The 115343-nt window shown below is 66.5% G+C and carries 112 protein-coding genes, 1 tRNA gene, 3 rRNA genes, 1 pseudogene and 2 riboswitches (2 of these 119 running past the window's edge); of the genes and pseudogenes, 73 read left to right on the top strand and 44 right to left on the bottom strand.

Annotation, left to right across the window (positions count from 1 at the left end; genetic code table 11):
- The 14 genes from YM304_RS13250 to YM304_RS13185 form a co-directional block, all read left to right on the top strand.
- Positions 1-76: the final stretch of an ABC transporter ATP-binding protein gene (locus tag YM304_RS13250; RefSeq protein WP_015442206.1), read on the top strand. Its footprint begins 2003 nt before the window's first position; 76 of the gene's 2079 nt are visible here — the last part of the coding sequence; the start codon falls outside the window, past its left edge; it ends in the stop codon at positions 74-76.
- Positions 77-582: 506 nt separating this feature from the next.
- Positions 583-2103, top strand: a 16S ribosomal RNA gene (locus YM304_RS13245).
- A 402-nt stretch (positions 2104-2505) separates the two neighbouring features.
- Positions 2506-5570 (top strand): 23S ribosomal RNA (locus tag YM304_RS13240).
- Positions 5571-5665: 95 nt separating this feature from the next.
- A 5S ribosomal RNA gene (gene rrf, locus YM304_RS13235) occupies positions 5666-5782 on the top strand.
- The 16S, 23S and 5S rRNA genes sit together here, the layout of an rRNA operon.
- Positions 5783-5993: 211 nt before the next feature.
- The gene (locus tag YM304_RS24775; RefSeq protein ID WP_041298300.1) at positions 5994-6392 is read left to right on the top strand and encodes a hypothetical protein; all 399 of its coding nucleotides are present in this window, start codon (positions 5994-5996) and stop codon (positions 6390-6392) included.
- A 14-nt stretch (positions 6393-6406) separates the two neighbouring features.
- Positions 6407-7159 carry a tetratricopeptide repeat protein gene (locus YM304_RS24770; protein ID WP_015442204.1) on the top strand — a complete coding sequence of 251 codons (753 nt, stop codon included), beginning with the start codon at positions 6407-6409 and terminating at the stop codon, positions 7157-7159.
- A gap of 45 nt (positions 7160-7204) precedes the next feature.
- Positions 7205-7636, top strand: a complete 432-nt coding sequence (locus YM304_RS13220) for an NUDIX domain-containing protein (RefSeq protein WP_015442203.1) — start codon at positions 7205-7207, stop codon at positions 7634-7636.
- Between the two features lie 4 nt (positions 7637-7640).
- Positions 7641-8939 carry a replication-associated recombination protein A gene (locus tag YM304_RS13215; protein ID WP_015442202.1) on the top strand — a complete coding sequence of 433 codons (1299 nt, stop codon included), beginning with the start codon at positions 7641-7643 and terminating at the stop codon, positions 8937-8939.
- Positions 8936-9394, top strand: coding sequence for a DUF948 domain-containing protein (locus YM304_RS13210; protein WP_015442201.1), 459 nt, complete (start codon positions 8936-8938; stop codon positions 9392-9394). Before YM304_RS13215 ends, YM304_RS13210 begins: the two co-directional genes overlap by 4 nt.
- A complete protein-coding gene (locus tag YM304_RS13205; protein ID WP_015442200.1) occupies positions 9391-9723 on the top strand; it encodes a hypothetical protein in 333 nt (110 codons plus the stop codon). The genes YM304_RS13210 and YM304_RS13205 overlap by 4 nt, the downstream gene beginning before the upstream one ends.
- Positions 9720-11153: an FAD-binding oxidoreductase gene (locus YM304_RS13200; RefSeq protein ID WP_015442199.1), complete on the top strand. Its 1434-nt coding sequence runs from the start codon at positions 9720-9722 to the stop codon at positions 11151-11153. Before YM304_RS13205 ends, YM304_RS13200 begins: the two co-directional genes overlap by 4 nt.
- Positions 11144-12043, top strand: a complete 900-nt coding sequence (locus tag YM304_RS22630) for an FAD-binding oxidoreductase (protein ID WP_051071432.1) — start codon at positions 11144-11146, stop codon at positions 12041-12043. The genes YM304_RS13200 and YM304_RS22630 overlap by 10 nt, the downstream gene beginning before the upstream one ends.
- A gap of 11 nt (positions 12044-12054) precedes the next feature.
- Positions 12055-12942 (top strand): phosphotransferase enzyme family protein, encoded by an 888-nt coding sequence (locus YM304_RS13190; protein WP_015442197.1) that lies wholly within the window; start codon positions 12055-12057, stop codon positions 12940-12942.
- 44 nt (positions 12943-12986) lie between these two features.
- A complete protein-coding gene (locus YM304_RS13185) occupies positions 12987-13352 on the top strand; it encodes an SET domain-containing protein-lysine N-methyltransferase (RefSeq protein WP_015442196.1) in 366 nt (121 codons plus the stop codon).
- Positions 13353-13368: 16 nt separating this feature from the next.
- Here the strand turns inward: YM304_RS13185 and YM304_RS13180 are convergent, their stop codons facing one another.
- Entirely contained in the window at positions 13369-14178 is an 810-nt protein-coding gene (locus YM304_RS13180) for an Fpg/Nei family DNA glycosylase (protein WP_015442195.1), read from the bottom strand.
- Positions 14179-14262: 84 nt separating this feature from the next.
- On the opposite strand from YM304_RS13180, the gene YM304_RS13175 reads away from it, so the two are divergent.
- Positions 14263-15453 (top strand): (Fe-S)-binding protein, encoded by a 1191-nt coding sequence (locus YM304_RS13175; protein ID WP_015442194.1) that lies wholly within the window; start codon positions 14263-14265, stop codon positions 15451-15453.
- Positions 15450-15638 carry a hypothetical protein gene (locus YM304_RS13170; protein ID WP_015442193.1) on the top strand — a complete coding sequence of 63 codons (189 nt, stop codon included), beginning with the start codon at positions 15450-15452 and terminating at the stop codon, positions 15636-15638. Before YM304_RS13175 ends, YM304_RS13170 begins: the two co-directional genes overlap by 4 nt.
- A 34-nt stretch (positions 15639-15672) precedes the next feature.
- Here the strand turns inward: YM304_RS13170 and YM304_RS13165 are convergent, their stop codons facing one another.
- Positions 15673-16698: an LOG family protein gene (locus tag YM304_RS13165; RefSeq protein WP_015442192.1), complete on the bottom strand. Its 1026-nt coding sequence runs from the start codon at positions 16696-16698 to the stop codon at positions 15673-15675.
- Here YM304_RS13165 and YM304_RS13160 point away from each other — a divergent pair.
- The gene (locus YM304_RS13160) at positions 16697-18412 is read left to right on the top strand and encodes a molybdopterin-dependent oxidoreductase (RefSeq protein ID WP_051071429.1); all 1716 of its coding nucleotides are present in this window, start codon (positions 16697-16699) and stop codon (positions 18410-18412) included. The genes YM304_RS13165 and YM304_RS13160 overlap by 2 nt on opposite strands.
- Positions 18413-18483: 71 nt before the next feature.
- Here YM304_RS13160 and tal read toward each other — a convergent pair whose 3' ends face one another.
- The 6 genes from tal to YM304_RS13130 all read right to left on the bottom strand — a co-directional run bounded on the left by tal (position 18484) and on the right by YM304_RS13130 (position 23862).
- The gene (gene tal / locus YM304_RS13155) at positions 18484-19593 is read right to left on the bottom strand and encodes a transaldolase (RefSeq protein ID WP_015442190.1); all 1110 of its coding nucleotides are present in this window, start codon (positions 19591-19593) and stop codon (positions 18484-18486) included.
- A gap of 26 nt (positions 19594-19619) precedes the next feature.
- Positions 19620-21569, bottom strand: a complete 1950-nt coding sequence (tkt, locus tag YM304_RS13150) for a transketolase (protein WP_015442189.1) — start codon at positions 21567-21569, stop codon at positions 19620-19622.
- A gap of 22 nt (positions 21570-21591) precedes the next feature.
- Positions 21592-21987 (bottom strand): hypothetical protein, encoded by a 396-nt coding sequence (locus tag YM304_RS13145; protein WP_015442188.1) that lies wholly within the window; start codon positions 21985-21987, stop codon positions 21592-21594.
- Between the two features lie 51 nt (positions 21988-22038).
- The gene (locus tag YM304_RS13140) at positions 22039-22668 is read right to left on the bottom strand and encodes a hypothetical protein (protein WP_015442187.1); all 630 of its coding nucleotides are present in this window, start codon (positions 22666-22668) and stop codon (positions 22039-22041) included.
- A 22-nt stretch (positions 22669-22690) separates the two neighbouring features.
- A complete protein-coding gene (locus YM304_RS22625; RefSeq protein WP_051071427.1) occupies positions 22691-23431 on the bottom strand; it encodes a redoxin family protein in 741 nt (246 codons plus the stop codon).
- Between the two features lie 119 nt (positions 23432-23550).
- The gene (locus YM304_RS13130; RefSeq protein WP_070105364.1) at positions 23551-23862 is read right to left on the bottom strand and encodes a S24/S26 family peptidase; all 312 of its coding nucleotides are present in this window, start codon (positions 23860-23862) and stop codon (positions 23551-23553) included.
- Positions 23863-23992: 130 nt separating this feature from the next.
- On the opposite strand from YM304_RS13130, the gene sodN reads away from it, so the two are divergent.
- The 12 genes from sodN (at position 23993) to YM304_RS13075 (ending at position 34321) form a co-directional block, all read left to right on the top strand.
- The gene (gene sodN / locus YM304_RS13125; RefSeq protein WP_015442184.1) at positions 23993-24415 is read left to right on the top strand and encodes a superoxide dismutase, Ni; all 423 of its coding nucleotides are present in this window, start codon (positions 23993-23995) and stop codon (positions 24413-24415) included.
- A gap of 159 nt (positions 24416-24574) precedes the next feature.
- Positions 24575-25198: a TetR/AcrR family transcriptional regulator gene (locus YM304_RS22620; protein WP_015442183.1), complete on the top strand. Its 624-nt coding sequence runs from the start codon at positions 24575-24577 to the stop codon at positions 25196-25198.
- Between the two features lie 71 nt (positions 25199-25269).
- Positions 25270-27423, top strand: coding sequence for an acetate--CoA ligase family protein (locus tag YM304_RS13115; RefSeq protein WP_015442182.1), 2154 nt, complete (start codon positions 25270-25272; stop codon positions 27421-27423).
- Positions 27424-27515: 92 nt separating this feature from the next.
- On the top strand, positions 27516-28967 hold the full coding sequence (gene dacB, locus YM304_RS13110; protein WP_041298294.1) for a D-alanyl-D-alanine carboxypeptidase/D-alanyl-D-alanine endopeptidase: 1452 nt from the start codon (positions 27516-27518) through the stop codon (positions 28965-28967).
- Entirely contained in the window at positions 28967-30598 is a 1632-nt protein-coding gene (dacB, locus tag YM304_RS13105; RefSeq protein WP_015442180.1) for a D-alanyl-D-alanine carboxypeptidase/D-alanyl-D-alanine endopeptidase, read from the top strand. Before dacB (YM304_RS13110) ends, dacB (YM304_RS13105) begins: the two co-directional genes overlap by 1 nt.
- Before the next feature lie 48 nt (positions 30599-30646).
- Positions 30647-31288 carry an LON peptidase substrate-binding domain-containing protein gene (locus tag YM304_RS13100; RefSeq protein ID WP_015442179.1) on the top strand — a complete coding sequence of 214 codons (642 nt, stop codon included), beginning with the start codon at positions 30647-30649 and terminating at the stop codon, positions 31286-31288.
- Positions 31289-31338: 50 nt separating this feature from the next.
- Complete coding sequence (locus tag YM304_RS22615) at positions 31339-31689, top strand: hypothetical protein (RefSeq protein ID WP_015442178.1); 351 nt, start codon at positions 31339-31341, stop codon at positions 31687-31689.
- A 32-nt stretch (positions 31690-31721) separates the two neighbouring features.
- A complete protein-coding gene (locus YM304_RS22610; protein WP_015442177.1) occupies positions 31722-31949 on the top strand; it encodes a hypothetical protein in 228 nt (75 codons plus the stop codon).
- 21 nt (positions 31950-31970) lie between these two features.
- On the top strand, positions 31971-32297 hold the full coding sequence (locus YM304_RS13090; protein WP_015442176.1) for a hypothetical protein: 327 nt from the start codon (positions 31971-31973) through the stop codon (positions 32295-32297).
- The gene (locus YM304_RS13085; RefSeq protein WP_015442175.1) at positions 32298-32492 is read left to right on the top strand and encodes a MoaD/ThiS family protein; all 195 of its coding nucleotides are present in this window, start codon (positions 32298-32300) and stop codon (positions 32490-32492) included.
- Between the two features lie 84 nt (positions 32493-32576).
- Positions 32577-33542, top strand: a complete 966-nt coding sequence (locus YM304_RS13080; RefSeq protein WP_015442174.1) for an ATP-binding protein — start codon at positions 32577-32579, stop codon at positions 33540-33542.
- Positions 33539-34321, top strand: a complete 783-nt coding sequence (locus YM304_RS13075; protein WP_015442173.1) for a tRNA (adenine-N1)-methyltransferase — start codon at positions 33539-33541, stop codon at positions 34319-34321. Before YM304_RS13080 ends, YM304_RS13075 begins: the two co-directional genes overlap by 4 nt.
- Before the next feature lie 35 nt (positions 34322-34356).
- Here the strand turns inward: YM304_RS13075 and YM304_RS22605 are convergent, their stop codons facing one another.
- Positions 34357-35001, bottom strand: a complete 645-nt coding sequence (locus YM304_RS22605) for a TetR/AcrR family transcriptional regulator (RefSeq protein WP_015442172.1) — start codon at positions 34999-35001, stop codon at positions 34357-34359.
- Positions 35002-35132: 131 nt separating this feature from the next.
- Positions 35133-35378 (bottom strand): ferredoxin, encoded by a 246-nt coding sequence (locus YM304_RS13065; protein ID WP_015442171.1) that lies wholly within the window; start codon positions 35376-35378, stop codon positions 35133-35135.
- 193 nt (positions 35379-35571) lie between these two features.
- Between YM304_RS13065 and arc the strand changes: the two genes are divergently transcribed.
- The 9 genes from arc (at position 35572) to lepB (ending at position 45345) form a co-directional block, all read left to right on the top strand.
- A complete protein-coding gene (gene arc / locus YM304_RS13060) occupies positions 35572-37290 on the top strand; it encodes a proteasome ATPase (RefSeq protein ID WP_015442170.1) in 1719 nt (572 codons plus the stop codon).
- 76 nt (positions 37291-37366) lie between these two features.
- Positions 37367-38587: a saccharopine dehydrogenase family protein gene (locus YM304_RS13055; protein ID WP_015442169.1), complete on the top strand. Its 1221-nt coding sequence runs from the start codon at positions 37367-37369 to the stop codon at positions 38585-38587.
- A gap of 56 nt (positions 38588-38643) precedes the next feature.
- Entirely contained in the window at positions 38644-40137 is a 1494-nt protein-coding gene (dop, locus tag YM304_RS13050; protein WP_015442168.1) for a depupylase/deamidase Dop, read from the top strand.
- Positions 40138-40184: 47 nt separating this feature from the next.
- Positions 40185-40382: a ubiquitin-like protein Pup gene (locus tag YM304_RS13045; protein ID WP_015442167.1), complete on the top strand. Its 198-nt coding sequence runs from the start codon at positions 40185-40187 to the stop codon at positions 40380-40382.
- Between the two features lie 3 nt (positions 40383-40385).
- Positions 40386-41195, top strand: coding sequence for a proteasome subunit beta (gene prcB, locus YM304_RS13040; RefSeq protein ID WP_015442166.1), 810 nt, complete (start codon positions 40386-40388; stop codon positions 41193-41195).
- Positions 41192-41869, top strand: coding sequence for a proteasome subunit alpha (gene prcA, locus YM304_RS13035; RefSeq protein ID WP_015442165.1), 678 nt, complete (start codon positions 41192-41194; stop codon positions 41867-41869). Before prcB ends, prcA begins: the two co-directional genes overlap by 4 nt.
- Before the next feature lie 87 nt (positions 41870-41956).
- A complete protein-coding gene (locus YM304_RS13030; RefSeq protein ID WP_015442164.1) occupies positions 41957-43144 on the top strand; it encodes an amidohydrolase family protein in 1188 nt (395 codons plus the stop codon).
- 90 nt (positions 43145-43234) lie between these two features.
- A complete protein-coding gene (pafA, locus tag YM304_RS13025) occupies positions 43235-44593 on the top strand; it encodes a Pup--protein ligase (RefSeq protein ID WP_015442163.1) in 1359 nt (452 codons plus the stop codon).
- A 62-nt stretch (positions 44594-44655) separates the two neighbouring features.
- Entirely contained in the window at positions 44656-45345 is a 690-nt protein-coding gene (lepB, locus tag YM304_RS13020) for a signal peptidase I (RefSeq protein ID WP_197536880.1), read from the top strand.
- Positions 45346-45351: 6 nt separating this feature from the next.
- On the opposite strand, the gene YM304_RS24010 is transcribed toward lepB, so the two are convergent.
- On the bottom strand, positions 45352-46077 hold the full coding sequence (locus YM304_RS24010; RefSeq protein WP_015442161.1) for a glycerophosphodiester phosphodiesterase: 726 nt from the start codon (positions 46075-46077) through the stop codon (positions 45352-45354).
- A gap of 36 nt (positions 46078-46113) precedes the next feature.
- Between YM304_RS24010 and YM304_RS25055 the strand changes: the two genes are divergently transcribed.
- From YM304_RS25055 to YM304_RS12975, 8 genes are all read left to right on the top strand, one after another.
- Positions 46114-46638: a Sec-independent protein translocase subunit TatA/TatB gene (locus tag YM304_RS25055; protein WP_015442160.1), complete on the top strand. Its 525-nt coding sequence runs from the start codon at positions 46114-46116 to the stop codon at positions 46636-46638.
- A complete protein-coding gene (gene tatC / locus YM304_RS13005; RefSeq protein ID WP_154723446.1) occupies positions 46635-47411 on the top strand; it encodes a twin-arginine translocase subunit TatC in 777 nt (258 codons plus the stop codon). The genes YM304_RS25055 and tatC overlap by 4 nt, the downstream gene beginning before the upstream one ends.
- 14 nt (positions 47412-47425) lie before the next feature.
- Positions 47426-50095 carry a DEAD/DEAH box helicase gene (locus YM304_RS13000; protein WP_015442158.1) on the top strand — a complete coding sequence of 890 codons (2670 nt, stop codon included), beginning with the start codon at positions 47426-47428 and terminating at the stop codon, positions 50093-50095.
- Complete coding sequence (locus tag YM304_RS12995; RefSeq protein WP_015442157.1) at positions 50092-50724, top strand: diacylglycerol kinase family protein; 633 nt, start codon at positions 50092-50094, stop codon at positions 50722-50724. Before YM304_RS13000 ends, YM304_RS12995 begins: the two co-directional genes overlap by 4 nt.
- A 108-nt stretch (positions 50725-50832) precedes the next feature.
- Entirely contained in the window at positions 50833-52431 is a 1599-nt protein-coding gene (locus YM304_RS12990; RefSeq protein ID WP_041298290.1) for an FAD-dependent thymidylate synthase, read from the top strand.
- A 190-nt stretch (positions 52432-52621) separates the two neighbouring features.
- The gene (locus tag YM304_RS24765) at positions 52622-53104 is read left to right on the top strand and encodes a hypothetical protein (RefSeq protein WP_015442155.1); all 483 of its coding nucleotides are present in this window, start codon (positions 52622-52624) and stop codon (positions 53102-53104) included.
- A gap of 7 nt (positions 53105-53111) precedes the next feature.
- The gene (locus YM304_RS12980) at positions 53112-53666 is read left to right on the top strand and encodes a hypothetical protein (RefSeq protein WP_015442154.1); all 555 of its coding nucleotides are present in this window, start codon (positions 53112-53114) and stop codon (positions 53664-53666) included.
- Positions 53663-54133, top strand: a complete 471-nt coding sequence (locus YM304_RS12975; RefSeq protein WP_015442153.1) for a GNAT family N-acetyltransferase — start codon at positions 53663-53665, stop codon at positions 54131-54133. The genes YM304_RS12980 and YM304_RS12975 overlap by 4 nt, the downstream gene beginning before the upstream one ends.
- Before the next feature lie 7 nt (positions 54134-54140).
- Here the strand turns inward: YM304_RS12975 and YM304_RS12970 are convergent, their stop codons facing one another.
- Complete coding sequence (locus tag YM304_RS12970) at positions 54141-54926, bottom strand: enoyl-CoA hydratase-related protein (protein ID WP_015442152.1); 786 nt, start codon at positions 54924-54926, stop codon at positions 54141-54143.
- Positions 54927-55009: 83 nt separating this feature from the next.
- Positions 55010-56602, bottom strand: a complete 1593-nt coding sequence (locus YM304_RS22595) for a hypothetical protein (RefSeq protein ID WP_051071426.1) — start codon at positions 56600-56602, stop codon at positions 55010-55012.
- Between the two features lie 160 nt (positions 56603-56762).
- Here YM304_RS22595 and YM304_RS12960 point away from each other — a divergent pair, with 160 nt between their 5' ends.
- On the top strand, positions 56763-57281 hold the full coding sequence (locus tag YM304_RS12960; protein WP_015442149.1) for a gamma carbonic anhydrase family protein: 519 nt from the start codon (positions 56763-56765) through the stop codon (positions 57279-57281).
- 15 nt (positions 57282-57296) lie between these two features.
- Here the strand turns inward: YM304_RS12960 and YM304_RS12955 are convergent, their stop codons facing one another.
- The 5 genes and pseudogenes from YM304_RS12955 to YM304_RS12935 form a co-directional block, all read right to left on the bottom strand.
- Positions 57297-58169, bottom strand: coding sequence for a ribokinase (locus YM304_RS12955; RefSeq protein WP_015442148.1), 873 nt, complete (start codon positions 58167-58169; stop codon positions 57297-57299).
- Between the two features lie 32 nt (positions 58170-58201).
- Positions 58202-58594 carry a type II toxin-antitoxin system VapC family toxin gene (locus YM304_RS12950; RefSeq protein ID WP_015442147.1) on the bottom strand — a complete coding sequence of 131 codons (393 nt, stop codon included), beginning with the start codon at positions 58592-58594 and terminating at the stop codon, positions 58202-58204.
- Positions 58595-58716: 122 nt separating this feature from the next.
- Positions 58717-58824 (bottom strand): annotated as a pseudogene (locus YM304_RS25770) (AbrB/MazE/SpoVT family DNA-binding domain-containing protein); the annotation flags it as partial.
- Between the two features lie 4 nt (positions 58825-58828).
- The gene (locus tag YM304_RS12940) at positions 58829-59131 is read right to left on the bottom strand and encodes a WhiB family transcriptional regulator (RefSeq protein WP_041298287.1); all 303 of its coding nucleotides are present in this window, start codon (positions 59129-59131) and stop codon (positions 58829-58831) included.
- Between the two features lie 188 nt (positions 59132-59319).
- A complete protein-coding gene (locus tag YM304_RS12935; RefSeq protein WP_015442144.1) occupies positions 59320-60414 on the bottom strand; it encodes a threonine aldolase family protein in 1095 nt (364 codons plus the stop codon).
- A gap of 217 nt (positions 60415-60631) precedes the next feature.
- Between YM304_RS12935 and YM304_RS24760 the strand changes: the two genes are divergently transcribed.
- The gene (locus YM304_RS24760; protein ID WP_154723445.1) at positions 60632-60859 is read left to right on the top strand and encodes a hypothetical protein; all 228 of its coding nucleotides are present in this window, start codon (positions 60632-60634) and stop codon (positions 60857-60859) included.
- A gap of 360 nt (positions 60860-61219) precedes the next feature.
- Complete coding sequence (locus tag YM304_RS22590; RefSeq protein ID WP_051071424.1) at positions 61220-63202, top strand: peptidoglycan-binding protein; 1983 nt, start codon at positions 61220-61222, stop codon at positions 63200-63202.
- Between the two features lie 85 nt (positions 63203-63287).
- Here YM304_RS22590 and YM304_RS12920 read toward each other — a convergent pair whose 3' ends face one another.
- Positions 63288-64751 carry an AMP-binding protein gene (locus YM304_RS12920; protein WP_015442140.1) on the bottom strand — a complete coding sequence of 488 codons (1464 nt, stop codon included), beginning with the start codon at positions 64749-64751 and terminating at the stop codon, positions 63288-63290.
- A gap of 79 nt (positions 64752-64830) precedes the next feature.
- The gene (locus YM304_RS12915) at positions 64831-66582 is read right to left on the bottom strand and encodes a glycoside hydrolase family 2 protein (protein WP_015442139.1); all 1752 of its coding nucleotides are present in this window, start codon (positions 66580-66582) and stop codon (positions 64831-64833) included.
- Between the two features lie 14 nt (positions 66583-66596).
- Here YM304_RS12915 and YM304_RS12910 point away from each other — a divergent pair, with 14 nt between their 5' ends.
- From YM304_RS12910 to YM304_RS24755, 3 genes are all read left to right on the top strand, one after another.
- The gene (locus tag YM304_RS12910) at positions 66597-67784 is read left to right on the top strand and encodes an LLM class flavin-dependent oxidoreductase (protein ID WP_015442138.1); all 1188 of its coding nucleotides are present in this window, start codon (positions 66597-66599) and stop codon (positions 67782-67784) included.
- A gap of 57 nt (positions 67785-67841) precedes the next feature.
- A riboswitch (glycine riboswitch) is annotated at positions 67842-67929 on the top strand.
- Position 67930: 1 nt separating this feature from the next.
- Positions 67931-68018: riboswitch (glycine riboswitch) on the top strand.
- 20 nt (positions 68019-68038) lie between these two features.
- Complete coding sequence (gene gcvP, locus YM304_RS12905) at positions 68039-70909, top strand: aminomethyl-transferring glycine dehydrogenase (RefSeq protein WP_041298286.1); 2871 nt, start codon at positions 68039-68041, stop codon at positions 70907-70909.
- Between the two features lie 9 nt (positions 70910-70918).
- On the top strand, positions 70919-71566 hold the full coding sequence (locus YM304_RS24755) for a hypothetical protein (protein ID WP_015442136.1): 648 nt from the start codon (positions 70919-70921) through the stop codon (positions 71564-71566).
- A 50-nt stretch (positions 71567-71616) separates the two neighbouring features.
- Here YM304_RS24755 and gcvT read toward each other — a convergent pair whose 3' ends face one another.
- The 7 genes from gcvT to YM304_RS12865 all read right to left on the bottom strand — a co-directional run bounded on the left by gcvT (position 71617) and on the right by YM304_RS12865 (position 76343).
- Positions 71617-72675, bottom strand: coding sequence for a glycine cleavage system aminomethyltransferase GcvT (gene gcvT, locus YM304_RS12895; RefSeq protein WP_015442135.1), 1059 nt, complete (start codon positions 72673-72675; stop codon positions 71617-71619).
- A 2-nt stretch (positions 72676-72677) separates the two neighbouring features.
- Complete coding sequence (locus tag YM304_RS12890; RefSeq protein WP_154723444.1) at positions 72678-73175, bottom strand: MerR family transcriptional regulator; 498 nt, start codon at positions 73173-73175, stop codon at positions 72678-72680.
- A gap of 207 nt (positions 73176-73382) precedes the next feature.
- Positions 73383-73868 (bottom strand): bifunctional nuclease family protein, encoded by a 486-nt coding sequence (locus YM304_RS12885; protein WP_015442133.1) that lies wholly within the window; start codon positions 73866-73868, stop codon positions 73383-73385.
- Between the two features lie 50 nt (positions 73869-73918).
- Positions 73919-74803, bottom strand: a complete 885-nt coding sequence (gene ftsR / locus YM304_RS12880; RefSeq protein ID WP_015442132.1) for a transcriptional regulator FtsR — start codon at positions 74801-74803, stop codon at positions 73919-73921.
- Positions 74796-75284 carry an FHA domain-containing protein gene (locus tag YM304_RS12875; RefSeq protein WP_015442131.1) on the bottom strand — a complete coding sequence of 163 codons (489 nt, stop codon included), beginning with the start codon at positions 75282-75284 and terminating at the stop codon, positions 74796-74798. The genes ftsR and YM304_RS12875 overlap by 8 nt, the downstream gene beginning before the upstream one ends.
- Positions 75285-75294: 10 nt before the next feature.
- Positions 75295-75681 (bottom strand): glycine cleavage system protein GcvH, encoded by a 387-nt coding sequence (gene gcvH / locus YM304_RS12870; RefSeq protein ID WP_015442130.1) that lies wholly within the window; start codon positions 75679-75681, stop codon positions 75295-75297.
- Positions 75682-75695: 14 nt separating this feature from the next.
- On the bottom strand, positions 75696-76343 hold the full coding sequence (locus YM304_RS12865; RefSeq protein ID WP_015442129.1) for a CDP-alcohol phosphatidyltransferase family protein: 648 nt from the start codon (positions 76341-76343) through the stop codon (positions 75696-75698).
- Positions 76344-76387: 44 nt separating this feature from the next.
- Here YM304_RS12865 and YM304_RS12860 point away from each other — a divergent pair, with 44 nt between their 5' ends.
- Positions 76388-76780 (top strand): HIT family protein, encoded by a 393-nt coding sequence (locus YM304_RS12860; protein WP_015442128.1) that lies wholly within the window; start codon positions 76388-76390, stop codon positions 76778-76780.
- A 45-nt stretch (positions 76781-76825) separates the two neighbouring features.
- Here YM304_RS12860 and YM304_RS12855 read toward each other — a convergent pair whose 3' ends face one another.
- Positions 76826-77557, bottom strand: a complete 732-nt coding sequence (locus YM304_RS12855; RefSeq protein WP_015442127.1) for an SOS response-associated peptidase — start codon at positions 77555-77557, stop codon at positions 76826-76828.
- Positions 77558-77560: 3 nt separating this feature from the next.
- Positions 77561-77935 (bottom strand): ArsR/SmtB family transcription factor, encoded by a 375-nt coding sequence (locus tag YM304_RS12850; protein ID WP_015442126.1) that lies wholly within the window; start codon positions 77933-77935, stop codon positions 77561-77563.
- A gap of 261 nt (positions 77936-78196) precedes the next feature.
- Here YM304_RS12850 and speA point away from each other — a divergent pair, with 261 nt between their 5' ends.
- From speA to speB, 4 genes are read left to right on the top strand one after another with little or no spacing between them, the layout of a single operon-like run.
- The gene (speA, locus tag YM304_RS12845; RefSeq protein ID WP_015442125.1) at positions 78197-80083 is read left to right on the top strand and encodes a biosynthetic arginine decarboxylase; all 1887 of its coding nucleotides are present in this window, start codon (positions 78197-78199) and stop codon (positions 80081-80083) included.
- A gap of 28 nt (positions 80084-80111) precedes the next feature.
- Positions 80112-81323, top strand: coding sequence for a saccharopine dehydrogenase family protein (locus YM304_RS12840; RefSeq protein WP_015442124.1), 1212 nt, complete (start codon positions 80112-80114; stop codon positions 81321-81323).
- A gap of 31 nt (positions 81324-81354) precedes the next feature.
- Positions 81355-82524, top strand: coding sequence for a carboxynorspermidine decarboxylase (locus YM304_RS12835; RefSeq protein ID WP_015442123.1), 1170 nt, complete (start codon positions 81355-81357; stop codon positions 82522-82524).
- Positions 82521-83396, top strand: coding sequence for an agmatinase (gene speB, locus YM304_RS12830; RefSeq protein ID WP_015442122.1), 876 nt, complete (start codon positions 82521-82523; stop codon positions 83394-83396). The genes YM304_RS12835 and speB overlap by 4 nt, the downstream gene beginning before the upstream one ends.
- A 30-nt stretch (positions 83397-83426) precedes the next feature.
- Here the strand turns inward: speB and YM304_RS12825 are convergent, their stop codons facing one another.
- Positions 83427-84800, bottom strand: a complete 1374-nt coding sequence (locus YM304_RS12825; RefSeq protein WP_041298283.1) for an NAD-dependent succinate-semialdehyde dehydrogenase — start codon at positions 84798-84800, stop codon at positions 83427-83429.
- A 131-nt stretch (positions 84801-84931) separates the two neighbouring features.
- Here YM304_RS12825 and YM304_RS12820 point away from each other — a divergent pair, with 131 nt between their 5' ends.
- The 4 genes from YM304_RS12820 (at position 84932) to YM304_RS12805 (ending at position 87606) form a co-directional block, all read left to right on the top strand.
- Positions 84932-85450, top strand: coding sequence for a helix-turn-helix domain-containing protein (locus YM304_RS12820; protein ID WP_015442120.1), 519 nt, complete (start codon positions 84932-84934; stop codon positions 85448-85450).
- A 22-nt stretch (positions 85451-85472) separates the two neighbouring features.
- On the top strand, positions 85473-85952 hold the full coding sequence (locus tag YM304_RS12815; RefSeq protein ID WP_015442119.1) for a VOC family protein: 480 nt from the start codon (positions 85473-85475) through the stop codon (positions 85950-85952).
- 44 nt (positions 85953-85996) lie between these two features.
- The gene (locus tag YM304_RS12810; RefSeq protein WP_041299815.1) at positions 85997-86611 is read left to right on the top strand and encodes a maleylpyruvate isomerase family mycothiol-dependent enzyme; all 615 of its coding nucleotides are present in this window, start codon (positions 85997-85999) and stop codon (positions 86609-86611) included.
- 149 nt (positions 86612-86760) lie between these two features.
- Positions 86761-87606 carry an META domain-containing protein gene (locus YM304_RS12805; RefSeq protein WP_015442117.1) on the top strand — a complete coding sequence of 282 codons (846 nt, stop codon included), beginning with the start codon at positions 86761-86763 and terminating at the stop codon, positions 87604-87606.
- Positions 87607-87664: 58 nt separating this feature from the next.
- Here the strand turns inward: YM304_RS12805 and YM304_RS12800 are convergent.
- From YM304_RS12800 to YM304_RS12785, 4 genes are all read right to left on the bottom strand, one after another.
- Positions 87665-87738: transfer RNA gene (locus tag YM304_RS12800), tRNA-Pro, on the bottom strand.
- Between the two features lie 41 nt (positions 87739-87779).
- Complete coding sequence (locus YM304_RS12795) at positions 87780-87959, bottom strand: hypothetical protein (protein ID WP_015442116.1); 180 nt, start codon at positions 87957-87959, stop codon at positions 87780-87782.
- 75 nt (positions 87960-88034) lie between these two features.
- On the bottom strand, positions 88035-89465 hold the full coding sequence (gene der / locus YM304_RS12790; protein ID WP_015442115.1) for a ribosome biogenesis GTPase Der: 1431 nt from the start codon (positions 89463-89465) through the stop codon (positions 88035-88037).
- Positions 89462-90904, bottom strand: coding sequence for a DUF512 domain-containing protein (locus YM304_RS12785; RefSeq protein WP_015442114.1), 1443 nt, complete (start codon positions 90902-90904; stop codon positions 89462-89464). Before YM304_RS12785 ends, der begins: the two co-directional genes overlap by 4 nt.
- A 48-nt stretch (positions 90905-90952) precedes the next feature.
- Here YM304_RS12785 and ispH point away from each other — a divergent pair, with 48 nt between their 5' ends.
- Complete coding sequence (gene ispH / locus YM304_RS12780; RefSeq protein ID WP_015442113.1) at positions 90953-92029, top strand: 4-hydroxy-3-methylbut-2-enyl diphosphate reductase; 1077 nt, start codon at positions 90953-90955, stop codon at positions 92027-92029.
- A 37-nt stretch (positions 92030-92066) separates the two neighbouring features.
- Here the strand turns inward: ispH and YM304_RS12775 are convergent, their stop codons facing one another.
- Entirely contained in the window at positions 92067-93278 is a 1212-nt protein-coding gene (locus YM304_RS12775; protein ID WP_015442112.1) for an acyl-CoA dehydrogenase family protein, read from the bottom strand.
- A gap of 95 nt (positions 93279-93373) precedes the next feature.
- Between YM304_RS12775 and YM304_RS12770 the strand changes: the two genes are divergently transcribed.
- A complete protein-coding gene (locus YM304_RS12770; RefSeq protein WP_015442111.1) occupies positions 93374-94498 on the top strand; it encodes a hypothetical protein in 1125 nt (374 codons plus the stop codon).
- Positions 94499-94531: 33 nt separating this feature from the next.
- Here YM304_RS12770 and YM304_RS12765 read toward each other — a convergent pair whose 3' ends face one another.
- Both YM304_RS12765 and YM304_RS22585 read right to left on the bottom strand, forming a co-directional pair.
- On the bottom strand, positions 94532-95095 hold the full coding sequence (locus YM304_RS12765) for a flavin reductase family protein (RefSeq protein WP_015442110.1): 564 nt from the start codon (positions 95093-95095) through the stop codon (positions 94532-94534).
- A 24-nt stretch (positions 95096-95119) separates the two neighbouring features.
- On the bottom strand, positions 95120-95788 hold the full coding sequence (locus tag YM304_RS22585) for a transglutaminase family protein (protein ID WP_015442109.1): 669 nt from the start codon (positions 95786-95788) through the stop codon (positions 95120-95122).
- A gap of 89 nt (positions 95789-95877) precedes the next feature.
- On the opposite strand from YM304_RS22585, the gene YM304_RS12755 reads away from it, so the two are divergent.
- Genes YM304_RS12755 through YM304_RS12745 form a run of 3 tightly spaced genes read left to right on the top strand, consistent with a single transcriptional unit; the run spans position 95878 to position 99794 of the window.
- Entirely contained in the window at positions 95878-97431 is a 1554-nt protein-coding gene (locus tag YM304_RS12755) for an AMP-binding protein (RefSeq protein WP_015442108.1), read from the top strand.
- Positions 97404-98177 (top strand): glycerophosphodiester phosphodiesterase family protein, encoded by a 774-nt coding sequence (locus tag YM304_RS12750; RefSeq protein ID WP_407927679.1) that lies wholly within the window; start codon positions 97404-97406, stop codon positions 98175-98177. Before YM304_RS12755 ends, YM304_RS12750 begins: the two co-directional genes overlap by 28 nt.
- A 24-nt stretch (positions 98178-98201) precedes the next feature.
- On the top strand, positions 98202-99794 hold the full coding sequence (locus YM304_RS12745) for a gamma-glutamyltransferase family protein (protein ID WP_041298279.1): 1593 nt from the start codon (positions 98202-98204) through the stop codon (positions 99792-99794).
- A 27-nt stretch (positions 99795-99821) separates the two neighbouring features.
- Here YM304_RS12745 and YM304_RS12740 read toward each other — a convergent pair whose 3' ends face one another.
- Positions 99822-101003, bottom strand: a complete 1182-nt coding sequence (locus YM304_RS12740; protein ID WP_015442105.1) for an LLM class flavin-dependent oxidoreductase — start codon at positions 101001-101003, stop codon at positions 99822-99824.
- 21 nt (positions 101004-101024) lie between these two features.
- Here YM304_RS12740 and YM304_RS12735 point away from each other — a divergent pair, with 21 nt between their 5' ends.
- The 5 genes from YM304_RS12735 to YM304_RS12715 all read left to right on the top strand — a co-directional run bounded on the left by YM304_RS12735 (position 101025) and on the right by YM304_RS12715 (position 106813).
- On the top strand, positions 101025-102236 hold the full coding sequence (locus YM304_RS12735) for an amidohydrolase family protein (RefSeq protein ID WP_015442104.1): 1212 nt from the start codon (positions 101025-101027) through the stop codon (positions 102234-102236).
- A gap of 256 nt (positions 102237-102492) precedes the next feature.
- The gene (locus tag YM304_RS12730; protein ID WP_083908587.1) at positions 102493-103194 is read left to right on the top strand and encodes an ABC transporter ATP-binding protein; all 702 of its coding nucleotides are present in this window, start codon (positions 102493-102495) and stop codon (positions 103192-103194) included.
- The gene (locus tag YM304_RS12725) at positions 103191-104111 is read left to right on the top strand and encodes an ABC transporter permease (protein ID WP_015442102.1); all 921 of its coding nucleotides are present in this window, start codon (positions 103191-103193) and stop codon (positions 104109-104111) included. Before YM304_RS12730 ends, YM304_RS12725 begins: the two co-directional genes overlap by 4 nt.
- A gap of 150 nt (positions 104112-104261) precedes the next feature.
- Positions 104262-105515, top strand: a complete 1254-nt coding sequence (locus YM304_RS12720; protein WP_015442101.1) for a hypothetical protein — start codon at positions 104262-104264, stop codon at positions 105513-105515.
- 113 nt (positions 105516-105628) lie between these two features.
- The gene (locus YM304_RS12715) at positions 105629-106813 is read left to right on the top strand and encodes a hypothetical protein (RefSeq protein WP_015442100.1); all 1185 of its coding nucleotides are present in this window, start codon (positions 105629-105631) and stop codon (positions 106811-106813) included.
- A 6-nt stretch (positions 106814-106819) separates the two neighbouring features.
- On the opposite strand, the gene YM304_RS12710 is transcribed toward YM304_RS12715, so the two are convergent.
- Entirely contained in the window at positions 106820-107623 is an 804-nt protein-coding gene (locus YM304_RS12710; RefSeq protein WP_015442099.1) for a creatininase family protein, read from the bottom strand.
- 48 nt (positions 107624-107671) lie between these two features.
- Here YM304_RS12710 and YM304_RS12705 point away from each other — a divergent pair, with 48 nt between their 5' ends.
- Complete coding sequence (locus YM304_RS12705) at positions 107672-109216, top strand: phytoene desaturase family protein (protein ID WP_015442098.1); 1545 nt, start codon at positions 107672-107674, stop codon at positions 109214-109216.
- Positions 109217-109311: 95 nt separating this feature from the next.
- Positions 109312-110385: a site-2 protease family protein gene (locus tag YM304_RS22580; RefSeq protein ID WP_015442097.1), complete on the top strand. Its 1074-nt coding sequence runs from the start codon at positions 109312-109314 to the stop codon at positions 110383-110385.
- 15 nt (positions 110386-110400) lie between these two features.
- Here YM304_RS22580 and YM304_RS12695 read toward each other — a convergent pair whose 3' ends face one another.
- The 5 genes from YM304_RS12695 to YM304_RS12675 all read right to left on the bottom strand — a co-directional run.
- The gene (locus YM304_RS12695; RefSeq protein ID WP_015442096.1) at positions 110401-110898 is read right to left on the bottom strand and encodes a phosphoribosyltransferase; all 498 of its coding nucleotides are present in this window, start codon (positions 110896-110898) and stop codon (positions 110401-110403) included.
- Positions 110899-111021: 123 nt separating this feature from the next.
- Positions 111022-113349 carry a xanthine dehydrogenase subunit D gene (gene pucD / locus YM304_RS12690; protein WP_015442095.1) on the bottom strand — a complete coding sequence of 776 codons (2328 nt, stop codon included), beginning with the start codon at positions 113347-113349 and terminating at the stop codon, positions 111022-111024.
- Positions 113346-113834: a (2Fe-2S)-binding protein gene (locus tag YM304_RS12685; protein WP_015442094.1), complete on the bottom strand. Its 489-nt coding sequence runs from the start codon at positions 113832-113834 to the stop codon at positions 113346-113348. The genes pucD and YM304_RS12685 overlap by 4 nt, the downstream gene beginning before the upstream one ends.
- Entirely contained in the window at positions 113831-114697 is an 867-nt protein-coding gene (locus YM304_RS12680) for an FAD binding domain-containing protein (protein ID WP_015442093.1), read from the bottom strand. Before YM304_RS12680 ends, YM304_RS12685 begins: the two co-directional genes overlap by 4 nt.
- 113 nt (positions 114698-114810) lie before the next feature.
- Positions 114811-115343, bottom strand: partial view of a PPK2 family polyphosphate kinase gene (locus tag YM304_RS12675; protein ID WP_015442092.1) — the 3' portion only. The gene runs 280 nt beyond the window's last position; the window shows 533 of its 813 coding nt (coding positions 281-813); its start codon lies beyond the right edge, outside the window; the stop codon is at positions 114811-114813.

Here is a 115343-nt window from a genome sequence, read left to right as displayed (position 1 = left end):
GTCGGTCGAGCAGCTCACGACACCGGTCGAGATCTCGCCCAGTGCGGTGCTCGCCGACGTGGCACCGATCGACTGACCGGAACCGCTCGATCCGGGCGTCGGAGCGCTCAGCGCGCCCGTCGCCCGACCCCAGCAGCGACTGCGTCAGAAATTTCTTTGCAGAAGGTTGTCGGACCGGCCCAGGTCGGTTAGCTTAGCTCTTCGCTTCACGGCGGCACTCGCCGCCGGAAGAGCAAGTGGAAACACTGCCAGAGTAGGCGAACGCCCAGCTCAGAGCACTTTCCTTCGGATCCTTGAAAACGGAAGAGAAGACAGAACGCCAATGCGGGCAGTTCAGTAGGCGGCCTTCGGGTCGCTTCGAGAGGCTGTCTTGTCAATTCTGCTGTCGACATCCCTGTCGGCGGCAACACGAATACAATGGCTGTTCGTTTGATGCGTCGGTTTTGCCGGTGTTGATGATGGATGGCCGAATCCAGCTGGACGCTGCAACATCACAGACTTTTTCCGTCTGGTTGTGGCGCTCGCTGACATGTCGTTGCTGGTCTCGAGTCGCTTTGGTGATGAGATGATTGGTACACGTTTTTGTTGGAGAGTTTGATCCTGGCTCAGGATGAACGCTGGCGGCACGCTTAACACATGCAAGTCGAACGAAGTCCATGGAGCTTGCTCCGGAAGACTTAGTGGCGAACGGGTGCGTAACACGTGAGAAACCTGCCCCGGACTTTGGGATAACAGTTGGAAACGACTGCTAATACCGAATGTCATCATTTCCTCGCATGGGGGTTTGATGAAAGGTCCGCCGGTCCGGGAGGGTCTCGCGGTCTATCAGCTTGTTGGAGAGGTAATGGCTCACCAAGGCTTCGACGGATAGCTGGTCTGAGAGGATGATCAGCCACACTGGAACTGAGACACGGTCCAGACTCCTACGGGAGGCAGCAGTGGGGAATCTTGCACAATGGGCGCAAGCCTGATGCAGCGATGCCGCGTGCGGGAAGAAGGCCTTAGGGTTGTAAACCGCTTTCAGTAGGGAAGAAAATGACGGTACCTACAGAAGAAGGTGCGGCCAACTACGTGCCAGCAGCCGCGGTGACACGTAGGCACCGAGCGTTATCCGGATTTATTGGGCGTAAAGAGCTCGTAGGCGGTTCAGTCAGTCGGGTGTGAAAACTTGAGGCTTAACCTCAAGAGGCCACTCGATACTACTGTGACTAGAGTGCGGTAGGGGAGCGGGGAATTCCTGGTGTAGCGGTGAAATGCGCAGATATCAGGAGGAACACCAGTGGCGAAGGCGCCGCTCTGGGCCGTAACTGACGCTGAGGAGCGAAAGCATGGGTAGCAAACAGGATTAGATACCCTGGTAGTCCATGCCGTAAACGTTGGGCACTAGGTGTGGGTCTCAACCAACGAGATCCGCGCCGTCGCTAACGCATTAAGTGCCCCGCCTGGGGAGTACGGTCGCAAGACTAAAACTCAAAGGAATTGACGGGGGCCCGCACAAGCAGCGGAGCGTGTTGCTTAATTCGATGCAACGCGAAGAACCTTACCTGGGTTTGACATGTAGAGAAAAGCTCTAGAGATAGGGTGTCCTTCGGGGCTTTACACAGGTGGTGCATGGCTGTCGTCAGCTCGTGTCGTGAGATGTTGGGTTAAGTCCCGCAACGAGCGCAACCCTTATCCTGTGTTGCCAGCAAGTTATGTTGGGGACTCGCAGGAGACTGCCGGGGTCAACTCGGAGGAAGGTGGGGATGACGTCAAGTCATCATGCCCCTTATGCCCAGGGCTGCAAACACGCTACAATGGACGGTACAAAGGGCTGCGATCCCGTGAGGGTGAGCGAATCCCATCAAAGCCGTTCTCAGTTCGGATTGGAGTCTGCAACTCGACTCCATGAAGCCGGAGTTGCTAGTAATCCTGGATCAGCACGCCAGGGTGAATACGTTCCCGGGCCTTGTACACACCGCCCGTCACACCACGAAAGTCGGCAACACCCGAAGCCGGTGGCCCAACCCTTTTGGGAGGGAGCCGTCGAAGGTGGGGTCGGTGATTGGGGTGAAGTCGTAACAAGGTAGCCGTACCGGAAGGTGCGGCTGGATCACCTCCTTTCTAAGGAGTGCCTGTCTGCTGAAGGTAGACATTTGTTCTACCCAGTACGACACACACCTGTTGGTGCATTGGTGCATCTGTCATGTCATCTGATCGATGGTTGAGGGATTCGGTCCCTCCTGTTGTGATGTGATGTGTCGGGTACCGTCTTCTCTTCCGTTTTGAAGGATTCGTTCCTTCTCGTAGACGGCCTGCCGGCCCTCGAACTCCGTTGCCCCTTTTTGTTGGGTGGTGTGAGTGCGGGTTGGTTTCTGCTTCTTCCGTTTGGTTGGGGTGGTGGTCGGTTTATGGCTCCTTGAGAACTGCAGAGCAAGCACGAGCATCTTTACGTGTGAGGTTCGCCTCATGCGTAATCAAATATCGAATGCACGCGGGTTCGCCCGTGTGTCCGAGTTAGTTTATTTCTAAGCTACAAAGAGCCAACGGTGGATGCCTTGGCACCAAGAACCGATGAAGGACGTGAGTGACTGCGAAAAGCTGCGTGGAGGCGTCGACTAGCCTGTGATGCGCAGATGTCCGAATGGGGAAACCCACCACTCGTTATGGAGTGGTACCGCCGCCTGAACACATAGGGCGGTTGGAGGGAACCGGGGGAATTGAAACATCTCAGTACCCCGAGGAAAGGAAAGCAACCGCGACACCCTGAGTAGCGGCGAGCGAAATGGGTTGAGACTAAACCGTGCCTGTGTCAAGCCTGAAGGCGTTGCAGGTGCGGGGTCGTGGGACCAGGAGACAGTGCTTCAGAACTGTCACGGATTACAAGTGCTGCATAGGAGAACGAATCAGGAAAGGTTCGACCGTAGTGGGTAACAGTCCCGTATCCGAAATGTATGTACTATCCGCCTGTCATCCCAAGTAACGCCGGAACCGTGAAAGCCGGCGTGAATCTGTGGGGACCACCCCATAAGTCTAAGTATTCCTTGGTGACCGATAGTGAACCAGTACCGTGAGGGAAAGGTGAAAAGTACCCCGGGAGGGGAGTGAAATAGTACCTGAAACCGTTGGTTTACAAACAGTCAGAGCGTCGTCACACTTTGGTGTGGCCGCGATGGCGTGCCTTTTGAAGAATGAGCCTGCGAGTTACGGTGTGTGGCAAGGTTAACCAGAGATGGGAAGCCGGAGCGAAAGCGAGTCTGAATAGGGCGTGGAGTCGCATGCTGTAGACCCGAAGCCAAGTGATCTATCCATGGCCAGGTTGAAGCGGGGGTAAGACCCCGTGGAGGACCGAACCCACGTAAGTTAAAAATTGCGGGGATGAGCTGTGGATAGGGGTGAAAGGCTAATCAAACTTGGCAATAGCTGGTTCTCCTCGAAATGCATTTAGGTGCAGCGTTGCGTGTTCAGTGTCGGAGGTAGAGCACTGATTGGACTAGGGGGCCCACAAGCTTACCGAATCCAGTCAAACTCCGAATGCCGATACTCCAGAGCGCAGCAGTGAGACCACGGGGGATGAGCTTCGTTGGTCGAAAGGGAAACAGCCCAGATCATCAGCTAAGGCCCCTAATTCTGTACTAAGTGGAAAACGATGTGGGATTGCATAGACAGCCAGGAGGTTGGCTTAGAAGCAGCCATCCTTGAAAGAGTGCGTAATAGCTCACTGGTCGAGTGATCCTGCGCGGACAATGTAACGGGGCTCAAGTACAGAGCCGAAGCTATGGGCTTCCAACTTTGTTGGGAGCGGTAGAGGAGCGTCGATGCGGCTGAGAAGCGGATCCGTGAGGGTACGTGGAGCGGTATCGAGTGAGAATGCAGGCATGAGTAGCGAGAGAGGGGTGAGAAACCCCTCCGCCGAAAGCCCAAGGGTTCCTGGGGAAGGCTAATCCCCCCAGGGTGAGTCGGGAGCTAAGGCGAGGCCGAGAGGCGTAGTCGATGCACAACTGGTTGATATTCCAGTACCACCGTGACCGCGCCAGGTCCAAGAGTGGCAACGTTGGGGCTGTTCACCTTTTTGGTGAGCGAACTTACTGAGCTGCTGGCGGATAGCTGACGGGGGACGCAGGAGGATAAGTGAGCCCAGGTGATGGTTATCCTGGGGTAAGCGTGTAGGAGGAACCTTATGAGAGTTCGGTTCACATACTCTGAGACGCGATGCCGAGCGACATACCGCGAAGTCACTGATTCCATGCTGCCAAGAAAAGCCCAGCAGTGAGCTGTCACGGTGCCCGTACCCCATACCGACACAGGTGGGCGGGTAGAGAATACTAAGGCGAGCGGGAGAACTGTGGTTAAGGAACTCGGCAAATTGCCTCCGTAACTTCGGAAGAAGGAGGACCCTTTTTGGTGACGGACTTTACGTCTCGAGCTGGAGAGGGTGGCACAGACCAGGGGGTAGCGACTGTTTACCAAAAACACAGCAGGGTGCGAAGCCGTAAGGCGATGTATACCCTGTGACGCCTGCCCAATGCTTGAAGGTCACGGGGAACGGTTAGCTCTTTGGAGCGAAGCTGTGAACCTAAGCCCAAGTGAATGGCGGCCGTAACTATAACGGTCCTAAGGTAGCGAAATTCCTTGTCGGGTAAGTTCCGACCTGCACGAATGGCGTAACGACTTCCCCACTGTCTCAACCACAGACCCGGCGAAATTGAAGTACGAGTAAAGATGCTCGTTAGTTGCGGAAGGACGGAAAGACCCCGTGAACCTTTACTATAACTTGGTATTGAGATTTGACCTGCATTGTGTAGGATAGGTGGGAGACTTGGAAGCATTAGCGCTAGCTAGTGTGGAGTCATTGTTGAAATACCACCCTGTGTATGTTGGATCTCTAACCTCGGTCCCTTATCGGGATCAGGGACAGTTCCAGGCGGGTAGTTTGACTGGGGCGGTCGCCTCCTAAAGAGTAACGGAGGCGCCCAAAGGTTCCCTCAGACTGGTTGGCAATCAGTCGTCGAGTGCAATGGCACAAGGGAGCTTGACTGCGAGACCTACAAGTCGAGCAGGTACGAAAGTAGGGCATAGTGACCCGGCCATCACGTGTGGAAGTGTGGTCGCTCAACGGATAAAAGGTACTCCGGGGATAACAGGCTAATCTTTCCCAAGAGTCCATATCGACGGAAAGGTTTGGCACCTCGATGTCGGCTCATCGCATCCTGGGGCTGAAGCAGGTCCCAAGGGTTGGGCTGTTCGCCCATTAAAGCGGTACGCGAGCTGGGTTCAGAACGTCGTGAGACAGTTCGGTCCCTATCCTCCGCAACCGAAGGAACATTGACACCGGCTGTCCTTAGTACGAGAGGACCGGGACGGACGTAGCTCTAGTGTGTCTGTTGTCTCGCCAGAGGCATTGCAGATTTGCCACCTACGGAAGGGATAACCGCTGAAAGCATCTAAGTGGGAAACCCGGGTGAAGATGAGTGTTCCCATACGGTAAACGTAGTAAGGCCCGTGACGAGACCATCACGTTGATAGGCCGGAGGTGTAAGCGTGGTAACACGTTCAGCCGACCGGTACTAATCGGCCGAGGGCTTAGTTTTAAACCGCTCGTGCTTGCTCTGGAGTCCTTCAGGAGTCCCCTGAAGTTCTGGTTTCTGCCCCCAACGGTGGGGTGAGACCGGATTTGACAATTGATTTGGGTGGCCATAGCGACAGGGTCACACCCGTTCCCATCCCGAACACGGAAGTTAAGCCTGTCAGCGCCGATGGTACTTGGGGGTAGACCCCCTGGGAGAGTAGGACGCCGCCCGATTACGCAGTGAGAGCCCCACACACGACACCGTGTGTTGGGGCTCTCCACGTTTTCACCCCATAGCACTCCTTGCCCCCGGTTTCGACTGCCGGTTCGCCGGCCAGGTCCCGGTGCCGGGGTTCACGGTGGCGCTCCGAGTTTCTCCGACTCGATGCCGTAGCCTGGGTGGCCATGTCTGAACACCGCTCGAATCGTCCATCCTCCGGCGGACGTGGCGACTCGCGCCCCGGCGGCGGTCGCTCGGGCGGCGGACGCCCGGGTGGCGGTCGCTCAGGCGGCGGTCGTGACGATCGAGGCGGACGTGGTCGTGACGACCGCGGTGGGCGCGGGCGCGACGACCGTCCGAGCGGGCGCGGTCGAGACGAGAGCGGTGGACGCGGCCGTGACGATCGGCCGGCCGGCGGCACCGATGGGCGACGGGGCTCGAGCGGCGGACGTGGTCGTGATGACCGCGGTGGCCGAGGCGACGATCGAGGACGCCGCACCGGAGGCCGTTCGGGCAGCCGCGGTGACCGGTTCACGCCCAAGTGGCGCGAGAACCCCGGCCCATCGACAGCGGCCGAGCGACGCGCCGCCGAGATCGATGCTCGACGCAGCGGCCCGCGTCTGAAGCAGGACGACGACATGAACCGTCGTCGGGCCGACGAACGCTCGACCGAGGAATGGATCGACGAAGGGTCGGTGCGCGATGCCGCACTCGCCGCAACCGGTCGGGCCACCACCCCCGCAGCCAAGCGCGAGGTTCGTCCGCTCGACCAGGAGATCAGCGACGAGCTCGTCGGCGTGCTCGGTGACCAGCGCGGCAAACGGCTCTCGGAGCGACTGGCGCAAGCGTCGGAGGCGCTCGATCGCGAGCGCTTCGACGAGGCACGGCGTCTCGCCTCGGCGATCGCCAAGGAAGCTCCCGCGGTTGCGGCCGTGCAAGAGGTGCTCGGCCTGGCCAACTATCGACTCGGTCGGTACAAGCAGGCCGTGGCGGCGCTGCAGCAGGCCCAAGAACTGCACGAGAACCCCGAGTTGCTCCCGGTGATCGCCGACGGGTACCGGGCCATGCGCCGGTGGCAGGCCGTCGAACGGGTGTGGGAACAGATCAAGGCCGCCTCGCCGTCGCAGGAAGTCATGGCCGAGGGGCGCATCGTGTGGGCGAACTCGTTTGCCGATCGAGGCGACCTCAGCGCGGCGATTCAGGCGATGACCGACGGCGTCAAGACGCCCAAGCGGGTACGTCCGCACCATCTCCGGCAGTGGTACGTGCTGGGCGACCTGCACGATCGGCTCGGTGACACCATCGGCGCACGTCGCTATTTCGCGACCATCGCCGATCACGATCACGAGTTCGTCGACGTGATGCACCGACTGCGCGCCCTCGGGCGCTGAGTCACCGCGTCCCATCCGACATCACTCCGGTACGCTCGCTCGACGATGGCAAGCGCACATTTTCGGGCCAACGTGGTCGCCGTGGTCACCAACGAGAAGGGGCGCTTGCTCGCCTTCGAGCGGAGCGACTTCGAAGGGCAGTGGCAGTTGCCGCAAGGTGGTGTCGACGTCGGTGAGACCCCCGTCGAGGCTGCATGGCGCGAACTCCACGAAGAGACCGGTCTGTCGAAGGACGACGTCGATCTCGTCGACGAGTTCCCCGAATGGACGGTGTACGAGTGGCCGTCGGGCGTCCGCAAGAACGGCCGCATGGGCCAGGCACAGCGCTGGTTCACGTTCAAGGTGCGCGACGACGCGGTCGAACCGAAGCCCGACGGCGTCGAGTTCGTCGCCTGGAAATGGGCGAAACCCCAGTGGCTCGTCGAACAGGTTGTCGAGTTCAGGCGCCCCTCGTACGAGCGCGTGCTGCTGAAGTGACCGGATGAGCGACGACCTGTTCGCAGCGGCGGCCGAAACGGCGAAGCTGACCCGCGCCCCATTGGCGGCACGGTTGCGGCCGCGGACGATCGACGACGTGGTGGGCCAGGAGCACCTGGTCGGACCCGATCGGCCACTTCGGCGGCTCGTCGAGTCGGATCGGTTGACATCGGCGCTGCTGTGGGGGCCGCCGGGTACGGGAAAGACGACCTTGGCGCTCGCCGTGGCCGGAACGACCGAGCGAGCCTTCGAGCAACTCTCGGCGGTGACGGCCGGTGTCAAGGACGTGCGCGAGACGATCGAGCGAGCGAAGCATCGGTTGGGCGAACGAGGGCAGGGGACGATCCTCTTCCTCGACGAGATCCACCGCTTCTCCAAGGCACAGCAGGACGCCCTGCTGCCGGCGGTCGAAGACGGCACGCTCACCCTCATCGGCGCCACGACGGAGAACCCGTTCTTCGAGGTCAACGCTCCGCTGCGCAGTCGATCGACGCTGTTCCGACTCGAACCGCTCGAGGCCCCGGCGATCGAGACCCTGGTCCGGCGCGGACTCCAAGCCGAAGGTGCCACCGCCGACGACGACGCGGTGACCCTGCTCGTCGAGCGTTCGGGCGGCGACGGGCGTCAGGTGCTCACCTCGCTCGAGGTGGCGTGCGCACTGTCGAACTACACGAACGTGGCGCTCGAACACGTCGAAGCAGCGCTCGGTACGAGCGCCCTCCGTTACGGACGCGACGACCACTACGACGTGGTCAGCGCGTTCATCAAGTCGATGCGTGGCTCCGACCCCGATGCGGCCGTCTACTGGCTGGCTCGCATGCTCGAAGCCGGCGAGGACGCTCGCTTCATCGCCAGGCGCATGGTGATCTTCGCCAGCGAAGACGTCGGATTGGCCGACTCTCGGTCGCTCGAGATCGCGGTCGCCGCGGCACACGCCGTCGAGCACGTCGGGTTGCCCGAAGCACAACTCAACCTGTCGCAGGCAGCGATTCACCTCGCCACCGCCCCGAAGAGCAACCGGGCGGCGCTGGCGATCTGGAACGCTCGCCGCGACGTGCGTGACGGTGCGACGGGCGAGGTGCCGGCCCACCTGCGCGATGCGCATTACCAGGGGGCAGCAGCGCTGGGGCACGGAGACGGCTACGAGTATCCTCACAACCATGTCGACGGATGGGTTGCTCAGCAGTATCTGCCCGATGCCCTCGTCGATCGGAACTGGTACACACCGTCCGAGTACGGCGACGAGCGCCAGGTGGCCGAGCGCATGAGTCGTCGCCGTCCGCCGAACGAGGACCGATCATGACCGCCGGCGAACTCGTCGTCGTCCTCGCGGCGCTGCTGCTCACCATCGGGTTCGCGGCGCTCATCGTCGTGCTGCTCCGCGTGCTCGACACGCTGCGCGATCTGCGCCGTGAGGTCACCGATCTGCGCATCGAGACCCGGCCGCTGATCGACGAACTGCGCACGTCGGCCGCCGAGGCCCGCGAGACCGTCGACGAAGCTCGTCACGACCTCGAACGATTCGACAAGGTGCTCGGTTCGGCCGAGGCGATCGGTGACGCCGTCGGATCGCGTGTGACCAAGACGGCGTTCTCGTCGCCGTCGATCAAGGCGGCCGGACTCGCCAAGGGCACCTCGCGTACCTTGGCACGGCTGCGCGGCGCACCTCGACGCTCTGCGATCGACGGCCGACAGCCGGGCGTCATCGACGTGAGCCGCACCACCGGAGCACCCGAACAGAGAAGGAAGCGCGCATGATGAAGCGACTGACCTGGTTCGTCGGCGGCATCGCCGCCGGCGCGACCGGAGCGAACTACGCCAAGAAGAAGGTCAAGGAGAAGGCGTCGCAGATCTCGGCGGTCGGCGTGGCCCGGTCGGCGGCCAGCCGCGCCAAGCAGACCGCAGGACAGGTCGTCGACGCGGTCAAAGACGGTCGGGCGGCCATGCGCCAGCACGAGGACGAACTCAAGGCTCGCCGTGATGGACGACTCACGTCGCTCGACGAGCACGTGTCGCCCGACGACCAGGTGTTCGTCGATGGCGTGCCGGTCGAATCCGGCCGCGTCATCGTGATGCGCCAGAAGTGACCTCGCCGACGTCGTCGGCCGTCGCCGACGCGCTCCGCCGACGGATACGACCCGATCTCGTCAGGTCGGGCTCGACCGAGGTGCGGTTGTACCGGCGCGACGCGTCGAACATGCAGGGCGACGCAGGTGTGGTGGTGTTCGCCGAGTCGACCGCCGATGTGCAGGCAGCGGTGCAGGTCGCGAACGAGTTCGGTGTGCCGTTCCTCGCCCGTGGTTCGGGCACCGGGTTGGCCGGGGGAGCGGTGCCACCCGACGGGGCCATCGTGATTTCGACGACGAAGATGAACGCCGTGGTCTCGGTCGACGCCGTCAATCGGCAGGCGTGGGTCGAGCCGGGCGTGCTCAACCTCGACTTGTCGCGGCAGATCGCCCATCTCGGCGTGCACTTCGCGCCCGATCCGAGCAGCCAGCAGACGTGTTCGATCGGCGGCAACGTCGCCAACAACTCCGGCGGGCCACACTGTCTCGCCGACGGCGTGACGAGCGCGCACATCCTCGCGCTCGAAGTGGTGTTGCCCGACGGATCGATCACGACGCTCGGTGGGGAGGACCCCGAGCCCGACGGCCTCGACCTGCGCGGCGCGTTCGTCGGCAGCGAGGGCATGTTCGGGGTGGCGACGAAGATCTGCGTGCGGCTCATGCAGAACCACCCCGACGTTGCCACGATGCTCATGGAGTTCGACTCGGTCGCCGAGGGTGCCCAACTCGTGAGCGACATCATCGCCGACGGCATCGTGCCGGCCGCGGTCGAGATGATGGACCAACTGTGCCTCGTGGCGGTCGAGAAGTGGCTCCACGCCGGCCTGCCCATCCACGCCGCGGCTGCGCTGCTGATCGAGTGCGTCGGCCCGGAGGCGCAGGTGGCTGCCGAGGTCGAACGGATCCGTGAGTTGGCCGAAGCGCGCCAGGTCGCCAACGTGCGCATCGCCGGCGATGACGTCGAGCGCGAGTTGCTGTGGAAGGGGCGCAAGGGTGCGTTCGGCGCGGTGGCCCAGATCAAGCCGAACTACTACCTCCACGACACCGTCGTGCCGCGCGCTCGGCTCGCCGAGGTGATCGAGAAGGTGTACGAGATCACGAGTCGTCACGGCATCGACGTGATCAACGTGTTCCACGCCGGCGACGGAAACCTGCACCCGCTGCTGGTGTACGACGCACGCGAGCCCGGCATGGTCGAGAAGGTCCACGAGGCCGGTCGCGAGATCGTCGGATTCTCGGTCGCCGTCGGCGGTGTGCTCTCGGGGGAGCATGGCATCGGTCTCGAGAAGCGCGACCTCATGCCGCTGATGTTCTCCGAGATCGATCTCGCAGCTCAGGAGGCCCTGCGCCTCGCATTCGATCCGAAACTGCTGGCCAACCCGAACAAGGTGCTGCCGAACCCGGCGACCTGCGGTGACCTGCACGCAGTTCCCGAGGGCGCGTGGATCTGACGCTCATGGACGCGACCATCGAAGAGTTCGCCGCAGCGGTCGGGAGCGAGGGCGACGTCGCCATCGCCGGCCTCGGCACCCGCGGGGGAGCGGTCGGTGACGCTCGACGAGTCGTCGCACCCGCCGGGATCACCCGCATCGACGCGGCCGAGATGGTGGTCGAGTGCGGCGCGGCGACACCGATGGTCGAACTGGCCGCCGCACTCGCCGAGCACGGTCAGACCGTTGCGCTTCCCGTGTCGGGAACCGTCGGCGGAGCCCTGGCGGTCGGGCAGAGTGACATCACGCGCCTGGCGTACGGCCCCGCCCGCGACGTGTTGCTGCAGACGCACTACGTGTCGGCCGCCGGGAAGGCGACCAAAGCCGGTGGCCCGACCGTGAAGAACGTGAGTGGCTTCGATCTCTGTCGCCTGCTCGTCGGCGCACACGGCACGCTCGGGTTCTTCGGCGACGTCATCCTGCGGACGCGGCCGATTCCCCGCCACACCCGATGGTTCACGAGCGATCGCGACCCGATGGAGTTGCTGGCCGCCCTCTACCGCCCGGTGTCGGTGCTGTGGAACGGCACGACCACCTGGGTTCGCCTCGACGGCGACGCCCGCGACGTGTCGGCTGCCGCAGCAGCGTTCGACCTCGCCGACGCCGACGGCCCACCGGAGCTGCCGACCGCGCATCGATGGTCGGTCGCCCCGTCGACGCTGCGCGACGCGCTCGCCTCGTCGACCGGTTCGTTCGTCGCCGAGATCGGCGTCGGCATCGTCCATCACACCCAGCCGGGTCCGGTGAAGGTGCCCGACGGTCCGACCGTGGCGCTCCACGAGCGGATCAAGGCCCAGTTCGACCCGACGCTGCGGCTGAACCCCGGCGTCGAGCTGTACGCCCGAGCCTGACGAGCCAGCCGATGACCAGGGCCTACGTCGACACCCGTGTCACCGATCTGGCCGCGGCCGAGCGCGCCGCCGAGGTGGCATCGGCCCACTGGCGGCTCGACGCTCCGGTGTTGATGCGGCACGGCATGAATGCGATCTACCGGTCGGGTGACTGCGTGCTGCGCGTCGCGACTCCGTCGGCGCCGGCACAGGTGTCGATCGAGCTGGCCGAGGTGCTGCGACGGCATGACATCGCCGTGCCGCCTGCCCGTCACACCGACGTGGTCGAACACGCGGGCATGTCGGTGACCGCCTGGCCACATCTCGAAGCGAGCGGCGAGCCGATCGACTGGACGGCGGTCGGAGCCATGATCCGCCGGGTGCACCGTCTCGACGCCGAGCAGCTGCCACCGGGGCTCCCGGTGCCGTCGCCGACCTCGTTCCCGTGGTGGGACTTCGACGCGATGCTCGCGGCCGTGGGCGATTCGCTCGACGCCGACGCCCGAGCCGGGATCGATGCTGCGCTCGACCGCCACGCCGGGTGGGACCACTTCGACGAGGTCGTGGTCTGCCACGGCGATGTGCATCCCGGCAATGTGGTCATGACCGCCGACGGGCCGATGCTGATCGACTGGGACCTGTTGTGTGCCGCACCGTTCGGCTGGGATCACGCGCCGTTGATGACCTGGACCGAGCGGTGGGGTGGCGAGGTGGGCGTGTACGAGGCGTTCGCCGACGGCTACGGGATCTCCGGGCGAGGTAATCCGAGCCCCGAGGCCTTCGCCGAACTCCGGCTGGTGGCAGCCACGCTGATGCGCCTGAAGGCGGGATCGGCCAATCCGGCGGCGATGCCCGAAGCGCAACGCCGTCTCGCTCACTGGCGCGGTGACCCGGATGCGCCGATCTGGCGCGCCCAGTGAGTCGTTGATCGCAAGTCGTCGATTCGTTGGTTGACTATCGGGTCGTGCCACAGGGATTGAGAGTCGCCGAATCTCCGACCGGAGCGGGCCGAGGTGTGTTCGCCACGCAGCCATTCGCCGCGGGCGACGAGATCGAGCGCTGCCCGATGCTCATCGCCGAGGAGGGCAACGAGGAAGAACTCGAAGCCGGCGCCGTCGGCTACGTCTTCGGTTGGGGCGACGGGCAGACCGCCCTCGCACTCGGCTACGGCTCGCTCTACAACCACTCGTACTCGCCCAATGCCACCACGCTCGAGACGAAGGACGAGCTGGTCATCACCGCAACGCGTGACATCGCGGTGGGTGAGGAGATCTACATCAACTACATGGGCACGGCGCAAGAGGGCGTCTGGTTCGAGGTGCTCGACTGAGCGCGTGTCGTGCCGGTCACCGAAGTGGCTGGCAGGTGGCGCAGTGGTAGCTGGTGCGGTTCTGGATGTCGAGCCGTGTGATCTCGGTGCCGCAGCGCAGGCAGTTGTCGCGCTTGTACGCGTAGGTGGCCTCGCTCCGTGGAATCCGTTTGCCCCGGGGTACTCCGGACTCCTCTCGGCTGACCGTGAGAATCCGACCGTCTTTCACACCCTGGCGCAACATCGACTGGATCGTGTTCCACAGCATCACCACCTCGGCGTCGTGGAGGTCGCAGCCCGGCCGCTCGGGATGGATGCCCATCACGAACAGCGCTTCGGCTCGGTAGACGTTGCCGACGCCGGCGACGACCGACTGGTCCATGAGGAGGTCGCCGATCCCACGTCGGCTCTTGGCGATCTTGGCGATCATCTTGTCGGGCGTGCCGTCTCGGCGGAGCGGGTCGGGACCGAGGCGAGCCAGAATGCGGTCTCGTACGTCGGGCGGGTCGACGGTGCAGGCCGTCGGGCCGCTCAGGTCGATGGCGACGTCGTCGAGCGCGAGGCGCATGCGGACCGCTCCACGAGGATCGGGAAGCGAGGTATCGGTGTCGACCTTCGACACACGGAACTTGCCGAACAGGCCGAGGTGGACGTGGCCGATCTCGCCCGACTCCCAGTGGTAGAAGAGGTGCTTCCCGTAGGCTTCGATGCGTTCGAGCACGCACCCGTCGATGCGCTCGGCGTCGGGTTCGAAGCGCCCCTGGGGCGACGACACCGCGACGGCGTGGCCGTTCAGCAGCTTGCCGTGATCCTTGGCGATCTTGTGAATGGTGTGACCTTCAGGCACGCACCGGAACGTACGGCGATCCGTCGCCGACCGCACAATCGAGCGATGCCGTCCGAACGCGTGCACGCCTCGTAGAGTCGAGTCGTGGCCGACCTCTCGCTTCGCCTGAACCTCGATCCCGAGCAGTTGTCGTCGTGCGTGTCGTGCGGTCTGTGCCTGCCCCACTGTCCGACGTTTCGGTCGACGGGGGAGGAGGCGTACTCGCCGCGCGGGCGAATTGACGCGATGCGCGGGGTCGAACTCGACGGGGCACCGATCGACGACGAGTTCGTCGAGTTCATGGAGACGTGCGTGCAGTGCCGCGGCTGCGAGCCGGCCTGCCCGAGCAACGTCGAGTTCGGTGCGCTGATGGAACAGACACGGGCGTCGCTGGCCACGAGCAAGCGGATCACCCCGTGGTGGCAGCGGCTCGGTTTCGCCGCGCTCGGACGCCACCGTCTGCTCCTCGCCGGCTCATCGGCGCTGGCCGTGGCTCAGCGCCTCAAGCTCGTGCCGAAGCGTCTCGGACTCACCCGACTCCCGATCACGCGTCCGCCGGCCCTCGCCTCGACCGGCACCGGCGTGTGGCTGTACACCGGCTGTGTGATGGATGCCTGGCAGCGCGAGGTGCACCACAGCACGGCGCAACTCATCGGCGACGTCGGCGAGACGTTCGCGGTGCCCGAACAGAGCGGCTGCTGCGGTGCGCTGCACGTCCACGCCGGCCTGCACGAGCAGACGGTGAAGCTCGCCGAGCAGACGATGGCCTCGATGCCCGGTGACGCGCCGATCGTCGTCAACTCGGCGGGGTGTGGTGCCGCGCTCAAGGACTACGGCACGATCGTGGGGACCCCCGAGGCCGAGACGTTCGCCCGTCGCGTCGTCGACGTGTCGGAGTGGTTGGCCGAGCGGGTCGACGCGCTGCCGGCGGCGACCGGTACCGAACGACCGCTCGTGCTGATACAGGATCCGTGTCACCTTCGCCACGTGCAGCGAGTGCACCAGGCGACGCGCACCGTCCTCGCTCACGTGGCCGACCTCGTCGAACTCGACGACGACGGCCTGTGCTGCGGTGCCGGTGGCGCATACTCGGCACTGCAACCAGAACTCGCGGGCACGATCCGCGATCGCAAGATGGCCGCGATCGACCGAGCGACCGATCGCAGCGGTGTGGCGCTGATGGCGAGCGCCAACCCGGGGTGCTCGATGCATCTCCGGGCTGCGCTGGGCGACCGCACGCTCGAGATCCGGCACCCGGTCCAGATCGTGGCGGCAGCGCTCGGGCTCGACCGGTGACCGACTTCGATCGACTGGCCGAGCGGCTGCAAGCGGTCGCCGACGACCTCGACGAGATCGCCTTCGACCAACTGCGCGAGGCGGTCGCCGACGGCGAGATCGAGCGGCCGGCGAACGACAAGCGGTTGATGCAGGCGCGCCGAGCGATCGAGAAAGCCGCTCACATCCTCCGCGAACTCGGCTGACCGGACGGTTTGTCTCTGAGACAAACCGTCCGGGTCAGGCGACCCAGGAGTTGATGTCGCCGATCATGGCGATCAGGTCGCCGTAGCCGTGCTTCGTGAAGTCGAACGCGAGGCGGTCGAGTTCGAGTTCGTCGTCCTCTCGTTGCTCCAGCTTGCTCGGACCGGACCGCTCGATCCGACCCGACGCCAACAGGTGAGCGAACCGGTCGTTGACGTCGTCGAGTTGGGCGTCGGTCGGACCCTGCTGCATCCGAACCACCAGGCGGTCACCGACGAAGCGGATCGAGTGGTAGTTCGAGTAGAAGCGTTCGATGATCTCACAGGCGACGTCCGCCGAGTCGGTGATCGTGTACAGCCCGGTGTCGTCGGGCGAGACGAGGCCGCGTGGGACCAGTTGATTGCGAATCAGAGCGTCGACCGACTCCCAGTAGTCGTCGCCGGGTGCATCGAGCAGCACGATCGGGACGGGGAGGCCCTTGCCGGTCTGCGTGAGCGTGAGGAGTTCGAAGGTCTCGTCGAGGGTGCCGACGCCGCCGGGCAGACACACGAAGGCTTGCGATTCCTTCACGAGCATCAACTTGCGCGTGAAGAAGTACTTCATGCTCACGTGCTTGTGGTCGCCGGCGATGATCGAGTTGGCTCCGGACTCGAACGGGAGACGAATCGACACGCCGATCGAGCGGTCTCGACCGGCGCCCTCCATGCCCGCCTCCATGATCCCGGGCCCGGCGCCGGTCACCGTCATCCACCCGCGGTCGGCCAGATCGGCGGCCAATCGGCGCGCCTGGTCGTAGAGCGGATCGTCGGGCTTGGTGCGCGCAGAACCGAAGATCGACACCTTGCGCTCGTCGCGAAACGGTGCGAAGACGGAGTACGCCGCACGCATCTCGGTGAGCGCTGCGGTGGCGATCTTCAGATCGAGCGTGTCAGGCTGGTCGGTGATGAGTCCGAGCGCTTCGGAAACAAGTGATTCCGCCAGCCGAACATCTTTGGAAACTCCGAGGTCGGCAACGACAGAACGCGCCCGTTCGACGACGGAGTCGGGTACATCTGGTTCCATGAAAAGCGGACTCTACGGCGCGCAACCCGACGATGCCGCGACCGGCGACGATGTTCTCGCCGATGTTCACGTTGCCGACAACAACGGCAGCCGTGATGGCGGCGATCCACGTGGGTCGTCGACCGAGCGAGTGTCGCTCTGGCGCGGGCTCGGACTCGGCTTGCTGGCGACGGCCGCCGGACTTGCCGTCGCCGAGCTGATCGTCGGACTGATTCGGGGCTCGTCGTCGCCCGTCGTGCCGGTGGGGCAGGAGTTCATCGACATCACCCCGAAGTGGTTGAAGGACTGGGCGATCGAGCAGTTCGGCACCAACGACAAGGCCGTTCTCGTCGCCGGCGCGTTGATCGTGGTACTCGGTCTCGGCGCGATCATCGGCGTGCTCGCTGTTCGTGGGGAACGGGCCTTCGCCTACGCACTCACGGGTGCGGTCGGCGTGATGGGCGCGTGGGCCGTGTGGCTCCGGCCCGAGCCGACGCTCGGCAAGTTCATGCCCACCATCGTCGGCACCGCCGTGTCGCTCGGGGTGCTCTGGTGGCTGTCACCTCGCCCGGGTCCTGTCGACGACGACACCGGGCGACCGGTCGTGATGGGACCCGACCGGCGCCAGTTCATGATGGGCGCGGTCACGATCGGATCGGCTGCGGCCGTGACGGGCGGTATCGGACGCGTGCTGCAGCAACGCTTCGAGGTCGACACCGACTTCGTGCTCCCCGGCCAAGCCAGCGCCGGCACATCGGCGACCGAGGCCGGCGACGTGCTCGTCGACGCCGCCGACGTGGTCATCGACCGTGCTCCGTCGATCGCCGGCGCCGAACTCGGCGTCGACGGCATCGAGTCGTTCGTCGTGCCGAACGACGACTTCTACCGGATCGACACAGCGTTGGTCGTTCCCCAGGTGGCTCGTGACACCTGGAAGCTCAGCATCTCGGGCCTCGTCGACAACGAGGTCGAACTCACCTATGCCGATCTGCTCGAACGTGATCAGGTCGAACGACACATCACCCTGTCGTGTGTGTCGAACCCGGTGGGCGGCGATCTCGTCGGCAACGCGTTGTGGCAAGGGGTGCTGCTCAAGCCCATCCTCGAGGAAGCGGGCCTCCAGGAAGGCGCCGAGCAGCTCGTCAGCCGATCGATCGACGGCTGGACCTGCGGGTCGCCGATCGAGGCGATCATGGACGGCCGCGACGCGATGCTCGCATTCGGCATGAACGGCAAGCCGCTGCCGGCACAGCATGGCTTCCCCGTGCGCATTGTGGTGCCCGGCCTGTTCGGCTACGTGTCGGCCACGAAGTGGGTCACCGACATCCGCCTCACGCGCTGGGAGGACTTCGACGCCTACTGGATCCCGCGCGGCTGGTCGAAGCTCGGTCCGGTCAAGACGATGGCCCGCATCGACACGCCGCGCAGCGGTCGTGATGCCTCGGGCGTGGTACCGATCGGCGGCGTGGCCTGGGCGGTGCACCGTGGGGTGTCGGGTGTGCAGATCCGTGTCGATGACGGTGAGTGGCTCGACGCCGAGATGGGGACGGTGCCGAGCGCCGACACGTGGGTGCAGTGGGTCTACGACTGGGACACCAGCACCGTGGCCGCCGGCCGGCACGCGATCGAAGTGCGAGCCATCGATGGCGATGGCGAGCCCCAGCCGATGGAGCCCAAGGCCGTCGCCCCCGATGGCGCACAGGGCTACCACCGCATCGTCGTCGAGACGTCCTGAGACAAGCCGAGGGTCTCGAGACGAGCAGCGGGGCGCTGGACCGCTGTGTACAGACCGCCGAGCGGCGAGCCTTACTTCTTGAAGTCGGAGGCCTTGGCTTCGAGCGCTTCGATGAGTTCGTCGAACGCCGCTTGGAAGCTCGACACGCCTTCGCGTTCGAGTTGATCGGCCACGTCGTCCATGTCGACACCGACGCCCGGCAACGCTGCCCAGATGGCTTCGGCCGCAGCGAAGTCGGCGTCGACGGTGCGAGCGAGCGTGCCGTGGTCGGCGAAGGCATCGAGCGTGGCGTCGGGCAGCGTGTTGACCGTGTCGGGGCCGATGAGTTCGTCGACGTACAACGTGTCGGGATAGGCGTCGTTCTTCGTCGAGGTCGACGCCCACAGCGGACGTTGCACCCGGGCGCCACGCGCCGCGAGCTTCTCCCAACGTTCGCCGGAGAACTTGTCGAGAAACAACTTGTAGGCCAGTTGACCCTGAGCGACGGCAGCCTTGCCGCGGAGTGCCAGCGCTTCGTCGGAACCGTTGGCTTCGAGCCGCTTGTCGACTTCGACGTCGACGCGGCTGATGAAGAACGACGCGACGCTGGCGACCTGTGACAGATCGGCGTCGGGGTCGGTAGCGAACTGCTCGAGCCCCGAGATGTAGGCCTCGATGACCTTCTCGTAGCGCGGCAGCGAGAAGATCAGCGTGACGTTGATGCTGCGACCTTCGGCGATCATCTGCTCGATCGGAGCGAGACCGGCTTCGGTGCCGGGAATCTTCACCATCAGGTTGCGTCGGTTGATCCGCTCGTGCAGTTCGCGGGCGGCAGCCTCGGTGCCGGGACCATCGTGGGCGAGGTCGGGAGCGACTTCGACGCTCACGTAGCCGTCGACGCCGTCGGAGTGGTCGTACACCTTCGAGAACACGTCGCAGGCTCCGTGGATGTCACGGATGACGAGCGACCAGTAGTCGTCGATGGTCGAACCACCGTCGGCGGCGATCTCACGGAACTGCTCGTCGTAGTCGGACGAGCCTTGGATCGCCTTTTGGAAGATCGACGGGTTCGAGGTGAGGCCGCGCACGCCGCTGTCACGGATGTCGACGAGTTTGCCGGACGTGATGTAGTCACGCTTGAGGTTGTCGAGCCAGGCGCTCTGGCCCTGCTCGTTGTAGAGATCGACGAGACGTTCGCTCATGATGTGCTCCAGGTTCGTTTCGAGATTCAGTTGACGAGTGCGGTGGCCCGCTCGACGACGTGTGCGACGTTGATGCCGAGCTTGTCGAGGACGACGGATCCGGGTGCGCTGGCACCGAACCGGTCGATGCCGATCGAGTCGTCGGCGTAGGCAGCCCAGCCGAAGGTGACGCCGGCCTCGACCGACAGCACCGGCACACCGGCCGGCAGGATCTGGGCGCGCACGTCGGGGGCCTGCTCGGCGAAGCGATCCCAGCTCGGCATGCTCACGACGCGTGCAGCGATACCGGCTTCGGCCAACTCGGCAGCGGCGTCGACGCACACGGCGACCTCGGATCCGGTGGCGAGCAGGATCACCCGAGCGTCGTCGTCGGGTTCGTGGACGATGCCGGCGCCGGCGGCGACGGCGGAACCGTCGGTGGTGACCGGGATGTTCTGGCGGCTCAGCACCAACGCGGACGGGCCGTCGTGGCGCACCACGTCGGCCCAGGCCTGGATGGTCTCGTTGCCGTCGGCGGGGCGCACGACGTGGAGGCCGGGCATGCAGCGCAGCGAGGCGAGTTGCTCGACCGGTTGGTGCGTGGGACCGTCTTCACCGACGCCGACCGAGTCGTGCGTGAACACGAAGCAGACCTTGGCGCCCGACAGCGATGCCAGCCGGATGGCGGGTCGCATGTAGTCGGCGAACACGAAGAACGTGGCGGTGACCGGCAGGACGCCGCCGTGCAGAGCCATGCCGACCGCGGCGGCGCCCATGGCGTGCTCGCGGATGCCGTAGTGGATGTAGCGGCCGTCGGGTGCGTCGGCGGTGAACGGGTGTGACTCGCCGAGCGCGACGCCGTTGCTGCCCTTGAGGTCGGCCGAACCGCTCACGAGACCGGGAAGGTTCGCATAGGTGGCGTCGAGCGCCTTCTGGATGGCCTTGCGCGTGGCGACCGAGTCACCTTGCTCGTAGACGGGCAGGTCGCTGTCCCAGCCGTCGAGGCCGGTGCTGGCGAACGCTGCGGTCCAATCGGCGGAGGCGGTGGTCGCCTCCGCACGAGCCGCCCAGGCGGCGTGCGCATCGGCGCCCTTCTGGCCGACCGTGGAGCGGTAGGCGCTCACCAGTTCGTCGGGCGCCCAGAACGGTTCGTCGGGAATGCCCATGACGGCTTTGGTGCGGCTGACGTCGTCGGCCGAGAACGGGTTGCCGTGCGCCGAGTGGTCGTCTTCGTAGTCGGGCGATGGGCGCCCGATGTGGGTGCGCAGGATCAACAGCGACGGCTTGTCGGTCGTCTTGGCGGCTTCGAGGGCCTGTTCGAGCGTGTCGAGTTCGTCGCCGACGTCACCCAGTTCGACGACGTCCCAGCCGTACGCCCGGAAGCGGGCGGCCATGTCGACGTCGGTCGTGATGTCGGTCGCGCCGTCGATGGTGATCTTGTTGTCGTCGAACACGCAGATCAGGTGCCCGAGGCCGAGGTGGCCGGCCATGTCGGCCGCCTCGTGGCTGATGCCCTCCATGAGGCAACCGTCACCGACGATGGCGTACGTGTAGTGGTCGCACACGTCGCTGCCGAAGCGAGCACGCTGGTTGGCCTCGGCGATGGCCATGCCGACCGCGTTGGCGAACCCCTGGCCGAGCGGCCCGGTCGTGACCTCGACGCCGGCGGTGTGACCGACCTCGGGGTGGCCGGGGGTCTTCGAATCCCACTGCCGGAAGTTCTTCAGGTCGTCGATCTCGAGTCCGTACCCCGACAAGAACAGGGCGGCGTACTGCATGATCGACACGTGACCGACCGAGAGCACGAACCGGTCGCGGTCGGGCCACTGCGGATCGGCCGGATCGTGGTTCATCACCCGGCTGTAGAGCACGTGTGCCAGGGGAGCGAGCGCCATGCCCGTGCCCTGGTGGCCGCTGTTGGCGGCGAGCGGGCCATCCATCGAGATTCCACGAATCAGCGAGACGGCTTGAGCATCCTGTTCTGGGGTCAAAGACACAATCGCAAGCTACCGGATGGGATCAGGCGGGAGGAAGAAGTGTGAACGGAACCAGGTGCCACGGGTTCTTGTCGACCCGGCAGTGCGCGAAGACCTGGCCGTAGTCGGGGAACTCGAGCTCGCCCTTGACCAGGCGGTAGGTGAACTTGCCAGGTTCGACCTGGAACGGGCTCACGTTGCGAGCGAGCTGTTCGGAGTCTTCTTCGACGCCTCGGCGGAAGACGACTTCGAACACACCATTGCCCGAGTCGCCCGGTGGGCAGAAGATCAACCCGATCAGGTGCGGCTCGATGGTGACCGGAGCAGGTGACGGAGCGGCTTGGCTGAACATCACGCCGGTCATGTCGATGCGGGTCGACGGCCCCGGGGCCTCGCGCATCGCGAAGTTCTCGACGAACAGTGCGGAAACGATCTGCATACCGCAGAACCTATCGACGCTCCCCGTTCCGCCTCGCCCGCGAGTGGGGCCTCACTGGCTCCACTGGAACAGTCGGGCGACGATCTCGCCGTGCTGGCCGAACACGACCGACGCAGCGAGCACGATGCCGACCGCTGTGGCAGCCACGCCGATCCTGGTGGCGACGGCGGGGGAGGGCTGCCAGGCCATGTACGCCAGGCCGATCACCAGCAGCGGCAGCGAGATCCCCAGCATGAAGCCGATCGTCGGGAGCAGCTGCCCCCACGGGTCGTTCGGGGCGAGGGTGAGGATCTCACCGAGTGCTTCACCGACGCAGGGACGCCACCACTGCGTGACGATCGCTCCGACCACGGCCGACGATCCGGCGACCGCCCACGTCGACTCGGCACCCGCCGCGAACCGCTCGATTCGCTCGCCGCGATGCGCGGGGACGAGGTGCGACAGCCCGATCATGGCGACGACGCCGATGACGAGCAGCGCCGACAGTCGGAGTCGGCCGTCGGTGAGGACGATCCACCTTGTCACGAACACCACGCCGCCTGCAGCGATGCCGCCGATCGCTCCGGCGACAGCGGGCCAGCGGCCTCTGGCCGCGAGGATGGTCATCGCCACCGGAGCGACGACGACCAGGTGGCACACCTGGGTGAGCGACCGAACCGCTTCGGCGAATGCGTCGATCACGAGACGCCGCTCCGCGACGGGCTCACGCGTCCTCGTCGATGAGGGCGCCGACAGCAGCGTCGATCACGTCGTACTTGCCTTCGCCGATCTTGTCGTAGCGGACGTTGCCGTCGCGATCGATCAGAAACAGGCGAGGCCAGAACCGTCGATCGGTCTGCCACGAGCGGAACGACCGCTTCTCGGTGTCGAGCGCGATCGGCCACGACACGCCGAGATCGAGCGCCGCTTGCGCCACGGCATCGGGATCGGCTTCGAAGTCGAACTCGGGAGCATGGACGCCGACGATCTCGAAGTCGTCGCCGCCGTACTTCTCGTACAGCGCCTGCATGTGCGGGATCGTTGCCTTGCAGTTGCTGCATCCGAACGTCCAGAACTGGACGGCGACGACCTTGCCACGCAGTTCGTCGAGCGACGTGATGTCGGTCTGCAGCCAACCGTCGATCTCCAGAAGCGGCGGGTGCGGCCCGCGGTCCGGTAGCTCGGGAACCAACGGGTCGATTGTTGCTGGGTCGGGGTCGGCCGGCGTCGGATCCGCGTCGGCTGGTGCGGGGGAGGTCGTGGCCGCTTCGGCGTCGGTGACCTCGGACTCGGCGCTGTCGTCTGCGGCCGGCACGGGAGTCGCCACGTCGCCGGATGTGAGGTCGGTCGCCGGGGCTGCGACGCGAACCGGTGCGTCGTCGTCATCGGTGGTGGCCACCAGCGCGAGCACGACCGCACCCACCAGTCCGAGCGACACGACAGCGACGATGCGGCGACGATCCATGCTGCAGAGCATCGCAGGCCGGTTCGTGCGGGCTCCGGAACGGCTGCGAACCGTTCACGAAACTGCACGGTGCGACCAGATCCGTTCGGGGTTCACCGCAACGGCGCGCCGTCACGGCGTCACATGAGGCGGCGGGGGATGCGGATGCTCACGCGGTAGGAGCCGGCCACGGGCACCGCACCGAAACGACGCGAATCGACCGTGTCGATCGTGCGGTTGTCGGAACTGACCGTCATGTACGCGCCCGACTCGTGCGGGTCGACCGAGGCCACGCGCTTCACCAACCAGAACCCGGGCCGCAGCGGATGCTCGAGGCATCGCAGCTGGCCGGGGCGAGCGCGGCGCGACCGTACGGCCACGAGACCCTGTCCGTCGACGAGCGTCGGCTCCATCGACTGGTCGGCGACCACGAAGCGGCGCAGCGGTTTCATCGACACGAGTATGGGGGATCGACCTGCGGTGGGCGACACGGGTGGTCGACAGGTGTAGATTCCGAGAGGTACACCCCCTGGCAACGTCCGACGTGCCGACAACACCCAACCCTCGAAAGTGAGAACTCACATGTTCGCCAAGCTCTTCGCCAACGCCACCGTGGCTCACGCCCACTGCGACCTCTACTGCGGCGTCTACGACCCCGCCCAGGCCAAGATCGAAGCACTCTCGGCCGTCAAGACGGCCAAGAAGTACGCCGAGTCCGACGACGAGGTCTTCCGGGCCCGTTGCATCTCGATCAAGGAAGAAGTCCTCGAGAAGACCAAGCATCACCTGATGGTGCTCTGGGCCGACTTCTTCGCACCTCCGCACTTCGAAGAGTTCCCGCAGCTCCACGAACTGTTCTGGAAGGCCACCCACCAGGCCGGCGAGGCCAAGAAGTCGATGGACCCGGCCGTCGGTGAGCAGCTGCTCGCCTACATCGACGAGATCGCCGAGATCTTCTGGAAGACCGAGAAGGCGCAGGCGATGGGCGTCTACCCACCCGCCTGACCCCGGTCAGACACTGAATTCAGAACCCGCCGTTCCACACCCGGAGCGGCGGGTTCGTCGTTTTCGGGCGACCTGGCAACAGGCGGTGGCGTGCGAAGCGATCGCGGCGCGGTATTCGCTGGTCGGGGGTCTGCTCACAGGTTGTAGCGTCTGTCGGGCATGTCGAGTGACGGAAATGGCAATGCGAGCTCGACTCGTGAACAGATTCTCGACGCGGCGCGCGAGTGCTTCGCCGTCGCGGGTTATTCCGGCACATCGCTGAACGACATCGCCGCCGAAGTCGGCATCCGACGGCCGAGTCTCCTGCATCACTTCGCCTCCAAGGACGCGCTGTACCAGGAAGTGTTCGAGCAGCTCCTGTCCGACTGGTTCTTCCGCCTCGCCGACTCGATCGCGTCGCCGGCGAAGGGACTGGCCAAGGTCGAACAGGTCCTCGACGCCGGCTTCGGGTTCTTCGCCGACAACCCCGCCTACGTCACGCTCATGCGGCGAGAGGCGATCGACGGGGGCAGCCACCTCGGCATCGACCTCGCAGGCGTCCTGCGCCCCATGTTCGACGAAGCGGTGCTGTACTTCGAACGCGAGATGGCAGCCGGTGTGTTCCGGACCCAGGACGCGGCACAGCTCCTCCTCACCGGGTACGGCGCCCTGCTCAGCTACTTCTCCGATGCGCCGTTCCTCGAAGGGCTGCTCGATGAGAGCCCGCTGGCCGAGGCGGCGCTCGCTCGACGTCGCGATCACATCATCGAGTTCTTCCACTCGGCGCTCGACCCGACCCCCTGATCCGAAAATCTCTCCCGCGCGCCGCTCCGATGACTCGGTTGAGCGGTGGCGCGAAAGTACGGTGTTGCCCGATGACGACCTCACACACGCTCTCCGAGCGCGACTCCAAAGCCCTGCTCGCCGACCACGGAGTGCCGATCGCACCCGAACGATTCGTCGCCACCGCCGACGAGGCGGGCGATGCCGCGGATGCCATCGGCTACCCGGTCGTCGCCAAGCTCAACGGCGACGCGATCGCCCACAAGACCGAACGGGGTCTCGTGCGGCTCCGTCTCGGTGACCGTGCCGCCGTCGTCGCGGCAGCCACCGACCTGCTGGCTGCGGCCACACCGGCCGACGGTGACGTCGACGTCCTCGTCGCCCCGATGGTGAGCGGCAACCGCGAGCTCATCGCCGGCGTCGTGCGTGACGACCAGTTCGGCGCGATGGTGATGCTCGGTCTCGGCGGCATCCTCGCCGAAGCGATCGCCGACGTCGTGTTCCGCCCCGCACCGCTCGACCAAGCGACTGCCGGCGACATGATTGACGACCTGCAGACGCAGAAGCTGCTCGGCGCCTTCCGCGGCGAGGCCGCCGTCGATCGTGACCAACTCGTCTCGTTGCTCGTCGGTCTGGGCCAACTCGCCGCCGACCGGCCCGACGTGGCCAGCGTCGACATCAACCCGCTCATCGTCGACCCCGACGGCCGACTCGTCGCCGTCGACGGTCTCGTCGAGATCGGCGAACCCGACACCAGTCGAGCCACGCTGCGCCAGCGTCCGACCGACGAGCAGTTCGCCGCGCTCTTCGAGCCCAAGGGCGTGCTCGTCACCGGCGCCTCCACGCACCCCGGCAAGTTCGGGTTCGTCTCGCTCCACAACCTGCTGTCCAACGGGTACCAGGGCGGCGTGTACGGCACGAACCTCAAGGGCGAGAACGTCCTCGGCGTCGACACGGTCGCCGACATCGAGTCGCTTCCCGACGATGCGATCGACCTCGTGTTCGTGTGCACGCCGGCATCGGCGAACCCCGATCTGCTCCGCGCCTGCGCGAAGAAGGGCATCCGCGCCGCGTTCCTCACGTCGGCCGGATACGGCGAGGCGGGCGACGAGGGCATCAAGGCGCAGGCCGATCTCGTCGCGCTCGCCGACGAACTCGGGATCCTGCTCGCCGGCCCGAACGGCCAGGGAGTCGTGAGCACGCCGGTCGACATGTGTGTCCAGATCGTCGCTCCGTACCCGCCCGCCGGCAAGATCGGCGTGGCCAGCCAGAGTGGCAACTTCGTGTCGAGCTTCCTCAACCACGCGAAGGCGAGCGGCGTCGGCATCAGCCGCGCCGTGTCGGCCGGCAACGCCGCCGCCGTCGGCGTGGCCGACTATCTCGACTTCTACGCCGACGACCCGGCCACTGCGGTCGGCCTGGCGTACCTCGAAGGCATCACCGATGGCCGCGGCCTCATGGACCGTTTGGGCGAAGCGGCGAAGCGCAAGCCGCTCGTGCTCGTCAAGGGAGGCTCGACCGAAGGCGGCGCGCAGGCAGCGGCCAGCCACACCGGTGCGCTCGCCGCCGACGACAAGGTGTTCGACGGTGCCTGCCGCGCCGCCGGCATCACCCGCGCCGCCAGCATCGAGGAGGCCTTTGAGGCCGCCGCGACCTTCGCGACGCAGCCGCTCCCGGCCGGACCCAACACGGTCGTCGTCACGACGGTCGGCGGCTGGGGTGTGGTGACCGCCGATGCGATCACCCGCGACCCCGACCTCGAACTGCTCACCCTGCCTGACGACCTGCTCGCGGCGATCGACGAGAAGCTGCCGCCGCGGTGGAGTCGCAACAACCCGATCGACTGTGCCGGTGGCGAAACCCGTGACACGATCCCCGAGGTACTGAGCCTGGTGGCCCACCACCCGGACGTGCACTCGATCATCTATCTCGGGCTCGGCATCCAGTCGAACCAGGCACAGATGATGCGCCACGGGCGCTTCTACCCCGATCACGGCATCGAGCGCATCGTCGAGTACCACGAGCGCCAAGACACTCGCTTCGCCGAAGCCGCGCACGCCCTCAGCGTCGAGACCGGCAAGCCGATCCTCACGTCGACCGAACTCGCCGTGGCCGACCCCAGCAACGCCGGTCCGGTTGCCGTGCGCGCGAGCGGGCGCCTGTGCTACCCGAGTGGTGAACGCGCCGCCGTCGCGCTCGGTCATCTCACGCGACACGTCAAGTATCGGCAGGCCCGCGGCCTGTGAACCGGATTCCCCCGGACCTGGCCCGGCCACAGACCGGCGGTCGAACGCGCCCGCCCGCGCGGCGACGCCCGACGGGCCCCGGCCCGCTGATCGTGCTCGGTCTGTTCGCGCTCGTCCCGGCGCTGGCGCTGTACTCGCTGTTCTCGTGGTCGGACGGCAAGGTCGACACGGCCGACCCGGTGCCACCCACGCCGAGCACCGTGGTCGCACCCGCACCGCCACCCGACCCGCTGGTCAACGAAGTCCTCACGTTCCGGCGCATGCCGACCGTGCTGTCGCGCGAGTTGAACATCGAACGGTTCCGTGCCGACGCCGTGCCGTTCCTGGCGTCGATCAACGAGCGCAGTTGTGTCTCGATCTCGGTCGACGGCGTGCCCGTGGGGAGTCAGAACGGGGCATTGCCGGTGATTCCGGCGAGCAATCAGAAGATCGTGGTGGCGGCGGTGGCGCTCGAGGTGCTCGGAGCGGACTTCACCTACCGCACACGAGTGGCCGCGGCCGACAGTCCGGTCGACGGCGTCGTCGACGGTGACCTCGTGCTGTTCGGCGGCGGCGACCCGTTGCTCACCTCGAACTGGTACCCGACCTCCAACCTCGAACGTCGGCCCGTGTTCAACCAGACCTCGCTCGACGAACTGGCCGACCGGGTCCAGCAGGCCGGTGTCACCACGATCACCGGCTCGGTGCTCGGTGACGGCAGCCGGTACGACGACGAGTTCTTCGCTCCCGGGTGGGGAAACGGTGTCGCCGGCCTCGAGGCCGGACCGTACGACGCGCTGATGGCCAACGACGCCCGCGTGCTCGGAGAAGACCAGCGAGCCAACGACCCGAACTCGGGCGCAGCCCGCGAGTTCACGCGTCTGCTCTCCGAACGTGGCATCACCGTCGCCGGCGAGCCCGCCAGCGGCAGCATCGGCGTGCTGCCCGACGGGTTTCACGAGATCGCCTCGATCGACTCGCAACCGCTGACCGCCGTGGTCCAGGAGATGCTGGCCAACAGCGACAACAACACCGCCGAGTTGATGGTCAAGGAGATCGGATTCGCCGCCACCGGCGGCGCTTCCGGCACCCGCCAGGCAGGGCTCGACGCCATGGCGGCGACGCTGCTCGAGTGGGGCGTCGACACCTCCGCGCTGCGCCTCAGCGACGGTTCGGGGCTCAGCCTCGAGAACCTGCTCACCTGCGACGCGCTCATCGCGGTGCTCCAGCGCTACGACGTGACGTCGGCGGTCGGTGCCGGGCTCCCCGTCGCCGGCGAGACCGGCACGCTGTCCGACATCTTCGTCGACCATCCGCTCGCCGGGCGACTGCTCGGCAAGACCGGAACGCTCAACAACCCGCCGTTCAACGAAGACCCGCCCGCCGTGAAGGCGCTCGCCGGCTACGTGCCCGTCGACGGCGGGGGAGCCGTGGAGTACGCGCTCGTCCTCAACGGTCCGACGATCTCCGACCAGAGCGAGTACCGCCCGGTCTGGAACGAACTCGCCGACCTGCTGGCCACGTATCCGGCGGGGCCGACCCCGGCTGATCTGGGGCCGATCTGATGGACTCGTCGTCGGAGCTCGATCGACCAGACGACGACATCGACCTCGTCGCGGCGCCGATCCGGTACCCGCGCTCGCCGTTGATCGCGCTGCTGGCGATCGCGCTCGTCCCGACGCTGGGGCTCTACGCGCTGCAACGCTGGGCCGACGACGAGGCCGACCAGTACGAGGCCACACGGGCCGCGGTCGCCGAACTCAGCGGCGAGGCACCCGACCCCGGATTCTTCGAGCCCGATCTCGACGGTGGTGTCGACGCCGACGGCAACGGCATCCGTGACGATCGCGAATCGTCGGCGGACGACGGCGACGTGCCGGCGGACAGCGAAGCGCAGATCGACGCGTTGGCGACCGCACTCTTCGACTATCGGCGTGCTCCGAGCGCCGTGGCCGACATCGCGAGCGCCCGCCAACTGGGCGCGTCGGTCGATCCGGTGTTCTCGTTCCTCAGCGATCGGTCGTGCGGCGCGGTGTCGGTCGGCGGTTCGGTCGTGTCGAGCAAGAACCTCGATCTTCCGGTGATCCCGGCGAGCAATCAGAAGCTGATCGTCGCCGCCATGGCGCTCGAGGTGCTCGGCCCGGATCATCGTTTCACCACGTCGGTCGCCGTGCCGACGCCGGTCGACGGCGTGGTCGACGGCGACATCTTCCTCATCGGGGGTGGCGATCCGCTCCTCACCAGCGACGACTATCCGATCGACGACGACCGGCTCCCGGCGTTCAACACGACCTCGCTCGACGTCCTCGCCGATGCGGTGGTCGAAGCCGGCGTGTCGCGGATCAGAGGCACCATCATCGGAGACGGCACCCGCTACGACGACGAGTTCTTCGTGCCCGAGTGGGCCGACGGCATCGCCGGTGTCGATGCCGGCCCCTACGACGCCCTGCTCGCCAACGACGGACGAGTGCGCGGCCGATCGTCGGTCGACAGCGATCCCAATCTCGGTGCCGCCCGCGAGTTCGCTCGCCTGCTCGGCAATCGGGGCGTGCGCGTCGACAACGGATGGGGGAGCGGTGTCACCTCGACCCTGGTGCCGGTGGTCGGATCGGTGCAGTCGGCGCCCCTCACCGACGTGATCGCGGAGATGCTCGTCACCAGCGACAACAACACCGCCGAGATGCTCGTGAAGGAGATCGGCGTGGTCGGGGCCGGGAACGGGTCACGCGTCGCCGGCCTGCAGGTGATGCTCGACACGCTGGCCTCGCTCGACCTCCCGGTCGAGGGCGTCGTGCTCAACGACGGCTCCGGGCTGAGCGTGTCGAACCGGGTCACCTGTGCCCTGATGATCGAGCTGCTCCAACGCTTCGACGGCACCGCGCTCGACGACGGACTCCCGGTCGCCGGCCAGTCGGGCACGCTCAGCGACGAGTTCCTCGAATCGCCCATGCTCGGACGCCTGCGCGCCAAGACCGGCACGCTCGGGAACGAACCGTTCGAGAGCGACCCGCCGGCCGTCAAGGCGCTCGCCGGATACATCTCGACGCCTCGCAGCGCGTCGATCGAGTTCGTGATGATCGTCAACGACAACGACATCAGCCTCCCCGACAAGTACCAGCCGCTCTGGGATGCCTTCGGCGAACGAGTGAGCACTTACCCGAGCGGCCCCGACGCAGCGTCGCTCGGCCCGCGCTGATCGCTCGCCCGAATCGACGCGAGACCGACCGTGGCCTACGGTCGGTGCATGGCCGTGATGCCGATGTTTCCGCTGGGCATGGTGCTGCTGCCCGGCGGCGTGTTGCCGCTCCACGTGTTCGAACCGCGCTACCGCCAGATGATCATCGACATCCTGCAGCGTGACGACACCCCCGAGTTCGGCCAGGTGCTCATCACCCACGGCAGCGAAGCGGGCGGTGGCGACGAACGGTCGATGATCGGCACCGTGGCGCAGATGGTCCAGTGCGAAGCCCTCGACGAGTCGCGCTATGCGATGGTCACCGTCGGCACGCGTCGCATCCGCGTCAACACGTGGCTCCCCGACGACCCGTATCCGATGGCCGACGTCGACGACTGGCCCGACGCCGATCCCGACGGCGTCGATGGCGTCGACGGCGTCGATCTGGCCGACGCGGTCGCGGCGACGCACGCACGGGTCCGGTCGGCGCTGGCGAAGGCTGCCGAACTGGGCGACCTCGACGCGGCGCCGACCGATGCCGAGATCTCCGACGATCCACTGGTCGCCACCTACCACCTCGCGTCGCTCGCCCCGATCGGTCCACTCGACCGGCACCGCCTGCTGGCGGCGCCAGGACCCAGCGAACGGCTCGCCACGCTCGACGCGGTACTCGACGATGTCGAGGCGATGCTCGACTTCCGGTTGTCGTGACGACCAGCGCTCTGCTGGGTTTTCTCTCCGACTCTGATAGAACAACTGGCGTGCCAGACAGCAATGACACGCCAAAGAGCTTCAGCTCGAAGCAGGACGATGCATCGCTCGGCGAGGTCATCGAGTACGTCAAGAGCTACGCGAAGCAGGAGACCATCGACCCGCTCAAGGGTGCCGGGCGGTGGTTGGGCTTCGGCGTGGCCGCGGCGTTTGCGCTCGGCCTCGGCCTGATGCTCGTGCTCCTCGGCGCACTCCGTGTGGCACAGACCGAACTCGACTCACTGCGCGGTGGATCCTGGACCTGGGTGCCGTACGCCATCACGCTCGTGGTCACCCTGATCCTGCTCGCCTTCACGATCATGCGGATCAAGAAGTCCACCCTGAACAACGAGCCCAAGTAGCGCAGCGGCCGAACGAGACGACGGAGAACCCGATGGCAAAGAACACCACCCCCGAGACCCCGAAGAAGATCACCCCCGACGACCTGAAGAACAAGCTGCAGTCGTTCCAGGGCGACGTGCAGGGCAAGGTCGACGACAAGAAGGTGTCGATCGCCGGTGTCGCCGCCGGTGGCGCCACGTTCCTGATGCTGATCTTCTTCCTGCTCGGCAAGCGCTCCGGCAAGAAGAAGAGCGCCGTCGTCGAGATCCGTCGAGTCTGACCGACTCGTAGGTCACGCTTCATGGCACTGCTTCCATATGCACTGCGCCCGTCGGTCATCATCCGACGCAAGGCGATCTGGGGAGGACTCCTCGGCGCGAGCAAGTTCTGGAAGGTCGTGGCCGTCTGGGTGTTCGGCAAGGGAACGCTGAAGAAGTTCTTCGGCAAGTCGCCCGAATCGCTCGGCAAGTTCAAGGTCGGCTCGAACAGCTTCGTCAACGTCATCAACGCGAAGCCCATGTCGAAGAAGGAACGCAAGCGTCAGGGCATCACCAAGAAGGTGCTCGTCGACCAGGCCGTGGCCGACGTCGCGGCCGCCCGGCCCAAGAAGGGCATCCGCGTCAAGTAGATGCAGGTCAAGCTCCGCAATCCCAAGCGCGAGATCGAGATGCGCGGCGGCAAGACGGTCAATCGCTTGCTCGACGACCTCGAGTTGGTGCGCGAATCGCACCTGGTCATCTGCAACGGCACCCTCGTGCCCGGCGATGCCAAGCTCGGCGACGACGACGTGATCGAGATCCGTCCCGTCATCTCCGGCGGCTGACGGCGCGCCGCTCCGCGCGCCACGTCGCATTCGAGCGCGACATTCACGATTCTGGCGGAGCGGCCTGGTTGACTGGGGCCCTTCATGGCAACGAGTGGTTCGAAGTGCAGAGCGTGCAAGGCACCGGCGGTCATCGACCTGCCGCGTCACAATGCGAACTTCTGCGCCGAGCACCTGCTGCAGCTGTGCCGTCGCCAGGTCGAGAAGGCCATCGACGACTACGAGATGTTCTCGAAAGACGATCGTCTCCTGGTCGCGGTGAGCGGCGGCAAGGACTCGCTCGCCGTGTGGGACATGCTCGTCGAAGCGGGCTACCAGGCCGACGGGTTCTACGTCGGGCTCGGCATCGGCGACTACTCCGACGAGAGCGGCGACTACGTGCGTCGCTTCGCCGACGAACGAGGCCTCACACTCGTCACGGTCGACCTGCGCGACGACTACGGCTACGACATCCCGACGGCCGCCAAGGTCACCAAGCGCGTGCCGTGCTCGGCGTGCGGCATGTCGAAGCGGCACCTGTTCGACAAGGCCGCGCGCGACGGCGGCTACGACGCAGTGGTCACCGGCCACAACCTCGACGACGAAGCAGCGGTGCTGCTCGGCAACGTGCTGCGCTGGGACATCGAGTACCTCGCACGCCAACTCCCGGTGCTGCCTGCACGCAACGGCTTCCCCAAGAAATGCAAGCCGCTCGTTCGCCTGACCGAACGTGAAACGGCCGCCTGGTGCCTGATCCGGGGCATCGACTATCTCGTCGAAGAATGTCCGATCGCGGCCGGCAACCGGCATCTGTACTACAAAGACACACTGAACTCGCTCGAGCAGAAGTCGCCGAGTTCGAAGTCGGCGTTCTACCTGAACTTCATCGACAACATGGCGCCGCTGCTGGCCGATCAATCGGCCGCTGCGGCCGGAGAACTCAACGACTGTGAGCGTTGCGGTTCGCCGACCACCAACGAACTCTGCGCATTCTGTCGACTCGTCGAGAAGTCGAGCGCACACGAACCCGTGCCAGTCGAACTGGTACTCGGAAAACGAGGACGATCATGAGCAACCCCTTCAAGCCCGACGACAAGGCGGTGCTCCTCGATTCGAAGAAGCGTCGCTACCTGCTCGACCTCGCCACCGACGGCGAGTTCCACAGCCACGCCGGCTTCGTGCGACACAACGACATCATCGGACAGCCCGAAGGCTGTGTCGTTCGGTCGACGAAGAACGGCGAGTACACGGTGTTGCGTCCGACGCTCGAAGACTTCGTGGTCGCGATGCCGCGCGGTGCGCAGGTCATCTACCCGAAGGATCTCGCACCGATCTGCATGTTCGCCGACATCGGACCGGGTGACCGCGTGTTCGAGAGCGGCATCGGATCGGGCGCGCTGTCGATGACCATGCTGCGCTACGGAGCACACATCACCGGGTACGAGATCCGTGAAGACTTCGCCAACCGGGCGAAGGCGAACGTGCGTGGCTTCCTCGGCGAAGAAGCGATGGGTCGATACGACGTCCACATCGCGAGCAGTTACGACGGGATCGACCCCGAACACGGACCGTTCGATCGGGTCGTCCTCGACCTTCCCGAGCCGTGGCAGGTCGTGCCGCACGCCGAGCACGTGCTGCGGCCGGGCGGCATCCTCGTGGCCTACACGCCGTCGATCACCCAGGCCGCGCAGACCCGTGAGGCCACGAAGGGCAAGTGGATCGATGCGCGCACCGTCGAAGTGCTGCACCGTGGTTGGCACATCGACGGCCAAGCGGTTCGTCCCGATCACCGCATGGTGGCTCACACCGGGTTCTTGACGGTCGCTCGGTTCCTCGGCAAGAACCGCTGAGCCGACGGGCCTGCACGCGGGCCCGGCGACGGCGACTATTCGTCGGGCGTGCCGACGGGTCGTTCGTCGGGGCGCAACAGCCCGAGCGCGTGCCGGAGCCCGTCGAGTTGCTGTTCGATCGGGGGCCACGCCATCTCGGGGTGGCAGCCGATGAGGTCGACGATGCCGTGGATCCAGGTGTGCACCTGCACCGCGACGAACTGAGGATCGCGATCGTCGCCGAGCACGTCGAGCATCCCCGTCACTTCGTCGACGAGAATCTGGAACGTGGCGTCGGCGATCGACGACGTGTCGCCGACGAGACGGATCCGGTTGGAGAACATCACCCGGTACTGCCCTTGGTGCTCGGCAGCGAAGGTTGCGTATCCGAAACCGCTTCGCTCGAACGCGTCGAACGGGTCGGTGGCTCCCTCCTGCGCAGCGGCGAGCATGTCGAGGAAGTTGGACCAGCAGAACTGGATCGACTCGCGCAGCAGCTGGGTGTGGTCGTCGAAGTGGCGGTAGACCGCCGTGGCCGACACGCCGGCACGGCGGGCGACGGCCCGCAGCGAGATGCCCTCGATCGTGCCGTGCTCGGCCATGAGTTCGGCGGCAGCCTCGAGCAGGTCGGTGCGGAGACGGTCGCCTTCACCGCGAGCGTTCCGCTGTCGAGGAGCGGAGGCGTCGGTCTCGGTCGTCATCGATTGCGACGATAGCGAGTGGCGTGCGCCGCTCGTCGGGACCGTCGAAGGCTCACCCACCGAGCCGAAAACGACGACGGGCCCCGGCGCTGACGCCGGGACCCTCGTTCGAGATCAGAACGCTGAACGAATCAGGGTTCGATGTAGATGCACTCGCCGGGGCACTCCTCGGCGGATTCGACGACAGCATCGAGCTGGCTGTCGGGGAACTCGGCGAGGCCGTCGGCACCCTGCGGGTTGCCCTTCGCCTCGGCGAACACCTTGTCGCCTTCGACGACGTACGCGAGGCCGTCGTCGAGGAGTGTGAAGACGTCGGGAGCGATCTCTTCGCAGAGTCCGTCGCCGGTGCAGAGATCCTGATCGATCCAGACCTTCATGTCAGTGGTAGCTCCTTGTTGCTGAAATGCTGTGTTGCTGAATGACTTCGTGTTGCCGAGTATCGGCCTGTTCGCCGCTCGAATCAACGAAGAATCGAGTGAGTAGCTGCGGTGAGTTTACCCGGCGACACACGTGCAAACGTGTTCATCGGCTGCTCACGACGAGATCACACGTTCGGTGTACGTTGGATTCATGGCTCCCGATCCAGGTGACCGCGACGCAATCGACCCAGAGGCCGCTCGCCAGGTCCAGGTGCTCGACGAAGAGATCCAGCATCTCCGAGCCCGACTGGCCGATGCACCCAAGCGCCTCCGGGCGCTCGAAGAGCGGTTGTTGGAGACGAAAGGACAACTCGCGCAGGCCGTCGCTCAGAACGAGAAGCTGTCGTACACGTTGCGCGAAGCACGCGAACACATCTCGACGCTGCGCGACGAGGTCGACAAGCTCTCTCAACCGCCGTCGGCGTACGGCGTGGTCGTCGGCAAAGACGACGACGGCACGGTCGACGTCCTCACCAGCGGTCGCAAGATGCGCGTCACGCTCCATCCCGACATCGACCACGAGCTGCTGCATCGTGGCGCCGAAGTGGTGCTCAACGAGAGCCTCAACGTGGTGATGGCCCGCGAACCCGACCTCGGTGGCGAGGTCGTGACCGTCCGCCAGATCATGGACGACGGCGTCAGAGCACTGGTCGTGGGACGAGCCGACGACGAACTGGTCTGCGAACTCGCCGACAGCTTGCGCGGCACCATCCTGCGCGCCGGCGACCACCTGCGCCTCGACACCCGATCGAACCTGCTCCTCGAGAAGCTGGCCCGCCCCGAAGTCGAAGACCTGCTGCTCGAAGAGGTCCCCGACATCTCGTACTCCGACATCGGGGGTCTCGACAGTCAGATCGAGAGCATCGCCGACGCCGTCGAGTTGCCGTTCCTCCACCACGACCTGTTCGCCGAGCACCGCCTCCCGGCGCCGAAGGGCATCCTGCTCTACGGGCCGCCCGGTTGCGGCAAGACGCTCATCGCCAAAGCGGTCGCCAACAGTCTGGCCAACAAGGTCGCCGAGCAGGTCGGTGAAGGCAAGGGTCGCAGCTACTTCATCAACATCAAGGGCCCCGAGCTGCTCAACAAATACGTCGGCGAGACCGAGCGACAGATCCGACTCGTGTTCCAACGAGCCCGTGAGAAGAGCGACGAAGGCTGGCCGGTCATCGTGTTCTTCGACGAGATGGACTCGATGTTCCGCACTCGCGGGTCGGGCATCAGCTCCGACATGGAGTCGACGATCGTGCCGCAACTGCTCGCCGAGATCGACGGCGTCGAAGGGCTCACCAACGTCATCGTGATCGGCGCGACGAACCGTGAAGACCTGATCGACCCGGCGATCCTGCGACCCGGCCGACTCGACGTGAAGATCAAGATCGAGCGACCCGATGCCGAGGCGGCGAAGTCGATCTTCGCGAACTATCTCACCGACGAGATCCCGATCGCCGAGGGCTACGACGTGCCGACGATGATCGACGAGACCGTCGCCGAGATGTACCGCGACGACGAGGCGAACCGCTTCCTCGAGGTCACCTACCAGAACGGCGACAAGGAGATCCTGTACTACAAGGACTTCGCGTCGGGGGCCATGATCGAGAACATCGTGCGCCGAGCGAAGAAGCTGGCGATCAAGCGCGTCATCGGCGGGGGAGCGCGCGGCGTCAAGACGCAGGATCTGCTCGACTCGATCAAGCAGGAGTACAAGGAACACGAAGACCTGCCGAACACCACGAACCCCGACGACTGGGCCAAGATCTCGGGCAAGAAGGGCGAACGCATCGTGTTCATCCGCACGCTCGTGTCGGAGGCGGCCGACGAGGGTCGCGGCGGCAAGGCGATCGAACGCGTCGCCACCGGGCAATACCTGTAGCGACTCTCACCGCCGTCGCGTCGCGTGAGCGAGTGGCCGACGGCGCGGCGCCTGATTTCGTCGGTACTGTTGCCACATGGCACCAGCATCGAACCAGCACGACATCGTCATCTTCGGAGCGACGAGCTTCGTCGGCCAGATCCTGTGCCGCTACATGGTCGACCGGCACGGTGTCGACGGCGATCTCGACTGGGCGATCGCCGGCCGCAACGCCGACAAACTGGCGTCGGTCGCCGCCGACACCGGGGCCGACGTCGCGCAGATCGTCTGTGACGCCGACGACGCGGCAGCGATCGCCGACATGGTCGCCTCGACGAAGCTCGTCATCTCCACGGTGGGCCCGTACGCGCTGTACGGCTCGAAGTTGGTCGCCGCCGTCGCCGAAGCAGGGATCGACTACGTCGACCTCACCGGCGAACCACAGTGGATGCAGAAGATGATCGATCGCTACAACGACCGTGCCGTCGAGACCGGCGCGCGCATCGTGCACGCGTGCGGGTTCGACTCGGTGCCGTCCGATCTCGGGGTGTGGTACGTCCAAGAACAGGCGCAGGAACGGTTCGGTCAGACCTGCAACTCGATCCGGATGGGCGTCAAAGCGGCCAAGGGCGGAGCCAGCGGCGGAACGATCGCCTCGATGATGAACATGATGGACGACATGGCGGCCGAACCCGCGTTGCGCAAGGTGCTCGCCAACCCGTACGCCCTGGCACCCAAGGGGGACCGAGACGGCGTCGACCAGCCCAACGTGACGCTGCCCGACTACGACCTCGGGCTCGATTCGTGGACCGCTCCGTTCGTGATGGCGGCGACCAACACACGCATCGTGTTCCGCACGCACGCGCTGCTCGGCCATCCGTGGGGCGACGACTTCACGTACGGCGAGTCGATGCTCACCGGTCCCGGCTTCGGCGGTCGCGCCAAGGCGTTCGGCGTGAGCGGTGCGATGGGCGGCTTCATGGGGGCCGCAGCGGTCGGACCGATGCGCAAACTGCTGGCCAAGGCACTGCCCGAGCCGGGGGAGGGGCCCAGCCCCGAGAAGCAGGAAGCCGGGTTCTACGACCTGCGCTTCCACGGAACCACGCCGTCTGGCGACGAGATCTTGGTGAAGGTCACGGGCGACCGCGACCCCGGGTACGGATCGACGAGCAAGATCCTCGCCGAGGCGGCCACCACGCTGCTCGGCCGGTCGCACGACGAGGTCGGCGGCGGGAGCCTGACGCCTGCGACCGCACTCGGAGAACCCTTCCTCGACGCGCTCGTCGAGCACGCCGGTCTCACCTTCGAGGTGATGTGACACCACTGCGGCAGAACGATCGACACACCGAACGACCACTCGGATAGGTTCTGGACATGGCCTTGCCGAAGGTGTGTGGCATCGAGACCGAGTACGGGATCGTCGTACGCGGCGCGGAGAACAACCCCGTCACGGCATCGTCGCTGCTGATCAATTCGTACGTCGCTGCGACCAACCGCGACCGTGGTCGGATCGGCTGGGATTTCGAAGACGAGCAGCCCGCCAACGACGCTCGCGGGTTCTCGCTCGACGACTCGATGGCGCCCGAGGTCGAGACCACCTTGGTCAACGCCGTACTCACCAACGGCGCCCGCTTCTACGTCGACCATGCACACCCCGAGATCTCGACGCCCGAGGTCACCAACGCTCGCGAGGCGCTGGTGTGGGACCGAGCGGCCGACGAGATCGTCAAGGCGGCCATGATCGCCGCCAAGCGCGTGCTCGGTGACGACGCCGAGATCATCATCCACAAGAACAACAGTGACGGCAAGGGCAACAGCTACGGGTGCCACGAGAACTACCTCCTCGCTCGCGAGTTGCCGTTCGGACGCCTCGCTCGTGAGATCACCCCGCACTTCGTCACCCGCCAGATCTTCACCGGTGCGGGCAAGGTCGGCTGTGAGATGCCGGGCCGACCCCACGACGACATCGCCTACCAGATCAGCCAGCGCGCCGACTTCTTCGAAGAGGAGATCGGCCTCGAGACCACGCTGAAACGCCCGATCGTCAACACGCGCGACGAACCGCACGCCGACCCGCAGAAGTATCGCCGGTTGCACGTCATCGTCGGCGACGCCAACATGAGCGAAGTCGCCACGTATCTCAAGGTCGGCACCACCTCGATCGTGCTGTCGATGATCGAAGACGACGCGCTCGGCGACGATTGGGCGCTCGGCAACCCGGTCACCGCGATCCGCCAGGTCAGCCACGACCCATCGCTGCGCCAGACCATCATGCTCGGCGACGGCACACGCGCCACGGCGCTCGAAGTGCAGTGGGGCCTGTTCGAGCGGGCACGCAAGTACGAGCAGTCGCACGGCCTCGACTGTGTCGACGAGGCGGTCGGCGCCGACATCATGGATCGCTGGGAACGGGTCCTCACCGGCCTCGAGACCGATCCCGAGTCGGTGGGGCACTGGGTCGACTGGGTCGCGAAGCGCCGGCTCGTCACGGGATTCGCCGAACGCCACGACCTGGCGCCCGGATCGGTGAAGCTCAAGGCGATCGATCTGCAGTACCACGACATGCGCCCCGAGCGATGTCTCGCGTCGCGTGCCGGACTCGACACGATCATCGACCAGTCCGAGGCCATCGACGCGATGACTCGCCCGCCCGAGACCACCCGTGCCTACTTCCGAGGTCGATGCCTCGACAAGTACCCCGACGACATCGTCGCGGCCAACTGGGATTCGCTCGTGTTCGACATCGGACGTGATCCGCTGCGACGCGTCCCGATGATGGAACCGCTACGCGGGACCGCCGAACACGTTGCTACGTTGATCGATGACAGCGAGACGGCACGAGATCTGCTCGACCGCCTCGGCGAATAGAACATCCACGGCCCACTCGACCCTTCTCGACCACTTGGAGAAATCACATGGCAGAACGCCAACAGAAGTCGAAGCAGTCACCCACTCGCGACGACGACACCGTTGCTGAGGCTGCACCTGCGGTCACCGAGACCGGTGAGAAGCTGAAGGCCGAACTCGACGACCTCCTCGACGAGATCGACGAAGTGCTCGAGACCAACGCCGAGGACTTCGTGAAGTCGTACGTCCAGAAGGGCGGGCAGTGAACGGTGGCGATGCCGTTCTTCGCGCCCGGTGACGATCCCGGTGCCAACTTCCCCGATCTCCTCCGCCGAGTGGGTCTGAATCCCGAGTCCGTGTTCGGCGCAGCCGGCGGCCAGTCGTTCGACGCCATGTCGTCGCTCGGCGTCCCGCACGCCACCACCTGTGTCGCGCTGCGATACGACGGCGGTGTGGTCATGGCCGGCGACCGTCGCGCCACGTCGGGCAACCTCATCTCGCACCGTTCGATGGAGAAGGTCGTCCAGGCCGACCGCCACAGCGGTGTGGCGATCGCCGGTGCAGCCGGTCCGGCCATGGAGATGGTGCGCCTGTTCCAGTTGCAGTTGGAACACTACGAGAAGGTCGAAGGAGCGTCGCTCAGCCTCGAAGGCAAGGCGAACCAGCTCTCGACCATGGTCCGCGGCAACCTGCCGGCAGCGATGCAGGGCATGGTCGTCGTGCCGATCTTCGCCGGCTACGACCTGCGTCGCGAGACCGGTCGACTCTGGGACTTCGACGCGACCGGTGGCCGCTACGAAGAACGCGATTTCGTGGCGACCGGGTCGGGCAGTCTGCATGCCGGCACCGTCATCAAGGTCGGTTTCAGCCGCGATCTCGACCGCGACGCTGCCGTCGACCTCGCCGCCCGGTCGCTCTGGGAAGCCGCCGACGCCGATTCGGCGACGGGTGGCCCCGATGCACTGCGCGGCATCTACCCGGTCGTCGCCACGATCGATGCCGACGGCTGGGAACGCCTCGACGACGACGATCTCGCGGCGCGCTACGCCGCCATCATCCAAGGGGTAGCACAACGATGAGCATGCCGTTCTACGTCGCTCCCGAGCAGATGATGAAAGACCGGGCCGACTACGCCCGGAAGGGCATCGCCCGCGGTCGCGCGCTGGTGGCGTTGCGCTACGCCGACGGCATCGCGATCGTCGCCGAGAACGCCTCCGAGACGCTCCGCAAGGTCAGCGAGATCTACGACCGCATCGCCTTCGCCGGGGTCGGCAAGTACAACGAGTTCGATCAACTCCGCGTGGCCGGTGTCCGCGCCGCCGATCTCAAGGGGTTCCAGTACTCGCGCGACGACGTCGACGCCCGCAGCCTGGCCAACAGCTACGCCCAGATGCTCGGCAACATCTTCACGCACGAGATGAAGCCGATGGAGGTCGAGATCCTCGTCGCCGAAGTCGGCCTCGACAGCGCCGGCGACCAGATGTTCCACATCCTCTACGACGGCACGGTCGTCGACGAACGCGACTACGCCGCGATCGGTGGCGACGCCGAGGCGATCCGCCTCCGTCTCGCCGACACGTGGGTCGACTCGCTCGACCTGGCGAGCGCCATCAAGGTCGGTATCGCCGCCATTGCCGGCCCCGATCGCGAGATCCCGGCGAGCGACATCGAGGCTGCCGAACTCTCACGCGGCAACGGTCGGCGGTGCTTCGGTCGCGTCGACGGCGCCGTCCTCGACGCCGCCATCGCCTGACGACCCACACGTCGTCGGGGGGCGATCGCTCCGGGAAGAACGGCCCTCGGGCGCTGGGGTACGGTTGCCGGCGACCAGGGGAGTCACATGACCTACGCGCCATCGCACCGTCCGTTCTACGACGCCGACAGCCACATCATGGAGTTGCCGAACTTCTTGTTCGACTACGCCGACGCGTCGATTCGCGACCGGTTGCGTCCGGTGAACTACAGCGCCTCGCTCGTCACCGACGACGAGGTCGCCGAGATCGTCGACAACGGTGGCAAGCACACCGCGGACCACGTGTCGACGCAGGTGGCGCTCGGCGATCGCCTGATCGCCGAGTCGAAGGAGATCCAGGCGCTCGGGGCATTCGACCGTCACGACCGCTCGGTGGCGATCGACATGCTCGGTTTCCGCAAGCAACTCGTCTTCGCCACGCACAGCGTCGCCACGCCGTTCTCGCAGAGCCGTGCGGTGTGTGACGACCCCGAACTCCGCTACGGCGCCACACGCGCTCACAACCGTGCCATGCGCGACTTCTGCGGTGACGATCATCGCCTGATGGGCGTCGGCATCGTCCCGCTCGACGATCCGGAACTCGCACTGATCGAGCTGTCGGCAGCACTCGACTTCGGCATGGAGGCGATCTGGGTGCCCCATCACGCCCCGGGCGACCGGTCACCGGGGCACGTCGACTTCGACCCGTTCTGGGCCACGCTCGCCGAGTCGGGCACACCCTTCGTGATGCACGTGGGCGGATCTCCGCTCCAACTCGATGCGGCCTGGGGCAACACCGGACGGCCGGCGGTGAAGGACTGGATGGGCGGGGGCGAGAACCTCCGCGCCAAAGACATGGCTGTGCTGCACCAGGGGCCCGAGACCTTCCTGTCGGTGATGCTGATGGACGGTGTGTTCGAACGTCATCGCGATCTGCGTGGCGCGGCGGTCGAACTCGGCGCCGGGTGGGTGCCGGCGATGATCGAGCGCCTCGACCGGACCGTGCGGTCGTGGAAGAAGGTCGATCAGTATCTCGCCCAGCTCGAGCGGACGCCGTCGGAGACGATTCGTGAGCAACTCGCGTTCACGCCATTCGTGTTCGAAGACGTCGGCGCGTTGATCGATCGCAGCAGCGACGACCTCTACCTGTTCTCGAGCGACTACCCGCACGTCGAGGGCGGCCGCGATCCGATCGGCCGCTTCGAGACCTCGCTCGGCGAGCGCGGCGACGACGTCCGAGCCAAGTTCTACGCCGAGAACTTCCTGCGGATCTTCCCCGAAGCACGCGTGCACTGACCCCGTCGCGGCGGCGCGGCGGTGACCGGCTCAGCGACGCGTCGGTGCGTTCGCCGAGACGTGCCGTCCGCTGGTGTATAGGTTGGCGTGATGGAGCGACGCATCTACGGGCTCGAGAACGAGTACGGCGTCACGTGCACCCTGCGGGGCCAACGTCGACTGAGCCCTGACGAGGTCGCTCGTTACCTCTTCCGACGGGTCGTGTCGTGGGGGAGGAGCTCGAACGTGTTCCTGCAGAACGGTGCTCGGTTGTACCTCGACGTCGGCTCGCACCCCGAGTACGCCACGCCCGAGTGTGATTCGCTCTACGACCTGGTCGTCCACGACAAGGCGGGCGAGCGGATCCTCGAGCAACTCGTCGCGTCGGCCGAGCAGCGCCTCGCCGAGGAGTCGATCAGGGGCACGATCTACCTGTTCAAGAACAACACCGACTCCGCCGGCAACTCCTACGGCTGCCACGAGAACTTCATGACGAGCCGTGACGACGACCTCGGCCACTACGCCGAAGTGCTCATCCCGTTCTTCGTCAGCCGCCAGATCTACGCCGGTGCCGGCAAGGTCTTGCAGACCGCTCGCGGTGCGACCTACTCGATCGCGCAACGAGCGGAGCACATCTGGGAGGGCGTGTCGTCGGCCACCACCCGCAGCCGTCCGATCATCAACACTCGCGACGAGCCGCACGCCGACGCCGAGCGCTTCCGGCGCCTGCACGTGATCGTCGGCGACTCCAACATGAGCGAGTACACCACGTTCTTGAAGGTCGGCGCCGCGGCATGCATGCTGCGGATGCTCGAAGACCCGAACGTCGTGCTGCGTGACATGACGCTGGAGAACCCGATTCGAGCGATTCGTGAGATCAGCCACGACATCACGTGTCGTCGCACCGTGCGTCTCGCGAACGGTCGCGACGTGAGCGCGCTCGACATCCAACGCGAGTACCTCGATCGAGCGTTGCGGTATGCCGAGACCAAGGGCTTTCCCCCACTCGAACAGAAGGCGCTCGAGATGTGGGAGCACTGCATCACCACCATCGAGGACGATCCGCTCAAACTCGACCGCGAGGTCGACTGGGTGATCAAGCACAAGCTGATCGAAGCGTTCCGCGAGCGCCACGACCTGCCGCTCGGTCACGCTCGGGTGCAGCTCCTCGACCTGCAGTATCACGACGTGAGCCGTTCGCGTAGCCCGTTCTACAAGCTGCAAGACCGCGGTCTGGTCGAGCGGGTGTGCACCGACGCCGACATCAACACGGCGATCGACACGCCACCGCAGACCACGCGGGCCCGCCTACGCGGTGAGTTCGTCAAGCGCGCCAAGGAACGCAAGCGCGACTACACCGTCGACTGGGTACACCTCAAGCTCAACGACCAGGCGCAACGCACGGTGCTGTGCAAGGACCCGTTCAAGAGCCGAGACGAGCGGGTCGAACGGCTCATCGAATCGCTCTGAACGATGGCTGGGAGCTGGGGTGACGCGTTTCGGCATCGGCTCGCTTGTACCGTTGTCGTTTCGTGACGCTCGATGCCGACACCTCCGTTCCGGAACCTCCACGTCCGCCCGACGCGCCTCCGAACATCTCGGCTCCGGCGACCGGTACGACCGCTCCGCCCATGAACTCCGGTGACGGCGGCCCCCCGTACGACGAGATCCCGCTCAACGACGCCGACCGTCCGGGGTCGGGAGCACGCGCCTTCGTCGACTGGATCGTCGTGGTGGCCGTCGCGCTCACGGTCGCGTTCCTCGTCCGCGGGTTCGTGTTGGCGCACTTCGTCGTCGACGGATCGTCGATGGACTCCACCCTGGCCACCGGCGACCGGGTGTTCGTCAACAAGCTGTCGTATCGTCTTCACGATCCACGCCGCGGTGACGTCGTCGTGTTGCACCAGATCAGCGGTCGAGCCGAACGTGACCTCATCAAACGAGTCATCGCGCTGCCGGGCGAGACCATCGAGATGACCGACTGTGAAGTGCGTGTCGACGGCCGCTTGCTCATCGAGCCGTACCTCGACCCCGAGGTCGTGTCGGCGACGTGCGGCGGCGACTTCGAACCGGTCTCGGTGCCCGACGACCACGTGTTCGTCATGGGTGACAACCGCAGCGGATCGCAAGACAGCCGCCAGCTCGGCCCGATCTCCGAAGACGACCTCGTCGGCCGCGCGTTCGTGGTATTCTGGCCGCGTTCCGACTGGCGCTGGCTCTAGCGGGGCTCAGCCGGCCCCGGTTTCTCTCGACATGACGTCGACCATGAGATCGGTGTGGTCGCTGTAGATCGCGTCGACGCCCATGCGCAGCGCCGGTTCGATCTGGTGATCGAACTGCAGGTCCCAGCAGAAGGCGTACCGGTCGAAACGGTGGAACATCACGACGAGACCACCGTTCCAGTCGGTGCGGTGCATGTTCATCGCATCGATACCGGCCGCCGAGAGGCGTGACGCGTGCAACTCGGGGCTCTCGGTGAGCTTCGCGAGGCGGGTGGAGTGCACGAGTTTGAACTCGGCGAGTTCGTCGCGGACGTCGACGAGGTTCGACAGGACCGGATCGCAGAGCCACGTGCGTTCGGCGAGGTCGTTGCCACGCGCTCGGATCGCTGCCGCGGTGGGCAGCATCGCGCCCGGGGTCTTCACGTCGAGCGACAGGGCGTAGTCGTCGCCGCACGCGTCGAACAGATCGTCGAGGCTCGGGATGTGTTCGGGAAGGTCGGCTCGGTCGTACTCGGCGATGGGCCGGCGGCGCACGCCTCGGCGCACCACGCCGTCGTGATCGAGCACCGGCACGCCGTCGGCGGTGACCCAGACGTCGCTCTCGAGGCCGGTCGCTCCGAGCCGCAGCGCGAGCGCGAACGATTCGATCGTGTTGTCGGGCGCGTGTGCCCGTGCGCCACGGTGCGCGAACGCGATCGGTGGGTCAAGCAGGGAGGGAAGCCGTTGCTGCACAGCAGTTGATGATGCCAGGCCCGTAGACTCGACACCGTGTTCAATCTCCAGGGCAGCGAGATCATCTTCATCTTGCTGCTCGCACTGGTGGTCCTCGGACCTGAGAAACTGCCGTCGGCCATCCGACGGTTCACTCAGACCTACGCCGAGCTCCGCAAGATGGGCACGGGTTTCCAGAGCGAGCTGAAATCGGCGCTCGACGAGCCCATGCGGGAGATGAAGGAGACCGCCGGCCTCCTCCGTGACGCCGCCGACCCGGCCAAGACCATGGCTGACGCAGAGCGCGACGCCGAACGAAAGCTCCGGGCCCAGCAGATCCTCGACCGTGACCGGCCCGAGCGAATGCAGAACGCCGAAGAGGCCGGCAACGCCGACACGGCCGGCGCCGGTGAGACGGCAGCGCCGGCCGACGCTGATGTCGTGGCCGATGCGCCCGACGCCGTCGACGAGTGGGCCGACCCGATCGACCTCGACGACACCGCCACGCCCGCCGACGACACGGCGACGTCTGCCGACGACACGGCGACGCCCGCCGACGATGACGAGGCGGCAGCATCGTGAGTGACACAGGAGTGGCGCAGCCCGGCGCGGGCGACACGATGACGCTCACCGAGCACCTGGCCGAGCTCCGCACCCGGATCATCCGCTCGGCGCTCGCCGTCACCATCGGCATGGTGTTGATCATCGTGTTCTACGAGCAGGTGTACGACTTCCTGCTCGGCCCGTACCGCGACCTGTGCGAGAGCAAGCCCGAGAACTTCTGCTCGCCCGACCTGTTCGCCTTCAGCCCCACCGAGGGCTTCTCCGCGCGTCTTCGGATCGGCATGTACGGCGGCATCATCATGGCGCTGCCGGTCATCCTCTGGCAGATCTGGCGTTTCGTGGTCCCGGCGCTCGAGGCCAAGGAGAAGCGCTACGCCATCCCGTTCGTCCTGTCGTCGGTCGTGCTCTTCGCCGCTGGTGGCGTGCTGGCGTACTTCACGATCGGCCGGGCACTCGAGTTCCTCATCGCCTGGTCGGGCGAAGAGGTCAATCAGGCGTTCGCCATCGACAAGTACGTCGGCCTGTTCGGCCTCATGATCTTCGCGTTCGGCATCGGCTTCCTCCTGCCGGTGCTCCTGGTGTTTCTCCAGTTGGTCAACGTCGTCACGCCCAAGGCGCTGCTCTCCGGATGGCGTTACGCCATCGTCGCCATCTTCGTGCTCGCCGCGGTGATCACGCCGTCGGGCGACCCGATCACGCTGATGATGCTCGCCGGCCCGATGGTCGGCATGTACTTCATCGCGGTGCTCATCGGATACGGCATCATGCGGCGACGTCGGGCCCAGGCCTGACGTCGTGTGCGCTGATGCGTGACGACCGCGGCGAGATCCTCGCCACCTTCGACTTCCCGCCCGACCGATTCCAGTTCGACGCCTTCGACGCGTTCGACGCCGGCAAGCACGTCGTGGTCGCCGCACCGACCGGGAGCGGCAAGACGGTCGTTGCCGAGTACGCCATCGCAGCCGCCGTGCGTGACGGCCAGCGAGCGTTCTACACCACGCCGGTCAAAGCGCTGTCGAACCAGAAGTACCGCGATCTCGTGGCCGAGCACGGTGCCGATTCGGTGGGCCTGCTCACGGGCGACAACGCCATCAACGCCGATGCAGCGATCGTCGTGATGACCACCGAGGTCCTGCGCAACATGGTGTACGCCGGACGCACGCTCGACGACCTCGGCGTCGTCGTGCTCGACGAGGTCCACTTCCTGCAAGACACGTACCGCGGCCCGGTGTGGGAAGAGGTGATGATCCACGCGCCCCAGCACGTACGGCTCGTGTGCCTGTCGGCCACGGTCACCAACGTGCAGGAGTTGGCCGACTGGATCGAGACCGTACGCGGACCGGCGGCGGCGATCATCGAGACGAAGCGACCGGTGGCGCTGAACAACCGCTACTTCGTCGCCGACCGCACCAATCACAAGCTGCACCTCATGCCGACGTTCGTGGGCGGTGGCGTCAACCGCGACGCGCTCAAGCTCGACGAGTCGGCGATCCGCGGCGGCCGACGTCGTGACTTCGACGGCCGCAACTCGGGACGGCGAGGTGGCGATGCCGCCCGCGGTTCCAAGGGCTCGGGTGCTCGGCGCCTCGCCACGCCGAGCCGGATCGAGACCGTCGAGCGACTCGAAGCCGAAGGGCTGCTTCCGGCGATCTTCTTCATCTTCAGTCGCAACCAGTGTGACGAGGCCGCTCGGTCGTGTCTCGATGCCGGGCTGCGGCTGACGTCGGCAGACGAACAGATCGCGATTCGAGCGATCATCGACGAGCGACTCGGCGACCTCGACCCCGACGATCTCGACGTGCTCGGCTACGGCCGTTTCGTCGAGCAGTTGGAAGCGGGGATCGCGGCGCACCACGCGGGCATGGTCCCGGCGATGAAGGAAACGGTCGAGGCGTGTTTCGTGGCCGGTTTCGTGAAGGTGGTGTTCGCCACCGAGACCTTGGCCGTGGGCATCAACATGCCGGCGCGCTCGGTGGTCATCGAGAAGCTGACGAAGTTCACCGGCGAACACCACGAACGCCTCACGCCGGGGGAGTACACGCAGCTCACCGGACGCGCCGGTCGCCGGGGCCTCGACGAGGTGGGCGACGCGATCGTGCTCTGGACGCCGTGGGTCCGCTTCGACGAGGTCGCACAGCTGGCCAGCAGTTCGTCGTTCCACCTCCGCTCGGCCTTCCGCCCCACGTACAACATGGCGGCCAACCTGATCCGGACGCACTCGAGTGAGGAGTCGCATCGACTGCTCAACCTGTCGTTCGCGCAGTACCAGGCCGACCGTGACGTGGTGAAGATCGAGGCTCGGCTCGAACGCAAACGCCAGAAGCTCGACGAACTACGCGCCGAGGCGGTCAGCCCGTTCGGCGACATCGACGAGTACCGGCAGCTTCGCCGGGCCGAGGCCGACAATCGGCGCGAACGCCGCGACGCGTCGGCCGGTCAGATGCGCGGCGCGCTCGCCAAGCTCCGGCCGGGTTCGATCATCCGCATCGCCAAGGGCGACCACAAGGGGCCCGTCGTGGTGGTGGCCAACGCCCACCGCAAGTCGGGGGTCAAGCTGACGCTCGTCACCAAGGGCGGCGACCTGCTCAGCGCCGATGCCGACGACTTCATCGACCTGCCCGAAGCCGTGGGGTCGATCAAGCTCCCGAAGCACTTCGGTCCGCAGCGCAAGGACTACCGCCGCGAGGTGGCCAAGCGGCTGCGCACGGCAAACGTCGGGTCCGACCGCAAGAAGCAGCGCCGGCAGTCGAGCAACGGCGCTCGCTCCGACGAGCATCCCGTCGCACGCGACCCCGACCTCCGGGCTCGCGTCGACGCGGCCGGACGGGCCGACCGGGTGGAGTTCGAGATGCGCGAGATGCGCAAGCGGATCAGCGGCAAGAACGACTCGCTGTCGCAGGAGTTCGACCGCGTCCTGCAGATCCTCGAACGCTTCGGCTACGCCGACGTCGAGGCCTGGACGCTGACGCCGCAGGGTGAGACGCTCGCCCGGATCTTCCACGAGAGCGACCTGCTCGTCGCCGAGTTGATCTCCGACGGGCTGTTCGACGGCTTGACCCCGGCTGACCTGGCGGCGCTGGCAGCGTGCGTCGTGTACGAGCATCGCAGCCCCGAACCGCCGCCGGCGCCGTGGTTCTCGTCGCACGACGTGCGCGACCGGTGGAAGCGTCTCGACGCGATCAGCGCCGATCTGCGCGCCATCGAGCGCAGCCTGTCGCTGTCGGAGCATCGTGCGCCCGACCCGACGTTCGCTGCGATCGCACACGCCTGGGTCGCCGGCGAGGGCTTCGCCGAGATCGTCGGCGAGGAGGAACTCACCGGCGGTGACTTCGTGCGCAACATCAAACAGTTGATCGACCTGCTCCGGCAGATCGCCACGGTCGCTCCCGACCCGTCGACGCGCCGACGGGCTGCCGACGCCGTGACGGCCGCCTTCCGTGGGGTCGTCGCCGACAGCTCCGCTCCCGGCGCATGACGATCGAGAAGGGCGCCGACTGGGGGAGCGAGGTCGAGCGCCCGGCCGACCTGGTGATCGCCCAGAACGACGCCGAACTCGCATCGATGCTTGCCCGCGACGACACACGCGAACGGCCCGTCACCGACGTGGCGGTGGCGGTGGCGAACGGCGACGTGTTCACCACGGTCGGGGCCCGTCCGATCGGCGACCGACGCCGTCTGCGTCGCGTGCCGATCGACCTCGTTCACGTCCGGCTCGACGGGAGAGCGTCACGTCCGGTCGTCGCCCACGTCCTCGCCCGTCTCCCGTGGAGCCGAGGGGGTTGGTGGCGAGGCCCGGTGCTCGCCGTGATGAACGCCGAGTTCGTCGGACCGTACGACGTCGCCCCGCGCGGGCATCCCAACGACGGTCGCGCCGAGACCTTCGCGCTGGCCACCGACACCAGCCTGCGACAGCGACTGGCCATCCGGAGCCGGATGCGTGCGGGCACCCACCTCCCGCATCCCGCCATCGCCAGCAGGCCCGTACGGCAGGGATCGTGGACGTTCGAGACTCCGCTCGTGGTGATCGCCGACGGGGTCACGCTCGGGCGAGCGAGCACGATCGAGATCGAGGTGGAGCCCGATGCCGGGTGGATCCACACCTGATCAGCACCGGTCGAGGCCGCCGCTCATCCAGCTTGTTTTCATCGCCCCAGGTCAGCGCATTCAGCAGGTCCGCTTCCCACGGTGCCCGGCACCCTAGAGTTTGCTCCCGTGGCTGTGTACGTTCCGGAGACCTTCACCTCGGATGAGTCCGACGTCCTGCGGCGGTACTTCACCAACCTCGATGGGCCGGTGTTCGCTCTCGTCAACCTGCCCGAGGTGGTGAAGGGAGCGTTGTTCGCTCGCTACAGCCGGAGTCCGAAGTCGCTCCGTCGCCTGTTCCTCGACGAGTTCGTCGGCGACCTCGACATCCGCGGCGACCAGTCGATCGACGCCACGGTCGGCCTCGACCGGGCCGAAGAACTCTACGAGCGAGTGTTCTTCGACTACGGCGACGACTCGGTCGCCCAACTCGGCGGAACACACCTTGCGTGCGAGCAGGCCTCCAATCTCCTCACGAAGGTGCTCGAATGGGGGCGGCTGATGAGCTACCTCGAGCAGAGCACGCGCTACATCAGCTACGACAGTCGGCTCGGTGGCCGGTATCGCTATCACCGTGACCCGTCGGTGCTCGCCGGCCCGCTCGGCACCCGGTACGTCGGCGACCTCGACCGGATGTTCGACAGCTACAGCCAGTGCGCGGAGTTCGTCACCGATCACGTGCGCGCCACGGTCCCGCGAGACGAGCGAGACAGCGAGTTCGTGTACCGCACCGCCACCCGCGCCAAGGCACTCGACGCCGTTCGCGGCATGCTCCCCGCGGCGGCGACCTCGAACGTGGGCATCTACGGCACCGGACAGGCCTACGAGGCCCTGCTGTTGCGCATGCGGGCGCACCCGCTTCCCGAAGCTCGTGACTACGCCGATCTGATGCTGCACGAGTTGCGCAAGGTGATCCCGAGCTTCCTGCGCCGGGTCGACCTGCCCGACCGCGGTGGCAAATGGAGCGAGTACCTCGCCGACACCCGTGACGACTCGGCGGCACTGGTCGAGGAGATGTTCGGCGGCACGCCGGTCGAGCCGGCATCCGAGGTCAGCCTCGTCGACTTCGATCCCGATGCCGAGGAGAAGATCCTGGCGGCGATCTGTTACTCGCACTCGTCGCTTCCCGAGCAGCAGATCCTGGCCCGAGTCCGCCAGATGGGCGTCGACGAACGGGTGGCACTGCTCAAGGCCTACGTCGGCGAGCGCACCAACCGTCGCCACAAGCCGGGCCGAGCGTTCGAGCGCTCGTTCTACCGCTTCGACGTCCTGAGCGACTACGGCGCCTTCCGTGACATGCAGCGACACCGGATGCTCACCATCGAGTGGCAGCGGCTCACACCCAACCACGGCTACACCCGACCCGAGCTGGTGGAGGAGGCGGGCGTCGGATCGCTCTTCGACGAGACCATGGAACGTTCGGCGGCGTTGTACGACGCACTCGGTGACCAGCACCACGAGCAGGCGCCCTACGCCGTCGCCATGGCCTACCGGATGCGCTACAACATGCAGTTCAACGTGCGTGAAGCGTTCCACATGCTCGAACTCCGGTCGTCGCCGCAGGGCCATCCGTCGTACCGCCGGGTGGCGCTCGACATGCATCGCCAGATCGCCGATGTGGCCGGCCATCACGCGCTCGCCGCAGCGATGTCGTTCATGACCACCGAGGCGCCTGAACTGGAGCGACTCGAATCCGAGCGACGCGCCGAAGCACGTCGCGACAGCTGACCAACGGCGCTGCAAACGTGGCAAAGCGCCTGGTTGACATCGCTGCGGACGCCCGTTTCGCCGGTACCCACGGCGGTGTGACGGGTGTCACGTGGATGCTCTCGGGTCGCGGTGCGGGCTTTGCGTATGCTCCGCCGGAAGTGACCGCATGATCGCGGGACAACATCGAGACACGAGCGAGTGACGCAACATGGCTGACGACGACATCAACGAGGAAGAACTCGACGACGAGGAAGAAGTCGACGAAGACGACGACGTCGCGCCTGACGACGACGACATCGATGACGACGACGATCTCGTGGTCGATGACGACGACGATGACGACGTGGTCGACGACGACGATGACGACGAGGAAGATGCCGCTGCGTCGAAGCCTCGCACGAAGCGTCGCAAGAAGGCCGACGACGAGGACGAGGACGACGACGACGAGGATGTCGACGACGACGATGTCGAAGACGATCTCGACAAGATCCTCAAAGATCGACTCGTGGCCGCCGACGACGATGACGACGACGATGACGACGAGCCCGACACCGACGATCGCACCGAAGGTGGCGACAAACTCCAGCCGAAGCAGCAGAACGAGCAGCTCTGCAACTCGTGCTTCCTCCTCGTGAAGTCGTCGGCGCCCAACTGCCCGGTCGGCGACGACGACTGCCCGATCTTCAGCTGATCTCGACGTGACCTCGTCGTTCGAGCGCCGGATGCAGCGTCGTGCTGCGGTCGCCGGTCGTCTCTTCGACGCCGTGGTGCTCGCGCCGATCGGAGCCGGTGCCAAGCTCCTCACCGACACGCCGGGTGCCGTGGCGCGGGTCCGCCAAGAACTCGCCAACGCCCGCTTCATCGGCGAGATGGTCGTCGGCCAGGGCGCTGCGCAGCTGCACGAGCGCCTCGCTCCGCCGCCCGACAGCGCGACGACCGAGGCGGCTCCCGCCGCTGATGCTGCACCGGTCAGGCCGGTCGCTGATGTGCCGCCGACCTCGGAGGTTCCGCCGGTCGTCGACGAGTCGATCGGCGACGATGCGCTCGACGACGACTCGTCGTCGCCGGAAGCCGTCGTCGACACCGACGAACTCGCCATCCCCGATTACGACTCGCTCCCGGCGATCGACATCGTGGGCCAGCTCGAATCACTGTCATCAGCCGAACTGAGTGCCGTCGAGACCTACGAACGCGCCAACCGCCGTCGGCGAACGGTGCTCGGCAAGATCTCTCAGTTGTCTGGAGCCGCATGATCGACCCACTCGTCCGACCGATCGATCGCAGCGACCCGGTCGACCTTGCCCAGGTCGAGTTCCTCGAGGGGCACGCTCGCGCTGCGCTCGTCGGCCAGCGAGGGGGCGAGCGATGGCTCGTCGAACACCCGGCGGTGGGCGACCGGTGGGCCGAACGTCTCGCCGAACCGGGGGTCGACGTGGTGGTGGCCTACATCGACGACGTGATCGTCGGCTACATGGTCGCCGTGCTCGGCTCCGATCAGATCGTGCGGGTCGACCAGGTGTGGGTCACCCCCGAGGCGCGCGAGTGCGGTTTCGGCGACGAGTTGTTGGCGACCGTGATCGCCCGCGCTCAGGAGCGCGGGGCGATCGCGGTCGAAGGCGAATCGCTGCCGGGGGACCGGCAGACGAAGAACCTCTACGAGCGAGCGGGCATCGTGGCCCGGCTCATCACGACGTACAAGTCGCTCGAACCGCCCGCCTGAACACCGGTCAGCGGCCGGTCCACTGCGGCGGACGCTTCTCGATGAACGCCGTGAGGCCTTCCTTGAGGTCGTCCGACGCCATGACCTTGCCCATTGCCGAGTTGGTCATCTTCTTCAGCGTCTCGTCGTCTTCGTAGGCGCTGGCCAGGACGACCTTGCGGCTCTCCCAGACGGCCATCGGTGCCGAGGTGGTGATCTGCTCAGCGAGTCGAAGTGCCTCGTTGGTGGCCTCGCCGGGCTCGACGAGACGCGAGACGAGGCCGAGGCTGTACGCCCGCTCGGCCGGGATCGGCTCGCCGGTGAGGATGGCCTCCATCGCAGCGGCCTGGCCGATCGCACGGGGGAGGCGGAACAGGCCGCCGGCGCCGGCGACGAGGTTGCGCTTCACCTCGGCGAGCCCGAAAGCCGACTGGGTGGTGGCGACGACCAGGTCGGCAGCGAGTGTGATCTCACAGCCTCCGGCGGTGGCGAGGCCGTCGATGGCGACGATGACCGGCTTCTTGCGCTCGCGATAGACGAACCCGGCGAACCCGCCGCGCTCGGTGTTGAGACGTCCGGCATCGCCGCTGTTGATGGCCTTGAGGTCGGCGCCGGCGCAGAACACCGGACGCTTCTGGCCCTCGGTGTTGGCCTGCAGCACGCCGACCCACACGTCGTCGTCGCCTTCCATCTGGTCGATGGCGGCTTCGAGTCCTTCGGCGACGTCGCCGTTGATCGCGTTGCGAGCATCGGGACGGTTGAGCGTGATGAGCGCGACGCGCCCGCGGGTTTCGTAGGTGACGATGTCAGACATAGCCGCCCACGCTACGACGCGCCGGTGGCGCGGTGCGAATCAACGTACGTCGGTTTGAACCGCTCGGCAGCCGAGCGGCGAGATCAGTCGTCGGACGCAGCGTCGCCGTCGCCCGCCGGGGCAGCTTCGGCCTCCGCGGCCGGAGCTTCTGCCGCCGGCGCCTCGGGGGCAGCGGCCTCGGCCGGAGCCTCGCTGGCATCGGGCGCCGCCGTCTCAATGGTCGTCGTCTCGGCGGGAGCCTCGGCGGTCGGCTGCTCGGCGGGAGCGTTGTCGTTCGTCGCCTCCACCTCTGCGTCGGCGTCGGCGGGAGCCTCGGCTTCGACCTTCCGCTTGGGCTTGTCACGGCGAGGTTCGCCGTTGGGCGCACGATCGGAACGATCGTCACGAGCACCGCGACCCTGGCGGCCACGACCGTCGTCGTCACGACGACCAGCCGTCTTCTTCTTGTCTTTGCCGTAGGTCGGGCGAAGCGGCTTCGGACGCGGTGCGTCGGCAGGAACCTCGACGCCGAGCAGGGCGGCGATCTGCGGAAGCAGCGGGCCGAGTCGAAGCGCGGTCTTCTTGAGTTCGTCGGTGATCTGGGCCGGGGGAGCGGTCGGCGCCACCAGCGTGCGGACCGGGGAGAAGGCAGCCGCCTCCATCACCGCAGCCCAGCGATCGGCCGAGTCTTCGGGGGTGAGGCCGGCGGTGGCCGCAGCCCCGAGCTTGCGAGCGAGTTCGGGCGGGAACATGACGCCGGCCTTCGGCGGCTGCGACGAGAGCCGCAGAGCACGAATCGAGCGTCCGACTTCGAGCGCAGCGTCGACGTCTTCGAGCCACAGCTTGAGTTCGAGATCCTGCTTCTTCGCGAGTTCCTTCTTGAGCTCGTCGTTGATCGCCTTGGTCGACTCGTCGCGAGCGACCACCGAATCGTCACCGGCGGCGACGACGCTGCGAACGTCGCGCAGGTCGAGGTGCTCCATCTGCTTCTGTGCAGCCTCGGCCCGATCGAGCCAATCGGCGACGCGGAGCTTGGGCAGGAGATCCTCGGCCATCTTGAGCACGCTGGCTTCGGGCATGGTCGGCTTGCCGTCGGCGGCCAGCTTTTTGTTGTCTTCGGCGAGACGTGTGCGCACGGCGGGGATGCCCTGGAGTGCGAGCTCGGCGATGCCGCGCTGCTCTTCGGGGATGCTGGCGAGCACTTCGTTGCGATGCTCGCGTCCCGGGCGAAGGCGCTTCGGCTTCGGACGCTTCGGCAGTTCGGGTGGCGCCTCGAAGTGCGGGCGACGGGGTCCGCGTTCGCCGCCACGGCCTTCGCCGCGGTTGCGGTTGTCGCCGTCACGGCCCTTGCCGTCACGACGTCCGCCACGCTTGCCGTCGCGGCCGCCCTTGCGATCGCCGCGATCGCTGCGGTCACGCTTGGCGCGGGTCTCGATGACCGCCTGGAAGTTCTCCTCGGCCGGGAGCAGCTCGAGCAGCGAGCGTTCGCTCTTCTGGCGTCCGGCCACCACGCCGAGTACGTCGATGCCGTCGAGACCTTGCTCGACCTCGACCTTCAGCTCGTCGCCGACCTTGGCGCCGTCGGGCAGAATTGCCGAATCGACAACGCCTTTCGGGTTTCGTGCTCCGGCTGCGCGCCATGTCCAAGAGCCGTCCGCGAGAGAACTCGTCAGCTCGATGTCAATCCTACGAGGCATAGCCCTCAACCGTATCGTGAGCGCGACGGAGAAACGATGGTCGCGGGCCCTCATGTCGTGGTCAGCGCAGGTTTTCTGTCGCTCCGGCGGCGGGATGATTGGTGGTCGGCCGATCGCATGCGGTTGTCCGGAGGGCGGTGTGGGTGACTACGTTGCCGGAATGGCCATCTACGCACTCGGCGACCAGGAACCGACCATCAGCAGCGAGGCGTTCATCCATCCCGACGCCACGATCATCGGATCGGTCACGATCGGCGCACAGTCGTCGGTCTGGCCGGGAGCGGTGCTGCGTGGCGACGGCGGTGAGATCACGATCGGGGAGCGGACGAGCGTGCAGGACAACGCCGTCATCCACACCACGCCGTTCTGGCCGACCGTGGTCGGCAACGACTGCGTGCTCGGTCACCTGATCCACCTCGAAGCGTGCACGATCGAAGACCACGTGCTGATCGGCAACGCGTCGATGGTGTTGCACCGCTGTGTGGTCCGTACCGGTTCGATCGTCGCCGCCAACGCGGTGCTCCTGAACGACACGGAGGTGCCGACCGGGGCGATCGCCGTCGGCACGCCCGCGGTGATCAAGGAAGGTCGGGCACGGCGCGAAGACATCGACCTGGGGAGCCAGGAGTACGTGCGCCGCGCGGCGCAGTACAAGACGGAGCTTCGACGGCTCGACTGAGCAGTGACTCGGCGCTCAGGCGGCTCGGGACGCGACGAGTTGCTCGATCGCTGCCCGGGAGGGGAGCGACGGCACGGCGCCGGCACTCGTGGTGGTGAGGGCGCCGGCTGCGGCAGCGAACGTGATGGCCGCTCGTACGTCGAGTCCTTCGGCGAGTCGAGTGGCCAGTGCGCCACAGAACGAATCACCGGCGCCCGTCGTGTCGACCGGTGTGACCGGGAATGCGTCATGACGGAATTCACCGGTTTCGTCGATCACGTTGACCCCTTCGCCGCCTCGGGTGACGACCACGGTGCCGACGCCCCGAGAGCGGAGTGCAGTGGAGCCTCCGAGGAGATCGACCTCGTGTTCGTTGGGGATCACGACGTCGCACGCGTCGAGGAGGGCGTCGAGTTCGCCGAGCGCCGGTGCGGGATTGAGCACGGTGGTCATGCCGACTCGGCGGGCGTGTTCGAAGGCTGCGGTGACCTCGGGGAGCGGAATCTCGAGTTGTCCGAGCATGACGCGTCCCTCGGGGAGCGCACCGGTGTCGATGCGCACGGTCGCGTTGGCGCCCGGAATGACGACGATCGAATTCTCTGCGTGTCGATCGACGGTGATCAACGCTCGGCCCGTGGCGGTGTCGGGCGCGGTGGCGAGCCACGAGTCGTCGATGCCTTCCGCCACGACGATCTGGCGCAGGAACTCGCCGGCGGTGTCGTCGCCGACCGCGCCGACGATGGCCACCGAGGCGCCGGAGCGTGCGGCGGCCACGGCCTGGTTGAGGCCCTTTCCGCCCGGATACTCGTGATAGGAGTTGCCGGAGACGGTTTCGCCGGGTCCGGGGAGGCGATCCATCCCGGCCACGAGGTCGAGATTCAGACTTCCGACGACGACGACATCGAACATCAGGCGAGTCTAGGGCTGCGTGGTTCGCTGACTCAGGGGCCGACGCGGGTGACCGTGCGGATTCGGTCGATCGACGAATCGAGCGACGACACGCCGTCGACGCCGGTGCTCTCGGCGAGCGCGACCGCGTGAGCGGTCGGGAACCGGACGTTGTCGATCTCGTAGATGCCGAGGGCCCGGAGGAGCACGGGAGTGTCGACCGAACTGATGTTGGCGCTCACGAGTACCGAACGCATGGCGGTGGCGATCATGTGGCGCCCGACGTCGTAGACGGTCTCGAGCAGGTTGATCGCATCGGCGATGGCGACGTCGGAGACGAAATGATGGTGATCCCCGGTGAAGGCGTCGGTGGCGGCCGCACGGAGTTCGGCGGGGTCGCCGGTGAGGTGGCACACGATCACGCTCGCGTCGAGAAACGTGTTCACGGCTGCTGACCGGTCGATCGGCGGACCACGTCGTTCCAGGTGTGGTTGCGTTGTTCGGCCGACACTCGCACCACGCCGGCCAGGTCGAGGAACTCAGGTGTCCGAGCCATGACGACCCGTGATCCTTCGACGCGGAAGACGATGTGGTCGCCGGTCTCGATCTTGAGCGCCTCGCGGACCGCTTTCGGGATCGTGTGAGTCGGGAGGTCCGGGCATCCCGGACCTCCCACTCGATCAGCTGGCTCGGGCGCGGACGCCGATGGGAGCGATCAGGCGATAGCCGGCGGCGTGGCGCTCGTCTTCGGCTTCGCCGCCCCAGAACCCGTACTCGTGGTTGTCGCGAGCGAATTCCATGCAGTCGACCCGGACCTTGCAGTCGGAACAGACTTCCTTCGCGGCCGCTTCTCGGCGTTCACGAGCCTGTGGGCGCTCGGCGGCCGACGGAAAGAACAGATGCGTGAGTCCTTTGCAGGCCCCCTCCGACATCCAATCGTTGTCGTCGTCGATCAACTGGATCGGCAGATCAATCGTGGTCATCACTCGTTCCCCTCGAGATCGGGTGGCCGCTGAAATACCCCTGCTCAGCGGTCACTCTTGTGTACGTGTTGCGAACAGTACGTTAAATCGACTGCGCAGTCAATTGTCGTCTGCAACTATTCTGAAAATCTCTGTATCTGGTCGCTGACCAGGGGAAACGTGGGATCGGTGAGGGGGATTTGGTCGCTTCAGCTGCCAGAACGAGCGGCCGCGAGCGCGGTGACGCCGTCGACGAATCGTGTGATGTCGTCGCTGGTCGTGTCCCACGCCGTCATCCAGCGGACCTGGTGGCGTGAGGTGTCCCAATCCCAGAAGAAACACCAGTCGCGGAGCGGTTCGATCATGGTCGGATCGAGCTGGGGGAACACGCTGTTGACTTGCGGTGCCGGGCCGATGTCGACGCCGTCGATGTCGCTGGCGGCCTGATGGAGGTCGTGGGCCATCGTGTTGGAGTGGGCGCCGAGGTCGATCCACAGGTCGTCGGCGAGGACGGCGTTGAACTGGGCGGCGAGGTAGCGCATCTTGGAGGGGAGTTGTGTGACCTGTTTGCGCACGTAGGCGGAGCCGTGCGCCACGTCCGGGTCGAGGAACACGACGGCTTCTGCGCCGAGCAGGCCGTTCTTGGTGCCGCCGAAGCTGAGGGCGTCGACGCCGGCGTCGATGGTGAACGAGCGCAGCGCTGCACGGTCGGCGCCCAGGGCTGCGGTGGCGTTGGCGATTCGGGCGCCGTCGAGGTGCACGAGCATGCCCATCCGGTGGGCGGTGTCGCAGATCTCGGCGATCTCGTCGGGGGTGTACAGGGTGCCGAGTTCGGTGGGCTGCGTGATCGACACGATGCCGGGTTGGACGTGGTGGACGACGCCTTGGAGTTCGCCCAGATCGGTGAGCTGAGCTGGGGTGATCTTGGCGTCGGGGGAGGGGAGGTCGATGAGTTTGGTGCCGAGGATTCGTTCGGGGGCGCCCGTCTCGTCGGCCTCGATGTGCGACCAATTGGTGCACACGATGGCGTGGTGCGGTCCGCGCAGTGAGCCCATCAGTGTGGCGAGGGCGGCGACGTTGGCCCCGGTGCCGTTGAACGTGAGGCGCGTCACCACGTCGGCGTCGAACAACTCGCGAAATGCCTGCTCACAGGCCGCGGTGTGGCGATCGGAGCCGTATGCCAGTTGGTGGCCGACGTTGGCCTCGGCGAGAGCGGCGAGGACCGCAGGATGGGCGCCGGCAGCGTTGTCACTGGCGAACGAACGGTCGGGCGCGACGGGAAGCGTGATGGGAGAGGTGGTCACCCGGTCAGTCTCGCATCGAGCGTCGGAAAGACGCGACATGGCCCCGGTGTCGCCCTACCATTTCGTCATGACGGAAACAGGTGCTGACGCCGCTGCGGAGCTCGGTGGTGGCGAGTCGGTGGCTCGGTGTCGCTGGTGTCGCCGGGTTCTGCCGAAACGAGCCGGCAGGGGCCGTCCGAAGCTGTTCTGCGCTCAGAAATGCCGCCAGTGGGACTGGGTGACCCGCCAACGAGCCGCTGAGCTCGATCTGAGCGAGAACGAGCTGGTGATCGCCAGAGATCAGCTCGATGCGCTCCACGACGAGTTGTACGTCCTGTCGTGCGCCGTCGACGACGCCAAACGAGACCTGGCCGCCCCAGGCCGAAGATCAGCCAAAGAGCTGAGAGAACTCGTCGACTGGCTCATCGAAGCCGCCGAAGCGCTGCAAGCCAGAAACCTGCTGTGAGGCGGGGTCGAGCGGTGAAGTCATCGCCGGCGCAGGCAGCACCCGTGCGTTCCTGCGGAACGCCCATAATGTCCGTTATGTCAATTCGACGTAACGGAATGGACATATGCTCTGACTTCCGTCAAGATGGCCCCTGTCATTCGTGATCTCGTGGTCTTGCTGGTGCGGAGCAAGGTCTGAGGCTCGGGCCGGACGGGCTTCGAGCAGCTTCTGAACCCTCGAGTTCAGAATGAGATTTGAGTGGTGGTGCGGGTGGACCGACATTTCTGCTGTGCAGGAGGTGCAACGTCCATGATCTCTTTTCGTGACTCTCGCCCGGGACGCCAGTCGTCCGGGTCGACGGAGTCGTCTCGTCGTGCGGTGACTGCTGAGCAGTCGGTCGAGCGTCGGTCGCTTCGGCGCGTGTTGGTTCGCTCGGCGTGTGCCGCGGCGGTGGCCACGCTCGCTTGGGGCGCTTCGCCGTCGGGTGCTGCGTTCGCGTCGCCGGGTCTGCTCGCTCAGGCGCAGTTGCAGTCGGCGACGATCACCGGTCTGTCGCAGGGTGCACGTGGCGCTGACGTTGCGGCGTTGCAGCAGGCGTTGATGGATGTCGGTGTTCCGGTGTCTGGTGGCGCCGATGGTGTGTTCGGTCCGGCCACTCGTGGTGCGGTCGTTGCGTTCCAGTCGGATCGTGGTCTGTCGGCGACGGGTGTCGTCGACGAGGCGACGGCTGAGGCGCTCGCGGCGTCGGTGTCGGGCTCGGGTTCGACCGGTGCGTCGACGCCGTCGTCTGGCTCGTACGTCGGGCTGTCGGAAGGCGCTCAGGGCGACGCTGTGGCTGCGGTGCAGCAACGGATGATGGATCTCGGCGTGTACGTGGCCGGTGGCGCCGACGGTGTGTTCGGCGCGGCGACGACGCGTGCGGTGACGCAGTTCCAGCGCTGGAACGGTCTTGGCGTGACCGGCACGGTGACCGAGGCGACGGTTCGTACACTCGGCTTGACCGGTGACGGCTCGGGTCCGACGACGTCGACGCCCGATCCGGAGCCCGAGCCGACGCCTGACTCCCCTGATGCGACCGCCAACCCGTATGTCGGTTTGAAGCGCGGCTCGCAGGGCCAGTTGGTCAAGGATCTGCAGAGCACGTTGATCGCGACCGGGATCCCGGTTCGCGGTGGTGCCGATGGCGATTTCGGTGGGGTCACCGAGGCGGCGCTCAAGAGTTTCCAGTCGGCCAACGGACTCCCCCAGACCGGTGTGGTGTCGATGGCCGATGCGACGGCGCTGCACCTCGGCCCGCACGGTCATGATCACAGTGACGACGGTGCGGACGAGCCGGCGTCGGACGAGTCGACGAACCCGTATGTCGGCCTGAAGGTCGGCGACCGTGGCGATCTCGTGAAGGACGTGCAGCAGGCGCTCCTCGACCGGGGCATCAACCTGCTCGGTGGCGCCGACGGCGTGTTCGGCAACGCTACGAAGGGCGGCCTCGCACTGTTCCAGCAGCAGCAGTCGCTGTCGGCGACCGGTGTGGTCGATGCGGCCACCGCTGGTGCGCTCGAACTCGGTGGTGCCGAACCGGTCGGTGTGGTCAACAACGAACCGGATCCCGCTCCCCCGTCGTCGTCGAACCCGTACGTCGGGTTGAAGATGGGCAGCAGCGGCGAACTGGTGCGTGAACTCCAGGTGGCGTTGCAGAACACGGGCCTCGTGGTCCGTGGCGGCGCCGACGGTCAGTTCGGTGCGGCCACGAAGTCGTCGCTGATCGCCTTCCAGTCGGTCAACGGCATCCAGCAGACCGGCGTCGTGTCCGAGAAGGGTGCGACGATCCTCGGGCTGGGTACCGGCAACAACGATTCGAGCGGCGGTGGGTCGAGCTCCGCCGAGATCAAGATGCTCCGCTTCCCCGTTCAGGGTCAGTGCTTCTTCGGCGACACGTGGCACGCGGCCCGTGGCGGCGGCCGGTTGCACGAGGGCGTCGACATCATCGCCCCGGAGGGCAAGCTGCTCTACGCCGTCGTCGACGGTCACATTTCCAAGATGTACTGGGATTCTCCCGGTGCACTGGCCGGCAACGGCCTCCGTGTCGCTCAAGATGACGGCACTTACTTCACCTACCTGCACATGAGCGGTTTCGCTCCCGGCATCGAGGTGGGCACGGAGGTCAAAGCTGGCGACGTGATCGGTTTCGTCGGCAACACGGGTTCGAGTGCGACGGCGCACCTGCACTTCGAGATCCACCCCGGTGGCGGTGCGGCGGTCAACCCGTATCCGTACGTGAAGGCGATCGACGACTGCAGCAACACGACGCCGCAGTACCAGCAGTCGTTCCCCTCCCCCGCCGCCGCTCCGTCGGATGCCTGACGCACCTTTCGTCATGACGCAAATGCTCGGTCCAGGAGATCGTGAGCGTCACGAAGGCCGTGGAGAACCGCGCCGCTGAGATCGTTCAACTGTTCAATCGTTCGGCCCGAAGCGCCGAGCGGCGGACCTTTCCGGCATCGTCTCGGAGCGGGTCGGTGACGTACTCGACGGTGCGCGGCAGTTTGTACACCGCCAGGCGCTCGGCGAGGAACTCGAGCAGCTCCTGCTGGCTGACCTCGTCGGCCTCTGCTTGCACGATGGCGTGGACGTCGTTTCCACGATCGTCGTGCGGCAGCCCGATGACCGCGCACGAGTGCACGGCGGGGTGTTCGTTCAGCGCGGCTTCGACCTCGGCGGGATAGATGTTGGCGCCGCCACTCAGGATCATGTCGGCGACCCGGTCGCCCAGATAGAGGTAGCCGTCGGCGTCGAACCACCCGATGTCGCCGAGCGATTCCCAGCCACCGTCGAGCGTCTTGGCATCGGCACCGAGGTACTCGTACGTCGGCGCGTCTCGGGTGGATCGCATCCACACTTCGCCCTGCTCCCCCACCGGGAGGTCGTTGCCGTCCTCGTCGCAGATCTTCATCTCGCCGGAGGTGACGCGACCGACCGAGCCGCGGTGTTCGAGCCATTCGGTACCGGTGATGATGGTGACCGCCTGTGCTTCGGTGCCGGCGTACAGCTCGAAGATCCGTTCGGCGCCGAGCCAGTCGATGAACGCTTCTTTCAGCCACGCCGGGCACGGTTCGGCGAGATGCCACAGGATCCGGAGCGACGAGAGATCGAACCCGTGGCGGACCTCGTCGTCGAGACGAAGCACCCGCTTCATCATCGTCGGCACCATGTAGGTCACGTCGGCGCGGTGTCGTTCGATCGCAGCGAGGGTGGCTTCGGCGTCGAACTTCGGGAGCAGTACGACGTGGTTGCCGGCGAGCAGGGCTTGGCACGCCCAGACCGCCGGTCCGTTGTGATACAGCGGGCCGGGCATGACGAGGCAGCCGCCTTCGGCGAGCCCGAGTGGGAGCGGCGCCTCGGTGTCGTACAGCGCCGGGTCTCCCGAGACGATCAGTTTCGGCCGTCCGGTCGAGCCTCCGGACGTCGGCGCCTTCCAGGCCGGTGACACGATGTCGGGAAGCGGCGCGTCGGAGAAGTCGGTGCTGGTGATGTGGCCGATCGGGAGGTGTCGGATCGTGCTCGGGAGGAGTTGGTCGGCGGATGCGGGAGCGCCGATGACGACCTTCGGTCGGGCGAGGTCGACGATCGCCGCGAGTTCGCGTGGTGGCAGCTTCGCCGACACGGGCTGCGGGATGGCGCCGACGCTCCAACACGCCACGTACGCGACGAACCAGTCGACCGAGTTGGGCAGGGCGACGGTGACGAACTCGCCGGGTTCGACGCCGAACGACTGGAGCTCGCGCGCCATACGCCGCGCTGCCGAACGCAGATCCGATCGAGTCAGCGACGTCTCGCCGCACGTGACGGCGGGGGCATCGGGATCCTCCGTGGCGAGCTGGTCGAGCCGGGCTGGAAACGAGATCAACGCCATCTGCCGTGTGTAGCAGAAGGCGGCTCGAACGTGATGGGTCGGCGTCGCCAGATGGGATCGGCCGCGTCGGTGTGCGACGTCAGATCCGGGATTCGATGTCGGCGTAGAAGCGGCGCAGGACCTCGAAGGCGAGCTTTCGCTCCCCTTCCTCGCTCACGAGCCCCTTGCGGTTGTAGCCGTCTTGGATGACGGGCAACACCCGCACCGGAGCGCGGAAGTCCTTCAGGATCCAGGGCGAGAGGCCGGCCACCGCTCCCCTGCCCGTGTCGGAACGGTTGGCTTCGATCATCTCGATCTGGGCGGCATAGATCGCGGCCTGGAACTCCTCGGTCCAGATCTCGGCGTCGGTGCCGTGATGACCGTGTTTCGCGCCAGCACCCATCTCGGTGAAGATGACCGGCTTGCCGAACGGCGTCGACCACCGGGTCGTGGGGATGGTGTCGCGCTGGCCGTAGTACCAGCCCAGATACTGGTTGATGGCGACGACGTCGACGACCTCGCCGAGCTGATCGTCGACGTGCTGGTCCTCGTCGGCCGTCGGCAGCGTGAGCAGCGCCGCCGACACGAGGCGCGTCGGATCGAGCAGTCGCGCTCGATCGGCGAGCGCCGTGAGGAACGCGTTGCGTTCCGGGCCGGGCAGGGTCTCGTTCGCCATCGACCAGAAGATCGTCGACGCTCGACTCCGATCGCGCGTGATCAACTCCTCGAGCTGTTCGAGTGCGTTGTCGAGCACGTGCTGCTGGTCGAACGCGATGCCCCAGTACACGGGGAGCTCGCACCACGTGAGGATGCCGCGCCGGTCGGCCTCTCGCACCATGTGCTCGTCGTGCTGGTAGTGAGCGAGCCGGACGAAGTTGACGCCGAGTTCCTCGGCGACGTCGAACAGGGCTGCGGCGTCGTCGGCGCCGTGCGAACGTCGCCCGCCCGACAACGCTTCAGCGTGCATGGAGATGCCGCGCAGGAACGTCGTCTCGCCGTTGACCACGATGCGCTCGCCGTCGGTCTCGACGGTGCGGAAGCCGACACGATCGTCGATCTGGTCGTCGGCGCAGGCCCACCTGACGTCGTACAGCCGCGGAGCCCCGGGGTGCCATCGCTCAGGGGTGACGTCGAGTTCGAATCGTCCGTCGCTGTCGAGTTCGACGACGTCGTCGACGCCGAGTTCGGGGATCTGCAGCCGAACGGGTTCGGGAGGTCCGTCGAGCTCCACTCCCCCGACCACTCGCCCGTCGGGAGCCATGGTGATCCACGCGTGCCGCATGAACGTGTTCGGCACGAACACCAGGTCGACCGAGCGGGTGAGCCCGCCGAAGTTCCACCAGTCGGAACGCATCGCGGGGATGCGATCGCGTTCACGCCGGTTGTCGACCTGGATCACCAGCGAGTGTTCGCCAGGGCCGAGGCGACCGGTGACCTCGACGGCAAAGGGTCCGAACCCGCCTGCGTGCGTGGCGATCTCGTCACCGTCGACGAAGACCCGTGAGGTGTGGTTCGCCGCCCCGATGTGCAGGTACATGCGCTGCGACGCCCGGTCGGCGGGGACCGAGATCTTCCGTCGGTACCAGACCGTGCCCTCGTAGTAGTGCAGTCGCTCGTCTTGCGTGTTCCAGTCGCCGGGCACGGTGAGCGTGGGCGAGGCATCGAAGTCGTACTCGACGCGATCTCCCGGATGGCGAGGCGTGTGATCGCGGAAGAAGCCACGATCGTTGCGCTGTTCGAGGATGCCGATGTAGCCCATCTCGTACGGGTCGACGATCACGTTCCAGTCGCCGTCGAGCGAGAGACGGTCGCGTTGCAGGACGTTCGACAACGTGACGGTTCCGACGTTCATGGAAAGATCGTTGCATGCCGCAGTTCCTTCCGCCCGATCAACAACTCCGCTTCGGGATCTTTCTCCCGCCGATGCACAAGACCGGCGTCAATCCGACGCTCGCGATCCAGCGGGATCTCGAGCTGATCGATCACCTCGATCGACTCGGCTATCACGAGGCGTGGATCGGGGAGCACCACTCGGCTGGCTCCGAACTGATCGCGAGCCCGGAGGTGTTCATCGCCGCTTCGGCGCAGCGGACGACCAACATCAGGCTCGGAACCGGCGTCAACTCGCTGCCGTACCACCACCCGCTGATCCTCGCCGACCGCATCGTGCAGCTCGATCACATGACGAAGGGCCGGATGATGTTCGGCGCGGGTCCTGGGCAGCTCACGTCCGACGCCGCGATGCTCGGCATCGACCCCAACGATCAACGCCCGCGCATGCAGGAGGCATTCGACGTCATCATGCGCCTGTTCGCCGGCGAGACCGTCACGTCGAGGACCGACTGGTACACCGTCGACGAGGGCGTGCTCCAGATGCGCCCGTACAGCAACTTCGACGTCGCCGTCGTGTCGTCGGTGTCGCCGTCGGGTTCGAAGCTCGCCGGACGCTACGGCGCCGGGCTCACCTCGATCGCCGCGACCGAACCGGCCGGGTTCGGCGTGCTCGACTACAACTTCAACGTCTGGCAGGAGGAAGCGAAGCTGCACGGTCACACCGCTGACCGCTCCGACTGGCGCTTGATGGGGCCGATGCACATCGCCGCGACCGAAGACGAAGCACGTGAGAACTGCAAGTACGGACTGCAGTGGGTGTTCTCCTACCTCGCACACATCCTGCCGATGGGTGACCCCAACGATCCGCCGCCGCCGGAGGACTACGACGAGTTCGTCGACTTCCTGAACGAGTCGGGACGCATGGTCATCGGCACGCCCGAGATGGCGATCGCCCAGATCGAACGGCTGCAGGAGAAGACCGGTGGATTCGGGTGCTACATGATGATGGGCGCCGACTTCGCCGACTGGCGAGCGACGAAGGAGAGCTACGAGCTCTTCGCCTACGAGGTGATGCCGCACTTCACCGGGCAGATCGAACCGGTGCAGACGAGTTACGACAAGATCGTCGACGCCGGCTCCCGGTGGGCCGACGCAACGCTCGGCGCTCAACTCACCGAGATCGGCAAGTACGAAGAGGAGCGGGCCGCTCGCCCCGACTGAGAAGCGGGTTCGACCGCGCTGCGCCGAGTACGCTCATCACCACAACTGAAACGCCGTTGACCCCGATCGGGAGAGCCACAGTGCAGTGGCGCCGAAGGAGCAACCACCCCGGAAATCTCTCAGGCATCCGGACCGTTCGAGGCAGGCACACTGGAAAGCGAGTGACCGTTCACTCCACCCAAGGGGCAAGGCGTCGTTTCGACGTTGAAACTCTCAGGTACCGATGACAGTGGGGGTCCGAATCCAGCCGGAGGCTGCCCGTGCCCACCCCCATCAGTGAACTGTTCGAGACCGACGAGTTCGTTCGCCGGCACATCGGGCCGGCGCCCGCCGACGTCGAGCACATGCTGTCGACGCTGGGCGTCGGGTCGACCGAAGAACTCCTCGACCAGACGCTGCCGCCATCGATCCGGTCGACCGAGCCGCTGGCGCTCGGCGAGGCGGTCCCCGAGGTCGAGGCGTTGCGCCGACTGCGCGTGCTCGCCGACAAGAACGAGCAGGTCACCAGCCTGATCGGCATGGGATACACCGGCACGATCACGCCACCGGTCATCGCTCGCAACGTGCTCGAGAACCCGGCGTGGTACACGGCCTACACCCCGTATCAACCCGAGATCAGCCAGGGTCGCCTCGAAGCGATTCTCAACTTCCAGACGGTCGTCACCGAACTCACGGGGCTCGACGTGGCCAACGCGTCGCTGCTCGACGAGGGCACGGCAGCAGCCGAGGCGATGACGATGGCGCGTCGCCAGTCGAAGGCGAAGACGCAGCGCTTCTTCGTGCACCACGACACCCACCCGCAGACGCTCGCCGTGCTGCACACACGGGCCGAACCGGTCGGTGTCGAACTGGTCGTCGGCGACGTCGACCTGCTCGACGACGAGGCCGGTGTGTTCGGCGCCCTGTTCAGCACCCCCACGTCGTCGGGTGCCGTGGTCGACTGGACCGCAGCGATCGAACGTGTCCACGAACTCGGCGGTGTGGCCGCGGTCGTCACCGACCCGCTGGCCTGTGTGCTCGCCACTCCCCCGGGACGGATGGGCGCCGACATCGCCGTCGGCTCGGCACAGCGCTTCGGTGTGCCGATGGGCTTCGGCGGACCGCACGCGGCGTTCGTCGCCGCTCGCGAGAAGGCGGCACGTTCGATGCCCGGTCGCATCGTCGGCGTCAGCACCGACACCGCCGGGCGACCGGCGCTGCGCCTGGCGCTGCAGACTCGCGAACAGCACATCCGGCGCGAGAAGGCCACGTCCAACATCTGTACCGCACAGGTGCTGCTCGCCAACATCGCCGGGTTGTATGCCGCGTGGCACGGCCCCGAGGGCTTGCGACGGATCGCCGAACGTGTGCAACGGCTCACGTCGATCGCCGCCGCCGGGCTGCGCGCCGGCGGCCTCGACGTGGTCAACGACTCGTGGTTCGACACGTTGACCGTCCGGGTCGACGACGTCGACGAAGCCGTCGCATCGGCGCTCGACGCCGGGTTCAACATCCGACGCTCGGCCGACTCGGTCGGCATCACGTTCGACGAGACGAGCACGCTCGACACGGTGGCGGCGATCGTCACCGCCCTCGGCGGCACGCCGGTCGACGACGGAGGCCTCGACGAAGCCCCCGACGGTCTCACGTCATCGCTGCGTCGCTCCGACGACTTCATGACGCAGTCGGTGTTCGCCCGCTATCACAGCGAACACGAGATGCTGCGCTACCTGCGACGGCTCAGCGACAAGGACCTCGCGCTCGACCGCACGATGATCCCGCTCGGGTCGTGCACCATGAAGCTCAACGCCACGTCCGAGATGGTGCCGATCACGTGGCCGGAGTTCGCCGACATCCATCCCTTCGCTCCCGACGACCAGACCGTCGGCTATCGCGAGATGATCGCCGACCTCGAGCAACGCCTCGCCACCATCACCGGGTACGACGCCGTGTCGGTGCAGCCCAACGCCGGAAGCCAGGGTGAGTTCGCCGGGCTCCTCGCGATTCGGGCGTTCCATCGGTCGCAGGGTGACGATCAGCGCACGGTGTGCCTGATTCCCGAGAGCGCTCACGGCACCAACGCAGCGAGTGCCGTCATGGCCGGGTTCGACGTGGTCGTGGTGGCCTGCGACGACGCCGGCAACGTCGACGTCGACGACCTCGAATCGAAGATCGACGGCGTCGCCGACCAACTCGGTGCGCTGATGATCACCTACCCCTCGACGCACGGCGTGTTCGAAACGGCCGTCGGCGACATCTGCGCCCGAGTGCACGATGCCGGTGGCCAGGTCTACGTCGACGGTGCCAACCTCAACGCGCTCGTCGGTCTCGCCCAACCGGGCAAGTTCGGCGCCGACGTCAGCCACCTCAATCTGCACAAGACGTTCTGCATCCCCCACGGTGGTGGCGGTCCCGGCGTCGGTCCGGTCGGCGTGCGCGAGCATCTGCGCCCCTTCCTGCCCGGTCATCCGCTGCGCAGCGACGCCGCCGTCGGCGCCGTGTCGGCCGCACCACACGGGTCGGCCGGCATCCTGCCCATCCCGTGGATGTATCTCGAGATGATGGGCGGTGCCGGTCTCACCCAGGCGACCGAGGTCGCCATCATCGCGGCCAACTACATCGCCGCCCGACTCGACGAGCACTACCCCGTGCTCTACCGGGGCGAACACGGTCGGGTCGCGCACGAATGCATCGTCGACCTGCGAACCATCACCAAAGACACCGGTGTGTCGGTCGACGACGTCGCCAAGCGGCTCATGGACTACGGCTTCCACGCACCGACGATGAGCTTCCCGGTGGCCGGCACGCTGATGATCGAGCCGACCGAGAGCGAGACCGTGCGCGAGATCGACCGGTTCTGCGACGCGATGATCGCGATCCGCACCGAGATCGAGCGCGTCGCCAGTGGCGAGTGGGCCATCGACGACAGTCCACTCCGTCACGCGCCGCACACGTCGGAAGAACTGCTCGGTGACTGGGAGCGCCCGTACTCCCGCGAACTCGGAGCGTTCCCCGTCGACGGGCTCCGCCAAGCCAAGTACTTCCCGCCGGTGTCGCGCATCGACGGCGCCTACGGCGACCGCAACCTGGTGTGCTCGTGCGAACCGTTGGAGGCGCTCGCTCGTCCGGCCGCGCCGGTGGGATAGGTTGCGCACATGGCCGACAACGATCCGCTCGCCGAGATGTTCAACCTGTTCGCGGCGCCGCTCGCGGGCACGATCCGGTCGTTCGATCAGTTCCGCAAGGGCGTCGACGAGTTCCTCCGTGGCGTCGAGAACTTCAATCGCACGATGGAGAGCCTCAACGAGACCGCCGAGCGGATCAACACGCTGCTCGCCGAAGTCGAAGAGCCCATCAAGGCCGCCGTTCCGCAGGTGACGCGTACCGTCAAGGCCGCCGACGAGATGATGCAGGTCGTCGCCGGTCCGGCGATGGCGGTGGCACCCGGCCTGATGAAGTTGAGCGACACCCTGAACAATCCGGCGTTCCAGCAGATGCCGAACCAACTCGGTCAGATGACCGAACTGCTCGGCGAGGTCACGACCCGCCTCGCTCCGCTGGGCCATCTCGCCGAGTCGGCCGGCGGTCTGTTCGGCGGGTTCAAGATTCCCGGCTTCGGCGGTCCCGCAGCACCCAAGCCGCCCGCCGGTGACGCCCCGGTGCCGCCGAGCGAACCCGCCGCGGCCCCGCAGCCGGCCAAGCCGGCAGCCAAGAAGCCGGCAGCGAAGAAGACCGCGGCCAAGAAGGCGCCCGCCAAGAAGCGTGCGCCCAAGAAGGCAGCGGCCCGCAAGAAGAGTTCATAGCGCGATCGTCGCCCACGGTCGCTCGTCGGGTGGCAGGCGCCGGTTGCGGCTCAGATGAACGGCATGTCGGCGATGACGCCTGGCAGCGCCTTGCCGCGCACGTCGATCTCGACGGCGTCGCCGACGGCGAGGTCGGGTGGGACGAATCCCATCGCCACGCCGTGACCGAGCACCGGTGAGAAGTTGCCGCTGGTGACGACGCCGACGTCGCTGCCATCGACACGGATGCTGCAGTCGGCTCGGGCCGGACGACGGCCCTCGGTGGTGATGCCGACGAGCTTGCGGCCAACGCCGGCCTCGCGCTCGGCGAGCGCTGCCTCGCGCCCGTGGAACTGCGGCTTGTCCCAGGCGACGACCCACCCGAGACCGGCCTGGAGCGAGGTGATCCCCTCCCCCAGTTCGTGTCCGTGAAGCGGGAGCCCGGCTTCGAGGCGCAGCGTGTCGCGAGCGCCGAGACCCGCCGGCGTGATGCCGGCGCCCAGGAGCGCCTCCCAGAGCGCGGGTGCGGCATCGGTCGGGACAGCGATCTCGAGCCCCGGCTCACCGGTGTAGCCGGTGCCGGCCACGACGCATTCGACGCCGTTCCAGTCGCACCGCTCGACGCGGAATCGTTTGACGTCGGCGGCTGCGGCGAACACCGGGCGTACGAGGTCGCGAGCTTGCTTGCCCTGCACGGCGATGACGGCGCGGTCGGCGGTTGTTTCGCGACCGCCGATCGCTGCCACGACGTCGTCGGTGTTGGAGGCGTTCGGCATCACGTCGAACACATCGGGGTCGCCGTCGGCGCGTGGATGCCACCAGACGATGATGTCGTCGAGCACCGACGCGTCGGCCTCGCTGAGCAGGTGGGTGTACTGCGCCCGCCCCGGCTCGATCTTCGACAGATCGTTGGTGAGCGTCGCCTGCAACCGCTCGAACGCATCGGGGCCCTCGACCCTGACCGAGCCGAGGTGCGAGACGTCGAACATGGCGGCGCCGTTGCGGCACGCCAGGTGTTCGTCGATGGTGCCCGTCGGATAGGCGATCGGCATCTCCCACCCGCCGAATTCGACGAGGTTGGCGTCGAGCGCTCGGTGCTGGTCGGCGAGGGGCGACTGTCGCAGCGTCATGCTCAGCCGATGCGGCGGGCGGCGGCCGTACGGTTCGCTTCGTCGAGTTCGGCCTGGAACGGCTGCAGATCGGCTTCGAGTTCGGTCTTGACGCCGCCCATCGAGAGCACGTTGAGCACGCTCTGACCGGTGTTGATGAGGTCGATCAGGCCACCCTGATCGCACAGCGTGACGCTGCCACCGTCGATGACGATGTGCGCCGCAGCGATGTCGGACCCGACGTGCCCGCGGAGGTTCTCGAAGACCGTGCGCACCTGTTCGAGCTTGATGCCCGCATCGAGCAGCTTCTTGATCGTCTTCAACTCGAGGAGGTCGTTGTACGAGTACCGGCGACGGCTGCCGCTTCCGGACGCGTCGGACAGCGACGGACGAATCAGGTCGGTGCGGGCCCAGTAGTCGAGTTGGCGGTAGGTGATGCCGACGATCTTGGCGGTGTGCGTCCCGCTGTAGCCGAGCTCTTTCGCCAGTTCGGCGTCGATGCCGGTCGTCTGATTGTCCACGTTCTGCCTCCGATGGTCCGGTCCCAACTCTGAGCTCGACTCGGTCGGGCCCACTCACCTTCACCAACCTGTAGTTACGTGAATGTGAGATCGTGAACTCTACGGGTGCCGATCGCGCCCGTCAACCCTTACCTCGACCTTTGGTTGAGACTTTGCGCGACGCCGATCTGTCGCCCTCGACTCGAGCGAGAGGCATCGACGTCCAGGTCAGGCGAAGTCTTCGGGGTTGAGGTCCTCGAGGAAGTCCTTGAACTCGTCGATGATCTCGGCAGCATCTTCTTCGGGCTCGGCGGGAGGTTCCTGCCCCTGCGCATCCATCAGCTCATCGCTGGCGAACAGCGGAGCTCCGCAGCGCACCGCGAGCGCGATCGCATCGGACGGCCGGCTCGAGATGATCTTGTCGCCGTGCTCGGAGGTCATGTGCACCTCGGCGTAGAACGTGCGGTCCTTCATCTCGGTGACGATGATCTGGCTCACCGACGCACCGAGCGCTTCGAGCGCAGCGAGAAACAGGTCGTGCGTGAGCGGGCGAGGCGGCTCCACACCTTCGAGCGCGTAGTGGATCGACGATGCCTCCGGGCTCCCGATGTAGATCGGCAACAGCCGGTGGCGGCCTTCCTGCTCGCGCAGCAGCACCATCGGCGTGTTCGCCGGGACTTCGACTCGGACGCCGACCAGTTCCAATGGGACCATGCGTCCGATGGTATCTCGCATCGGACGGCCGGTGTCGGCCGGGCCCGGATTCAGCGTTCGAAGTGCTGCCGGAGCAGGGTGCGCATCAGCGCCGAGCGCAGTTGCGCGCCGAACTGGTCGAGTTCGGTGAGCTGTGCCAGCGCATGCTCGTTCGATTGCGGGTTGCGCTGGCGGATGAGCGGTTGGATCATCTGCTCGTACAGGCCGGCTTCACGGTCGGCTGCGACTCGCCAACCGCGCAGGTGGCGGGCGTCGACACCGAGATCGAGGAATCGCTTGGCGATGCGTGCGATCTCGAGGGCGTCTTCGTCGTAGCGCTTGTTCGCGTCGGGCACGATGAGGCCGTACGACTCGAGCTGGTCGAGTTGCGCCGTGTCGATTCCCGACATCGAGCAGAGTTCGGCGCCGTCGAGCACCACGCCCGACGCCATCGGGATGCTGCCCGTCTCGTCGGGACGCTGCATGCCGGCCGGCTTGGTCGGGTCGGGTTCGGCGGGCGACCGCTCGAACAGGCCGGGGCCGGGCGCGGTGCGAGCCGCCGGGTGCCCTTGGCGCGACGCCGCCAACGACTGTGCGTCGGCGGCTTCGTCGGGGAGGTTCATGATCCCGCGCGGTCGGGGGATCTCGCTCGTCGGATCGATCTCGCCCGTGTCGAGGCGGTCTTTGATGACCTTGAGCGGCAAGAAGTTGTCTTTCTGCTCGCGCAGGATGCACCGGAGCAGCTCGACGTCGACGTCGTAGAACTTGCGATATCCCGACGCCGTGCGCTCGGGTTCGATCAGCCCCTGACTCTCGAGGAAGCGGATCTTCGAGATCGTGACGTCGGGAAACTCCTCGAGCAGGAGCGCGAGGACCTCGCCGATCGACAGGTGTGATCCGGACGCCCGGCTCCCGGGTTCGGTCACGCCAGTTGCGGCCTCGGGCGCCTCAGCCATCGCTGCGCTCGAAGAAGACCAGACGGAACTTGCCGACCTGGAGCTCGTCGCCGTGGCGCAGCAGCATCTTGTCGATGCGCTCCTGGTTGACGTAGGTGCCGTTGAGCGAGCCGGCGTCGCTGGCCACATAGCCGTCGGGCGTCCGCTCGATCTCGACATGACGGCGAGACACGGTGATGTCGTCGAGGCTGATCTCGCTGTCGGGATGCCGACCGAGCTTGGTGACGGCGTTGTCGAGCGCGAACCGGTCACCGGCCTGTTCGCCGGCGCGCACGATCAGCACACCGGTCTCGACCGGCAGGTCGCCGACCGGCACGACGAGGTCGTCGTCAGGGCCGGGAGCATCTTGCAGCGGGTCGATGCGGGTGAGGTTGATGGTGCGGTCGTCGAGGCTGTCGAGCGGCGAACCACAGCTCGAACAGAAGGTGCTCTCGGGCGGGTTGCGGTGACCGCACTGGTTGCAGAAGACGTAGGTACTCACGAGCGGTTGGTCATCCTTCGGTCAGTGCGCGATAGGCGTCGGCGTCGAGCAACGCGTCGAACTCGGACGGGTCGCTCATCTCGATCGAGCAGATCCATCCGTCGCCGTACGGGTCGGAGTTGAGGAGTTCGGGGTTGTCGTCGAGCGCTTCGTTGGCCGCGGTGACGACACCGGCGACCGGGGCGTAGATGTCGCTGACGGACTTGGTGCTCTCGACCTCGGTCACCGATTCGGCGTTGGCGACGGTCGCGCCGACCTCGGGAGCCTCGACGAAGACGACGTCGCCCAGCGAATCCTGCGCGTAGTCGGTGATGCCGATCGTGACGAGATTCGAGTCGCCGTCGCGGCGAATCCACTCGTGGTCGGAGGAGTAGCGACGGTCGTCGGGGATGTTCATGAGCGTGATTCCGTTCAGGCGGGGGTCGGCGTGGTTGGATCGGAGGTTGCACGGCCTGCCGCGATGCCGTGACGGATCAGAGGAATATAGGCGATGCCGGTCCAGTAGCTGAGCGCCAAGCCCGGGATTCCGAGCACCCAGGCCACGACGAGGAACGCCGGTGACTCCCAGACGTCGGCGTTGCCGAGCAGAAAGCTCGGCACCGCACCCATGAGCGCGAACGTGGCACATTTGCCGAGCCACGTGACACCAAAGCGTTCCATGTGGAGGAACAGCGTCGAGAAGGCGATCACTCCCCCGACGATCAGTTCGCGGGCGAGCACGGCGATGGCGAACCAGAGCGGGATCGACCCGTCGATGATGATGGCGGTGACCGACACGATGAACAGCAGGCGGTCGACCGTCGGGTCGAAGATCTTGCCGAACTCGCTGGTCTGGTCGAATCGTCGGGCGATGTAGCCGTCGACCCAGTCGGTGCTGCCGAGCAGGGCCAGCAACCAGGCGGCTCCGGCTCGATTGTCTTGTGCGAACAGGAGGTAGAGGAAGAGGGGCAGGCACATCAACCTCAACAAGGTGAAGAGGTTCGGCAGCGTGAAGACGTTCTCGAACACGCCTTCGGCCGGCTCGGCCGTGGGCGATGCAGCGGTCTCCGGAATGCTCACGCCGTCATGCTACGTGAGGGGTGCCTCAGTGCAAGACTGAGCGCATGGCAACCGTGTTCACCATGATCATCAACGGCGACATCCCCGGCACGTTCCTGCATCGTGACGAACACTGCGTCGTGTTCATGTCGATCAACCCGATGGCCCCGGGCCATGCGCTCGTCGTCCCGATCGAGGAGATCGATCACTGGATCGACGCCTCCGACGAACTGTCGGCACACCTGTTCGCCGTGGCGCACCGGGTGGCCAAGGCGCAGGAGCGGGCGTTCGGCTGTGAGAAGGTCGGCATGATCATCGCCGGATACGAAGTGCCGCACACGCACATCCACCTGATCCCGACCAACGACATGAGTCAGCTCAGCTTCGCCAACGCGGCGGCATCGGTCGATCGCGACGATCTCGAAGCCTGGGCCGACGCCATCCGCAACGAACTCTGACGCAAAGTTGCTTACGTCGCTCCCGGAGCGACGTAAGCAACTTGGTCAGAGCGGGGTGACGAGGTGAGGGTCGTTGTTGCGGACGTTGTTGACGTCGGTCGACACCGGGTGCATCGTGAGCGAACCATCGTCGGTCGGCACGAACAGCGTGCTCAGATCGTCGATGTCGTCGTTGCTGCGGTCGAGCCACTCGGCCCACCGTGACCGCGGGACGAACACCGGCATGCGGTTGTGGATCTGCGACATCGTCTCGTTGGCGGCGGTGGTGACGATGGTGGCCGAGTGCAGCCACTGGTCGCCGGCGTCGGACGCCTCAGGGTTTTCCGCCGCTTCGGGATCCTTCCAGGCGGTCCAGAGCCCGGCCACCGCCAACGGTTCGTCGTCGACGCGGTGGATGAACATCGGCTGCTTGAGCGGCTTGCCCTTCGTGTTGAGCGGCCCGTCGGCTGCCCCTGGTTTCCACTCGTAGAACCCGTCCATCGGGATGAGAAGGCGCTTCTTCTTGAACAGGCCCTTGAACGAGTTCTTCTCGGCGAGCGTCTCGGAGCGGGCGTTGATCATCTTCGACGCGATCTTGCGATCTTTGGCCCAACTCGGGATGAGGCCCCAGTGGAAGGCCTCGACACGGTTGGTGCCGTCGGCACCCTGCACCACCCCGTAGATGTCGTGGGTGGGCGCCACGTTGAAGTTCTCGCCGAGGCTCTCGACGGCGGCGTCGGCGCCGAAGTAGTTGGCGATCTGGTCAGGTTGGTTGGTGGAGACGAAGCGGCCGCACACGGTTCAGACCTCACCGCCTGCCACACCGGTGAGCGTGGCCGCGAGTCGCTCGACCTCTCCGCTCGCCAGGCGATACCAGACCCAGCGGCCGCGCTTGTCGCCTTCGACGATGCCTGCCTCGGCGAGCACCTTGAGGTGGTGCGAGATGGTCGGTTGCGACTTGCCGAGCGGCTCGACGAAGTCACACGCGCACACTTCCCCGTCGGGCGAGTTGGCGATGATCGACATCACCTGCAGCCGCGTCGGGTCGGCGATGGCCGCGAGCCGTGACGCATGTGCGGCGGCGTCGGTGACGCTGAGCCAGCGCGTGGCTCCCCCGCAGCACGGTGTCGGTGCTTCTGGCTGTGTCTCCGGCTGTGTCGTGTCGGCGTGGCTCATGCTGATGCGGTCATATCGAATCCGGTCAATTGACCACACGGTATCTCGCATTCGGATCGACGGTGACGGCCATGATTCGGAGGCGTCGGTGGGCGATCGATCTCGCCCGGGCCGGACCGAGCCAGATGTCACGCAACCCCTGCTAGATGATGGTTCGGCATGCCGAAACAACCGACGCCGGTGTTACTCTCGCTCGGTGCTCTCCGACCAGGTGGTGAACGTTCACACGCAGCCCGCTCGTGCCCACGCGGCGGCGGGGCGATGACCCCGGCCGACGCCGATCCGTACGGGCTCGACCGCTGGGCCGACGGGCTCCTCGAGGTGCTCGACAACGGAGATCTCGGCATCCGCGACCCGGAGCACCCGGAACGGCCGGCGGTGAGCCTGCCGTCGATCGTGCGCGATCTCGACCAGCGAGGCGTGTCGGCGCCGGTGCTGATCCGAGTCGGGGCGCTCCTGCGCAGCCGGATCGCCGCGATCAACGAGGCGTTTGCGGCAGCGATCGACGAGACCGAGTACGAGGGCGCGTATCGATCGGTGTTTCCGATCAAGGTCAACCAGCAGGCCGACGTCGTCGACCGGATCGTCGAGCACGGCGCCCCGTGGAACCTGGGCCTCGAGGTCGGGTCGAAACCCGAACTGCTGATCGCGCTGAGCCGCGAGCTGTCGGACGGGGCGCTCATCATCTGCAACGGCGTGAAGGACGAGGAGTACGTCCGCCTCGCCATCGCCACCCAACGCATCGGCGTGTCGTGTGTGATCGTGCTCGAGAGCGTCGGCGAACTCGACGTGGTGCTGCGCGTCGCCGAACGCCTCGGCGAGCGGCCGCTCCTCGGGGTTCGTATCAAGCTCACCGAGCGCAGCAGCGGACCGTGGGCGTCGTCGTCGGGTGACCGGTCGGCGTTCGGCGTCGGCGCATCCGACCTGATGACGATCGTCGAGCGGTTGCGCGAGGTCGACATGCTCGACTGTCTGCAGCTACAGCACTCGCACATCGGATCGCAGATCCCGAACGTCAACGAGATCCGTGCGGCGGCGTCGGAGGCGAGCCGGTTCTTCGTCGCGCTGCGTCGACTCGGGGCACCTCTGTCGTATCTCGACCTCGGCGGCGGCCTCGGTGTCGACTACACGGGCGAGCATCGGTCGGTCGATCATTCGACGAACTACACGCTGTCGGAGTACTGCGTGAACGTGCTCGAAACCGTGAAATACGTGCTCGACGACGGTGACGAGGCGCATCCGACGCTGATCACCGAGAGCGGCCGGGCCATCGTCGCGTCGAGTTCGATCCTGGTGTTCGACGTGCTCGAAGCGACGTACTACGACCGGGCCGAGTGGATCGAACACCAACCCGGCGACCACGAACTGCTCGCCAACCTGATCCACATCCACGACTACATCGACGTCGACCGTCTGCAGGAGTGCGTGTCGGACGCCGAGTACTACCGCAGTGAGTTGCGTGCCAACTTCCGGCGCGGCCTCCTGTCGCTCGATCAGCTCGCCCGTGCCGAGGAGGGATTCCTCACGGTGATCCGTCGATTGAAGAAGCTGGCTCGACAGGCCGACGCGGTCGACGAGGGCGTGGAGGAACTGCTCGGTCAGCACGTCGACATCTACCACGGGAACCTGTCGGTGTTCCAGAGCCTGCCCGACTCGTGGGCCATCGACCAGATCCACCCGATCGTTCCGATCCAACGGCTCGACGAGATGCCGACACGCCACGCCATCGTGTCCGACACCACCTGCGACAGCGACGGACGCATCGACCGGTTCGTCACGAAGGACGGGGTCAGCGACTGGTTGCCCGTCCACGATCTCGTGCCCGGTGAGCGCTACCACCTCGGCGTCTTCCTCGTCGGCGCGTACCAGGAGACGCTCGGCGACCTCCACAATCTGTTCGGAGACACCAACGTGGTCACCGTCGAGTTGCTCGACAACGGCGAGTTCGAACTCCTGGCCGAGACCGAGGGCGACACCAACGCACAGGTGCTGTCGTACGTCGAGTACGACCCGAAGGCGTGCCTCGACGCGTTCAAGAAGCGTGTCGACGCGGCGGTGGCCAGCGGGCGGGTCAGTGCAGCTCAGCGTCGTGAGTTGATCTCGACCTATCGTTACAGCATGAGCAGCTACACGTACTTCGAGCACTGATGATCGCATCTTTCGAAGGAGCAATTGCATGAGCCGCGTCCTGGTCATCGGTGCGGGTGGCGTGGGCCACGTCGCCGTTCACAAGATGGCGATGTTGCCCGACGTGTTCGACGACATCCACCTCGCCAGCCGCACCGTCTCGAAGTGCCATGCGATCGCCGAATCGGTGCTCGAACGCACCGGCGTGACCATCTCGGTCGACAGCATCGACGCCGACGACGTGGCCGCCACGGTGGCGCTCATCGAGCGCATCGAACCCGACGTGCTCGTCAACCTGGCGCTCCCCTATCAAGACCTCACGCTCATGGAGGCGTGCCTGCAGACCGGCACGCCGTACCTCGACACGGCCAACTACGAGCCGCCCGACGAGGCGCGGTTCGAGTACTCGCACCAGTGGAACCTCCACGAGCGCTTCCGCGATGCGGGGATCATGGCGGTGCTCGGCTCCGGGTTCGACCCCGGCGTGACCTCGGTGTTCGCCACGTGGGCCCGCAAGCACCTCGTCAGCGGGATCCGCCAGATCGACATCCTCGACTGCAACGGCGGCGACCACGGCCATCCGTTCGCCACGAACTTCAATCCCGAGATCAACATCCGCGAGGTCACGGCGCCGGCTCGGCACTGGGAACACGGCCGATGGGTGGAGTCGCCGGCGATGACCACCTCGGTGGCGTTCGACTTCGATCAGGTCGGCGAGCGCAACGCCTACCTCATGTACCACGAGGAGCTCGAGAGCCTCACCACGCACTTCCCCGAGATCGAGCGCGCCCGGTTCTGGATGACGTTCGGTGACGCCTACATCAACCATCTCACCGTGTTGCAGAACGTCGGCATGACCGGCATCGAACCCGTGCTCTACAACGGGCACGAGATCGTGCCGCTGCAATTCCTGGCCTCCGTGCTGCCCGCGCCCGAAGGGCTCGGTGAGCGCACGACCGGCAAGACGAACATCGGTGACATCATCACCGGACCGGCGATCGACGGCAGCGGCGAGAAGACCGTCTACATCTACAACGTCTGCGATCACGAGGCGTGCTACGCCGAGGTCGGGTCGCAAGCCGTCAGCTACACGACGGGTGTGCCGGCGATGATCGGCGCGGCGCTGATGGTGCAGGGTGTCTGGTCCGGTTCGGGCGTGTACAACACCGAGCAGCTCGACCCCGACCCGTTCATGGCGATGCTGAACGAGCACGGGCTCGGCTGGCAGGTCGCCGAACTCGACGGGCCGGTCACCTTCTGATGGTCGCCTTCCGCGTCGGCGGCCGGTGACGATGGAGACGCAGGCCGGTGATCCCGGCGCGTTCGCCGACTTCGACCTCGGCCGTGTGCCATCTCCCTGCTTCGTCGTCGACGAGGTGAAGCTCGACGCCAACCTCGCGGCGCTCGCCGACGTCGCTCAGCGATCGGGAGCGTCGATGTACGCCGCGCTCAAGGCCTTCGCCATGTGGTCGCTGGCGCCCAACGTGTCTCGCTCGCTGTCGGGCACGTGCACGTCGGGACTGTGGGAGGCGCGTCTGGCGAACGAGAAGTACGACGGCACGGTCGTCACGTACGCGGCAGCGTTCCGCCCGCACGAGGTCGACGAGTTGCTCGATCTGTCCGATCACATCATCTTCAACACGCCGCGCCAGCACGATCGGTTTCGAACCAACATCGAGGCTGCCCGCGCCCGGGGCCGCAAGATCTCGGTGGGTTTGCGGATCAACCCGGAACACTCCGAGGTCGAGACGCCGCGCTACGACCCCGCGGCGCCCGGATCGCGTCTCGGCACGCCGATCAGCCAACTCACCGACCGCGACTTCGATGGCGTCGACGGTGTGCACATGCACTCGTTGTGCGAACAGGGCGTCGAGCCGTTGCAGCGCACCTGGGAGGCGGTCGCTCCAGCGCTCGCCCGCTGGACCGATCGGTTGCGCTGGATCAACCTGGGCGGCGGGCACCACATCACCCGCGCCGACTACGACCGGGCGACGCTCGTCGACCTCGTCGGGTCGATTCGGGCCGAGACCCACTGCGACGTCCATCTCGAACCCGGCGAAGCGATCGCGCTCGACGCAGGCATCCTCGTCGGCGAAGTACTCGACGTGATGGAGAACGCCGGGCACATCGCCATCGCCGACATCTCGGCGACCTGCCACATGCCCGATGTGCTCGAAGCCCCGTACCGGCCTGCGCTGCTCGGCGAGTCGGGCGACGTGCAGGTACGGCTCGGCGGCCCGAGCTGCCTGGCGGGCGACACGATCGGCACCTATGCGTTCGAGCGGGTTCCCGAGGTCGGGCAGCGATTCGCGTTCCTCGACCAGGCGCACTACTCCATGGTGAAGACGACGACGTTCAACGGGATCGGGCTTCCGGCGATCGCCGTGTGGAACTCCGACACCGACGAGCTCCGGGTCGTGCGCGAGTTCACCGACGACGAGTATCAACGGAGGTTGTCGTGACCGATCAGCAGCGTCGATTTCTCGACGAGGAGCTAACCGAGGCCGAGACCGATCCGGCGACCGCTCGGTTCCACGTCATCCCATGTGGGCTGGAGAAGACCGTGAGCTACGGCTCGGGTACCCACGCAGGCCCCGACGCGATCATCCGGTCGAGCGATCAACTCGAGCGGCTGTGGGACGGGGTCGACGCGTGTGCGCTCGGCATCGCCACGCAACCGGCCATCGACTGTTCGGGAACGATCGAGTCGGTGCTCGACGAGCTCGCCGATCGAACCGAGGCGGTCGCTCGCTCGGGCGGTGTGCCCGTCACCCTCGGCGGTGAGCACAGCCTCACGTACGGGGCGGTGCAGGGGGTTCGGCGAGTCACGCCCGACATCGGCATCGTGCAGATCGACGCGCACGCCGACATGCGTGACGCCTACCAGGGGCATCGACACTCGCACGCGTCGGTCATGCACCTGCTCGCGGTCGAGGAGCAGGTGCCGCTCGCGCAGTACGGGGTGCGAGCGATCTGTGCCGAGGAACGCGACCTGCGTCTGGCACACGATGTCGTCCACGTCGACGCTCGGGACCTCGCTCGCCGGCCCAACGAGGTGATCGAGTTGCCCGCCGACTTCCCGAACGACGTCTACGTGACGTTCGACGTCGACGGGCTCGACCCGTCGGTCATGCCGGCCACCGGCACGCCGGTGCCGGGTGGGCTCGGCTACTACCAGTCGCTCGACATCATCGAGTCGGCGCTCGCCGGGCGCCGATGCGTCGGGATCGACCTCGTCGAGTTCGCCCCCATCGCCGGCGCACACGCGTGGGACTTCACCGCGGCACAGATCGTGTACGCGCTCATGTGCCTGGCGGTCGCCCCGGCAGCCTGACGACCGGTCGAGCGACGGCCGGTCGACGGGTCAGCCGACGACGACCGTCTTGGTGTTGACGAACTCCTTGATGCCGAGGTCGGCCAGCTCGCGTCCGAAACCCGATTCCTTGATGCCACCGAACGGCAGGCGTGGGTCGGACGCCACCATGGCGTTGACGAAGCAGCTCCCCGCTTCGAGTTCCTCTGCGGCGATCCGCTCGCCTCGATCGAGGTCTCGTGTGAACACGGCAGCGCCGAGGCCGAACGGTGTGTCGTTGGCGATGCGAATCGCATCGGCTTCGTCGGTCGCTCGGATCACGGCGGCCACCGGGCCGAACATCTCGTCGTCGTAGGCGGGCATGCCCGGAGTCACGTCGGCGAGCACGGTGCCCGGATACCATGCGCCGGGCTGATCGGGCACCTTGCCACCCGTCACCAGCCGGGCCCCGTGCGAGATGCTGGCCGCCACCTGCTGGTGGAGTTCGTCGCGCAGGTCGGTTCGGGCTTGTGGCCCGTAGTCGGTTGTTTCCTCGTGCGGGTCGCCCATCACCTTGGCGTCGATGTCGGCGGTGAGCCGGTCGATGAACTCGTCGTACACGTCGCTGTGCACCACGAACCGCTTCGCCGCGATGCAGCTCTGCCCGCCGTTGATCATGCGGCTGTTCGCGCACGTCGCGGCCGCCAGTTCGAGGTCGGCGTCTTCCAGCACCACGTAGGGGTCGCTGCCGCCGAGTTCGAGCACGCTCTTCTTCAGCATCTCGCCCGCCTTGCTGGCGACCGCAGCTCCGGCTGGGCCGCTGCCCGTGAGCGTGACGGCGCGAACGAGCGGGTGCTCGATCACGTCGTTCACCCGAGACGACGGGATGACCAACGTTCGGAACAATCCGTCGGGCAGCCCTGCGGCCACGAACAGTTCGTCGAGCGCGATCGCCGTTCCGGTCGTGCTCGACGCGTGCTTGAGCACGCCGGCGTTTCCGGCCATGAACGCGGGAGCGGCGAAGCGGACGACCTGCCAGAGCGGGAAGTTCCACGGCATCACGGCGAGGATCACGCCGAGCGGCTCGTGGTGGGCGTAGCTCCTCGTGTTGTCGGTGCTGATCTCGACGTCGGCGAGGTAGCGCTCGGCGTTGTCGGCGTAGTGCCGACACGCCCACGCGCACTTCTCCACCTCCGACCGGCCCGCGGCGATCGGCTTGCCCATCTCGTCGGCCATCAGCTCGGCGAGTGGCCCGATCCGTCCGTCGAGTTCGTCGGCGATCGCGTGCAGCACGGACGCCCGGGTGGCGAACGACTCGCGACGCCACGACCGATGGAGTTCGTGGGCAGCAACGATCGCGTCGTCGACCCGCTGTGCGTCGAACACGTCGTACGTGGCCAGGTCGTCGCCGGTGGCCGGGTTCGTCGTGGTGATGGTGCTCGTCATGGTGTGGTGCTCCTTCGCATCGAAGTGTTCGCAGTGCCAAGTAGACCTCATCGCCGGGGCCATCGCACGTCGTGCTCCACATTGCCGGGGCGAGCGCTGCGAGGGCGTGCTGTCGGTCTACCGTTGCCCGCATGGACGACGACGGGAAGAACGCTGCGTCGTCGAGAACCGAGCGTGTTCGCGTCCCCGGCGACGTGCTCGTCCATCTTCGAGCGGCGCGCGATCACCTCGATCGTCACTTCACCGAAGCCACCGACCTCGCAACGGCGGCGTCGATCGCCGGCCTGTCGAAGTTCCACTTCCACCGGTTGTTCAAGGCGACCTACGGCGTCACGCCGGCCGAGTACCTCTCGCGTCGGCGCATCGAGCGAGCTCAGGATCTGCTGCGGGCGACGAACCTGACGGTCACCGAAGTGTGTTTCGCTGTCGGCTACTCGAGCCTCGGGTCGTTCAGTGCCCGCTTCAAAGAACTCGTCGGCGACACTCCGAGTGCGGTGCAACGGAGACACATGGCGACCGGTGCTCCCAAGGTCCCCGGTTGTTTCGTCTTCATGCGCGGCCTTGCCCGTCAGCGCACGACGGGGAGCGACGCGGACGAGCGAGCGTCGACTCGGGCCGATTCCGCAAGCGAGGAGAAGCCTCCCGGTTGACCACATCCGTATGGTCGCAGACATGATCTCGAACATCTCCCTCACCACTGTCTGGGTCAAGGACATCGAAGCGTCCAAGGCCTTCTACATCGACAAACTCGGCTTCGAAGCTCGTGATGACGTGACCGTCGGTGACGACTTCCGTTGGTGCACGGTCGGACACCCCTCGCAACCAGAGATCGACGTCCACCTCACGACTCCCGGACCGCCGTTGTCGGAGGAGTTCGCCGAGTCGATCAACCGAGCGCTCGACGAAGGCGGCACCTTCGCGATCGGACTCAGCGTCACCGACTGCGCTGCGACCGTCGCCGATCTCGAAGCCAAAGGCGTCAGCATCCTCAATCCGCCCGAGGTCCGGCCGTATGGCACCGAAGCACTCATTCGGGACAACTCCGGCAACTGGATCGTGCTCGTCGAACACCACGACTGGACGCCGGAGCAGATTGCCGAGATGGTCAACGACGACCCGTCCGCCCTCGACCCGAAGTCCGACGCTTCGTGACCCGGTCGACATCCGACGCGAGCGACGAGGCCGCCGTCCGGGACATGCTGCGAGCCGAGCGGCTCGGCCTGTGCGACCGACTCGAGGAACTCGACGCGGCCGAGTGGTCGAGTGCATCGGCATGCACGGGCTGGTCCGTTCACGAGGTCGTCGCCCACCTGACGCTGGCGACTCGCCAGTCGAAGCTGGACTTCGTCCGGGGAATGCTCCGCCACCGAGGAGACTTCGACCGCATGACCGCAGCACAGGCTGTGGCGCATGCACAGGAGTACGGGCCGGCCGAACTCATCGAGCAACTCCGGGAGTCGGCAGCGTCGACCCGAACCGGGATGGGCAGCTCAGCGCGCGACTCGCTGATCGACGTGATCGTCCACGGCCAAGACATCGCCAGGCCACTGGGCGTTCGATGGGTGACGCCGCCCGAACGTGTCGTGGTCGCACTCGACCACGCGCTGGCGAGCCGTTGGTACGGCGCCAAGAAGCGATTTGCCCGCGCCGCCCTCGAAGCGACCGACGTCGACTGGACCGGCGGGCACGGCACGTTGACCATCCGGGGTGCTGCCATCGATCTTCTGCTCGCGGCGACCGGGAGAACCATCGGCGTCGACCGGCTCAGCGGAGCTGGAACGGTCGCTCTCCAGGCAGCGGTCAACGCTTGATCTTGCCGCCGAGACAGACCGCTCCGCGTTCGACGCGACACCCAGGACGTCGCCGTTGGTGATGGATGTCACGGGGGCCGATCGGAACCTCGGGTACACCCGCGAACGTCCAAGCGGTCACGTACTCCCACGAAAGGACCGCCCAACACATGAATGCCCGCTTCACCTCTCTGCTCGTGGCACTCGCCCTCGGTGCCACCGCATGCGGATCGGACGAACCCGACGCCATCCCGACCGAATCAGCGGGTGCCGCCGAGTCCACGACCCCTGACGACGACCGCACCGAGGATGACATGACCATCGAGATCACCGGCAACATCACGTACCGACAGCGCGTCGCGCTCCGTCCCGGCGGCACCGCCACCATCACACTCGAAGACGTCTCGATCGCCGACGCGTCGTCGACCGTGATCGCCGAGCAGGTCATCGAACTCGACGACCAGCAGGTCCCCATTCCGTTCGAGCTGACCGCCGACCGCTCCGATCTGGAAGAGCGCAACACGTACAGCATTCGCGCCACGATCACCGATGCCGACGGACGACTTCGCTGGACGACCGACACCGCCAACCCCATCGACAGCACCCAGTCGTCGATCGATGTCGGTGACCTCGTCATGGTCCAGGTCCAGGCCCCCGGCGACGACACGACGGAGTCGACGGAGGCGAACGCCTTGAACGGCACGTGGACCGTGACCGACGTCGACGGAACGCCCGCACTCGAGAACGTGACCGCCACGCTGACGTTCGACGCCGACGGACGCCTCTCCGGCAACGCCAGCTGCAACGACTACTCAGGCAGCTACGTGATCGACGGCAACAGTCTGACGGTCGGTGAGACCGTGTCCACCCTGAAAGCCTGTGCACCGGAGATCGACGAACAGGAAGCCGCCGTGTTCCAGATCCTGTCCGAAGCAACGACATACGAACTCGTCGACGCCAACACGCAACTCCGCATCTCGACTGCGGCCGGCGCCACGCTCACCGCCCGCCGCTGAACAGGACGCAGTGCCGAGAAACGCAAAGGCCCTGGCCGAAGCCAGGGCCTTCCATTCGTCGGGCTGACAGGATTTGAACCTGCGACCCCTTGTCCCCCAGACAAGTGCGCTACCAAGCTGCGCCACAGCCCGAATGTGTTGTGAGCGACGACTCTATCGACGCACGACCCGCCTCACGCAAAGAGTTGGATGACTCTCCATCCGAGATAGATCGCGACCGACGCCACCATCAACTTGAAGTGCCACGGGGCCTTCTCGTCGGAGCTCTCGGCGACTCGAGACGACGAGAGCGCGCCCGACTGCGGTGCTTCCAACTGCATGCCGCACTTGGGGCACGTGCCGTCTTCGCTCACCGAATTCGGTGTGTAGTACTTGGCGCATTCTTCACACCAGGGCACGGCCCGCTCCCCTGCTCACCTGCGATCGGGTCATGACTTCTTGCGGACGCGGATCTTGATCGCCGTCGAACCGAGGCCGAACTCCTCGCGGATCGTGCGCTCGATGTAACGCAGGTACGTCGACTGCACCTCGCGGTTCACGAACAGCGTGAACGTCGGCGGGTCGATGGCGCCCTGCACGGCGTAGAGGATCTTGGCGCCCTTGGGCGCCGGTGCCCGCTGCTGCGCGGCGGCGATGATCTTGTTGATGTCTCGCGTCGGAACACGCGTGTGGTACTGCGCGATCGACTCCTGCAGGTGCGGGCGAAGACTGTGGACGTTCTTTCCGGTCAGCGCCGAGATCTTCAGCACCGGAACGTCGCCGACGAAGCCGAGCTTGCGTTCGAGTTCGGTCATCACGTCGAGGCGATCCTCGGTGCTGACCAACTCCCACTTGTTGAGCACGATCAGAATCGGGCAGCCCGAGGCGTCGATGCGCTCGGCGAGCCGCTGGTCTTGGCTGGTGACGCCTTCGGTGCCGTCGATCACGAGCAACGCCACGTCGGCGTCGTCGATCGAACGGAGCGCACGAACGAGCGAGTAGTACTCGGCCGAATCGTCGATCTTGCCCTTGCGGCGCATGCCGGCGGTGTCGATGAAGACCATCGGGCCGTCTTCGGTCTCGACGAGCGTGTCGATCGAGTCGCGGGTGGTGCCGGCCATGTCGTGCACGACCGCCCGATCTTCACCGACGAGTCGGTTGAACAGCGTGCTCTTGCCGACGTTGGGTCGGCCGACGATCGCCACGCGCGGCGGCTTGATCTCGTCGGCGTCCCAGTCCTCGGCCTCCTCGTAGAAGCGATCGTCGTCGTCGGCCACCGGGCGATGACGCGCTTCTTCGGAGAAGCGCGAGATGACGACGTCGAGGAGGTCGCCGGCACGACGGCCGTGCAGTGCACTCACCGGCACCGGATCGCCGAGGCCGAGGCCAAGGAACTCCCAGCGGTCGGTCTCGCGCCGCTCGTTGTCGGCCTTGTTGGCCACGATGATGACGTCGCGGCCCGACCGGCGCACCCAGTTGGCGATGGTCTGGTCGTCGTCGGTGAGGCCGACGGAGGCGTCGACGACGAACAACACCACGTCGGCGTCACGCACCGCTTCCTCGACCTGACGGCTCACCTTCTCTTCGAGCGCGTCACCGCCGGGCATCCAGCCGCCGGTGTCGACGACGAGGAACGGCACTTCGAGCCACGAGGCCTCGAGCACCTTGCGGTCGCGGGTGATCCCCGGCCGGTCTTCGACGATCGCCTGTTGGCTGCCCACGACGCGGTTGAAGAGCGTGCTCTTGCCGACGTTTGGGCGACCGATGATGACCACGGTCGGCAGCTCTGCCTCGGGGACGACCGCCAGTTCCTCGGCGCTGATCTCGGAAGGCCCCTCGTCGTCGGAGCCGGTGGTGGTGGAGTCGAGCTGGTCGCTCATGATGTTCCTTCCAGAGCCGCCCGCAGCGCGATGCCGTCGGTGGCGATGACCTCGACGGGGCGAGGCAGTTCGGAGACGGTCACGCCGTCGAGAAAGCGACCGTCGTCGGAGAGACAGACGTCGGGGATGAGGTAGCGGTGGCCGTCGGGCTGGTCGGCGAGCGTGCGAGTGAGGTCGTCACCCGTCATCAGGCCGGTGACGCCCGTGTTGCCGCCGAAGAACTCGTTGGTGACGGTGATGACGCGCACGTCGTCACGGCCGAGAGCGTCGACGAGCGGTTGGATGACCGGAGCGCCGAGCGGGCCGGTGAGCACGCCGATCGGAGCGGTACGGCGCGGGCTCAACGACACGGCGGTCGCGGCAGCGGTCGTGCCGCCGGTGGCAGCGTCGTCGCCCGATCCGCACGGCACCGCCGTGCGCAGCCCGGTGTAGGCGGCAGGGTTGGGCGGAGCGTCGACCGCGGCGAAGAAGCCACGTTGCGGTCCGGTCGCCTCGACCGCGTGGCCGTGGAACTCCCGTTCGAACGTGCGAGCCATGCCGATGCCGTCTTCGTGCATCGGGAAGCCGTCGTAGCGTTCGGCGTCGGGGAACGGGCGGCCGGCCATGAGGTAGTACTCGTCGGCGGCGTAGACCATCCGGCGGCCGAGCGTGGCCGAGAACACGTCCTGCCAGTCGGTGACCGCATCGACCATCGCCGCAGCTTCGGCTCGCGTGTGCAGGCGCATGGCGTCTTCGCCGTTGAACTTGGAGATGCCGAGCGGCACGACGGCCACCGAATCGAGTTCGGGATATTGGTCGAGCACGCCGGCCATGGTGTCGTCGAAGATCGCTCCGTCGTTGACGCCCGGGCACACGACGACCTGGCCGCGCACCACGATGTCGTGATCGAGCAGCGCGCGGAGCCAGCGCAGGCTCATCGCCCCGCGCGGGTTCTTCAACATGTGCGAACGAACGTCGGGGTCGGTGGCGTGGATGCTCACGTGCAGCGGCGAGAGCCGTTCGGTCACCACCCGTTCGAGATCGGCCTCGGTGAAGCGGGTGAGCGTCGTGAAGTTGCCGTACAGGAACGACAACCGGTAGTCGTCGTCCTTCAGATACAGCGAGCGGCGCATGCCCTTGGGCAACTGGTAGATGAAGCAGAACTCGCAGTGGTTGTCGCACGTGCGGACTCGGTCGAACACCGCACTCGACACCTCGATGCCCAGCGGCGCGCCCTCGGGCTTCTCGATCGACATCGACAGATCGAGCCCGCCGCGCAGCACGTCGAGTTCGACCTCGGCCTCGTCGGTGGCCATCTGCCACTCGATGATGTCGCGAGGCTCGTCGCCGTTGACCCGCACGATCTCGTCGCCTTCGACCACCCCGGCGAGCGCGGCGGGAGACCCGGGCGCGACCGACACCACGAGGGGCGCGAGAGAGCGGTGGAGAGTGGCAGACATGGGGCTCGTCAGGCTACCGCCGCCCGGACTCGGTAGATTTGTGGTGACATGAGCGACGACCCCGACCCCGCTGAGGCGTCACCTGGATCTGGCGCTGTCCAGCAGGTGCTGTTGGCCGAACCCCGGGGGTTCTGTGCCGGCGTCGAGATGGCGATCAAGGCCTTGGCCTGGATGGTTCGAGCCTTCCCGACCCCGGTGTACTGCTACCACGAGATCGTGCACAACAAGCTCGTCGTTCGGCGCTTCGAGGACCAGGGCGTGATCTTCGTCGACGACATCTCCGAGGTGCCGGTCGGCAGCCCGATCATGCTGTCGGCCCACGGTTCGGCACCGGAGGTCGTCGAGGCGGCGCGAGCTCGTGGCTCGTACGTGGTCGATTCGGTGTGCCCGCTGGTCACCAAGGTCCACCACGAGGTCAAGGTTCGGGCCGGCAAAGGGTTCCGGATCGTCTATGTCGGCCACAACGGCCACGAAGAAGCCGTCGGCACGATGGCGGTGGCGCCCGACGCGATCGACCGGGTCGAGTCGGTCGACGAGGTCGACGCGCTCCCCGACACCGATCAGCCCGTTGCGTTGCTCGCGCAGACCACGCTGTCGCATCGTGACTGGGAAGGCGTCGCCGTGCGGGTCAAAGAGCGATTCCCCGAGGTCTGGACGCCGGGGCGCAGCGACCTCTGCTTCGCCACCACCAACCGCCAGGCGGCCATCGAACAGCTCGCCCATCGCTGCGACGCGATCGTCGTGATCGGTTCGGCCAACTCGTCGAACACGGTCGCCCTCGAGAAGCTCGCCCGTGCCGAAGGGTGCGAGGTCGTCCACCGCGTCAACTCGGCAGCCGAACTCCCGGCAGGCCTGTCCGGCGTGGTCGGGGTGACGGCCGGTGCATCGGCACCCGAAGAACTCGTCGAGGAGGTCATCGAACGACTCGCCCCGTCGCAGGGTGTCGAGTTGCTCGTCGTCACCGACGAGGACGAGTACTTCCCGCCGCCGCGCAACATCCGCGAGTTGCAGGCCGCGATCGAGAACTCGTCGACCGTGCTGTTGGGCGGGAGCCTGCTCGATCGTCCGGGTATGGACGACCGCATCCTCGGTGCGAGCGACGTGCTCGCCAGCCTTCAGAGCTGACGAGCAGTCGTCGTTCGATCCGGCGTTCCGACGCCGTTCAGTTGCGCGGGATCTCGCTCCACGGAACCTCGCGGTCGACGCGTACGTCGCCCGGCAGGCCGAGGACGCGCTCGCCGAGGATGTTGCGCATCACTTCGCTCGTGCCACCCTCGATCGAGTTGGCGCGAACCCGGAGGAACGCCTTCTGCGGCGTGTCGGAACCCATCGCGGTTTCGGGGCGGATCATCTCGTAGCTGCCGTACAGCAGTGCATCGGCACCCATGAGGTCCATGACCTTCTCGTAGATCTCCTTGTTGAGATCGGCGGCGGCCATCTTGCCGATCGACCCCTCCGGGCCGGGGTCGCCCATCTTGCGGTTCTGGCTCGAACGGATGTTGGTGAGGCGAGCGACTTCGGCGCGCGACCACAGCGACATCACTTCGTCGAGCGCGGCGCCGGTCTTGAGGTGATCGCCCGCTTCGGCCCACGCCTTGGTGAGCGCCGAGATCATGCCGGAACCCTTGGCCGGGATCGTGCCGCCGATCGACACGCGTTCGTTCATCAACGTGGTGAGCGAGACGCGCCAACCGTCGCCGGGGCTGCCGAGCATCTCCGACTCGTGGATGCGGGTGTCGGTGAAGAAGACCTCGTTGAACTCGGCCTCGCCGGTCATCTGGCGCAGCGGGCGAACCTCGACCGTCGGGTCCTGCATGTCGACCACGAACGCGGTGAGGCCGGCGTGCTTGACCGCCTGCGGATCGGTGCGCACCACGAGGAGGCCCCACCTCGAGAGGTGCGCCAGCGTGGTCCAGACCTTCTGCCCGTTGCAGATCCACTCGTCGCCGTCACGGACGCCGGTCGAGGACAGGCCGGCGAAGTCCGAACCCGAGCCGGGCTCCGAGAACAGCTGGCACCACACTTCCTCGCCGGTGAACATCGGGCGGAGGTAGCGCGACTTCTGGTCGTCGCTCCCCCACGTGACCACCGTCGGGCCGCACATGCCATGACCGATCGGGTTGCGGATCATCGCGTTGGGAGCGCCGGCTGCCTGCAACCGCTCGTTGATCATCCGCTGCAGCTTCGGGTTGAGTCCGAGTCCGCCATTGCCCTCCGGGAAGTGCACCCAGGCGAGGCCGCGGTCGAACTGCTGGCCGAGGAACGTGGCGGCGTCGGTGTCGTTCGGCGGGAACTGTTCGAGCAGGTCGGTGATGAGGTCGCTGACGCGCTGCTCGTCGGCGGTCAAGTCGGTTTCGGCGTCGATCGTCGTCATGGCCACAACGTAGTTGTCATCTGCAAGCATTCGAAAACCCGGAAGAACTTCCGATTCTCGTGAACCGCGGACGTCTACGGTGCGTCGAACCTCCTATGACGTCTCGCACTCCGCTCCACCGACTCGCCCTGCTGATCGCAGCCGGCCTGATTGCCACAGCGTGCGGATCGGGCGACGAGACGACCTCCGACAGTGTTCCGTCGAGCGATGCGCCGGCCACCACGGTCGCGGACCCAGAGTTCAGCGAGACCGAGTCGCCGACGGAGACCACCGACGGCACCGACGCTGCAAACGCGTCCTCCACAGGCGACACGACCGACACCGATGCGAGCGACCAGCCCGAAGGCGGCGAGATCGAGTGTTCTCCCGCAGAGTGCGGTGACCCCGACGAGCAGCTTCCCGAGCGCGACGACACCGATCTCGAGCCGCCCGTCACCGCTGCGCCTCCCGTGGTGTTCGAACCCGCGCCGGATGATCGCGAGTTCTGCCTGGCGCTCGAAGCGTTCGAAGACGATCTGCCAGACGACGACGACCAGGCGGCCCTCGCCGCGCAGGCTGGCTTGGCGACGCTGGTCGCTGCGGCTCCCGACGAACTGGTCGGCGACTTCCAGACGATCCTCGACTACATCGATCGCGTCGTCGCCGGTGAGGTGACGTTCGACAGCATGCAGACCGATCCGGCGTCCGAGCGCGCCGGCGAACGGATCAGCGACTTCATCGATCAGCGGTGTGAAGGCGACACGCCGCCGTCGACCGACCCGGTCATCGCCCCGGTCGACCCCGTCGACCCGGCCGACGATCCTGAGCTGCCGAACGGCGTCGTCATCCCGGTCGTCCCGTTCGACAGCCCGCAGCGCGAGACGCAGCAGCCGGTGTTCGGTCAGCGGTCCGACGACGGCACGCCGGCACCCCCTGCACCGGGCTTCACCCCGGCGGATGCCGACGCCGGTTTCTGCCTCGGGCTCGACATCATCGAGTCACGACCGCAACCCACCGGCGACTTCGAAGAACTCATCGTGATCGAGGCCTACCTGGTGGCGATCGACCCGCTCGTTCCAGCCGAGATCGCCGACCAGTACTCGACCCTGATGACGTGGCTCACCGCCGTGGTCGACAACGGGTCGTTCGACGGCATGACCGACCCCTCGGCAGACCCGGAACTCGCCGCAGCACTCGACACGGTCGACACCTTCGTCGACACGAACTGCCTCGGCTACTGACCACCGGAGTCGGCGCGCCGGGTCGCGCCCGGCTCAGTCGTCGCCGAACTCGGTGGCGACGCGTTCGAGGAGTTGATCGCGAATGCTGACGCCGGGCTCGCGAGCCTTGTCGCCGGTCATCCGCCAGCCGAGACGGCTCGAGTAGAGCAGCGGCGGGTCCTTCAACCGATTGGGCTGCACCTCCACGACGCGAGCGAAGAACAGTTCGTGGTCTTCCATCGGCGTGATCTGGAACGTCTCGCAGCGCATCCACGCGATCGCGTTCGGCACGACGGGAAGGCCGTGGTCGGCGTCGGGCCACGGCGTGATGTACTCGTCGGCCACGTAGCGCATCTTGTGGCCGGGGTAGCTGAAGTACTGGCCCTCGCTGATCTGGTCGGCGCCGAGGATGCTCACCGTGAACTGTCCCGAGGCGACCATCAACGGGTGCGTGTCGTGCTTGGGCGACACGCTCGCCATCACGATCGGTTCCTCGAAGCTCACCTGTGACACCCAGTGGCTCGTGTACGCGCGCATGACCCCGTCGTGTGCGGCACCGACCACCTCGACGCCCTTGATCATCTGCCCGAGGCATTGCTTGATGTCACGATCGATCATGTGAGGATCACTCCCTTGAGGTGGTCAGTTGAACACGGCCGAGGCAGCGGCGATGTCATCGGCCTCGTCGTGGGCGAGTTGTGGAATCTGGGCGCGCAACTGCATGACGAGTCCGTACCGGAGTTCGTCGGAGCGGCTCTGGAAGATCGCTCGCAGGTTGTTGAGCATGCGGATCACGATCGGCTGTGCGAGCGTCGGCTCGAGGTAGCTGTCCTGCCATGCGACCTGCCCGCGCGTGAGCTGTTCGAACAACCGACGTGCTCCGTCGCGGTCGAGTTCGACGCCGCCGCCGAACGCGTCGAAGAACCGGTTGGGGTCGTCGGCGGCGCGCACCAGGAAGTGGGCGGGCATGCCCACGCCGATGAGCCGGACCCCGACCCGCCTGGCGACTTCGATCATCAGCACCGACAGGCTGATCGGAATGCCGATCCGGGTGTCGATCACCCGGTCGAGGCACGAGTTGCGCCAGTCGTAGTACGCACCCGAGTTGCCGCGGAAGGCGAGGTCGCCGAACAGGTGGCGAGCGACGCCGTCGGGGGTCGGCTCGGGGCATTCGGCGGCGAGCACGTCGAGCGCGGCGAGCCACTCGATCTCGTCGAGAGGTGCCTGGATCGTGCTGGAGATGGCGAGGCAGGCCTGATCGAGGTGGATGTCGGTGGCGTTCATCACCTGGGCGAACCGAGCAACACTCACCGCGTCGAACCTATCGTCGGCGACCGACCTCCCCGGTCGTGGCCGCTCGTCGTGACTCCGGCGGGTGCGGTCGGCTACGTTCCCAGCTCATGTTCCCAGGTGCACATCTCGACACACACGGCGACAAGCCGGCGCTCATCATGGGAGGCTCCGGCTTCACCCAGACGTACCGAGAACTCGACGCTGCCGCCAACCGGCTGAGTCGGCTGCTCCGTGCCGCCGGCCTCAATCCCGGCGATCACATCGCGATCTGCATGGAGAACCACGATCGCTACATGGAGATCATCTGGGGGTGCCACTACGCAGGACTGATCTACACCGCGGCGTCGTCGCGTCTCCAGAGCGCCGAACTCGAGTACATCATCAACGACTGCGGCGCTCGGGCGTACATCACGTCGAAGTACAAGGCCGACCAAGCAGCCGAGATCGTCGCCAACACGCCGGCGGTCGAACTGCGCCTGATGCTCGACGGCACGATCGACGGCTACGAGAGCTACGAGTCCGCCGTCGACGCACAGTCACCGGAGCCGCTCGAAGGCGAGCGCATCGCCGGGCTCGACATGCTGTACTCGTCGGGCACCACGGGCATGCCCAAGGGCATCGCTCGCGAGTTCCCCAACGATCCGCTCACCGACTGGGGCAACGGCGTCTCGATGCTGTCGTCGATGCTCTTCGGGGTCGACGACACGAAGCGCTACCTCTCGCCGGCGCCGTTCTACCATGCGGCCCCACTGCGCTTCTGCATGTCGATGCACATGCTCGGGGCGACGATCGTCGCGATGGAGAACTTCGACGCCGAGACGTACCTGCAGCTCGTCGAGAAGCACCAGATCACCCACAGCCAGGTCGTGCCGACGATGTTCGTCCGCATGTTGAAGCTGCCCGAGGAGACTCGTGCGAAGTACGACGTGTCGTCGCTCGAATGCGTGATCCACGCGGCGGCGCCGTGCCCGATTCCCACCAAGAAGAGCATCATCGAGTGGTTCGGCCCGGTCGTGCACGAGTACTACGCCGGCTCCGAAGGCAACGGGTTCGTCTACTGCAACTCCGAGATGTGGCTGGCCCACGAAGGCACGGTCGGTTCGCCGATCAACTGCACGCTGCACATCTGCGGTGAAGACGGCGAAGAGGTCCCCCAGGGCGAGTCGGGCACCGTGTTCTTCGAAGGCGGCGCCGAGTTCGAGTACCACAACGACGCCGAGAAGACGAAGAGCTCGCGGCATCCCAAGGGCTGGTCGACGCTCGGCGACGTCGGGTACCTCGACGAAGACGGCTTCCTGTACCTGACCGACCGCAAGGCGTACATGATCATCTCCGGCGGTGTGAACATCTACCCGCAGGAGGCCGAGAACGTCCTGGTCACGCACGACAAGATCATCGACGTCGCCGTGTTCGGCGTACCGAACGACGACTTCGGCGAAGAGGTCAAGGCCGTGGTGCAACCGCGAGAGATGCCCGCCAACGAGGAAGAAGCGCAGGCGCTCGCCGGTGAGCTGATTCAGTTCTGCCGCTCGAAGCTGGCCGACGTCAAGTGCCCCCGCTCGATCGACTTCCGCGAGGAACTCCCCCGCCACCCGACGGGCAAGCTCTACAAGCGCCTGCTCAAGGACGAGTACTGGAAGGCAGCGGGTCGGTCGATCTGACCAGACACCCGTACCTCGAGCACGACGGGCCGATCCCGTTCGCGCATCGCGGTGGCACATCGAGCGCGCCCGAGAACACGATGGCGTCGTTCGAGCACGCCTGGTCGCTCGGCTATCGCTATCTCGAAACCGACGTCCACCTCACCACCGACGGCGAGTTGGTCTCGTTCCACGACCCCGACCTGACGCGCACCTGCGGCATCGCCAAGCAGATCGGTGAGATGTCGGCCGACGAGGTCGCCGAGGCGCGCGTCGGCGGCGAGCACCCGATTCCGCTGATGAGCGATCTGTTCGACCGCTTCCCCGACGCCAGGTTCAACATCGACGCGAAGTCGGAGGCGTCGGTCGAACCGCTCGCCGAGATGGTCCGGTCGCGCGGCCTCCTCGACCGCGTGTGCCTCGCATCGTTCAGCTACTCGAGATTGCAGCGGCTCCGCCGTCTGCTCGGGCCGTCCCTCATCACCAACATGAGTCCGCCCGAGATCGCCCCGTTGCGCATCGTGGGACGACTCCCCGGCTCGGCGCCGCGCATCGCTCAGGTGCCGACGTCGATGAAGGGCATCCGCATCATCGACCAACGATTCATGCGCCACGCTCGGCGCGCCGGCGTCGACGTGCACGTGTGGACGATCAACGAACGGTCGGAGATGGAACGACTGCTCGATCTGGGCGTCGACGGCATCATGACCGACGAGACCGAACTGCTCCGAGAGGTGTTCATCGAGCGGGGGCTCTGGCCGACCTGACGCGATGCCGTACGGTCTCGGGTGATGTCGGTGTCAAACCCTCCACTCCGTTCCGTTCGCACGCCGAACCACATGGTCGCGTCGGCCGACCAGGTCGCCACCTCGGCCGGTGTCGAAACGTTCGCTCGCGGCGGCAACGCCGTCGACGCGGCGATCGCCACCAACGCGGCCATCGCCGTCACCGGGCCGCACCTGTGCGGCATGGGTGGCGACCTGTTCGCGCTGGTCTACGACGACGGCGACGTGCATGCGCTCAACGCCTCGGGGCGCGCGGGCTCAGGGGCCGACGCCGCGGCGATGCGTAGCGCCGGGCTGACGGAGATGCCGTTCCGGCTCGACATCCGCTCGGTGACGGTGCCGGGATGCGTCGACGGGTGGCTGGCGCTGCACGACCGCTTCGGCTCGCTGCCGCTCGACCAGGTTCTCGACCCGGCGATCCGCCTCGCCAACGACGGTTTCCCGGCGTCACCGCTGATGATCGGCGCATTGCACCTCGCCAGCGACCAAGGGCGAGCGAATCTCCATGAAATCGCCGAGCAGGCCCAGACGCGCGGCTCGCGTGTGCGGCGTCCCGGCGTGGCTGCGGCCCTCGCCGGCGTCGCTCGCGGAGGGCGCGACACCTTCTACGGCGGGGCGTTCGGCGAGGGACTCATCGAGATGGGCGGCGGGTTGTTCACCGCGTCCGACCTGGCCACCGTGCAGGCCGAGTGGCAGCCGGTGCTCTCCGGCGAGGCGTTCGGCGTGACGCTGCACACCGCTGAGCCCAACTCACAGGGCTACCTCGCCATCGGCGGTGCCCGCCTCGCATCGCAACTCGACCTGCCCGCCGACCCCGACGACGAGCGATGGGCGCACCTCCTGATCGAAGCCGCCACGGCGGCCGGCCGTGATCGTCCGAGCCAGCTGTTCGACGGAGCGGACGGCCGAGAGTTGCTCGACATGATCGACGGCCGCTTCGACGAGATCGACGTCGGCCGTGCCAGCGGCCGTTGGGCTCCCTCGAACGACGGCGACACGACCTATCTGTGCACGGCCGGGCGCGGCGTCGACGGCCGGGAGATGGCGGTGTCGCTGATCCAGTCGAACGCCTCGGGATTCGGGAGCCACCTCGTCGAGCCGAACACCGGGATCAACCTGCACAACCGCGGCATGGGCTTCAGCATCGAGGAAGGCCACCCGGCGGAGTTGGCGCCGGGGCGGCGGCCGCCGCACACGCTCCTGCCGATGGCGGCCACCCGTGACGACGGGTCGCTGGCAGCGGTCTTCGGCACCATGGGCGGCGACGCGCAGCCGCAGATCATGTTGCAGATCGCCGCCCGCCTGTTCCATCACCGTCAGAGCCCAGCTCGAGCGATCGGCGCGGGGCGATGGGCGCTCAAAGGTCCGGCCACCGGATTCGACACGTGGACCGCACCGGAAGGCCCCGGCGTGAGTCTCGAAGGCCACGCTCCGCACGACTGGCTCGATGCACTCGCGTCGCGCGGTCACCGCACGAGCGGAGCTCCCGCCTGGGACTCAGGGTTCGGACACGCCTGCGCCATCGTCGGAGGCCGCGACGGCATGTGGGTCGGCTCCACCGACCCCCGAACGGTGATCGGCTCCTGCGCCGGAGCCTGACGACGACCGGATCGGGTGTCGGCCCGCTCAGGTGAGGAGCGGCTGGACTTCTTCCTTGAAGCGAGCCATCTGCTCGTTGGCCTTCGTGTAGCTGTCGCCGAGCAGGTGCGGGAAGATCGTCAGGTACTCGAAGCCGAGCAGGTCTTTGAGGAACTGGACTTCCGACGCGACGAACTCGGGCGTGCCGCACAGGATCGTCTTGTTCTCGATCGATTCCTCGAGCGTCGGGATGAGACCGGGTGCCGAGGGCTTGCCGTCGGGGCCCATGTAGCCGCGGCTCCACCCGTACGGGCCGAGGAACTTCCAGAACTCGTCGTGGCCGTTGCGTGCCGTCTCGTACGCCTGCTCCATCGTGTCTTCGATACGGACCGACACGACCAGCATGCGCTTCTCGTGATCTTGTAGTTCGTGGCCGCCGTGTGCCGAGGCGTAGTTCTCGGCGTAGCGGTCCCAGAAGCGCTTGATGAAGCTGTAGTGCTGGTTCCAGAACACGGCGCCGTGGTCGACGACCGGGACGTAGTCGAGCGTCGGAGGTGAGGTGACCGCCTGCCAGATCTCGTACGGGTAGATCGGACGCGGGATCAACGTGAGGTCCTGCACCGTCGCGCCGCGGTCGGGGATGCCGGGGATCGGGAGTTCGAAGTGCTTGCCCGTGAAGGAGAAGGAATCCTGGCTCAGCGCTCGGCGAACGATCTCCATCGACTCTTCGAAGATCTCGCGGTTGAACTGGTCGGCCGCCGCCTGATCGGGGTTGTCTTGTGAACCGATCGAGACGCCCTTGTCGTTGAGGTGCAGCACCTCGCGCGGGACGGTGCCACGGCCGACGCCGAGCATCGCTCGGCCACCCGACAGGTTGTGCAGCGTCGAGAAGTCTTCGGCGAGGCGCAGCGGGTTCCACTGCGGCACGACGTTGAACATGGCGCCGAAGCGCAGCTTCGTGGTGCGAGCCGCGATCCAGGTGGAGATCTGCAGGCCGTTCGGGATGACCTCGTAGCCCTCGTACTGGAAGTGGTGCTCGGTGGTCCAGAACGAGTCGTAGCCCAGGCGTTCGGCCTCGATGGCGGAGTCGACGTAGTCGAGGGTGGCCTTCCAGCACTCGTCGTTGGTGTAGCGCCGATCCATCGGATTCGGGAGCCCGGCCCCGGCGTCGTCCATCTCGACACCTCCGAAGAAGAAGGCGCCGAGTTTGAGATCCTGTGCTGCGACCATAGGGCCCCTATCGTCGCACAGGTGCCTGCGAACCTCCTGCAACGAATCACCACTCTGCACCCCGAAACCGGTGGGCAGATGTCACATCGCATCTGCGACGTCCGCGTCGTCGATGGCCTGGTCAGCGAGGTCGGCGACCTCACTCCGAAGGACGACGACACCGTCGACGACCTCGACGGATACCTGTTGCTTCCGGCTGCCGTGGAGCCGCACGCCCACCTCGACAAGGCGTTCCTCGCCGAGCGCATCGTCAACAAGACCGGCGACCTGATGGGTGCGATCACGGCCATGCGGGAGAACCGGCATCTGCTCGGTGTCGACGACATCATCGAACGAGCCGAGCGAGCAGCTCGACTCATGGCGGGCAACGGCTACACGGCGGTGCGCAGCCACGCCGACACCACGATCGAGCACGGTCTCCGCAGCGTCGAAGCGCTCACCGAGGTGAGGCGCCGGGTGGCCGACGTGATCGACGTGGAGATCGTGGCGCTGATCGGCTGGCCGCTGATGGGCGCGGCGGGTGCCGACCAACGAGCCCTGGCTCGCGAGGCCATGCAGGCCGGCGTCGACCTCGTCGGAGGCGTGCCGCACCTCGAAGGGGCCGACGACCGCGCCGCGTCCGAATGGCTGCTCGACCTCGCCTCCGAACACGGGATGGGCGTCGATCTCCACACCGACGAAACGCTCGACCCCGAGGTGCTCGGGCTCGTCGACCTCGCAGAACTGACCCTCGCCGGTTTCGATCAGCCGGTCACGGCCAGCCACTGTGTCAGCCTCGGCATGCAGCCCGAAGCCGAGCAGCGACGTGTGGCCGAACTCGTCGCCGAAGCCGGTATCTCGGTCATCGCGCTCCCCCACACCAACCTGTTCCTGCAAGGACGAGGCCACGCGCCGATGCCACGCGGTCTCACTGCGGTCGCCGCGCTGCGCGACGCCGGCGTGACGGTGGCCGCTGGCGCCGACAACCTGCAGGACCCGTTCAACCCGGTCGGTCGAGCGTGCCCGTTCGAAACGGCAGGCCTCATGATCATGGCGGCGCATGCGCTCCCCCACGACGCCTGGAGCATGGTCTCGCAGCACAGCGCGACGGCGACCGGACGTCGTACCGGCGGGTTGGAGGTGGGCGATCCGGCACACTTCGTCGCCGTCCGCGCCGACACGGTTCGCGAAGCCATCGCCACCGGGCCCGCCGATCGACGAGTGTGGCGACACGGCCGAGAGATCGTTTTGTGATTGGCGGTCGAGGTGCCAAGATCGTCACGCCCATCCCGGCCGTCACGAGCAGGCGGCGCCACCGGACCGGGCCCGAATCCTCCTCACTTGAAACACGATGGACACACAGCGGTCGCCAGATGGCTTCTAACCTGTCGGCACTTGCATCCGTCCCCATCGGGAGACCACCACTTTGAACACCGACCTCACAACCGAGTCGCCGGACGCCGAAACCTCTGACTCCGACACCCCGGCGCTCGTCTTCGACGACTTGTCGATGACCTTTCCCGACGGGACGCACGCACTCGACCACGTGTCGTTCAGCGTGTCGCGCGGTGAGTTCGTCACCGTCGTCGGCCCGTCGGGGTGCGGCAAGTCGACGCTGCTGCGCATCGCCTCGGGTCTCGAACAGAACACCGGTGGGCTGTGCCAGGTCGACCACGACTCGATCGGCTACGTGTTCCAGGACGCCACGCTCTTCCCGTGGCGTACCGTTCGGCGCAACGTCGAGCTGCTCGCCGAACTGCACGGCCTCGACCTGAAGGGCCTCAGCGGAAAGGTCGACGAGTCGCTCGAACTGGTCAACCTGCTCGAGCACCAGGACAAGTACCCGAAGCAACTGTCGGGCGGTATGCGCATGCGTGCCTCGCTCGCCCGTTCGCTGGTGCTGCAACCCGACGTGTTCCTGTTCGACGAACCGTTCGGCGCCCTCGACGAGATCAGCCGCGAGCGGCTCAACGACGAATTGCTGTCGCTGTTCAAGGCGAAGAACTTCGCCGGGCTGTTCATCACCCACTCCATCGCCGAAGCGGTGTTCCTGTCGACGCGGGTGCTCGTCATGTCGGCTCGGCCCGGTCGCATCATCGCCGACTACGAGGTGCCGTTCGAGTACCCCCGGCGCCACGACATCCGTTATCTCCCCGAGTTCGCCGAACTCTCCGGCCAGATCTCCCACGACCTCCGAGGAGCCCACCCGTGACCGTCACCGACGACGAGGCAACCGCCGTTCCCGCCAGTGCGGTGAGCATGGGCGGCGGCGGAACGGGGTCGGCAGCATCAGCGCCGAAACGCAAGGCCGGGGCGGGCATCGCTCGTTTCGCCGGACCGGCCGGCGCACTCGTCGGCTTCTTCGCCATGTGGTACTTCGTGCACTACGTGTTGATGTCCGACAACCGCAAGTTCCTCGTGCCGCCGCCGCACACCGTGATCAACGAGTCGATCCTCACCTGGAACATCCCGCGCGGTGAAGGTGGCACCCGCACCGGCGGCGGTCTGTTCAAGCTGCTCGAAGGCCTGTGGTCGTCGTTCCAGGTCGCCGCACTCGGCCTCGGCATCGCGATCACGCTCGGCCTGGTGCTCGCCACGCTCATGAGTCAGGCCAAGTGGATCGAGAACGCGATCTACCCGTACCTCGTGGCGATCCAGGCGATGCCGATCCTCGCCTTCGTGCCGCTCATCGGCCTCGTCCTCGGCTTCGACTTCTGGTCGCGCGTGCTCGTGTGCGTCATCATCGCGATCTTCCCGATCGTTGCCAACACGCTGTTCGGACTGGTGTCGGTCGATCGCGGCTACCACGAACTGATGACCCTCAACGGAGCGTCGCGGTGGACGCGCCTGCGCAAGCTCCAGTTCCCGGCCGCGATGCCGTCGATCTTCACCGGGCTCCAGATCTCCGCCGGGTTGTCGGTGGTCGGCGCCGTCGTCGGCGACTTCTTCTTCCGTCAGGGTGAACCCGGCATCGGCCGACTGATCAACACCTACCAAGCGGCGTCGGAAGAGTCGCAGCTGTACGGCGCCGTCATCGTCACCGCGGTCTTCGGCATCAGTGTGTTCCTCTTCTTCGGCTGGCTCGGGCGCCGTGTCGTCGGTCACTGGCACGAGACTCGAAGCAGCTGACCGCCTGGATCGGCGGCCCGATTAACACAGCGTTCAAGAACCTGACGGCGGCTGAACTGCCAGTTTCCTCTAGTGTTTCCCGCGTCGGAAACACCACGACACCACATCGGACAACACACCGACATCTCAACTCCTAGGGGGAGTAACCACATGCGAACCACTCGCACGACCAAGACGGCTGCATTCGGCATCGTCGCCGCACTCTCGATCGCTGCCTGCGGCAGCGACGAGCCCGAGGCCGAGGCACCCGCCGACGAGCCTGCCGAGACGACGGCCGAAGAACCGGCCGACGAAGAAGCGATGGACGAAGAAGCCATGGACGAAGAGGCCATGGACGAGGAAGACGACGGCGCGATGGTCGAGATGGAAGCGACCAGCCTCGTCGACGTCTGCCCCGAGACCATCGTCATCCAGACCGACTGGTTCCCCGAGGCCGAGCACGGCGCGCTGTACCAGATGTTCGGCGAGGGCGCCGAGATCAACGCCGACACCAAGGTCGTCACGGGCGACCTCGTCACGCACGCCGGCGACACCGGCGTCGACCTCGAGGTCCGCACCGGTGGTCCGGCCATCGGCTTCCAGCAGGTCGTGTCGACCATGGCCCAAGACGACAGCATCACGTTCGGCTACGTCGCCACCGACGAGGCGATCGAGAACTACGCCGACAACCCGACCACGGCGTTCGTCGCTCCGCTCGAGATCAACCCGCAGATCATCATGTGGGACCCGGCCACCTACCCCGACGTCACGTCGATCGCCGACCTCGCCACCGCCAAGGACGGCGAAGGCGTCACGATCCGCTACTTCGAGAGCGGCGCCTACATGCAGTACCTGCTGAGCAGCGGTCAGGTGACCGAAGCGCAGCTCGACGGCAGCTACGACGGCGGCCCCGCGGTGTTCATCGCCGAGAACGGCGCCATCGCACAGCAGGGCTTCGCTTCCGCCGAGCCCTACAACTACGAGAACGCCTTCGAAGACTGGGGCAAGCCCGTCGCATTCGAACTGATCCACGACGCCGGCTGGCAGGCATACGCTGCTCCGCTCGCCGTCCTCGACTCGAAGAAGGCCGAACTCACCGACTGCATGGCAGCGTTCGCTCCCATCGTGCAGCAGGCCGTCGTCGACTACGTCGCCGACCCGGCGGCAACCAACGAGCTGATCATCCAGGCTGTCAACGACTACGCCGACTTCTGGACTTACGACGAGGGCCTGGCCACCGATTCGGTCGCCAAGCAGCTCGAACTGGGTCTGATCGGCAACGGTCCCGACGCGACCGTCGGCAACTTCGACCTCGACCGCATCGCGGGATTCATCGAAGTCGCCTCGCCGGTGTTCGGCGCCGAAGGCATCACGCCCGACGACCTCGTGACCAACGAGTACATCGACGAGAGCATCGGTCTCTGACCGACACCTGACGTCGAGATCATCGACTGACGAGGGGCGTTCCGGCTGCGGCCGGATCGCCCCTCTTCGCGTGGTGCCACCACTCGACGGGGCCCGATTCGTACAATCCGCCGGTGGTGATTCGTCGATGTGCTGTGCTGATCGTTGCCGTGAGCGGGCTCGTGAGCTGCTCGGGCGGCAACGACGCCGTGCAGAGCGCGCCCGACTCGTCATCGGCCACGTCGACCAGCACGCCAGCCGTCGACTTCACCGAGGTCGAGACGACGCTTCCGGAGCGAGAGACGTTCACCGACGGCCCACTCGCCGAGGTCTGCCCGGCCACCATCACCCTTCAGATCGACGACCTGCCATCGGTCGAACACGGGCCGCTGTTCCGGTTGCTCGGTGACGACCCGTCGGTCGACGGTGCGACCCAGGTGATCAGCGGTCCACTTCGCCGAAGCGACGGAACGGTCGAGGACGTGATCGTGGAGATCCGCGCCGGCGGTCCGGCGGTCGAGTTCCGGAATCCGATCGACGTGATGTCGGCCGACCCGACGATCACCCTCGCTGAAGCGTCGACCGACGAGTTGGCAGACGCAGCAGACACGTTCCCGACCGTCGGCGTGGTCACGCTCACCGACATCAGCCACCAGATGCTGATGTGGGACCCGGCCACGTACCCCGACGTGACGAGCCTCGATGACCTCGCCGCGACGGGCCCCGAGATCCGTCACCTCCCCGACGAAGGGTTCATCTCGTTCCTCGTCGAGCAAGGCGTGCTCGACAGCGACGACCTCGACGACGACTTCTTCGGTGAACCAGCGGCGTTCGTCGCCTCCGGTGGCTCGCTGGTGCAGCAGGGCGATGCACTGGTCGAGCCATTCCTGTTCCCCTCGCTCCCCCAGTGGTCGGCACCGATCGACTACGCACTGGCTGCCGAGTCGGGGTGGACCTCGTACGACGACTCCCTCGTCGTCACCTCGGAGTTCGCCGACGAGCAGCGCTCGTGCCTGGGCCGGCTGGTGCCGGTCATCCAGGAGTCGATCGTCGCCTACGTCGTCGACCCGAGCCCCACCAACGAGTTGATGGCTTCGGTGCGCGAACTGTTCAACCCGCTCACTCGGGCGGCACCCGAACTGCTCGATCAGGGAGTCGCGTCGGGAGTCGCCACCGGAATCTTCGGCGGCGGGCCCGACGGCGTGGTCGGGAGCTTCGACGTCGATCGAGTCGCCTCGTTCGTCGACACGATCGGCGGCGCAACCGCTGGCGACGACCTGGTGACCAACGACTTCGTCGACCTCGCCGTGACGCTCTGACGTCGGTTACGAGGTGATCGGCAGGTCGAAGCGCGAGATCTCGCCGAGCGCGGCGCAGAACGCGTCGACCGCAGCGTCGAAGATCTCCCGGCCTCGTTCGGCGGTCGCACCGGTCGGGTCACCGATGTGCCCGTCGGGGCCGAAGTCGTTCGACAACCAGCCGAACCCGACCTTGCCGCCGAAGCGGACGTGTTCGTTGCGGGCCAGCGACTCGGGGACGTTGCGCGTCACCGTGCTCATGTCGACCAACTCCGGGGCGAGGTGCAACATCAGCGAGGTCTCGTCGATGCCGCCGTGGATCCCCATGCCGAGTTCGGACTCGCCCGACTCCCCGCCCTGATCGGGCGGGACCCCGGGGTGCGCCAGGAACGTCATGAGCCCGTGCGCGAGGCGGATCTCGCGGTTCGCCACGCCGACGAGTGCGGAGTTGCCGCCGTGCCCGTTCATGAACACCAGCTTGCGGGCATCGGTCATGGCCACGCAGCGGCCGATGTCGTCGAGCACGGCGAGCAGCGTTGTGGCCGAGAGCCAGATCGTGCCCGACGACCAGGCGTGCTCGTTCGACTTCGTGTAGGCGAGCGGCGGGAGCAGCCACACGTCGAGTTCGGCGCCCACACGACGCACGGCGGCATCGGCGACTCGGTCGGCAACGAGCAGGTCGGTGTTGAACGGGAGGTGCGGCCCGTGCTGCTCGATCGCCCCGAGCGGCTGGACGAACACCGAGTCACGGGTGATCAGCCGGTCGATGTCGGGAGCGCGCAACTCGTCGAGTCGGCGGGAAGCGGGGGCTCGATCAGGGGCATCTGGCACACCTGTACGTTACGCGTTCGACCAGCTCATCCGCGAGAATGGCAGGCGATGAGCAGCCACGCGACCGACTACGACGCCATCGTGATCGGCGCCGGTCACAACGGGCTCGTCACCGCCGCCTACCTCGCCCGGGCCGGTATGTCGACGCTGCTCGTCGAGGCCAGGTCGACGGTCGGCGGCACGGCTGCGAGCGAGCCGTTCGGCGGAGCGACCGTCAACATCTGCAACTGCGATCACCTCACGTTCCGCACGACGCCGGTGATGAGCGAACTCGACCTCGCGGCGCACGGCCTCGCCTACCACGACCTCGAACCGGCACAGCACAACATGTCGTGGGAGGGCGCCGCCAACGGCGACGGCTGGACCAGCCATCACGACCTCGACGAGACGCTCGCCGACATCGCTCGCACCTATCCCGGCGAAGTCGACAACTACCGGCGCTACGCGGCGGCAGCGATGCCTGCGATCCGCATGATCTTCGAAGCGGCCGCCGAGCCGCCGACGTTCCGCGGCCTCACACGGCTCGCACTCCGTCGGCGCCTCGCCGGATCTGCGACGCTGCTGCGGTGGAGCCGTCGGAGCACGGCCGACGTGTTGCGCTCGTTCTTCACCACCGATGCGATCACCGGGCCGGCCGCTGCGACCGGACCGATGGTGTGGGGCATCTCCCCCGAGTTCAGCGGGACCGGACTCGGCGCGATCACTCCGGCGATGCGACACGTCGCCAAGGTCGGCCGGCCCGTCGGCGGGAGCGGATCGGTCCCCGACGCGCTGCTCGCTGCCTTCGAGGCCGCGGGCGGAACGCTGCTCGCCGACACCCGCGTGCAAGAGATCTGCTGCACCGCCGATCGCGTCAGCGGCGTGGTGCTCGACACCGGAGCGGTGGTGTCGGCCTCGACGGTCGTGTCGGCGTGCAACCCACACGACACGTTCCTCCGTTGGCTGCGCAACCCGCCGGCGTCGGCGGCGAAGATGATCGCCCGCTGGCGCGGGATCGAACACGACGACGGCTACGAGTCGAAGCTCGACGTCGTGCTGTCGGCTCCCCCACGGCTGAAGAACTCCGATCGCACACTCGGTCCGACGACCGTCATCGCGCCCGACCTCGCCACGATCCATCGCGGCTACGAACTGATGCAGCAGGGCAAGGTGCTCGACACCCCCGCCTTCATGGTCAACGTGCCGACGCTGATCGACCCGACGATGGCGCCAGCCGGTCAGCACGTGCTCAGCATCGAGGCGCTCTACACGCCGTACGGGCTGCAGGGCGGCTGGCCCGACTCCCCCGAGCCGCGCCGCTGGCTGGAGGCGTTCGCCGATCTGTGCGAACCGGGTCTGCTCGAGTCGATCATCGACTGGCGAGCGATGACCCCCGATCGCTACGAGCGCGAGTTCCACCTGCCTGCAGGGCATGCGACGAGTTTCGCCGGCGGCCCGCTGGCGGCGTTCCGCAACCCCAACCCGGAGCTGACGAAGTATCAGACGGCCGTCGACGGGCTCTACCTCACGGGTGCGGCCACGTTCCCCGGGGCCGGGGTGTGGGGTGCCAGTGGACGCAACTGTGCGTCGGTCATCCTCGGACAGCGCTCCTGAGCGGCCCGCTCGCCCGGACGACACCGGCGTGTGACCGTGGGAATCGGACAGTGCCGCGTACGGTTGCATTCAGTAACGGAAAGGGCTGCAACCTCATGACAACTGGCTCGTTCAAACTCGCTCGCATCTCAGGAATCCCGGTTCGTGCTCACTGGAGCATGGGCCTGGTCGCGATCCTGTTCGGCGTCAACCTCGCCGCCGGATTCGGACTCGTGTCGGGAGCGATCGCGGTCGTCGCGTTCTTCCTCTCGATCCTGGCGCACGAACTCGGTCACGCCTTCGTCGCCCGTCGCTACGGCGTCGAGACCCAGTCGATCGACCTCTGGGCGCTGGGCGGTGTCGCCCGGCTCGACCGGGAGTCGCCGACGCCGCGTGCCGACGGCCTGATCGCTGCCGCAGGGCCGCTCACCAGCCTCGCCATCGGTGTGGTCACGTTCGGCATCGCGCTGGCGGTCGACTCACCGGTGCTCGGCTGGATCGGTTTCATCAACGTGGCGCTCGCCGTGTTCAACATGCTGCCCGGCGCACCCCTCGACGGTGGCCGCGTGCTGCGTGCGGTGCGCTGGGCCCGGACCGGCAACAAGTACCGAGCTGCCCGAGACGCTGGCAACGCCGGGCGGGTCCTCGGCTGGAGCATGGCCATCATCGGCTTGGCGCTCATGCTCAACGGGTACCCCGGCATCTTCATCACCCTGACCGGTGTGTTCATCGCCATGAACGCCCGTGCCGAGATCGCGGCGTCGTACATCGGCGAGCAACTCGATGGCATCAAGGTGCGCGACCTCACGTGGTTCGGGCTCGCTCACGCCGGCGTCGACATGGACGCCGACTCGATGATCTGGAACCGGTCACGTCTCGGCGGTGCCGGAGCGGTGGCGCTCGACTCGAACGGTGACGGTGTGCTCGACGGCATCGTCCTCGAAGACGCGCTGTGGGCGGTTCCGGGCGATCAGCGGGCCATGGTGATGCTCGACACCCTGATGGTGCCGTTCGAGCAGACCGCGCAGGCCGGTCCCGACGACGACCTGTCGTCGGTGCTCCCCCGGCTCAACCCGCTGCGCCCCGTGGTCACGGTGTGGAGCGACGGGAAGCTGCAGGGCATCGTCCCACCGGCAAAGCTGCGCGAGCGTCTGCTCAGTGCGCAGCAGGCAGCGTTCGGCCGCCCGTAGCGGCTGAGCGGGTGCTCAGGCTTCGGGAACGAAGCCGTGCGGCGCCGCCACCGGCGGCTTGTCGCTCCAGGGGAAGTTGATCCACTGGTCGGTGCGCTTCCAGATGTAGTCGCACTTCACGATCGAGTGGGACTTCTCGTAGAGCACGGCGGTGCGGACTTCGCCGACCTTGCCGTCACAGAACTCTTCGACCGACTTGAGCGTGTTGCCGGTGTCGGCGACGTCGTCGACGATGAGGATCTTGCCGTCGGACAGATCGACGAAGTCGGGAGCCGGCGGGAGGATGCGCGGCACGTCGAGGCGCTCGTCGATCCCGGTGTAGAACTCGACGTTCATCGTGTAGACGTTCTTGATCGAGAGCGCGTAGCCCATCGCTCCACCCGGGAGCAGCCCGCCTCGGGCGATCGAGAGGATCATGTCGGGTTCGTACCCGTCATCGGCGACCATCTGCGAAAGATCCCGTGTGGCCTGGCCGAACATGTCCCAGGTCATGATTTCGCGCTCTTCAGACATGGGGTCGAAACCTATCTGTTTTCTGAGCGCCGAGGTTGCTCGCCGCGATCACTTCCGCGCTTGACGCTGCCGCGAGGCTGCACTCGGGACCGACGACGCTCGTGGACGGACGCGCGAACGACGTCACGAGGCGTCGAGACAGATGTCGGACGGACGCACGGGAACCCGGTCGAGCGGACGGTCGACGCCGGCCTGGCGCAGCGCATCACGGATCGCGGCGACGATCGCCGGGGTCGACGAGATGCACGGCGGCTCGCCGACGCCCTTCGCTCCGAGCGGTGCATGCGGGTCGGGTTGCTCGACCAGCGTGGCCTGCACCGGTGGCATGTCGAGGAACGTCGGCAGCAGGTAGTCGGTGAAGTTGCCGTTGCGGATCACCCCGTCGATCTGGATGATCTCCTCCATCACGGCGAGTCCGAGGCCCTGGGCGATGCCACCCTCGATCTGGCCGATCACCGACAGCGGGTTGAGCGCGTTGCCGACGTCTTGCGCGGTGGCGACCTGGATCACCTTGACCAGTCCGAGTTCGGGGTCGACGTCGACGACGGCACGGTGGGCCACGAACGCGAAGGCGGTGTGGCAGTTGCCCTGGCCGTTCTCGTCGAGGTCTTCGGTGGGGGGATGGTGGTATTCGACCTCTTCGTCGAGTTCGAGACCAGCCGTGGCCTCTGCAACGGGGATGCGGAGGTCTCCCGCCGTGTCGATGACGTCGGTGCCGTCGATCATGAGCCGGATCGGTTCGATGTCGTGCGCCGCACCGACCGCTTCGAACAAGCGCTCGCGGACGGCGCGGCACGCGGCGTCGACCGCTCCCCCGCTCATCCAGGTCTGGCGAGACGCCGACGTGGAACCGGCCGAACCGATCTGCGTGTCGATCTGGTCGAGCACCACGTCGTCGACGCCCAGCACCGTGCGAGCGATCTGCGCGGCGATGGTGATGAATCCCTGTCCGACTTCGGCGGTGGCGAACTTCAGCGTGGCCACGCCATCGACGAGTCGGCAGCGAGCCGTCGAGAAGTCGTCGAAGGTCTCGGAGTACATCAGGTTCTTGATCGACACACCCCAGCCGATTCCGCGCACGACGTCGACGGCATCGGCGGTGCGCCCGGCTCCGCCCGGCAGGCGCATGGCATCGGGCGACCCGTCGGCGAGTGGAAGACCACCGACGGGCTCGTCGGGCAGCGGCAGCGCGGCGGTCTCGCGGATGCACTCCTCGACGGGTGCGACGTTGAGGACCGGTTGACCGGTGAGCAGCGTGTCGCCGGTGTGCATCGCGTTGCGGAGGCGGACTTCGACCGGGTCGATCCCGGCGGCGTCGGCGATCTTGTCCATCTGCGATTCGTAGGCGAAGCAGGCTTGCACGGCGCCGAAGCCGCGCATGGCGCCGCACGGCAGGTGATTGGTGCGCACGGCGTAGCCGTCGACCTTGCCGTTGGGGCAGGCGTACGGCCCCTGCGTCATCGTGATGCCGTTGACCAGCACGGCCGACGAGGTCGAGGCATAGGCGCCGCCGTCGAACACGAAGCGAGCCTCGACGTTGAGGAGGCGTCCGTCGGCATCGGCGTGGTGACGCATCCAGATCGTGGCCGGGTGGCGATGCACGTGGCCGAGGAAGCTCTCGCCGCGGCTGTAGGCCATGCGGACCGGACGGCCGAGGCGGAGGGCGAGCAGACAGGTGTGGACCTGCAAGCTGATGTCTTCGCGTGCGCCGAAGGCACCGCCGACGCCGCCGAGGACGAGGCGGACCTTGTCGTCGGGGAAACCGAGGCACGCGGCGATCTGCCCTTGATCTTCGTGGAGCCACTGCGTGGCCACGTGCAGTTCGACACCGTCGGCACCGGGGTCGGGGTAGGCGATGGCGGCTTCGAGGCCGAGGAACGCCTGGTCTTGCATGCCGATCTCGTAGGTGCCCTCGACGACGATGGGCCCGGTCGTGGCCGGGTCACCGTGGACGATTCGCTGATGACGGATGAGGTTGCCGTCGGGATGGATCGGCTCGTGATCGCCGGAGATCGCCACCTCGGGGTCGAGCAGCGGGTCGAGGACCTCGTACGTGACCTCGATGGCGCTCAGCGCACGGCGTGCCGTCTCGGGGTCGATCGCGGCGACGGCGGCGACGGGTTCGCCGACGTAGCGCACCACGTCGGACGCGAACACGGGCTGATCCTGGCTGATGAGCCCGTACGTGAGCTTGCCGGGCACGTCGTCGGCGGTGATGATCGCTTCGACGCCGTTGATCTTCCAGGCAGCCGAGAGGTCGATCGAGACGATGCGCGCCGAGGGGTGTGGCGAGCGCAGCGTGGCGCCGAACAGGCACCCGTCGGCCGACAGATCGGACGAGAACTCGTAGGTGCCCTGCACCTTCGGAATGCCATCGCTGCGAACCGGTGAGTCGCCGATGGTGCCGGGGCGCACCGACGTGTCGGTACCGCGATCCTCGATGACGCTCATGACGTGGCTCCGTTCGAACGGGTCACGGCCACCTGTTGCACGGCGTCGATGATGCGTCCGTATCCGGTGCAGCGGCAGATGTTGCCGGAGAGCTCCTCACGGATCTCGGTGTCGGTCGGGGTCTCCGTGCGTTCCAGGAGGTCGTGGACCGCCATGACGAGGCCCGGCGTGCAGAATCCGCACTGCACGGCGCCGGCGTCGACGAATGCCTGCTGGACGTCGCTCGGGCTGCCGACCGGAGCGACGCCTTCGATGGTGACGATCTCCTGCCCGGTCGCCGTGGCCGCCATGACCAGGCACGAGCAGACGAGTTCGCCGTCGACCATGACGCTGCACGACCCGCATTCGCCCTGCGTGCACGCGCCCTTTGCGCCCATCAGGCCGATCCGGTCACGGAGCACGTCGAGCAGACTCTCGCCGAGCCACGAGTCCTTGACCTCGCGGTCGGTGCCGTTGACTCTGAGCGTGAAGACCTCGTTGCTCATGCTGCTGCTCCTTCGATGGTGACGGCCCGGCGAGCGAGGCGCTTGGCGAGAACACCGACGGCGTGGCGTCGGTAGTCGGCGCTCGACCGGTGATCGGTGATCGGCGTGCTCGCTTCGCTGACGAGCGAGCCGAATCGATCGACGGCAGCGGTCGACACCGAATCGGTGGCCCAGTCGATGGCGTCGGCGAGGTGCGCCTCGGCGTCGGGGCAGCGCAGGATCGTCGGCCCGACGGAGCCGAGTGCGACGGCGACCGATCGGTTGTCGTGGTCGACGGCCAGGCACGTGCTGGCGACCGCGATGACCATGGCGTTGCGGACACCGACCTTGGCGTAGCCCTGCCAGCCGGACCGCACGGGCAGCGTGATCTCGGCGATGACCTCGCCGGGTTCGATGGCCGTGCGCTTCACGCCGACCATGAACTCGGTGACCGGCATCGTGCGCTCACCGGTGGCCGACACGAGGCGGACCGTTGCATCGAGCGCGGCGAGCACGGGGAGGCCGTCGCCCGCCGGCGAGCAGGTGCCGAGGTTGCCGCCGAGGGTGCCGGCGTTGCGGATCTGCGGTGAGCCGACCGTGCGCGACGCCTCGGCGAGTGCGGGCACGAGCGATGCGATCGGCTCGGCCATCAACTCGGTGTAGGTGACCGCGGAACCGATGGTGAGCGTGGCGGCTGCGGGGTCGTGACGCCACGACCGCAGTTCGGTCACGCGGTTGAGGGCGATGACCAACCCGTCGGGGCGACGGTGCCCGTCGTTGATCTCGACCATCGCGTCGGTGCCCCCGGCGAGCAACGTCGCATCGGGGTCGTCGGCGAGGAGGTTCACCACCTCGTCGAGCGTGAACGGAACTGCCACTGCCATCCCGTGATTGTACGAAATGTCAAGCCGTCCGTGTCGGACCATCGCGTGTTTCACATCGCCGAAACGTTCGTCGCGAACCTGGTTATTTCCATCCCGGATGGAAATAACCAGGTTCAGTCGGGGACGGAGATGTGGTCGAGGCCCTCTTCGGGTTCGGGGTACTTCGGGTCGATCGCTTCGAGGTGGTGGCGCAGGATGCGAGCGATGCACACGTTGCGAGCCCACTTCTTGTCGGCCGGCACGACGTACCACGGCGCGTCGTCGGTCGACGTCTTCTCGATGGCGTCGGTGTAGGCGTCCATGTAGTCGTCCCACAGCGCTCGGTCGTCGAGGTCGCCGGCGCGGAACTTCCACCGTTTGTCAGGACGCTCGAGGCGCTCCTCGAACCGTTCCTTCTGCTTCTCCTTCGAGACGTTGAGGAAGATCTTGACGATGTGCGTGCCCTCGTCGGCGAGCATCTGCTCGAAGTTGCGGATGTGGTCGTAGCGCTTCTTCCACACCTTCTCGGGAGCGAAGCCCTTCACCCGAACGACGAGCACGTCCTCGTAGTGCGAGCGGTTGAACACGCCGATGTAGCCGTCGGCGGGAGCATGGTGATGGATGCGCCAGAGGTAGTCGTGTGCGAGTTCTTCCTCGGTCGGCACGC

Source organism: Ilumatobacter coccineus YM16-304, from assembly GCF_000348785.1.
GTDB classification, from domain to species: Bacteria; Actinomycetota; Acidimicrobiia; order Acidimicrobiales; family Ilumatobacteraceae; genus Ilumatobacter_A; species Ilumatobacter_A coccineus.
Note: the sequence above shows the minus strand (reverse complement) of the source record. Positions and strands in the feature narration are given on the sequence as shown.

Coding starts and splice junctions, on each gene's coding strand:
- YM304_RS24770 (WP_015442204.1), top strand. CDS start 6,407: ATGAACCGTCGTCGGGCCGACGAACGCTCGACCGAGGAATGGATCGAC.
- YM304_RS13220 (WP_015442203.1), top strand. CDS start 7,205: ATGGCAAGCGCACATTTTCGGGCCAACGTGGTCGCCGTGGTCACCAAC.
- YM304_RS13215 (WP_015442202.1), top strand. CDS start 7,641: ATGAGCGACGACCTGTTCGCAGCGGCGGCCGAAACGGCGAAGCTGACC.
- YM304_RS13210 (WP_015442201.1), top strand. CDS start 8,936: ATGACCGCCGGCGAACTCGTCGTCGTCCTCGCGGCGCTGCTGCTCACC.
- YM304_RS13205 (WP_015442200.1), top strand. CDS start 9,391: ATGATGAAGCGACTGACCTGGTTCGTCGGCGGCATCGCCGCCGGCGCG.
- YM304_RS13190 (WP_015442197.1), top strand. CDS start 12,055: ATGACCAGGGCCTACGTCGACACCCGTGTCACCGATCTGGCCGCGGCC.
- YM304_RS13160 (WP_051071429.1), top strand. CDS start 16,697: ATGAAAAGCGGACTCTACGGCGCGCAACCCGACGATGCCGCGACCGGC.
- YM304_RS13165 (WP_015442192.1), bottom strand. CDS start 16,698: ATGGAACCAGATGTACCCGACTCCGTCGTCGAACGGGCGCGTTCTGTC.
- tal (WP_015442190.1), bottom strand. CDS start 19,593: ATGAGCGAACGTCTCGTCGATCTCTACAACGAGCAGGGCCAGAGCGCC.
- YM304_RS13145 (WP_015442188.1), bottom strand. CDS start 21,987: ATGCAGATCGTTTCCGCACTGTTCGTCGAGAACTTCGCGATGCGCGAG.
- YM304_RS22625 (WP_051071427.1), bottom strand. CDS start 23,431: ATGGATCGTCGCCGCATCGTCGCTGTCGTGTCGCTCGGACTGGTGGGT.
- YM304_RS13130 (WP_070105364.1), bottom strand. CDS start 23,862: ATGAAACCGCTGCGCCGCTTCGTGGTCGCCGACCAGTCGATGGAGCCG.
- sodN (WP_015442184.1), top strand. CDS start 23,993: ATGTTCGCCAAGCTCTTCGCCAACGCCACCGTGGCTCACGCCCACTGC.
- YM304_RS22620 (WP_015442183.1), top strand. CDS start 24,575: ATGTCGAGTGACGGAAATGGCAATGCGAGCTCGACTCGTGAACAGATT.
- YM304_RS13115 (WP_015442182.1), top strand. CDS start 25,270: ATGACGACCTCACACACGCTCTCCGAGCGCGACTCCAAAGCCCTGCTC.
- dacB (WP_015442180.1), top strand. CDS start 28,967: ATGGACTCGTCGTCGGAGCTCGATCGACCAGACGACGACATCGACCTC.
- YM304_RS13100 (WP_015442179.1), top strand. CDS start 30,647: ATGGCCGTGATGCCGATGTTTCCGCTGGGCATGGTGCTGCTGCCCGGC.
- YM304_RS22610 (WP_015442177.1), top strand. CDS start 31,722: ATGGCAAAGAACACCACCCCCGAGACCCCGAAGAAGATCACCCCCGAC.
- YM304_RS13090 (WP_015442176.1), top strand. CDS start 31,971: ATGGCACTGCTTCCATATGCACTGCGCCCGTCGGTCATCATCCGACGC.
- YM304_RS13085 (WP_015442175.1), top strand. CDS start 32,298: ATGCAGGTCAAGCTCCGCAATCCCAAGCGCGAGATCGAGATGCGCGGC.
- YM304_RS13080 (WP_015442174.1), top strand. CDS start 32,577: ATGGCAACGAGTGGTTCGAAGTGCAGAGCGTGCAAGGCACCGGCGGTC.
- YM304_RS13075 (WP_015442173.1), top strand. CDS start 33,539: ATGAGCAACCCCTTCAAGCCCGACGACAAGGCGGTGCTCCTCGATTCG.
- YM304_RS22605 (WP_015442172.1), bottom strand. CDS start 35,001: ATGACGACCGAGACCGACGCCTCCGCTCCTCGACAGCGGAACGCTCGC.
- YM304_RS13065 (WP_015442171.1), bottom strand. CDS start 35,378: ATGAAGGTCTGGATCGATCAGGATCTCTGCACCGGCGACGGACTCTGC.
- arc (WP_015442170.1), top strand. CDS start 35,572: ATGGCTCCCGATCCAGGTGACCGCGACGCAATCGACCCAGAGGCCGCT.
- YM304_RS13055 (WP_015442169.1), top strand. CDS start 37,367: ATGGCACCAGCATCGAACCAGCACGACATCGTCATCTTCGGAGCGACG.
- dop (WP_015442168.1), top strand. CDS start 38,644: ATGGCCTTGCCGAAGGTGTGTGGCATCGAGACCGAGTACGGGATCGTC.
- YM304_RS13045 (WP_015442167.1), top strand. CDS start 40,185: ATGGCAGAACGCCAACAGAAGTCGAAGCAGTCACCCACTCGCGACGAC.
- prcA (WP_015442165.1), top strand. CDS start 41,192: ATGAGCATGCCGTTCTACGTCGCTCCCGAGCAGATGATGAAAGACCGG.
- YM304_RS13030 (WP_015442164.1), top strand. CDS start 41,957: ATGACCTACGCGCCATCGCACCGTCCGTTCTACGACGCCGACAGCCAC.
- pafA (WP_015442163.1), top strand. CDS start 43,235: ATGGAGCGACGCATCTACGGGCTCGAGAACGAGTACGGCGTCACGTGC.
- YM304_RS13000 (WP_015442158.1), top strand. CDS start 47,426: ATGCGTGACGACCGCGGCGAGATCCTCGCCACCTTCGACTTCCCGCCC.
- YM304_RS12995 (WP_015442157.1), top strand. CDS start 50,092: ATGACGATCGAGAAGGGCGCCGACTGGGGGAGCGAGGTCGAGCGCCCG.
- YM304_RS24765 (WP_015442155.1), top strand. CDS start 52,622: ATGGCTGACGACGACATCAACGAGGAAGAACTCGACGACGAGGAAGAA.
- YM304_RS12975 (WP_015442153.1), top strand. CDS start 53,663: ATGATCGACCCACTCGTCCGACCGATCGATCGCAGCGACCCGGTCGAC.
- YM304_RS12970 (WP_015442152.1), bottom strand. CDS start 54,926: ATGTCTGACATCGTCACCTACGAAACCCGCGGGCGCGTCGCGCTCATC.
- YM304_RS22595 (WP_051071426.1), bottom strand. CDS start 56,602: ATGCCTCGTAGGATTGACATCGAGCTGACGAGTTCTCTCGCGGACGGC.
- YM304_RS12960 (WP_015442149.1), top strand. CDS start 56,763: ATGGCCATCTACGCACTCGGCGACCAGGAACCGACCATCAGCAGCGAG.
- YM304_RS12955 (WP_015442148.1), bottom strand. CDS start 58,169: ATGTTCGATGTCGTCGTCGTCGGAAGTCTGAATCTCGACCTCGTGGCC.
- YM304_RS12940 (WP_041298287.1), bottom strand. CDS start 59,131: ATGACCACGATTGATCTGCCGATCCAGTTGATCGACGACGACAACGAT.
- YM304_RS12920 (WP_015442140.1), bottom strand. CDS start 64,751: ATGGCGTTGATCTCGTTTCCAGCCCGGCTCGACCAGCTCGCCACGGAG.
- YM304_RS12915 (WP_015442139.1), bottom strand. CDS start 66,582: ATGAACGTCGGAACCGTCACGTTGTCGAACGTCCTGCAACGCGACCGT.
- YM304_RS12910 (WP_015442138.1), top strand. CDS start 66,597: ATGCCGCAGTTCCTTCCGCCCGATCAACAACTCCGCTTCGGGATCTTT.
- YM304_RS24755 (WP_015442136.1), top strand. CDS start 70,919: ATGGCCGACAACGATCCGCTCGCCGAGATGTTCAACCTGTTCGCGGCG.
- gcvT (WP_015442135.1), bottom strand. CDS start 72,675: ATGACGCTGCGACAGTCGCCCCTCGCCGACCAGCACCGAGCGCTCGAC.
- YM304_RS12885 (WP_015442133.1), bottom strand. CDS start 73,868: ATGGTCCCATTGGAACTGGTCGGCGTCCGAGTCGAAGTCCCGGCGAAC.
- ftsR (WP_015442132.1), bottom strand. CDS start 74,803: ATGGCTGAGGCGCCCGAGGCCGCAACTGGCGTGACCGAACCCGGGAGC.
- gcvH (WP_015442130.1), bottom strand. CDS start 75,681: ATGAACATCCCCGACGACCGTCGCTACTCCTCCGACCACGAGTGGATT.
- YM304_RS12860 (WP_015442128.1), top strand. CDS start 76,388: ATGGCAACCGTGTTCACCATGATCATCAACGGCGACATCCCCGGCACG.
- YM304_RS12850 (WP_015442126.1), bottom strand. CDS start 77,935: ATGAGCCACGCCGACACGACACAGCCGGAGACACAGCCAGAAGCACCG.
- speA (WP_015442125.1), top strand. CDS start 78,197: ATGACCCCGGCCGACGCCGATCCGTACGGGCTCGACCGCTGGGCCGAC.
- YM304_RS12840 (WP_015442124.1), top strand. CDS start 80,112: ATGAGCCGCGTCCTGGTCATCGGTGCGGGTGGCGTGGGCCACGTCGCC.
- YM304_RS12835 (WP_015442123.1), top strand. CDS start 81,355: ATGGAGACGCAGGCCGGTGATCCCGGCGCGTTCGCCGACTTCGACCTC.
- YM304_RS12825 (WP_041298283.1), bottom strand. CDS start 84,800: ATGACGAGCACCATCACCACGACGAACCCGGCCACCGGCGACGACCTG.
- YM304_RS12820 (WP_015442120.1), top strand. CDS start 84,932: ATGGACGACGACGGGAAGAACGCTGCGTCGTCGAGAACCGAGCGTGTT.
- YM304_RS12815 (WP_015442119.1), top strand. CDS start 85,473: ATGATCTCGAACATCTCCCTCACCACTGTCTGGGTCAAGGACATCGAA.
- YM304_RS12810 (WP_041299815.1), top strand. CDS start 85,997: ATGCTGCGAGCCGAGCGGCTCGGCCTGTGCGACCGACTCGAGGAACTC.
- YM304_RS12805 (WP_015442117.1), top strand. CDS start 86,761: ATGAATGCCCGCTTCACCTCTCTGCTCGTGGCACTCGCCCTCGGTGCC.
- der (WP_015442115.1), bottom strand. CDS start 89,465: ATGAGCGACCAGCTCGACTCCACCACCACCGGCTCCGACGACGAGGGG.
- YM304_RS12785 (WP_015442114.1), bottom strand. CDS start 90,904: ATGTCTGCCACTCTCCACCGCTCTCTCGCGCCCCTCGTGGTGTCGGTC.
- ispH (WP_015442113.1), top strand. CDS start 90,953: ATGAGCGACGACCCCGACCCCGCTGAGGCGTCACCTGGATCTGGCGCT.
- YM304_RS12775 (WP_015442112.1), bottom strand. CDS start 93,278: ATGACGACGATCGACGCCGAAACCGACTTGACCGCCGACGAGCAGCGC.
- YM304_RS12770 (WP_015442111.1), top strand. CDS start 93,374: ATGACGTCTCGCACTCCGCTCCACCGACTCGCCCTGCTGATCGCAGCC.
- YM304_RS12765 (WP_015442110.1), bottom strand. CDS start 95,095: ATGATCGATCGTGACATCAAGCAATGCCTCGGGCAGATGATCAAGGGC.
- YM304_RS12755 (WP_015442108.1), top strand. CDS start 95,878: ATGTTCCCAGGTGCACATCTCGACACACACGGCGACAAGCCGGCGCTC.
- YM304_RS12745 (WP_041298279.1), top strand. CDS start 98,202: ATGTCGGTGTCAAACCCTCCACTCCGTTCCGTTCGCACGCCGAACCAC.
- YM304_RS12740 (WP_015442105.1), bottom strand. CDS start 101,003: ATGGTCGCAGCACAGGATCTCAAACTCGGCGCCTTCTTCTTCGGAGGT.
- YM304_RS12730 (WP_083908587.1), top strand. CDS start 102,493: ATGACCTTTCCCGACGGGACGCACGCACTCGACCACGTGTCGTTCAGC.
- YM304_RS12720 (WP_015442101.1), top strand. CDS start 104,262: ATGCGAACCACTCGCACGACCAAGACGGCTGCATTCGGCATCGTCGCC.
- YM304_RS12705 (WP_015442098.1), top strand. CDS start 107,672: ATGAGCAGCCACGCGACCGACTACGACGCCATCGTGATCGGCGCCGGT.
- YM304_RS22580 (WP_015442097.1), top strand. CDS start 109,312: ATGACAACTGGCTCGTTCAAACTCGCTCGCATCTCAGGAATCCCGGTT.
- YM304_RS12695 (WP_015442096.1), bottom strand. CDS start 110,898: ATGTCTGAAGAGCGCGAAATCATGACCTGGGACATGTTCGGCCAGGCC.
- pucD (WP_015442095.1), bottom strand. CDS start 113,349: ATGAGCGTCATCGAGGATCGCGGTACCGACACGTCGGTGCGCCCCGGC.
- YM304_RS12685 (WP_015442094.1), bottom strand. CDS start 113,834: ATGAGCAACGAGGTCTTCACGCTCAGAGTCAACGGCACCGACCGCGAG.
- YM304_RS12680 (WP_015442093.1), bottom strand. CDS start 114,697: ATGGCAGTGGCAGTTCCGTTCACGCTCGACGAGGTGGTGAACCTCCTC.